The following is a 115,343-nucleotide window of genomic DNA, read 5'->3' on the forward strand; positions in this document are numbered from 1 at the left end:
CTGCTAGCCGCCGTGATCGCTGTCGCCGCTGCCGGAGCCGCACCCGCAGACGCAGGCGGTCCGACCAGCGTCCTGCTCAGCGCCCCACCGCGAGTGACAGCGGTCGGCTACGACGACCGTGCCTACGAAGAGCTCCAGCGGCTGACGCAGGTCGCCGGATCGAAGCCGGCGGTAGGGGATGAGCGGCATGACGCCGGTGCGTTCATCCGCGCCGCCTGGATGATCCACGACATGTCCGTCTGGCGGCTCGACATCATCTACCCGGACGTGGAGGGCGGACCGTGGATCGCCACGACCGAGACGCTCGACGGTAAGACGATGCCGGCCCAACCCACCTGGCACACCTCGCCCGACCCGGCCGCACTGCTGAAACTGCTCGGCTCCCTCAAGCTGCTGCCCAGCCAGCAGGAGCAACCAGGGTCGTACGGCGGCCCGACCAGCATGAACTGGAACCTCGAACCGGCCCCCGCCCCGGCGGCCGAGCCCGTTCCGACCACCGCGCCGGCGGCACCCCCACAGGCCCAGACCGCGTCGACCGGCGTCCTCACCGGCTGGCGCTGGATCATCCCCGGCGTCCTGATCGGCGCACTGGTCGCAGTACTCGCTGTCCGCCTGCTGCCGAAGCGCCGCGACTGGCAACTGATCGACGCCGAGTAGAGCTAGGGCGTGCTCCCGGACAGCTCGAAGCCGCTGAACAGTCGCCCGCCGTACGGCTGCAGGATCCGGTCGACCTCCTCGACGAGACGGTCGTCCTCCGCCCGGACCCCGTCCATCAGCGCCGTCGCGTGGTCGGTGCCGTGCGACTCGTCGTACGCCATCACCTCGCGCAGCAGCCCTTTGCCGGTGCCGGACCACTGACCGGCGCCGGTGAGGAGGAGGCGGGCGGCATCCTGCCACAGCACCGAGCAGATAGCGGTGCGGATGTTGCCGGAGGCATCGGCCAGGTCGTCCAAGAGGTTGGTGATCATGTAGCGCAGCAGCTCGAGCTCGTCGGCGCTCAGCGGGGCCGGACCGGCCGCCACCTCGGCGACGTAGGCTTGCTGCAACCGCGCACCCGAGCCATCGGTGTCGAGCAGTACGACGGACTCGCCGACAAGCCGCGCCATGGTCGGCTGTCTGCGCTGCTGGTCCTTGCCGGAGTAGAACGCGATCGACTTCTCCGTGTGCACGAACAGCTCCACCGGCCAGCCGCCGTACTCCAGCGACTTCCGCAGTGGCGCGGGTGGTCCGTCGAGAAGCACGGTGATGTCCAGGTCGGACGTCGGGGAGGCGTCGCCACGTGCCACGCTCCCGCCCAGCCATGCTGCGCGGGCCTCCGGGAACTGTTCGACCACCAACCGCCGAGCGGTCTCCGCCGCCTTCTCGTCCATCAGGACAGTTTCAACCACTGCAGCAGGTCGCGATACGCATTTACCGGCTGGATGTGGCCGCCGGTGTAGGGCATGGGCTCGGCATGGGGGATCGCCGCGGTGAGGAGGTCGGCGTACTTGCGGGCGCGGTCGTCGGCGGAGCCGAACCAGATGCTGGTGGGGACGCGGACGTCGTCCAGGCTGAAACCCCAGTCGTTCGCGAACGCAATGTTGTCGTCGACCCAGCCGTCGTGGCTGGTGACGAACGTCGCCGTGAGCCGAGCCATTGCCTCCGGATCGTCCCGCGCCGGCACCAAAGGCGTGGGGTAGTGCGGATCGGGCGGGACCTCCGGTCCGCCGGCCTCCACGCCCGCCATGATGCTCCGGGCAGCCTCCTCGATCGACGGCCGGACGTACTCCTCGCCGCGTGCCGCCAGCCACGACGTGCGGTTCCGCCGCGGATCCTCGTCGTCTGCAGAAGGTTCAGGGCCGTCCACAAGCGGCGGTGTGATTCCGCCGATCACCGCGCAGCGCGTGACGCGGTCGGACAGGAGCGCAGCACACGCCAACGCATGCGGGCCACCGCCTGATCCGCCAGTGATCGCGAACCGCTCCCACCCGAGTACGTCGGCCAACGCGGTCACGTCCTCCACCACGTCGGCCACTGTCCGCCCCGGCTGACGCGTCGACCCGCCGTACCCCGGCCGATCGGGAACGACCAGATGTACGCCGCACTCCTCGGCAGCCCGTACGACGTCCGGCCGCTTCCACCGCGTGCTCGGCGACCCGCCCTGCGACATCACCGGCACCCCATCGATATCGCCGTACACGCTGTAGTTGAGCACTCGTTCGCCGACCGTCAGTTGCTTGTCCACGGTGCGGAGAGTAGCCGGTCGGGTGTCGCGCACAGACGCCGAGGAGATCCAGTGGGATTCTCGGGATTCGGGATGGAACTGCGATGGTGGAAGACTTCGGCCTACCGTCTCCCGGCTGGGATTGTTCGACGTTGTCAGGAGTGCCTGTGAGTTCCTCGGTGGCCGCGGCCGTCTCGCCGACCCGGCAAGCCCTGCGCCGGATCCGGAAGGATCGGAGTGCGCGGCTCGGAGTGGTGCTGGTCGTGCTGCTGGTGCTGATCGCGGCCGCGGCGCCCCTGCTGGTGAAGCTGTCCGGGCAGGATCCGTATACCTACCACCTCGACCTGCTCGACCCGGCCAACGGCAACGCGCCGAAGGGTGCGCTCGGCGGGGTGAGCAGCGAGCACTGGTTCGGCGTCGAACCACTGACCGGCCGGGACCTGTTCTCGATCGTGGTGCTCGGGCTGCGGACCTCGCTGACGATCGCGATCGTGGTCACCCTCGTCACCTCCGTCGTCGGTACCTTGGTCGGCATCAGCGCCGCCTACTTCGGCGGCTGGTACGACGCGGTCGCGTCCCGGCTGTTCGACTTCCTGTTCGGCTTCCCGCAGCTGGTCTTCATGATTGCCCTGGGCATCATCGTGCCCGCGGGCTTCCCGCGCTGGCTTCTGCTGATCCTGGTACTCAGCGTGTTCGGCTGGGCCAGCCTGGCCCGCCTGATCCGCAATCAGGCCAGATCGCTGGTCGCCCGCGAGTTCGTCGAGGCGGCCCGCAGCGTCGGCTCGTCCGGCTGGCACGTGATCACCCGCGAAATCCTGCCGAACCTGCTCGGCCCGGTCCTCGTGATCGCCACCCTGGCCATCCCCGGCTACATCGGTGCCGAGGCGGCGCTGTCGTTCCTTGGCGTCGGCGTACCACCGCCGACACCCAGCCTCGGCCGGTCCATCTCCGACTCGATCGCCTGGGTCTACACCGGCGCGGATCCCTGGTTCCTGTTCTTCCCGGGCGTCGCGCTGTTCGTCGCGGTGCTCGGCTTCACGCTGCTCGGCGACGGCGTCCGCGACGCGTTCGACGTCCGGTTGCGGAGGACGCACTGATGCCCGACCTCCTCTGGTTCGTGATCCGCCGCCTGTTCGCAGCCGCTGTGGTGATGCTTGCGCTGAGCCTCGCCGTCTACCTGGTCTTCTACGCGATCCCGGCCGATCCGGCCCACCTCGCCTGTGGCAAGCCGTGTACGCCGGACCGCCTCGAGCAGGCCCGGCACTTCATGCAGCTGGATCAGAGCGTCATCCAGCAGTACCTGAGCTTCCTCAAGGGCATCTTCGCCGGCCGCACTTTCGGTGACGGTGCGGCGGCTGTGCACTGCAACGCACCGTGCTTCGGCTACTCGTTCCCGCTGGCCCGGCCGGTCAGCACGCTGATCCTCGACCGGCTGCCGATCACGGCGTCGATCGCGATCGGCGCGGCCATCCTCTGGCTGCTGCTCGGGGTGTCGCTCGGCGTGGTCGCCGCGCTCAACCGGGGACGCCTGCTCGACCGGTTGTCCGTCGGGGTCGCGCTGGCCGGAGTGTCGACGCCGTCGTTCCTGCTCGGGCTGCTGGCGATCCTGGTGTTCGGGTTCTGGCTGAACATGGTCCCGGTGAACGGCTACGTCCCGTTCACCGAGAGCCCGGTCGACTGGGCCTGGCATCTGATCACGCCCTGGCTCGTGCTCGCGGTCATCCAGGCGGCGGCGTACATCCGCCTGACCCGTGCGCAGATGCTCGAGGAGCTGAACCTCGACTACATCACCACAGCACGGGCCAAAGGCGCCGGCGAGGGTCGCGTGGTCGTCACTCACGGGCTGCGCGGCGTCCTGGTGCCGATCATCACACTCTTCGGTCTGGACCTCGGGGTGCTGCTCGGTGGCGCGATCCTGACCGAGAAGGTGTTCAGCATGCAGGGGCTCGGCGACCTCCTGATCAGCGCGGTCCAGCAGTTGGACGTGGCCGTGGTCGTCGGCGTCACGCTGTTCTCGGCCTTCCTGATCATCCTGGCGAATCTGGTGGTGGACATAGTGCACGGTGTGCTCGACCCGAGGGTGAGCCATGACTGAGCCGGTACTGGAGGTACACGACCTGCACGTCACGTTCACGACCGAGGGCGGTCTCGTCCCGGCCGTCGACGGCATCGACTTCTCGGTCGCGCCCGGCGAAACGCTCGCGATCGTCGGCGAGTCCGGCTCCGGCAAGAGCGTCAGCTCCGCCGCCGTGATGGGGCTGCTGCCGTCCAACGCCGCCACCACCGGTGAGGTGCTGCTGGACGGCCGGGAACTGATCGGCCTGCCGAACGACGAGCTGCGCAAGATCCGCGGCAACGACATCGCGCTGGTGTTCCAGGACGCGCTGTCCGCACTGAATCCGTACTACAGCGTCGGCTGGCAGGTCGCCGAGGCGTACCGGCTGCACCACGACGTGTCGAAGAAGGTGGCCAACCGGCGAGCGGTCGAGATGCTGGACAAGGTTGGCATCCCGGACGCGGCCCGGCGGGCGGACAGCTATCCGCACGAGTTTTCCGGGGGAATGCGGCAGCGGGTCGTGATTGCTATGGCTCTGGTGAACGACCCGAGAGTGCTGATCGCGGACGAACCGACGACAGCACTCGACGTGACCGTGCAGGCACAGATCATGCGCCTCCTGGACGACGTCCAGGAGGAGTTCGGTACTGCGCTCGTCCTGATCTCGCACGACCTCGGAGTGGTCGCGGAGATCGCCGACGACGTTCTGGTCATGTACGCCGGTCGTGCGGCCGAGCGGGGCACGGTCCGCGACCTGTTCTACCGGGCGGCGCACCCGTACAGCCTGGGTCTGCTCGGTGCGATGCCGCGGGTCGACGTACCCCCGAAGCCGCGGTTGACCACGATCCCCGGTACCCCGCCGTCGCCCGGCTCGATCAAGACCGGGTGCCCGTTCCAGCCGCGATGCGCGTACACCCACCTGGTCGGCGAACGCTGCATCACCGAACGCCCCGAGCTCACGCCCCGGCCCGGCGAGGGCGATCACGAGGCCGCCTGCCACCTCGGGCGCCGCCCGGAGGTGATCGCATGAGCCAAGAGCTGCTCCACCTCAAGAACGTCCGGAAGTACTTCGGTCTCCGCGGCGTGCCGTGGCGTGAAGCCCAGGCGGTCAAGGCCGTCGACGGCGTGAACTTCGTCGTCCGCAAAGGTGAGACGGTCGGCCTGGTCGGCGAGTCCGGATCCGGCAAGTCAACCCTGGCCCGCGTGGCGACCCGGCTCCTGGACCCGACCGAGGGCACTGTCGAGATCGGCGGTGCGGACGTCACCAGGGTCCGCGGCCGAAAGCTCCGGCCGGTCCGCCGCAAGATCCAGATGGTGTTCCAGGACCCGCAAGCGTCACTGAACCCGCGGCAGTCGGTCGGCACCATCCTGAGTACGCCGTTCCGCGCCCAGGGGATCCGGCCGACCAGAGCCCAGCTCGTTGAGTTGCTCCACCAGGTCGGGCTGTCCGAGGAGCACCTCGAGCGCTACCCGCATGAGTTCTCCGGCGGCCAGCGGCAGCGGATCGGGATCGCGCGGGCGCTGTCGGTGAAGCCCGATCTGCTCGTCTGCGACGAGCCCGTCTCCGCCCTCGACGTGTCGGTGCAGGCCCAGGTGCTGAACCTGCTCGCCGACCTTCGCGACGAGCTCGGCCTGTCCTATGTGCTGGTCGCCCATGACCTGGCCGTCGTACGTCAGGTAGCGAGCCGGCTGGCGGTCATGTACCTCGGCACGATCGTCGAGGAGGGTCCGGCCGACCAGGTGTACTCGTCGCCGGCCCACCCCTACACGAAGGCCCTGCTGTCCGCGGTCCCGGTGCCCGAGCCGGGGGTAGAGCGGGACCGGATCGTGCTGACCGGCGACGTCCCGACGCCGATCGCGCCTCCGTCGGGCTGCCCGTTCCGGACCCGCTGCTACAAGGTCCAGGACGTGTGCGCCACCGAACGGCCCGTGCTCGAACCCGTCCAGGGGAGCACGGAACACCGGGCCGCCTGCTACTTCCCTGAGCCCCCACCTCCTGAGAGGACACGATGAAACACCTAACCCGAACGGTCGCGCTGACGGCCGCGTTGGTGCTGGCCGCGGCCGCCTGCAACGCCAACGACAAGACCGCCACCGGCGGCAGCACCGCGGTCGCGGAGCAGGGCGGCACCTGGCACGTGCTCACCACGAGCAAGGAGGTCAACCTCGACCCGGCCAAGAGCCAGAACCTGGGGATCAGCACGATCCACCTGGTACTGCGCGGCCTGACCTCGTGGAAGACCGAGGAGGGCAAGGGGGCGCAACTGGTTCCCGACCTGGCCACCGACACCGGCAAGGTCTCCGACGGCGGCAAGACCTGGACCTACAAGCTGAAGCCTGGTCTGAAGTACGCCGACGGATCGCCGATCGTTGCCGCCGACATCAAGTACGGCATCGAGCGGTCGTTCGCGCCGGAGCTGTCCGGTGGCCTCGGCTACCACAAGTCGCTGCTGGTCGGCGGGGACAAGTACACCGGTCCGTACAAGAGTGGCGACCTGGCCTCGGTCCAGACGCCGGACGACACCACGCTCATCTTCAAGCTGAACAAGCCGTTCGGCGACTGGCCCTGGATCGTCAGCATGCCGGCGTTCTCGCCGGTGCCGAAGAAGGCCGACACCGACCCGGCGCACTACGGTGAGAAGCCGGTCGCCAGCGGCCCGTACCAGGTGAAGTCGTACGCCCCGGGCTCGAAGCTCGAGCTGGAGCGCAACCCGGGCTGGGACAAGTCGACCGACCAGGCCCGCACCGGCCTTCCGGACTCCATCGTGTTCGAGATGGGTCTGCAGCCCGACGTGGTGAACCAGCGCCTGATCGCCGACGCCGGCGACGACAAGTTCGCGGCCACCACCGGCACCTCGGTCCCGGCCGCGCTGATCCCGACGGTGACCGGCAATCCGGCCGTCAAGGCCCGCGTCGCCACGTCGCCGTCCGGCGCCCTGCAGTACCTCGCGATGAACACCAAGCGCCCCGCGCTGTCGAACCCCGAGGTCCGCAAGGCGATCCAGTTCGCCGTCGACAAGCAGGCCGTCCAGGTCGCCGAGGGCGGTCCGGAGTACGGCGGTGAGCTCGCCACCACCCTGATCACGCCGGGCATCGACGGCTTCAACAAGTTCGACCTGTACCCGGCGCCGCCGCAGGGCGACCCGGAGAAGGCCAAGCAGATGCTCGCGGCCGCGGGCGTCAGCAACCTGACCCTGACGATGGTCGCCGACAATTCGACCGCGACCGGCCTCCCGGTGGCGCAGGCGATCCAGCAGGGCCTGAAGCGGGCCGGGATCACGGTCAAGCTCCTGCCCGGCCTCGACAGCGAGTCGCTGACCGACCTGATCACCGGGAACAAGCCGGACTTCGACCTGACCGTGTCCAGCTGGCTGCCGGACTTCCCGAGCGCGCTCGGCAACATCCAGCCGCTGTTCGCGTCGTCGGAGATCGGTAACGGCGGGTACAACATCTCCCGCTACTCCAACCCGGCGGTGGACTCCGCGATCGCGGCGGCGACGGCCGAGTCGGACCTGGGCAAGGCGGCCGGGATGTGGAGCGCGGTGGACAAGCAGATCATGCAGGACTCGCCGGTCGTGCCGCTGATCTACGCGCGCAACGCGTTCCTGCACGGGTCGAAGGTGCAGAACTTCTATCTGTCCGCCTACCCGCCGTACCCGAACCAGCTGATCGTTGGTCTGAGCAAGTAGGACCTCAGGTCCGTCCTTCGGACTCCTGAGCGTCGAAGAGGGTCGGCTGGGTCTCGGCATCGAGTCCCCAGTCGGCCCTCATCACCGTGTAGCCGGCCTTCTCCGCGGCCGCGCACACCTTGACGTCGTCGTCGACCAGGACGGCGACCGGGCGGTCCTCGGCCAGTCGTTTGAGCCGGCCGAGCTTCATCAGCACCGACGGCCGGCGGTCGGTGTTGCCGCGCATGTAGACCTTGCCGTCGGGGAAGCCGTTGTCCTTCAGCCACTTCAGCGTGTCCCGACGCAGCCGCTCGGGCCGGCCGGTGAGGTAGACGATCTCGTGCTCGGCGGCCAGCGTCGTGGCGACCGCGAGCCCCTCGTCCAGGACCGCGTCCTCCTTCGCGTGGGCGAAGAACGAGTCCCAGTCCTTCGGCCGCTTCGCCAGGAAGTGGATCCGCTCGCTGGTGTCGGACAGCGTCGCGTCGATGTCGAGTACGGCGTACGGCCGTTGGTCGTCAGGCACGTCGTCCAGCTTCCCAGGTCGGCCGATCGACGGCGTACTGCACCTCGCCGAACTCGGTCCCGGGCAGGGGATCGTCGAACACCTCGTGGTAGACGCGGACGAACCGCAGCCCGGACCGGCGCATCACCGCCCGGGACCGGTGATTGACGGCCATCGTGTCGGCGACTACGCGGTCCATCCCGAGCTCACCGAACGCCTTGTCGATGAGCGCCCTCGTCCCCTCGGTCGCGTACCCCTGACCCCATGCCGTCCGGTTCAGGCGATAGCCGACCCCCACCATCTTCGGCTCTCTCGTCGGCTGCATCCCGAACCACCCGATGAACGCACCGTCGGACTTGTGGTACGCCGCGAACGTTCCGAGCTCCCGGTGCTCGGCGTACACCTTCAGGAGCTGAGGCAGGACGACGTTCTCGATCTCCTCCCGCGGTGTCGGCTTCCCGGTCAGGAACCGCATCACCTCAGGGTCGGAATCCAGCCCGGTGAGCAGGTCGACGTCGTCAGCCGTGAACCGCCGTAACCACAGCCGCCCAGTCTCCAGGTACACATCCACCCCCGGATCGTAGAACCCTGCGGGTGACATTGTGGGGCGCATGGCGGACATCTGGTTGATCACCGGCGCGAACGCCGGATTCGGGCGAGCGTTGACCGAGGAGGCACTCGCGGCGGGTCACACCGTCGTCGCCGCGGTACGACGACCGGAAGCGATGGACCTCACCCACGAACGCCTGTCCGTGGTGAAGCTGGACATCACGGACACGGTCGCCATCCCGGGAGTCGTGGACGAGGTACTGCAGGAGCACGGGCGGATCGACGTACTGGTGAACAACGCCGGTCGGGGGATGGTCGGGGCTGCTGAGGAGACGACTGACGACGAGTTGCGCGGCCTGATGGAGCTGCACTTCTTCGGACCCGTCGCGTTGACTCGGGCGGTGTTGCCGTCGATGCGGGAGCGGGGGAGTGGCACGGTCGTTCAGTTGAGCAGTCAGGGTGGGCGGTTCGCGTTCCCCGGAGTGAGTGCGTACTGCGGTACGAAGTTCGCGTTGGAGGGCTGGTCGGAGGCGCTGGCCGCTGAGGTGAGGCCGTTCGGTGTGCGGGTGATGCTGGTTGAGCCGGGAGCCTTCCGTACGTCGTTCAACGAGCCGACCGCACTGCATGTGTCGGAGTTCAGTGACATCTACGCAGACTCTGTCGGTGCGGTGCGTTCGGCGCTTGAGGAAGCCAACGGCAAGCAACCCGGCGATCCGGTGCGGGCGGCGCAGGCGATCCTGACCGCTGTCGCCAACGCCGAGCCGCCGCTGCGCCTGCCGCTCGGGTCGGACGCGGTCGAGGCGCTGGCTGCGGTTTACAGCAACTCCCAGACCGAGCTGGCCACGTGGGAGACCCTCTCTCGGAGCGCCGACTTCCCGGACTGACCCCTGTCCGGAGTGTGGGCGGTGTGGGGGTTGGGGTGTGTTGGGTTGCGCGGTTGTCGGCGGGGCAGGTTAGCGTTCTCACCGCAATGGACGACTCGATCACGTTTCTGCACAGCTCGGACTGGCAGCTGGGGATGATGCGCCGGTTCCTGGGGCCGGACGGTCAAGCCCGGTGGGGGCAGGCCCGGCTGGATGCTGTCGCGCGGATCGGCGAGGTCGCCGCGGCCACCGCAGCGGCGTTCGTGGTCGTCACCGGCGACGTGTTCGAGCACAACCAGGTCGAGCGGCAGACCATCCTGCGTGCTTGCGAAGCGCTCAAGCGGATCCCGGTCCCGGTCGTCCTTCTGCCCGGCAACCACGACGCCCTCGAGCCCGGCTCGCTGTGGACGTCGGCCCAGTGGCAGGCCCATCAGCCCGAGCACGTGACCGTCCTGACCGGCACCGAGCCGCTGGAGATCGTGCCCGGGGTCGAGATCGTCGGCGCGCCGTGGCGTTCGCGCCGGCCGCTGTCCGATCCGGCCGCGCCCGGGTACGCCGACCTCACCCCGGTCGAGTCCGGTACGACGAGGATCCTGCTGGCGCACGGCCAACTGACCAGTCTCTCCGGCGGCATGTCCGACGTACCGACGATCGATCAGACCGCACTCGAGGCCGCGGTCGCGGACGGACGACTGCAGTACGCCGGCCTCGGGGACCGGCACTCGACGACGCGCGTGACCGATCGCATCTGGTTCTCCGGGACGCAGGAGGTCACGTCGCCCGAGGAGGACAACCCGGGCAACGTCCTCAAGGTGACCGTTGGCGGCGGCGAGATCGAGGTCGAGCCGGTGCGCGTCGGCGGCTGGCACATGGTCGACCATCGCGTCGAGCTGTTCGACGAGGAGTCGCTCACGGCCCTCGAGGACTGGTTCGCTGAGCTGCCGGAGAAGGAGCGGACGTACGTCCGGCTCGCCGGCGACGGTTCGCTGGCGCTGCCGCTGCTGAGCCGGCTGGACGCGATGATCGACGCGCAGGGCGAGGTGTTCGCGAGCGTCGAGCGCTGGGCAAAGTTCTGGACTGTGCGCCCCGCACCGGACGCGGCGGATCTGGACGCGTTGCAGTTGAGCGGTCCGGCGCGGGCCGCGATGGAGGAGTTGCGCCAGGCGCTGGCCGGTGGCGACGAGGGCGCAGGTGCGGCGCTGTCGTTGATGCACAGATTGGCGCGGGACGCGGGATGAGGCTGCTCAGCTTGGCGCTGCGGGACTTCCGTGGCGTCCGGGACCGCATTGTCCGGTTCCCCGCGCTCGGCACCACCGTGGTGGTCGGTGACAACGAGGTCGGCAAGTCCAGCCTGGTGGAGGCGTTCGGGCTGGTGTTCGACCTGCCGGACGACTCCAAGTCGACCCGGATCCGCGACATCCAGCCGGTCGGCCAGGACGTCGCGCCGGAGGTCACGGTCGAGCTGACCCTCGGCAACCGCGAGCTGAGCTACACCAAACGCTGGCTGAAGAACCGCTCCACCGAGCTGACCGTGGTCGAGTCCGACGGCCGCCGCCGGTCGTGGACCGGCCGGGAGGCCCACAACGAGGCCGAGCGACTCTTCCACCAGCACGTCGACCCGGTGCTGTGGCAGACGCTCATGGTGAGCCAGGGCCAGTCGTTGGTGCTGCCAACGCCGGCCGACGCGGAGCCCTTGATCACTGCGGTGACTGCGGAGTCGGGTACGCCGGTCGATGGCGCGTCGATGCCGCTGGTGACCGCGGTCGAGCACGAGTACCTCCGCTACTGGACCCGCGGTGGACGACCGACTGGTGACTTCGCCCGGTCCGAGAAGGCGGTCGCCGCGGCGGAGCTGACTGCGGCCCAGGCGCTGAAGGCGATGGAGGAGGTCCAGCAGGACATCCGCCGCGCAGAGCGGCTGACCCTCGATCTGCAGGACGTGACGGGCCGGCTCACTGACCACCTCACCTCGGTCGAGGAGCTGCGCGAACGGAAGAAGGCGACCGACGAGATCCTGCTCCGGCGCGACTCGGTCCGGCACCGCGCCGAGACCGCGCGCGCCCGGCTGGAGAACCACACCCGGACCCGGGTCGAACGCGAGCGGCTGCTCGACGAGGCCGAGCGCTTCACCAAGACCGATGCCGAGCTGGCCGAACGTCGTACCGATGCCGAGACGGTCGCCAGGACGGCAGTCGAGAGCGTCCACGCGGTTGAGGCGGCACTGGCCGAGGTGGTCGAGCTCAAGGACGCCCGGCGTACCGACGTCCAGGAGGCGGAGCGCCGGGTCTCCGAGTTGATGGACCGCGCCGAGCTGGACCGGCTGCTGGGTCAGCAAGCGGAGTTGGTCGACGTACGCGCCCGGATTGCCGCGGCCGGGACGGTCCTGGACCGGATCAAGGTCGACGACGCGCTCGTCGCCGCGTTGGAGTCCGCGCGCGCTGAGGTGGTCGAGGCTCGCGCCGCGCTGGCGGCCGGCGTCCCCGAGGTGTCGGTACGGCGTCTTGGCGCGGAGCCGGTCGAGCTGTCGGGGACCGGGTTGGACGGTGGTGCTCATGAGGTGCCGTCGGAGTTGGGCTTCGACGAGTCGGCCGAGGTCCTGGTGTCCGGTGAGCTGGTCGTCGGCGTACCGGGGCAGGTCGAGGTGACCGTTCGCGCCGGGGGCGAGGCGGCGACGCTGCGGTCGCGCGTCGACGAGGCCGTCCGGCGGGAGAAGGACCTGCTGAAGAAGGCCGGCGTCAAGGACGTTGCGGCTGCTCGGGAGTTGCTGCGGAAGGCCGATACCGCGACCGCCGAGCTCCACGAAGCCCGCCGGACCGAGCGGTCGCTGACGACCGGTGGGGATCCGGGGGAGCGGATCGCGGTGCTGACCGCGCGGCTCGGCGTGGGCGCGGACGACGACGCCGAGGCCGAGGAGAGCGGCGGCAAGCAGCCCGCGGTCGAGGGCGTGCCCGGGCAGATGTCGCTGTTCGAGGAGTTCGCGTCACCGCACGACACGCTCGACTTCGAGGACTTCGAGGTGCCGGTCAGCGCGCCGGATGATCTGGCCGGTGCACAGCGTGCGCTGGAAGAGGCCCGGGACGCGTTGGCCGAGGTCGAGCGGTTGCTCGGCGACGCGGAGTTCGCAGCGGCCCAGGCGCGGAAGGCGGCGGACGAGGACCGGTCGGAGGCGCAGCAGGCTCGGGCTCGGTCGGAGCTCGCGGGGGAACGGCTGGCGGCGGCGGTCGAGGCGTTGGAGGCTGCCCGGGCGCTGCTCGACGATGACGCTGTTTCTGCGGCTGAGGCCGAGGCGACTGGTGAGGTTGAGGCGGTGCTCGAGGAGCTGACCGCCGTACAGGAGCAGGCGGATGCGGCCGGGGCCGATCAGATCGCGGGTGAGTTGACCGACGCGTTGGCGGTAGCGGCGCGGATGCAGGGCGAGCGGGACACGTTGCGCGACGCATTGCGGACGACCGAGGGGCGGCTGGAGCAGTCGGGCCGGGATGGGTTGGCGACCCGGCGCGATCTGGCCGAGCTCGAGCTGGCCGGCGTACGGGCCGAGCACGACAGTCTGCAGTGGCGGGCCGAGGCGGCTCGCCGGGTCCACGAGACGCTGAGCCGGCACCGGGCCGAGGCACAGACGAAGTACTCCGAACCACTGCAGAGCCGGATCGAGTCACTCGGACGGAGTGTCTACGGGCCGTCGTTCCGGGTCTGGCTGGACGACGACCTGGCCGTCGCGGAGCGCGAGCTGGACGGCGCACGGCTGCCGGTCGAGGCGCTGTCGACGGGTGCTCAGGAGCAGTTGGCGATCATCACCCGGCTTGCGATCAGCCACCTGGTCAGCACCGGCGAGAGCAGCGTCCCGGTCATCTTCGACGACGCCCTCGGCTGGTCCGACAAGGCCCGCCTCCGCGACATGGGCGCCCTGCTCGGGCGTGCCGGCGACCACGGCCAGATCATCATCCTCACCTGCATGCCGGACCGCTACGAGTACGTGCCGAAGGCGACGTTCATCAAGCTCGACGCCTGATTGCGCGTGGCGGGAGTCCATGCCCGGGTGGACACTGAGCGTGTGGGGGATGTCCGGGCACGGCCTGATCATCGGCTCGCCGGGCGGGGCGCCGAGCGCGACGTGCTGGTCGGAGCGGTGGCCGGTGCGGCCCAGCGGCGGCCGTCCGCGATCGTCGTGCACGGGGAGGCCGGGGTCGGCAAGACCCGCCTGGTGCAGGAGGTGTGCCGCGATCCGGAGCTCCTGGTGCTCTGGGGTTCGTGCGTTCACTTCGGCGGCGCGTCGGTTCCGTACGCGCCGATCATCGGCGTACTCCAGGATTGGCTCGCCCAGGCCGACGCGGCGGAGCGTGCCGCGGTTCTGGCCGGCGCCGACGAGCTGAGTTCGCTGCTGCCCGCGCTGGGAGGCTCGCCGAGCGCTCCGACGGCTCGGCTGATCCCGCTGATCGATTTGGTCCTCAACCGGATCGCGGACCGGCATCGCACCGTGGTGGTGGTCGACGATCTGCACTGGGCCGACCTGGCCTCGCTGGATGTTCTCGCCTACGTGATCACGGGCTTCCGCTCGCAGCAACTGACGGTGCTCGGCACGTCCCGCGACGAGGACCGGGGTCTTGGTCACCCGTTGCACGGCTGGCTGGCGGACATGCGCCGGATGCCTGCGTTCGACGAAGTCCACCTCGAACGGCTCGACCTGGACACCACTGGGCTGCAGGTGGAGTACCTGGTCGGACACATCCCGGACATCGCTCTGGTGAACCAGGTGCAGGCGAGGTCGGGCGGCAACCCGTACCTCACCGAACTTCTGGTGCAGGACCTGTCCGGTACGGAGTCAGTCCTGCCGGACACCGTGCCGGGCCTGCTCCGCGACGCGCTCCTTGCCGCGTGGCATCGCCTGTCGGTGCAGGCACGCCAGCTGGTCCGGGTGCTCGCGGTCGGCGGACGGCCAACTCCGCTTCCGATCCTGGCGGCGGTCGCCGGAGCCCACGGAGTCGATGTCGGCGGCCTGCCCGGCTACCTCGCGGAAGCGCAGGAGCGCGGGGTCATCGGTGCGGGCAAGGGCTCGCCCTGGTTCCGCCACCCGCTCCTCGCCGAGGTCCTGTACGACGGTCTGCCGCCGGGCGAGGCCGCGCTCATCCACACCACGTATCTCGAGGTTCTCGAGCCCCAGTCGGAACTGGTGGCCGCCGACCTCGCCGTCCACAGCCAGCAGGCCGGACGTATCGACGACACGTACAGGTGGTCCCAGATCGCAGCCGAGCACGCGGTGATGCTGCGCGCTCCGGCCGAGCAAGCCATTCAGCTCGAGCGGATGTGCGACCTGTGGGAGCAGGTCTCCCCGGAGCTTCGCGGTACGACGGCCGACCGTACGGCGCTCATCCTCAAGACGGCTGCCATCTGCTCGAGGGTCGCCCGGAACGACCGGGCCGTCGAGTTGCTGACGCAGGCGATCAGCCTGGTCGACCGGGCCCGCGATCCACTGCCGGCCGCGGATCTCCTGATCGACCGCAGTACCGTGCGCTGGCATCAGGCGGAGTCGATCGAAGCCGTCGCGACCGACATCCAGGACGCCGTCGAAGCGACGAGCGCGCTTCCGAACTCTGCTCAGCATGCGCGGGCGCTCGCCGCGCTGGCCTGGGCGGAGAGATGGCAGGGACTGCCCGGGGCGGTGGCCCACGCGGACGAAGCCGTACAGATCGCCCGTCGGGCCGGTTCGGACCGAGCGCTCGCTGCGGCGCTGGCTCAGCGCTCAATGGTGCTGTCCAGTCAGTCGCCGCTGGAGGCGCTCGCCGACGGGCAGGAGGCCGTACGGCTGGCCCGCGCCTGTGGAGCGACGCTCGAGTGGTTGAGGGGCGTGGTGTGGCAGCGGCATGCGCTCTGGAACCTCGGCCGGCGCGAGGAAGCCACCGAGGCCGCGCTGCGCAACTATGCCGACATGGCAGCGCCCGGCCGGGACCTGTTCGCGTACTTCCTCGCGTACCTGGCCGCCGAAGGCCTGCTCGAGTCCGGACGCTGGCAGGAGTGCGACGAGCTGTTGCGGGCCGGGCTGGCTGCTCGTTGCGTCAACACCGGCGGCGCAGGTCTGCGGCTCACGGCCGCGTCACTCGCCGTTCGGCGTGGCCGGGTGGCCGAAGCCCGGCAGCATCTCGACCGCGCCGTCGAACTCATCCCCGCGACCTTCCGCGGGATCCGCCACAGCCTCGCCACCGGTGGCGGCGAGGTGCTGCTCGCCGAGAACAAGCCGCAGGCCGCGATCGACTGGCTGCGTCCCAGGCTGACGCTGCTCGGTGCGGACCCGATCGACGAGGACGACGACCTGCTGGTGCTCTACGCCCACGCGGTCGCCGAGTCGGCGCGGGTCGCGCGCGATGCCGGCGACGAGGAGGGTGCCACCAAGGCCGTCGGCATCCTCGAGGACACGCTGAGCAGCCGGGCCGGCGACCCGTTCACCAGCACGGATCCGCAGGACAGCGTGTTCAAGGCGATGTACCGAGCACAGGTCAGCGCCGAGCTCGCCCGCTGCCGGGACGACGCGGATCAACCGGAGCGCTGGCTGCGGGCCGCCGACGCCTGCGGTGCCGCCGGGGCACTCTGGCATCAGGCGGTGGCGCGCTGGCGGTGTGCCGAAGCAGCGATCGCGGCCGGGCAACCGCCGATCGACGTCAGTGACCTGCTGCGGCAGGCGCACGGCTGCGCTGTCGCGTTGGGTGCCGCGCCACTTCAGGCCGACGTCGAGTCACTTGCCCGGCGGTCGCGGATCAGTCTGCGGGTGCCGGTACCGGTCGTCGTACCGGAGAAACCGGATACGCGGCTGTCGGGGCTGACCGCGCGCGAGCGTGAGGTCCTGGCGTTCCTGGTGGCCGGCCGGTCGAACACCGAGATCGCGCGGGAGCTCTTCATCACTGACAAGACGGTGAGCGCTCATGTGTCGAACATCCTCCGCAAGACCGGGACCGCCAGCCGGCTCGAGGCCGCGGCGCTGGCCGTGCGGCTGGACGGTCCTGGAGCCTGAGCTGCACCAGGACCGTCTGCCTCAGTTGACTGCGAGTGGATGACGACGGCGGTACGCCCAGACGCCGGCCATGGCCAGGCCGGCTCCGCCCAGTACTCCGGCCCCCGTCTGCAGAGCCTCGGTGATGCTGTCGTCCACCTGCACCTGTGTGGTCGGCCCGACCCGGTCGACGTAGACGACCGGCGGCCGCTGGTGGCGCTGGTCGGGATCGATCGGTCGCGCGGACGCCTGCGCCGAACCGGCCACGATCACTCCGCAGACGAGCACCGGCAGCGCGAGGATGGTGTAGCGGTGTTTCATGGTTTCCTCCCCAGGCGACGACGATCGCCGCCTACCTCCAACCGTCCAGCGGCAGGGAGAACCACACATCGGGCATACCCCCTTAGATCCGGCCGCCTAGGCCCCTCAGATCAGCGGAGGACGCGCTCCGGGGCGCTGTAGAGGACGCAGCGGTTGCCTCGGGTGAAGCCGGCGAGGGTGATGTTGAAGCGGCGGGCCAGGTCGACGGCGAGGCTGGAGGGGGCACCGACGGCGACGATCATGCCGAGGCCGGCAGCTACTGCTTTCTGGATGATCTCGTAGCCGGCGCGGCCGCTGACGACGAGGACGAGGCCCTTGCGGCTGTGCTGGTTGAGTACGGTCCAGCCGACCACCTTGTCGACGGCGTTGTGGCGGCCGACGTCCTCCTTCACGACGACCTTCCGGCCGTCGGTGGTGTAGAGGCCGGCCGCGTGCAGGCCACCGGTACGGCTGAACGTGGGTTGGGCTTCCCGGAGCAGGTCAGGCAGGCGTCGTACGACGTCCAGCGGGGCCTCCACGGGGTCGACCGGGTCGTAGTCGCGCTCAGCGAGTTCGTCGAGGCTCTGCTGGCCACAGACGCCGCAGGCCGCCGAGGTCACGCCGTACCGTTGGGGTGGCTCGCGGTCGGGTGGGCCGTCGAACGTGACGGTGACGGTGTTGAACTGCTGCTCCGGGGTCAGCTTCACATCGGTGCAGTAGGCAACGGTCCGGATCGCGTCAGGGCGGACCGCGAAGCCCTCGCCGAGGCAGAAGCCGGCCGCCAGCTCGAAGTCGGAGCCAGGGGTCCGCATCGTCACGACCAGCGGCTCGGGCGGCCGGCCGGGCCATTCCAGCCGGAGCTCGAGCGGCTCCTCGGTGGTGACCACGTCCTCACGCCGCGACGTCCGCTCGCCGTCGAGAACCTCGACCTTGAACCTGGTGGTCGGACCTTTGTTCATAGGTCCACCGTAGGCCGCTCTCACCACCCGCGCCGTGCGGCCAGCCAGTCGAGGAAGGTCCAGGCGTACAGGCGCTGGTGCTCCCGGAGCGCCGGAGTACAGCCAGGCGGAGGTGCGAGGTCGGCGTTCCGCATCATGTACGCCGCGATGGCGCCGACGAAGCAGTCGAGATGATCGGCGGGTGCGTCCGCGGTCAGTGGATTGGTGCGGACCGCGGTGAACGTGTCGATGCCTTGGTACTGCGCGATCGGCAGCAGACACAGCCAGTCCATCCAGCGCGGGCCGAGAGCGAGCCAGTTCCAGTCCACCGTCCAGCAGGTGCCGGCGTCGTCGAGCAGCAGGTTGTCCGGCCGCAGGTCACCATGGGTCGCCGTGTCACCGGCGAACGCCTCCGGCGCGAGCTGCATCAGGTCGGCGAGCTCGGGCAGGATCCGGGGCACCCAGGGCTGCAGGCGCTCGGGCAGCGGGCGGTCGCCGGCGATGATCTGCGCCGGGACCTCGAGCGGCGACTCGTCACCTGCCAGGTCGTCGAGGAAGGGGTCGAGTCCGGCGAGCGGACTCGGATCCATCACTTCCGCGATCCGCTCCCAGGTTTCCGTCACGAGCGCGAAGTCCTGGACCGACCAAGGCGCCCCCGGCATCCGGCCGGCCACCCACTCGGCCACCACCGCGAACCACTTCCGCTCGTCCGCCACCGCGTGGGCGGTGCCGAGGATGGCGGGGACCTGGATGGCGGACGGGAGTTGGGGAACGATCTCGGCCTCGCGTTGGTACGCGTCGTAAGCGTGCCTGGTCTCGTCGGACGCCTTGACGAAGACCCGGCGGCCGTCGGCCAGCCGGACCGGCGCCGCGAAACCACTGGTGAATCCTGAGCCGACCGACGGCCCGGCCGCCGCGATCTCGGTGCCGAGGGCAACGGCAAGTGCCTCGTGCAGGGCAGCGGGGAGGGTGTCCCAACTCGGTCGCAGTGAGGTTGCGGTGTAGTCGACGTCCGGCGCTCCGCTCATGCCCCCAGACCCTAGAGCAGAGTCCACGCGCAAGGCGATGTTCGACTCCGGGCTTTGGTGGCTTGGGTGAATCCGCCTGCGGGTGGGTGGGGTTCTGCGGTCGTGGTCGGTTAGCGTCGGGACGTGTTGCTGCCTCAACTGTCGGTGCCGGGGGCGGATCTGCCTGTGCGGGCGGTCCTGCCGGACGTGGTCGATGCGGTGCGTTCGCGCGGTACGGCGGTGCTGGTTGCGCCGCCTGGATCGGGGAAGACCTCGCTGCTGCCGCTTGCGTTGGGCGACGCGCTCGAGGGGACGATCATCGTCGCCGAGCCGCGAAGGATGGCGACCCGCGCGGCTGCGGCCCGGCTGGCAACGCTGGTCGGCGAACCGCTCGGGCAGCGGATCGGCTACGCGATGCGCGGTGAACGCAGCGGCGGCAAGGGACTTCGTGTCGAGGTGGTGACGACAGGGCTCCTGGTGCGGCGTCTGCAGCAGAACCCCGACTTGCCGGGTGTCGCCGCGATAGTGATCGACGAGTGCCACGAGCGGCACCTCGATGCCGATCTGCTGCTCGCGTTCTGCGTCGACATCCGGGCGAATCTTCGCGAAGATCTGGCGATTGTCGCGACCTCGGCCACGCCGGAAACGATCAGGCTGAGCCGCACCTTGGGTACCGATTGTCCGGCCCCTGTGATCACGGCGTCCGCGGCGCTGTTCGACGTGGCGATCGAGTGGGCCCCGCCACCCGTCGCCGTGCCGCTGCTTCCCGGTGGGCGGGTCGACCCGCGACTGCTGGATCACGTCGCGGCGGTCGTCCAGCGTGCGCTGACCGAGAACGACGGTGACGTCCTCGTTTTCGTCCCGGGGGAGGCCGAGATCAGCGGTGTGACTCGCCGGTTGGCCGGTCAGAACGTCCTGCCGTTGTTCGGTCGCCAGTCGAGGGCTGAACAAGAGCGCGCGCTGGCGCCGGCCGCCACTCGCCGGGTCGTGGTCACGACGTCGGTCGCGGAGAGTTCGCTGACTGTGCCTGGGGTCAGGGTTGTCGTCGACTCGGGTCTTGCCCGGGAGCCACGGACCGATCAGTCCCGCGGCCTCGGTGCGTTGGTCACCTGCCGGGTTTCGAGATCGTCGGCCGACCAGCGGGCGGGTCGCGCCGGGCGCGAGGCGCCTGGCCGGGTCTATCGGTGCTGGTCCGCCACCGACCACTCGCATCTCGACGATCATCCGGCGCCGGAGATCGCGATCGCCGATCTGGCATCCTTCGCCCTCGACCTCGCGGCGTGGGGCGCGCCCGCCGGTGACGGACTGACTTTGCTCGAGGCGCCGCCGGCCGTGGCGATGACGACGGCGACCGAACTGCTGCGCCGCCTCGATGCCCTTGACGACAACGGCCGGATCACCGCGCGAGGACGGCAGATGGCGGCGATCGGGGCGCATCCCCGGTTGGCACGGGCGTTGCTGGACGGGACGCCGCGGGTCGGCGCCGACCGGGCACGCGAGGTTGTCGCGATGCTGTCGGACGACTCCGGCCGCGACTTCGGCGACGATCTGCCGGCCCGCTGGCGTGCCCTTCGCCGCGGCGAGGACCGGGGAGCCACGGCCCGCTGGCGAGAAGAGACGAAGCGCCTCAGCCGCAGCGCGACGACGGGCGACCCGTTGGGTGGAGACGGAGTGCGGCCGGCGCTTGATGGGCCGACTCATCGCGGCACACGCGGAGTACCGGATGATCTTGCGGTAGGGACTGTGGTGGGGCTGGCGTATCCGGATCGGATCGCGCGAGTCCGGGCGGCCGACTCGGCGACGTACCAGATGTCTGGTGGCACGGGTGCTGCGCTGGATCCACAGTCGCCGTTGCGAACCACGACCTGGCTGGCGATCGCCGCGGCTGACCGGGCACCCGGTCGCGCCGACGCCAGGATCCGTTCCGCGGCGCCGATCGATGAGCAGACCGCGCGGAACATCGCCGGCGACCTTCTCTCGACCACCGACCAGATCCGCTGGGACGACGGCCGGATCGTGACGCGGCGCGTCGAGGCGCTCGGCGCGATCGTGCTCAACGACGTCCCGCTGGCAAACCCCGACCGGCTGGTCGTCCAGGCGGCCGTCCGCGACGGTATCCGCCGCAGCGGTCTGTCCGTACTGCGCTGGTCGGAGGCCGCACTCGCCTTGAGGGAGCGGCTCGCGTTCTGCCACGCCCACCTCGGCGCTCCGTGGCCCGCGGTCGACGACGAGGCACTGCTGGCCGATCTCGACGAATGGCTGGGTACCGACCTCACCTCGGTGCGCGGCTCGCGCGATCTCGCTCGCATCGACGTGGCTTCAGCGCTCCGGCGACTACTGCCGTGGCCCGCAGCAACCCGGTTCGGCGAGCTCGCACCGCAACGGCTCCAAGTGCCATCAGGCTCCGAGGTACGACTCGCGTACGACGGTGTCGAGCCGCCAGTCCTCGCAGTGAAGCTGCAGGAGGTCTTCGGCTGGACTGCCACGCCGGCCGTCGCGGACGGTCGTGTCCCGGTCGTCCTGCACCTACTGTCGCCCGCACGGCGTCCGGTCGCGATCACGAGCGATCTCGCCTCTTTCTGGAAGCAGGGCTATCCCCAGGTCCGAGCCGACCTGCGAGCCCGCTACCCCCGCCATCCGTGGCCGGAAGATCCCCTCACCGCCATCCCGACCAAGCGACCGAAACCTCGCCGGTAAGCCGAGTCACCGTGGTTCCGCCTGTGGTTTAGCGTGCGGCCTGTGAGTGGATCCTTGGCCTTGCATGTGCCAGACCTGGTCGGCATCTTCGTGTTCGGGATCACCGGCGCGCTGGTCGGCGTACGCAAGAGGCTGGACGTGTTCGGCATCCTGGTGCTTGCCCTGGTCACTGGGCTGGGCGGCGGCTTCATCCGGGACGTGCTCATCGGCGACACCCCACCGGCCGCGCTGCAGGACTGGCGCTATCTGGTCGTCCCGGTCATCGCCGGGTTGATCACGTTCTTCCTCCATCCCGGTATCGGCCGGGTCGAGCGGCTGGTGAACATCTTCGACGCCGCCGGCCTCGCGCTGTTCTGTGTGACCGGTGCGCAGAAGGCGATCGAGCACGGACTGTCGCCACTGTCGGCCGCGCTGCTCGGCACGATCTCCGGGATCGGCGGCGGCGTGATCCGCGACGTGCTCAGCGGCCGCGTGCCCGTCGTACTGCGGTCGGAGATCTACGCCACCCCGGCGTTCCTCGGCGCCGGCATCGTCGTCGTCGCGGCAGCCCTGGAGTACGACGCGACGTGGGTACCGATCGTCGCCGCAGTGACCTGCTTCGGGATCCGATTGCTCGCCATCCGCCGCGGCTGGAACGCGCCGCTACCCCGCAATCCGTGACGGCGGCGCCCACCCGTTGACGACGGCGAGCAGCTCCAGATAGCGGTCCCACTGCGGGCCGACCTCGGTACGACGAAGCTCGATCAGCCGGTCACGGAACTCCGGATCGTGCCACAGCGGGGCGTCCGTCGCGATCGCCCGATACCCCGAGGCCATCCGTCGAACCGCTGCCCGGAAGTCCTCGTCCTGGACGAGCGCGGCAAGCTCCAACCAAGCCTCGACCTGCCCCACATCGGCGTCGTCAGCGAGCTCGGGGGTGAGGTTCTGCCGGATCGCGGCGAAGCCTGGACCGTCGCCGAGGACCGCGGTCAGGAAGTCCGCGATCAAGGTACGGCGTTCGTCCTCGGACTGAGTGGTCAGGTTGTGCATGTGTTCAAGCTCCTCCGGGGTGGAATGGCGCTGAGCGGCGATCGACAACACGGCATGGCGCACCCGCAGGCTCTGGATCTCGACGGCCACCGCAGCGGCGTGCGCGGCCAGGACCTCGCCCAGCGTCCGCTCCCGCTCCAGCACCGCCCGCACTGTCGGCAGATCGATCCCCAACCCGCGCAACGTCCGAATCAACTCCAGCCGCGCGACAGCATCCGCGTCGTACCGCCGATGCCCGGCAGCGGATCGATGCGACGCCAGCAAGCCCAACTCGGAGTAGTGGCGCACGGCCTTCACCGAGACTCCACCCAGCCGGGCCAGCTCACCGATCGTGTGCTCCATACCCACACCTTCACACCTCCCGTTACGGGAGGTGCAAGCCCTAGTGCCCTGCGTCGGAGATCCCTTGGCGCTTGCGGCGCCCAGGCACGCACCTCGCGGCGTTGGAGAAGCATCCACGATGCTCCGCATCGAGGACGCTTCTCCGCCTTGCGATGCACGCACCTGGACACCGCAATCACTCAAGGGATCTCCGACGCAGGGCACTAGTTGTGGGCGAAGCGGGTCTTGGGCCGAGCGAAAGTCGTCGAGACAGCCGCCACCAACGCACAGGCGATCCCGAAGGAGAACGGGACCCAGTACGCCGTCGAGGGACCCCAGACGTCCACCGCGTGACCCGAGAGGGCGTTTCCGGGAGCCACTCCGAGCAGCATGCCGGTGACGGTCCAGGTGATCGCCTCGGTCAGCCGCTGCGGCGGAACCCACTCCTCGACGCAGGCGGTGACGGCGACCATCGTCGGCGCAATGGTGAGACCGCAGCAGAACAGGACCACTCCGAGGACCAGCACGCTGTTGACCCAGGGGAGTGGCGCCAGGGTGATCGCGAGGAACACCGTGCCGAACAGCAGCCGCCGCTCTACCGGAGCCCGCCAATGCACCGAGCCGTACCAGAGGCCGGCCAGCAAGCTGCCGAACGCCCACACGGCCAGTACGACGCCGGAGAGCTCGGCCTGGCCCTTCTCGGTGGTGAACGCGATCGTGACCACCTCGGCACCACCGAGGGTCGCGCCGAGTCCGAGACCGATCAGGCTGAGCAGCAGGATCGAGAGCCAGGGGAGTGGTGCCTGCTCTTTGCCATGGGCCTTGCCCCGGCCGGGCGGGTCGGAGGCGCGCAGCAGCGCCAGCCAGATCCCGCCGGCCAGTCCCAGCAGTCCGGCCGCCGACAGAGCGGCGTACGGGCTGACCTGGGTGGCGAGCGCGGTCACGACGACCGGACCGACAACGAAGACGACCTCGTCGCCGACCGCCTCGAGCGCGAACGCCGTCTGCAGCGCCCGGCCACGGCCGAGCAGATGCGTCCAGCGGGCCCGGACGAACGAGCCGACCTGCGGGCGGGTGCCACCGGCAACGAACGAGAGCACGTACAGGACCCAGATGGGTGCGTCGGCACGCACCGCGACGAGGAGAAACGCGAGCGCGACCGTGCAGACGATCGAACCGGCCAGCAGCAGCGTCCGCTGGCCGAAACGATCGACCAGCCGTCCCTGGATCGGACCGGTGACTGCGCCGGCGACGACACCGACACCGGACACCGCGCCGGCCAGGCCGTACGAGCCGGTCTCGCGGGCGATCAGGATGACGGTGCCCAGGCCGAGCATCGAGATCGGCATACGCCCGAGGATCCCGGCGGTGAAGAACGCACTGGCACCGGGACGGCGCATGAGATGGACATAAGGCTTGAGCATGAGAGACCGGCAACACCTTAGGGCATGTCCCCTTACTCCCCGCCTACTGCGCGGCACTCGGCACGGCACCTCGCCGCACTGGCGCAAAGGCCACGATGCTCCGCATCGAGACCTTCGCTCCAGCACGCCGATGCACCGCACCGAGCACCTGCTCGCGACGGCGCGGAGTAAGGGGACATGCCCTAACTGTTGGCGGTCTGAGAAACTCGGAATATGCCGTTGCCCCAGTCGCCTGCTGCTGTTCCGTACGACGCCGTCCTGCTGCTGTCCTTCGGAGGTCCCGAGAAGCCCGAGGACGTGCTGCCGTTCCTGCAGAACGTGACCCGCGGCCGGGGCATCCCGGACGAGCGGCTGAAGGAGGTCGGCGAGCACTACTACGCGTTCGGCGGGAAGAGCCCGATCAACGACCAGAACCGGGCCCTGCTCGAGGCGTTGCGGGCGTCGTTCGACGAGATCGGCCTGGATCTGCCGATCTACTGGGGCAACCGCAACTGGACGCCGTACCTGACCGACACGATGCGCCAGATGGCCGCCGACGGCATCCGCCGGGCGGTGGTGATCGTCACGTCGGCCTATCCGTCGTACTCCGGCTGCCGGCAGTACCGCGAGAACCTCGAGGACGCGGCCAAGCAGGTCCCGGACGCGCCGCGGATCGACAAGCTCCGGCACTACGCGAACCATCCCGGCTTCGTCGGATCGTTCGTCGAGTCGACCGCCGAGGCACTGAGCAAGCTCCCCGAGGGGTCCGCGATCGCCTACGTGACCCACTCGATCCCGACCGCGATGAACGCGACCAGCGGACCGGACGGCAACGGGTACGTCGACTGGCACCTGGACGTGGCCGCGGAGATCACTGCCGAGCTCGAGCGTCGTACTGGGACGACCCGGCGGACCGACCTGGTCTACTGCTCGCGCTCGGGTCCACCGCAGGTGCCGTGGCTCGAGCCGGACATCAACGACCACCTGGAGACCCTTGCGAACGAGGGTGTGCCGGGCGTGGCCGTCGTACCGATCGGGTTCGTCAGTGACCACATGGAGGTCATCTACGACCTCGACACCGAGGCCGCCAGGACGGCCGAGAAGCTTGGGCTGCCGATGGCCCGGGCCGCGACACCCGGGACCGACCCGCAGTTCGTCACGATGCTGCGCGACCTGGTCGTGGAGCGGGCCGCGGCCGAACGCGGCGAGGAGCCGGCCCGACCCTGCGTCGGCAAGCTCGGCCCGGGCTGGGACGACTGCCGCCACGACTGCTGCCCACCCCTGCGCCGACCAACTGCCAAGGAAGCCGTATGACGACCGAGAACCCCCAAGACCTCCTCAAGCTCGCGGTGGAGGTGGCGGAGGAGGCGGCCCGGCTCATCGTCGAACGCCGCCGCGGCACCATCACCGTCGCCGACACCAAGAGCACGGTCACCGATGTCGTCACCGCCGTGGACCGCGAATCCGAGGAACTGATCCGGGCGCGGATCCTGCAGGCCCGGCCGGACGACTCGTTCCTCGGCGAGGAGGGTGACGACGTCGCCGGCTCGAGCGGCGTGCGGTGGGTCGTCGACCCGATCGACGGCACGGTCAACTACCTGTACGACCTCCCGACGTACGCCGTCTCGATCGCGGTCGAGTACGACGGGACGACGGTCGCCGGTGTCGTCGTCGATGCCCCGAAGGGCGAGGTGTTCACCGCCACGAAGGGTGGCGGCGCGTTCGTGGACGGCAAGCCGATCCGGGTCTCGGGCTGCACCGACCTGAGTACCGCGCTGGTCGGGACCGGATTCGGGTACGACGCCGACCGCCGCCAGGTGCAGGCCGAGGTCGTCCAGCACCTGATCACCAAGGTCCGCGACATCCGCCGGATCGGGGTCGGCGCACTCGACCTCTGCTATGTCGCCTGCGGCCGGCTGGATGCGGTCTACGAACGCGGACTGAATCCGTGGGACTACGGAGCGGGTGCGCTGATCGCGGCCGAGGCCGGTGGGACCATCGGCGGTCTGCATGGCGCCCCGGTCTCGCCGGAGATGTCGATCGCGACCAGTCCGGCGCTGTTCGGCCCGTTCCACGATCTGCTCGCCGAGGCGAACCCGTTGCGCGCGTAGATGTCGCTGAGTGCACGTTGCTGCGCAGGAGTGCGCACTAACGAGCAATTCGGTGTTCGGTCCTGACATTTGTGGAGACACGCGGGTCAATACATGGACCCCAACGCGCGCGTAGGGCCCTTCATAGGGCACAATCCCGTCCTCGGGAACGGTAGTTGCCGGTCCCGGCCTGACTGTCAAGGGTTTCGGGGGACGAAGATTCAGCGCGGTGCTCTGGCGCGGAATTTCTCGGCCGCTTTACCCGTTCAAGGGCTCAGCAGGCAACACCACGGGTACGAAGAGGGCAGGAAACACCATGGCGACTGATTACGACGCCCCGCGCAAGACGGACGAGGACGCATCCGAAGAGTCGATCGAGGAACTGAAGACTCGCCGTCACGACAAGAACTCCGGCAAGGTCGACGAGGACGAGGCCGAGGCCGCCGAGAGCTTCGAGCTGCCCGGTGCCGACCTGAGCCACGAAGAGCTGGCGGTGCGGGTGCTCCCGCGCCAGGCCGACGAGTTCACCTGTTCGAGCTGCTTCCTGGTTCACCACCGCAGTCAGCTCGCCGACACGAAGAACGGGCAGCTGATCTGCCGCGACTGCGCAGCCTGACGCCAGCGCCCTTCTTCTGCGTGACCCACAGCGGGACCGTTCCCAGACCCCTGGGAACGGTCCCGCTGTTGTATCCACACCCCCACCGAGCGCGGCGAGGTGTGTTCGTCCAGTCTTTTTAGTCTTTTTCCAGCTGTTTCTCGACGCTCTTCACCAGGCCACCCGGGGCCTTCGCGTCCTGCTCGTACCCCGGCGGCGCAGACCCGGTCGACTTCAGCCAGTACGACGCCGCCCGCCGCTCCGCGAACAGTTTCGCGGCCGCCGCCGCGGCCCCACTCGCCACCGCCCAGCTGACGACCTCGACGTACCCGCCCTGGCCGTCCTTCGGCGGCTTCCCACCTGAGGCGATCTTCCAGGCCGTGGTCACCGCCTTGCTCGCGAGCAGGCCCACCACGATGGTGAACGCGGCCTGCACCAGCTTCCAGCCGATCTTCTCTCCGACCACAGCAGCCTCCCTAACGCAAGTCCCCGACAATCAGGATCTTGCCACGCTGTGCCCCGTCAGCGCCGCTGCCAACCGGTCCGGATGCCGCGTGGCGATCACCCAGTACGGCGCCGGGTCGCGCGGATCGGTGATCTCGACCCGGACGGCGCCCCGCACGTAGCTGCGCAGCACCAGGTAGGCCTTCGGATCGCAGTCCCGCCCGAACGCGTGCCGTGCGTCGTCGCCGGTCAGCGCCTCGACCTTGCCCAGGTACGCCCGTCCGATCACGGCCCGCCCGGCCTGCAGTCGCTCACCGTCCACCTGGACCCGCGCAGAGCCGTACTGGACGAACCAGAGGACCAGGATGAGCGCGGCGACGCCGCCGACGAGGGTGCCGGCGAACATCCCGACCGGCACAGTCACGATGGCGAACAGCGTGACGACCAGGGCCACGGCGATGATCCACCAGGACACCGGCACGCTCAGGCGTTCGCGATAAGTAGGCACACCACCAGCCTGGCATGTGGGCGGTCCGGGCGCGTCGATAGGGTCTGCTCTCGTGACCGAGGTACTGATCCAGCGACTCGACCCTGACCTGCCCGTTCCGTCGTACGCGCATCCGGGCGACGCCGGCGCGGATCTGGTGGCGGCCGGCGACATCACTCTGAAGCCTGGCGAGCGCGGTCTGGTCGGCACTGGCATCGCGATCGCGCTGCAGGACGGGTACGCCGCGTTCGTACACCCCCGGTCCGGCCTGGCGGCCAAGCACGGCGTTTCGATCGTCAACGCTCCGGGCACCGTGGACGCGGGCTACCGGGGCGAGATCAAGGTGTGCCTGATCAACCTCGACCCGCACGCGGAGGTGACGCTGCGGCGCGGCGACCGGATCGCGCAGTTGGTCATCCAGCAGGTGGAGAAGGCACGGTTCGTCGAGGTGACGTCGCTGCCGGGTTCCGCCCGCGGTGACGGGGGGTACGGGTCGACCGGCGGTTTCGGTGATGTGACACGCTGAACAGGTGCGCGCGTCGACCTGACGGATGCGCAAAACTACGGCGGCTGTACCAAGACGAACCAGGGAAGTAGAGAACAGTGATCTTCCGCCGCAAGGCCAAGAACGAAGACCCCGAGACGACCGAGCAGGACGCCGCGCCGGAGGAGCCGGCCGTCGGGCCGTTCGACTCCACCGAGGTCGACCCCGAGGTGCTCGAGGCGGAGGACCGCATCGACCTGGGCGCGCTGGTGGTCACCGGCATGCCCGGGATGGAACTGCGGCTGCAGGTCGACGAGCAGAGCGGCCAGGTGCAGGCAGTACTGCTGGTGCTGGACGACTCCGCTCTGGAACTGCGCGCCTTCGCGGCGCCGAAGACGAGCGGCATCTGGTCCGAGGTACGGCGCGAGATCGCCGCCGAGGCCAGCCGGATGGGTGGTACGGCGACCGAGTCCGAGGGATCGTTCGGGACCGAACTGGTGCTGGTCGTGCCGGTCGAGGACCCGGAGGGCCAGATCTTCAGCCAGACCTCACGGGTGCTCGGTGTGGACGGCCCGCGCTGGCTGCTGCGGGCTACTGTCCTCGGCCGCGCCGCGGTCGAACCGGACGCCGCGTCGACGATGGAGCAGGCGCTGCGCAACGTGATCGTGGTCCGCGGGAGCGAGCCGATGGCCGTCCGCGAATCGCTGCCGTTGCGGCTCCCGCCGGGCGCTCAGCCCGCGGACGAAGAACAGGCCTGAACGGACTACACTCGAATCATGGGTAGCGACAAACCCGAGGGATTGTTTCGGCGTGCCTTCCGGGGGCTGGCCGGTGACCGGGACCAGCAGGACGCCGAGGTTCTCCAGGACTTCGCGCACGACTGCGGTGCCCGGTCCATCACCGGCTGCCACGACCGCGAGATGGTCACGCTGTACGGCACGCTGCGCACCATCACGTTCAGCCCACGCGGCGGCGTACCGGCACTGGAGGGTGAGTTGTACGACGGCACCGGCACGGTCAAGCTGATCTGGCTCGGCCGGCGCAAGATCGCCGGGATCCACCCCGGCTCGGAACTGATCGCCTCCGGGCGGATCGGGGTCGTGGACGGTGACCGGGTGATGTTCAACCCGCGCTACGAACTCCGTCCTACGGCCGCGCATGGCTGACCCACATTCCGGGCCGCACTCGCGCCGGGACCAGGTCGAGGAGAACCTCGAGGAGAAACTGGTCGAGATCCTGCGCCCCGAACTCGACGCCGCCGAGCACGAACTCACCGCGGACCAGCAGCCCGCTCCGGAGCCGGAGCAGCCGGCCGACGAGCCCGCGAAGCCGGCGCAGACCACCGACAAGGACTTCTTCCACGCGCTCGGTGGCTGGGGCGCGCTGCTCGACATCGGTCTGCCCTGGATCGCGTTCCTGATCGTCTACGGCGCGTCCGACCACGACCTGCGGCTCGCGCTGATCGTCGCGGTCGGTTCGGCTGGACTCGTCGCCGTACTGCGCCTGATCCGCAAGCAGCCGCTGCGCAACGTCTTCGGCGGCTTCGTCGGCGTGCTCATCTCAGCCTGGGTCGCGAACCGTACGGGCGATGCGAAGGACGTCTACGTCCCTGGCCTGCTGACCAACCTTGGGTACGGCGCTCTGTACCTGATCACCGTGCTGATCCGCTGGCCCCTGTTCGGCGTCCTGTACGGCGTGATCACCCAGACCGGCACGGCCTGGCGCAAGGACCCCGCGATGCTCAAGGGGTTCTCGCGGGCGACGATGGTGTTCGTCGGCCTCTTCGCGATCCGCCTGATCGTCCAGGTCCCGCTGTACCTGGCCGGCTACCTGAACGCACTGGGCATCGCGAAGGTCGGCCTCGGCCTTCCGTTCTACGCCCTGGCCCTGTGGATGGCGTACGCCGTACTGCGCGGATCGCTGCCGCCGGACAAGTGGGACGAGGCACGCGACCACGTCACCCACCTGCTCCGGGGCAACAAGAAGTAGAAGGTCCTACTCGCTCTTGCGGTGGTGTGGCGAGAGGATGTCCTCGAGCTGTTCCTCGGTCTCGTCGGCCGCGACGAACAGGAGCTCGTCGTTCAGCTCCAGGGTGCCTTCCGGGTCCGGGCGAAGCACCCGGCCCTCGCGCAGGATCACGACCAGTGCGGTGTCGAGCGGCCAGTCGATGTCGCCGACCCGCTGACCGATCATGGGGGAGTCCTCGGGCAGGGTCAGCTCGACCAGGTTCGCGTCGCCCTGGCGGAAGGTGAACAGCCGGACCAGGTCGCCGACCGAGACGGCCTCCTCGACCAGTGCGGACATGATCCGCGGCGTCGACACCGAGACGTCGACACCCCAGGCCTCGTTGAACATCCACTCGTTCCGCGGATGGTTGACCCGGGCAACGGTCCGGGGCACGCCGAACTCGGTCTTGGCGAGCAGCGAGACGACCAGGTTGACCTTGTCGTCGCCGGTGCTGGCGATCGCCACCTGGCACCGCTGCAGCGCGGCCTCCTCCAGTGAGGACAGCTCGCAGGCGTCGGCCAGCAGCCATTCGGCCTGCGGCACCGACTCGGCCTTGATCGCCCGCGGGTCCTTGTCGATCAGCAGCACCTCGTGGCCGTTCTCCAGCAACTCGGCGGCGATCGAACGACCGACGTTGCCGGCGCCGGCGATGGCTACCCGCATCACAGCTCCTCAGGCTTGGTGCCGAGCTGGGACTCGACCGCAGCGGCGTCCCGCTCCAGCATCACGACGTGGACCAGATCACCCTCCTGGATGACCGTGTCGGCCCGGGGCAGGAGTCCTTCGCCGAGCCGGGTCAGGAACGCGACCCGGGCACCGGTGGCCTTCTCGATGTCGAACGCGAGCCGGCCGACCCACTCCGAGTGCACATGGACCTCGGCCAGCCGGACCGTCCCGGACGGGTCGCGCCACTCCGGCTCTGACCCCTCGGGCAGCAGCCGGCGCATCATCTGGTCGACGGTCCAGCGCACGGTGCCGACGGTCGGAATCCCGAGCCGTTGGTACACCTCGGCGCGTCCCGGGTCGTAGATCCGGGCGACCACGTTGTTGATGCCGAACGTCTCCCGGGCGACCCGGGCGGCGAGGATGTTCGAGTTGTCGCCGTTCGAGACCGCGGCGAAAGCCTCCGCGTCCTCGATCCCGGCCTCGATCAGGATCTCCCGGTCGAAGCCCATCCCGACGATGGTCCGGCCGGTGAAGTTCGGGCTCAGCCGGCGGAAGGCGTCGGCCGACTGGTCGATGATCGCGACCGTGTGGCCCCGCTTCTCCAGGCCTCGCGCGAGCGTCGACCCGACGCGGCCGCAGCCCATGATGACGACGTGCACTCGGTGATCACTCCCTGCCCCGTCTGGGGCGGCTGGGTCGGACTCGGCAGGGATAGACGCTACACCGGACCGGGGCTCCCTCTAACATCACGGACCGCGCTTCCCTCTAACATCACCGGTGTGACCCCCGCTCTCGGCGATATCGGTAAACGGCTGCTGCTCGGACGCAAACTGCGCAGCACGCAGCTGGGCGAGACTCTGCTGCCCAAGCGCATCGCCCTCCCCGTTTTCGCCAGCGACGCGCTGTCGTCGGTCGCGTATGCCCCGGACGAGATCTTCCTGACCCTGTCGATCGCCGGCCTGGCGGCGTACAGCTATTCCTGGAAGATCGGCCTGCTGGTCGCGTTCGTGATGCTGGTCGTGGTCGCGTCGTACCGGCAGAACGTGCACGCGTACCCCTCCGGCGGCGGCGACTACGAGGTCGCCACGGTGAACATCGGGCCGTCGGCCGGCCTGACCGTGGCCAGCGCCCTGATGGTCGACTATGTGCTGACCGTGGCGGTGTCGATCTCCTCCGGGGTGCAGAACGCGAAGTCGGCGTTGCCGTTCCTGGCCGGCCACGAGGTGCCACTGGCGGTGGGGCTGATCGTGTTGCTGGCGGCGATGAACCTGCGCGGGGTCCGCGAGTCGGGTGCGGTGTTCGCGATCCCGACGTACATCTTCATGGCCTCGATCATCGGGATGACGATCTGGGGCCTGATCCGGCTGACGACCGGGAACCTGCCGATGGCCGAGAGCGCCCAGTTCGAGGTCCGGGCCGAACCGGGCCACGAGGTGTTCAGCGGCCTGGCCGCGGTCTTCCTGCTGGCCCGGGCGTTCTCGTCGGGCTGTGCGGCACTGACCGGTGTCGAGGCGATCAGCAACGGCGTGCCTGCCTTCCGCAAGCCGAAGAGCCGGAACGCCGCCACCACGCTGCTGCTGCTCGGCACGATCGCGGTGACGATGCTGATGAGCATCCTGTTCCTGGCCGACAAGATCAGGCTGCGGTACGCCGAGGATCCCGCCACCCAGTTGCTCCACAACGGCGAGCCGGTCGGCGACGGCTACACACAGAAGACAGTGATCGGCCAGATCGGCGACTCGGTCTTCTCGAACTTCGCGCCCGGCTTCTACCTCGTCATCGGCGCGACCATGCTGATCCTGGTGCTGGCAGCGAACACCGCGTTCAACGGCTTCCCGGTGCTCGGCTCGATCCTGGCCCGGGACGGCTACCTGCCGCGTCAGCTGCACACGCGTGGGGACCGGCTCGCCTACAGCAACGGAATCATCCTGCTGGCGCTGTGCGCGATCGGACTGATCATCGCGTTCGACGCGCAGGTCACCAAGCTGATCCAGCTCTACATCGTCGGCGTGTTCGTCAGCTTCACCCTGAGCCAGTTCGGCATGATCCGGCACTGGACCCGGCACCTGCGGACCGAGACCGACCCCGCCAAGCGGCGGCAGATGATCCGGTCCCGGGTGATCAACGCGATCGGCCTGACCATGACCGGGGTGGTGCTGGTGATCGTGCTGATCACCAAGTTCACCCACGGCGCGTACATCGCGATCATCGCGATGGCCGTGCTGTTCGTGCTGATGAAGGGCATCCGCAAGCACTACGACACGGTCGGCAAGCAGATGGAGGTCGAGGGCGACGAGCCGCTGATGCTGCCGTCGCGGGTGCACGCGATCGTGCTGGTGTCGAAGCTGCACAAGCCGACGCTGCGGGCGCTGGCGTTCGCCAAGGCGGCCCGGCCGTACATGCTCGAGGCGGTCACGGTCGACGTCGACCGGGACGAGTCCGAGGCCCTGCAGACCGAGTGGGACAACCGGGGGATCCCGGTTCCGCTGAAGCGCCTCGCCTCGCCGTACCGCGAGATCACCCGGCCGATCCTGCAGTACGTGCGCGACATCCGGCGGCAGTCGCCGCGGGACGTGGTGATGGTCTACATCCCCGAATATGTCGTCGGGCACTGGTGGGAGCACATCCTGCACAACCAGAGCGCGCTGCGGCTCAAGGGGCGCCTCTTGTTCACACCTGGTGTGATGGTTACGTCCGTTCCTTACCAGCTGATCTCTTCGCAGGTGGCCGAGGAACGGCAGGACCGGGTGGAACGGGTGGCCGGCCAGGTACGGCGTGGGGCCCGCAAGGCGTCAGGAGATCGGTGACGGACGAGGACATCGTCGGGACGGTAGTCGAGCTGGAAGTAGGACCAGTAGCGCACGGGGGACACTGTGTGGCCCGGCACGAGGGGCAGGTGGTGTTCGTCCGGCACGCGTTGCCGGGTGAGCTGGTCCATGCCCGCATCACGGAGCAGACCGCGAAGTACCTGCGGGCGGACGCCGTACAGGTACTGACACCGTCACCGCAGCGAATCGAGGCGCCCTGTCCGTACGCCGGACCGGGGCTGTGCGGAGGATGTGACTTCCAGCACGCCAACATCGTCGAGCAGCGACGACTCAAGGCCACGGTCGTGTCGGACACGCTCCGGCGGATCGGTGGCATCGAGCGCACGGTGGTGATGGAGTCGCCGGGCGACGACGGCCTCGGCTGGCGCACCCGGATGCGGTACGCCGTGGTCGACGGACGACCGGGGATGTACGCGCACCGCTCGCACGACCTGATCCCGATCGAGCAGTGCCTGATCGCTCACCCGGATACGCCCGACGTACTCCGGCAGCGGTGGCCGGGCGAGTCGTCGGTGCAGGCTGTCGTGTCGTCGGAGGGCAAGACGGCCGTGCTGACGGGCGAGGAGCCCGGTGGGCGGGTCGTCGAGGTGGTGCGCAACCGGCGGTTCCGGGTGGAGGCCGGTGGGTTCTGGCAGGTGCACCCGGCTGCTCCGGAGACGCTGGTGGACGCCGTACTGAGCGGACTGGAGCCGGCGGCGGGGGAGACTGCGCTGGACCTGTACTCCGGGGTCGGACTGTTCGCGGCGTTCCTGGCCGAGGCGGGGTGCGCCGTACTGGCGATCGAGGGTGACAAGGACGCGGTGCGCAACGCGCGGCGGAACCTGCACGACCTGCCGGGGGTCACGCTGGAGACCGGTGACGTCGACCGCGTCCTGAACGCGGCCGCCGGGCAGGGGCTCGAGCACGTGGACCTCGTCGTACTGGACCCACCGCGGACGGGTGCCGGCAAGGACGTCGTACGGCGGATTGCGGCGCTGGCACCGCGGCGGGTGGCCTACGTGGCGTGTGATCCGGCGGCGCTGGCGCGGGATCTGAAGACGTTCGGGAAGCTCGGGTACGGCATCGCGTCGCTGCGGGCCTTCGACCTGTTCGGCATGACCCATCACATCGAGTGCGTCGCCATTCTGGAGCCTGTGGACAGTGAAGTCGCGGCCGGTGGAGGGCTCGGGTAGCGTTCTGGCCCTGGATTCCAATGCGCTGGAGACCTGATGCCGCTCGTTGACCTGGACGACCCGGAGGAGTTGCGCGCCCGCTGGACCGCACTCGCCGCGGTCGCCCATGCCACCGGGTTCGATCGGCGGTGGTACGCCGACGAAGACGGGTACCACCACCAGGACGAGACCGGGTCGGTGCTGCGGATGCAGCGGCTCGAGGACGGGCGCGCGGTGCTGTTCGGGTTCCAGACCCAGCACAGCCAGACGAGGCGTGCCGATCTGCTGGCGGGGTCGCCGGACTGGATCGGCCAGCCGGAGGTGCGGCGGCGACAGACCGCCGGCGAGCTCGGCTTCGTGTACGGCGCGTTCAACGGGACGTGGGCGCGAGCGGCGTACCCGGGAGACCCGTGGCAGCCGGCCGAGGACGGGTTCACGCACATCGGGCAGTGGATCACGTCGGACGCGGACGCCGCCGCGGAGATGATCGAGTGGGTCGCGGAGTGGGCGGACTACCTCGGCGGACTGGACGAGTTGCAGCCGTTCGGGGTGCAGCTGATCCAGACCGCCGGCTCGTCCGGGATCTCGTTGGAGGCGCTGACGGCGTTCTTCGATCACTTCGAGATCGACGCGCGGTCGCCGGTCCAGCCGGACCTGCCGTCCGGCGTGGCCGCGGCCGAGGACTTCACCCGGAACTTTGCAGTCGCGGAAAGTTTCGCCGACGACCCTGACACAGCCGAGGTGTCGGTCGTTGAGGATGTTGTGATTGGAGCATCCGACGGGCCCGTCCCGGTGGACGAGGAGGACGAGCAGTCCTTCATCGTGCCGCCCGGCATCAGCCCGTTCACCGGCCAGCCGATCGACGAGGCCCCACAGCTGGCGTCGTACGGGCGGCCTGTTCATGAGGAGCCGGTGTACGAGGAGCCTGCGGTGTATCAGCAGGTCGCGTACCGGCCGGAGGCGCCGGCGGAGTACGGGGTCACCAGCAAGAAGCAGGGGTGGCTGCGGCGGCGTAAGCACGACAACGCGCCTGAGCCTGAGGTTCCGGCTGGTTTTGAGGGTGGTGGTGCGGCCGGTGGGCCGGCTCCTGGGACCTATCTACCGGACGACGTGTCGGGTGGGGGGCTGCCGGCGTACGGCGGTGGTCTGCCGTCGTCGGAGCCGCCGCGTGTCGGTGGTGGGGTGCACGAGGGGGAGGACTTCTACGCGAGCCTGTTCGCGGACGCTCCCTCGGCGGCGTACCAGCAGGATGCGGCCGAGCAGGACTGGGAGACCGCCGAACAGGCCGGCTGGAACGAGCAGGAAGCCACCAGCGAATACAACCCCTTCGCCGACGAGCCCGCCGCTGCCGAACCCGAGCCCGATCGCGAATGGGTAGGCGGCGCCTGGATCAACGGCCAATGGGTCGAAGACCCCGCCAACTACCACCCCCAGCCCGCCGCCTCCTCCCCAGACGACGACGAAGCCCCCACAGCAGAAATAGCAGCCGTCCCCGACCCCGAGCCACAGGCCGCCGAGTCCCCCTTCAACCCAACCGGCGAGCGGTCGCCCTTTGCACCGGTCAACCCAGCAGACGAGCAGTCGCCCTTCCCAGCCGACCCTGCGCAGGCCCAAACCGACGGTGCCCAGCACGAGGCCGGCGCTGCGCGGGCCGAGGGTGACGCTGCGCGAACCCAGTCCGGCGGTGCGCATGACCAGGCTGACGGTGCGCATGACCCGGCTGGCGTTGCGCCGTTCGTGGCTGGCCTGGCGCGGGACGAGGCTGATGTTGCGCGTGGCTCGGCTGACGTTGTGCGGGGCGAGGTGGACTCGTTCGAGGGCGACGACGAGGAGGAGTTGGCGTCGTTTACTGGGCCTTCGCCGTTCGCGCCGGTGGTGGCGGGGGAGTCCGAGGACGATCAGACCGCTGAGGTTCCTGCGGTTCGGGTCGACGAGATGGATGACCAGACGGCCGAGGTCCCGGCCGTGTCTGCGGAGCTGCCTGAGGCTAAAGCTCAAGTCGAGCCTCACCCTCAACCACAACCGTGGCCACACCCCCAGCCGGAGCCCTGGCCACAACCAGAACCCCACCCGGCCCCCTGGCCGCAACCAGACCCACAGCCGTCCCCAACCCCGGACCCGTTCCCGCGCCCCGAGCCCCACCCGGAGCCCGCGCCGAGCCCGACCCCGGACCCCCAGCCCCACCCAGAGCCAGACCCGGACCGCGAGCCATGGCCCGACCCCGAGCCAGAACCACTGACCCCAGAACCCGACCCAACCCCAGAACCACAACCAGAACCCGACCCAGACCAAGAGCCCTGGCCAGCCCCAGACCCCAACCCCAACCAGTGGACCCAACCCCACCCCGAGCCCCAGCCAGGCCCCGGACCCCAACACGACCCGAACCACTGGCCCCAGTCGCAGCCGGCCGCTCAGCAGGATCCGAACCACCGGACTCAGCCAGGTCCTCGACCTCGGCAGGACCCAAACGGCTGGCCTCAGTCGGAGCCGGCGGCGCAGCAGGACCCAGACCACTGGACCGAGTCGGAGCCGGCGGCGCAACAGGACCCGGACCACAGGACTCAGCCGGTACCTGGACCTCAGCAGCAGCCTGACCATTGGCCACAGTCGGAAATGGCGGCGCAGCAGGAGCCGGACCACCGGCCCCAGCCGGAGCCGGGGCGTCAGCAGGAGCCGGACCACCGGACTCAGCCCGGCCCTGGGCCTCAGCAAGAGCTGGACCACTGGAACCAGCCGGAGCCGGCTTCGCGGCCGGAGCGTGAGCACGAGCGGTGGGCTCACCCGGTGGGCGAGGCTGCTGACTACCAACAGTCCGAGCAGGAGAACGCGCCTTGGCAGCACCCCGATCCGGAAGACGACCGGTGGGGGCAGGCTGAACCTGCGCAAGCGCAGGAGGGCTGGGCTCAGTCCGACGGTGAGTCGGCTCCGCACGCGGCAGCCCCGTCCGCGCCGCGCCCGGTCGGGCCGGCTCCGCAGGCGGCGGGTCCGCATGCGTCGGCTCAACAAGCGTCGGCTCCGCAGGCGGCGGGTCCGCATGCGTCGGCTCAACAAGCGTCGGCACCGCAGGCGTCGGGTCCGCATGGGTCGGCTCAACAAGCGTCGGCTCCGCAGGCGGCGGGTCCGAACGCAGCGGGTCCGGACGCCTCGGGTCCGTACGGGTCGGCTGCGGATGTGTCCGGGGCGGATGTGTGGGGCGGGTCTCCGGGCGGGGACTGGCAGGAGGAGGACGCTGGGGCGTACTCCGTGCCGGTGGCGGATGCGGATGCGCCGACCGGGGAGATCCCGGTGGTCGAGGACGAGATCGCTGCGGGGCCTGCGCCGATCGTGAATGCGCACGAGGCGAGTACGGCGTCAGGTCCGGTGGATGACGAGACGCCGACTGGGCCTGTGCCTGTGGTGGACGCGGACGCCAGGTCTCAAGAGCACGGCCTGCCTGCCGGGTCGGTCCCGGGGGAAGCGGCCAGCTTCCCGACTGCGGATAACGACGACGCGCCTCCCGGGCCAGTTCCGGGGATGCGGGCGAACGGCTTCTCGGGTGCGGATGACGTGCCGACCGGGTCTGTGCCGGTGGTGGAGGCCAACGGCTTCCCGGGAGTGCAGGCGAATGGCTTCGCCGGTCCGGATGGCGACGGCGTGCCGACTGGGTCTGTGCCGGTCGCGCACGCGAACGGCTTCACGCGGGTGGACCCGGAACGGCGCTCCTCTCGTGGAGATGCCGAGGATGACGTGTCTGCCGGGGCTTTGCCGGTGGCACACGCGAACGACTTCAACGACGACGACATGCCTACTGGGTCGGTGCCGGTCGTGCAGGGGGATGGCTTCCCGGGTGCGGACGATGTGCCGACCGGGGCTGTGCCGGTTGTGGCGGACGACGGGTTCTCGGATGACGAGACGCCTACGGGTGTTGTGCCGGTGGTCAGCCCGGACGGGATTCAGCCGGAGTCGGATGGGGTCGGGCCGGATGTGGGGGTTCCGGCGGGTCGGGTTATCGAGCGGATGTCTATTCCTGGGCTTGCGTTGGCGGGGTCTGAGGGGCCGGGGATCGAGCTTGTGCCGGGGTCGATCGAGGAAGCGTTGCGCGCTGAGGTGGAGCGGCCCCGGCCTCGGCCGCAGGAGTCGGCGGCGTTTGAGGCGCTGCACGACTGGTGCCGCGCGCGGACCGCGATCGTGCCGTCGGGGTTCACCATTCAGGTCCAGGTGCTCGACCCGGGCGCGCCGTCGTACCGGTTCGATCTGGAGCCGCCGGATGTGGACGACCCGGAGTTCGCCGCGGACAAGCTGAGCGGGCTGCTCGGCGACCTGTGGGTGACCGAGGCGGAGAGCGAGCTCGGCGGCTGGTTGTTCGCCCGGATCGACGCGGCCGGCCGGACCATGCGGGTGGACCGGTGGTACGACCGCGTCCCGGACTGGTGGGACAACCCGGTGGAGCCGCGGCTCGACGTCAACGGTCTGGTTCGGCGACTGTACGGCCGCGGTCCGCAGTGGCAGCCGTCGTACCTCGAGAGGCTGTACACGACCGCAAGATAGCGTTGGCGCCATGCTTCTCAGGATCTTCACCGAACCTCAGCAAGGTGCCTCGTACGACGATCTGCTCGCGGTGGCACGCAAGACCGAGGAGAACGGGTTCGACGCGTTCTTCCGGTCCGACCACTACCTGGTGATGGGCGACCACGACGGCCTGCCCGGACCGACCGACGCGTGGATCACACTGGCCGGCCTGGCCCGTGAGACGCAGCGGATCAAGCTCGGCACCCTCGTCAGTTCGGCGACGTACCGCAACCCGGGCGTGCTCGCGATCACGGTCGCTCAGGTCGACCAGATGAGCGGCGGCCGCGCCGAGCTGGGCCTCGGGGCCGGCTGGTACGAGGCGGAGCACAAGGCATACGGCTTGGACTTCCCGGACACCCCGGGCCGCTTCGACCTGCTGACCGAGCAGCTCGAGCTGATCACCGGCCTGTGGGACACGCCAGTGGGGGAGAAGTACAACTTCACGGGCAAGCACTACCAGCTGACCGACTCGCCGGCGCTTCCCAAGCCGGTCCAGCGGCCGCACCCGCCGATCATCGTCGGCGGCGCGGGCAAGAAGCGTACGCCGGCCCTCGCGGCGCAGTTCGCGAGTGAGTTCAACGCCGGCTTCCGCAGCGTCGACCTCACGGACACTCTGTTCCGGCGCGTCCAGGCCGCCTGCGACGCGATCGGCCGCGACCCGAAGAGCCTTGCTCTGTCCACCGCACACACCGTTGTCCTCGGCAAGGACGACGCGGAGGTCAAGCAGCGTGCCGACGCGATCGGCCGCGACGTCGACGACCTGAAGCAGAACTCGATCGCCGGCACTCCCGCCGAGGTCGTGGACCGGCTCAGCCAGTACGCCGCCGTTGGATCCCAGCGTCAGTACGTCCAGATCATGGACCTCCAGGATCTGGACCACCTCGACCTGATCGCCGCGGAAGTTCTTCCACAGGTTTCCTGACGGCGGGGAAAGTTGGCTCGATGTCGTGTATCTTGATGTCGAGAGAGTTTGTGGCGCGAGGTTAGGGCAACCTGACCTCGCGGCCGGGCCGGGTGCTCGGCAGGATGGGTTCAGCGAACAGGACCGGATAGAGGAGCAGGCTGATGGCCAGCGTCGACAGCTTCGGTGCCAAGGGTGCACTCGAGGTCAACGGACAGTCGTACGAGATCTTCAGGTTGGCGGGCATCGAGGGCGCGGACACGCTGCCGTACTCGCTCAAGGTGCTGCTGGAGAGCCTGCTGCGCACCGAGGACGGCGCGAACATCACCGCCGAGCACATCACCAAGCTCGGCAGCTGGGACCAGGACGCGGCGCCCGACACCGAGATCCAGTTCACCCCGGCTCGGGTGATCATGCAGGACTTCACCGGTGTGCCGTGTGTGGTCGACCTGGCCACCATGCGCGAGGCCGTCGCCGAGCTCGGTGGCGACCCGACCAAGATCAACCCGCTCGCTCCGGCTGAGCTGGTCATCGACCACTCCGTCATCACCGACGTCTTCGGCCGGCCGGACGCGTTCGAGCGCAACGTCGAGTTCGAGTACCAGCGCAACGGCGAACGCTACCAGTTCCTCCGCTGGGGCCAGACCGCCTTCGACGACTTCAAGGTCGTCCCGCCGGGCACCGGCATCGTGCACCAGGTCAACATCGAGCACCTCGCCCGCACGGTAATGACACGCCGCGACGGCCATATTGTCACTGCCTACCCCGACACCTGCGTCGGCACCGACAGCCACACCACGATGGTGAACGGCCTCGGCGTGCTCGGCTGGGGCGTCGGCGGCATCGAGGCCGAGGCGGCCATGCTCGGCCAGCCCGTGTCGATGCTGATCCCGAAGGTCGTCGGCTTCAAGCTGACCGGCTCGGTGCCGGCCGGCGCGACCGCGACCGACGTGGTGCTCACCATCACCCAGCAGCTGCGCAAGCACGGCGTGGTCGGCAAGTTCGTCGAGTTCTACGGCGAGGGTGTCGCGGCCGTGCCGCTGGCCAACCGCGCCACGATCGGCAACATGAGCCCGGAGTTCGGCTCCACCTGCGCGATCTTCCCGATCGACGACGTGACGCTGGACTACCTGCGGCTGACCGGCCGCAGCGACCAGGACGTCGCGCTGGTCGAGGCGTACGCCAAGGAGCAGGGCCTGTGGCACGACCAGTCGGTCGAGCCACGGTTCTCGGAGTACCTCGAGCTGGACCTGTCGACCGTCGTACCGTCGATCGCCGGGCCGAAGCGGCCGCAGGACCGGGTCGCGCTGAGCGAGGCCAAGGAGGCGTTCCGCGGTGCGCTGACCGACTACGCGACCGAGGAGCTGGAGGTCGACCCGTCGGAGACCGGGAGCTTCCCGGCCAGCGACGCGCCGAACGGCCATGGCAACGTCAACGACGAGCCGCATGTGCCGCACGGCGCCCCGGGGCGTCCGTCGAAGAAGACCACGATCAGCATGGACGGCGCGGAGATCGAGCTGGACCACGGCCACGTCGTGATCGCGAGCATCACCTCCTGCACCAACACGTCGAACCCGTCGGTCATGCTGGCGGCCGCGCTGCTGGCGAAGAACGCGGTCGACAAGGGCCTGGCGTCCAAGCCGTGGGTGAAGACGTCGCTCGCGCCCGGGTCGAAGGTCGTCACCGACTACTACGAGAAGGCCGGCGTCACGCCGTACCTGGAGAAGCTCGGCTTCCACCTGGTCGGCTACGGCTGCACCACCTGCATCGGGAACTCCGGTCCGCTGCCCGAGCCCGTCTCGGCCGGCGTGCAGGAGGCCGACCTGGCGGTCGTCTCGGTGCTGTCCGGCAACCGGAACTTCGAGGGCCGGATCAACCCCGACGTCAAGATGAACTACCTGGCGAGCCCGCCGCTGGTGATCGCCTACGCGCTGGCCGGGACGATGGACTTCGACTTCGAGACCGATGCCCTGGGCAAGGACACCGACGGGAACGACGTGTTCCTGAAGGACATCTGGCCGGCCGCGGACGAGGTCGAGCAGGTGATCGCCTCCTCGATCAACAAGGAGATGTTCACCAAGGACTACGCCGACGTGTTCGCCGGTGACGAGCGCTGGCAGTCGCTGCCGACGCCCGAGGGCAAGACCTTCGCGTGGGACGCCGAGTCGACGTACGTGCGCAAGCCTCCGTACTTCGACGGGATGGCGAAGGACCCGGAGCCGGTCACCGACATCGCCGGCGCGCGCGTGCTGGCCAAGCTGGGCGACTCGGTCACCACCGACCACATCTCCCCGGCCGGTTCGATCAAGGCCGACAGCCCGGCCGGTACGTACCTGGCCGACCACGGCGTCGCGCGCAAGGACTTCAACTCGTACGGGTCGCGGCGCGGCAACCACGAGGTGATGATCCGCGGCACCTTCGCGAACATCCGGCTGCGCAACCAGATCGCCCCCGGCACCGAGGGCGGCTTCACCCGCGACTTCACCAAGGACGACGCGCCCGTCACCTCGATCTACGACGCGGCGCAGTCGTACGCCGAGGCCGGCACTCCGCTGGTGATCCTGGCCGGCAAGGAGTACGGCTCGGGCTCGTCGCGGGATTGGGCCGCCAAGGGTACGGCGCTGCTCGGGGTGAAGGCCGTGATCACGGAGTCCTTCGAGCGGATCCACCGGTCGAACCTGATCGGCATGGGTGTCCTCCCGCTGCAGTACCCGGAGGGCCAGACCGCGGAATCGCTCGGCCTGACCGGCGAGGAGACGTTCGACATCACCGGCGTCACCGCGCTGAATGACGGTGACATCCCGAGCACCGTGCACGTCAAGGTCACCTCGCCCGACGGATCGGTGAAGGAGTTCGACGCGGACGTCCGCATCGACACCCCCGGCGAGGCCGACTACTACCGCAACGGCGGCATCCTGCAGTACGTGCTCCGCTCGCTGATCGCGGGCTGACAGCAACAAAAAGTACGGCGTACCCCGGCCCCTCAACCGGAGTACGCCGTACTCGTCTGTGGACTACTTGCAGCCGAGGCCGTCCGCGTAGCCGACCGGCGCCTGATCCTTGGCGATGTCGTCGGCGAACTCCCAGAGGATCCTCGGGTAGTCGCCGTCCTTGGCCATTTCCTTCAGGATCGGCCAGTTGTGACTGGTCTTCATCGCGGCGACCGCTTCGGCAACCTTCGTCTTGTCACCGGACTTCTTCGCCGCGGTCCACTGGTCGAGCCACGCGCAGCTGACCGCGCCGCTGACTCGCGCGCCGACCTGGTACCGGTCGCCGACTGTCTGCTGGTACAGGCCCGCGGCGTCGAACCCGTCCGGCTTCGGCAGGTCCGCGAGCATCGCGTCGACGGTCTTCTTGTTGTCGGCCGGCTTGACCGCGGACGCGGGCAGCGCGTCGAGCCATTCCTCGACACCGACCGGCTTCAGCTTCCCGATCAGCGTGCGGTACGCCGCCTCCGAGCCGACGTCGGTGCGGATCTCGAGGAAGTTCTTGCCCTTCGGCTTCAGAATCGTGGTGAAGTCGGTCGTGTCGCCGTACCGGAAGATCGTCCCGGCCTGGCCGAGGAGCTCGATCGGCTGGTGGGTGTTGTCGTGGGCCCGGTCGTCGAAGTACGTCTGGTACTGGTCCGCCGGCCGCCAGAACACGTCGAGGCGCTGGTTGCCTTTGGCAAAGGTCATCTCACCGAGGTCGGCGGTGAACTCGTCGACCCGGCTGACCTTCCAGCCGGGCGCGTCGACGAGCAGGCGCTGGTTCGCCTCCGCGATGGCGCGGACCTCGGCGGCGTACGCGGAGGTCGGAGCGGCGGGGTTGCCGCGGGGAAAGAACACACCGGTGAGCGCGACGACGATCGCAGCCGCGGCGGCGACGAGGACGATGACGCGTCGCCGGCGGTTCGGTCTCAGCTCGGGGGTCGGTGCGGTGGTGGTCACGATCTCCTCCAACAGGTCGGACGCGGCGGCTCCGGCCGGCAGGTGCCGGACCGAGTCGTCGCCGAACGGGTTGGCCCGCGCGAGCAGCCGGTCGAGCTCGTGGTCGTTCATCGCTCCTCCTGAACTGCTTGTGCGTGCTGGTCATCCCGTACGTGTCCGTCAGCAGAGGCAACGTCTCCGATCGCTGCGCGCAGTCTGCTTCGGGCCCGGTGCAGCCTGGTCCGGACGGTGCGCGCGGGGACCCCGAGCACGACCGCTGCCTCACGGGGATCGAGGCCGTCCCAGCCGGTGAGCATGATCAGTTCGCGGTCGCTGTCGCTCAGTTTCTCCAGTCCGGCCCGGATCGCCTCGGTCGACTCGGACAGGCTGGTCAGATCCGGAGTCACCTCCGCCAGTTCCAGCCGCAGCCGCTCGGCCAGCCGGTCCCGCCGGAGCTCGCCGCGCCGGTGGTTGGCCAGCACGCGGCGGGCCACGCCGAACAGATACAGCCGTGCGGCGTCGTCGGGGGGCACCTCGTCCATCCGGCGCCAGGCGACGAGCATCGTCTCCGCGACGATGTCGGCTGCGTCCTCGGGCGAGTTCACGCGTCGCAGTGCGTACCCGAGCAACCGGCGAAAGTTGTCGTCGAACAACTCGCGAAAACGGAGCTCGTGGTCCGGAACGGCGCGAAGTGCCACCGGTGCGGGTGGACTCGGCGTACTCGTCATATCGGATCCATGTCCGGGACCGCGGGGGTCGTTACAGGTCGGCGGCCAGAATTTGTCGGCGGGTGCGGCTTTACTGACGGTATGGCTGCCGAGGGTCGTGACCATCCCCGCGACGTCGTGCTGCGCGCGTGTGCCGAGCACGGCCAGGACACGGTGATCGACTGGTGCATCGCGTTCCTCACCGGGGAGATCTCGGGGGAGGACGCGTACGGCGCCGACCTGCCGAAGCTGGCGGCGATCACGGGCAGTGCCAACCCAGGCGGCTGGTCGGCGCCGGTCGACCCGGTGAACTACTACTGGATCCGGGTCTGGGCTGCCCGGGTCTTCCTCTACGTCTGGCGCGACGATGTCGTCGACGCACTCCTGGTCGCCGCGAAGGACCCGGCCTGGCGCGTGCGTGAGCACGTCGCTCGCATCGCCGCGAAGCACGAGCTGGGTCAACTGGCGGACGCGCTCGTCCCGGACCTGTCGCACGAGCTTCCCCGGGTCCGCGCCGCGGCCGCCCGGGCGATCGGCGCCACCGGCGAGGCCGAGCACGCGGAGCCGTTGCAGGAATTGATCGACGATCCGGACCCGTCCGTGCGAGCGGCCGCCGAGGCGGCGCTGGCCCGGTTGGAGAAACGGCTGGATCGCCGTTTCGAACGGCGTACCTAGTCATCCGATCGTCACCTGGAGGTCAGCCGCCGCACACCTCGCCGGGAGCGGTCGGCGCATGGAGACCTCCCGTAGATCCGTCCTGAAAGCCGGTCTGGCGGCTGTGGCCGGCCTGACCTCGACCCTGACGGCTACGTGAACACCACGATCACCCGCGAGTCCCTGGTCGCCAACTTCCGCACAGTCCCTCGGCCCAAACCGAGGACGCCGAAGTCTTCACCCGAGCCCCCTTCACCATCGAAGACCACGATCCCGGCCTCAACCTCACCGCCAACAACCCAGCCGCCGAAGCCGCTCGCACCCTGAGCGCGGCTACCCAGGACACGGTCGCCTGAGAGACGGCCAGGCCGCAACGGCGTTGCGGCCGAGCTCTGAGCCATGCTCAGCGTTCGGGCCGCTCGGTCGGTGTGCCAGGCTGACCCGCCGGCGCGAGCCGGCCCGGGAGGAACAGCGCGGCGGCGAGCCCGGCCAGGCCGATCACGCCCAGTGTCACCATTGCCGCGCCGTAGGCGTGCGCGCTGAGTCCGGCGACGAGGATGGTGCCGGCCACCGCCGTACCGATCGAGGAGCCGAGGTTCGACACGCTGCGGGAGAGGCCGGAGATCTCGCCTTGCTGGTCCTCCGGGAAGCTGGACTGCACGATGTTGACCGACGGGGTCAGCATGCCCCCAAGGCCGAACCCGATCAGGAAGAGCCCGGGTGCGAACGCCCAGGCGGACGGCGTGCCGGCGACCAGGGCCAGCAGGACGCCGATGCCGGCGATCGTGACGACGAACCCGGCCAGGACGAGGGTCCGCTGCGCGCGCCGCTTCGCGAACCGTTCGGCGCCCAGTGAGGACAGCAGAATCCCGGCCGTGGCGGCTGTGAAGATCACGCCGGTCTGGATCGCATCGTAGCCGCGAACGACCTGCAGGTACGCCGAGACCGTGAACGAGACCCCGAGCAGGACCAGCCACTGGACGTTCTGCGTGACCAGGCCGAGGTTGGACGTGCGGTTGTGGAACAGCGACGTGGACAGTAGCGGCTCCCGGCTTGTCCGCTCCTCGTGCCGCACCCACAGGAAGAATCCCGCGAGCACCGCGGCACCCGCGACGAGCAGCCCGAGCATCAGCCAGACGTTGTCGTCCGCGGCCAGGATGCCCAGCACGAGCATGATCAGACCGACGGCGTTCAGGATGGCGCCGAGGGTGTCGAACGGCCGCGTGGGGTCCGCCGGGAGCGGGTCGACGATCCGACGACTCAGCAACAGGATCAGCCCGATCACGAGGGCCTGGAAGACGAAGGCCGCCCGCCAGCTGATCGCGGACGTGATGAGCCCGCCGATCAGTGGACCGGCCGCAGCGCCGACACCACCCAGGGCACTGATTGCGCCGAACGCCTTGGCCCGGCTGGTGACGTCGGCGAACAGCAACGTCGTGAGGATGTAGACGGGCGGGATCAGCAGCGCGGTGCCGACACCCTCCAGAATCGAGTTGCCGATGATGAGTACGCCGAGGCCCGGCGCGACCGCACTGAGCAAGGCGCCGACGCCGTACACGGCTAGGCCGAGGGTGAAGCAGCGCTTGCGGCCGTACCGGTCGGTCAGCTTGCCGCCAGGAATCATCAGCGCGGCCATCACGAGCAGGAACAGCGTGATCGCGACCTGCACGCCTTGAACCGTGGTGTCCAGGTCCCGGCTGATGTCGTTGATCATCACGTTCATGTTCGAGCCGGCGAAGCTGCAGATGAACTGAGCCAGCGCGAGCGGCAGGATCAGCCGCCGCGACTCGCTCCACGGCCGGGCCGCGTCGACGCCCTCAGCCACGACGACCCCTCCCCGGCACGCTGACCTGAGTCTTCACCAGCACCCAGGATCACCACTGCCGGACCGGGTCACGCCATCCCGTGCGGATGAACAGCCGGCTACTGTCCGGCCAGGGCCGCCTTCAACTTGCCGGCGTATTCGGCGGCTTCGGAGTCGTCGGCGTATTTGGTGCGGGGCCAGAAGAAGCCGCGGAGGCCGTCTCCCTTGGTGCGTGGTACGACGTGCACGTGGAGGTGGGGGACGGACTGCGAGACCACGTTGTTGACCGCGACGAACGAGCCCTGCGCATCGAACGCCGTACGCACGGCAGAGGCCACCGACCGGGCCATGCCGAAGAGCGGCACCAGGAGTTCGTCGGTCATCTCGACCATCGTCGGCACGTGCTCGCGCGGCACGATCAGCGTGTGGCCCTTGAAGACCGGCCGGATGTCCAGGAAGCCGACGATCTCCGGCGTCTCCAGCACGATCTGGGCCGGCGTCGTACCGGCGATGATCGAGCAGAACAGACAGTCCGCCATCAGCCGAGCTTCTCGTCCACGAAACACCACCGCCAGTTCTCACCCGGTTCGAAGCTGCGCATCACCGGGTGCTTGGTCTCCTCATAGTGCTTGCTCGCGTGCTTCATCACCGACGAGTCACAGCAGCCGACATGGCCACAGCCTAGGCAGAGCCGCAGGTGCACCCACGTGATGCCCTCGGCCAGGCACTCCTCACAGCCGTCCGGCGTGTTCGGGGTCCGCACCAGGGGCGTCTGCTCAAGGTGCGTACACGCGCCACCCGGCGGCATCTTGATCCGCAGGTCATCGGACTGCCCGCCGACGTCGTCGTCCTCGTCGCGATCCAGGATGGACTCCTCGATGTCGAGGGCGATCTGCGCCCGCTGCAGCACCTCGTCGGCGACGAGCCCAGCATCCCGGACCTTCAGGATGTGCTCCCGCTCGGCCCCCAGCATCGCGATCCGCAACCGCCGATACGCCTCACTGGGAGTCTCGTACTCCGTCTCCGGCCGCCCGAGCCGCTCCCACGCAGCCTGAGCCCGCGCCTCGCCCCGCTGACGCAGGATGTTGAGCACCTCCGGCGGATCGTCCGGCCCGGCGATCTCGTCCAGCTTCTCGATCGCGGCACGATGAGCCCCCTGCAGTACGGCGGCCTCCTGCAAGGCATCCTCCGCCGGGTCCGGCCCGGGCAGCCGCACCTTTCGTACCACCCAAGGCAGCGTCGACCCCTGCACGAGCAGAGTGCCTGCGGTCACGGCCAGAGCGATGAACACCAGCACCTCGCGGTGCGGCGTGCTCTCCGGCAACGTGAACACCGCGGCCAGCGTCACCACACCGCGCATGCCCGCCCACGACACGACGATCAAGGCACCCCAGGAAACCGGTCCGGGCCGCGACGGACCGAGGACCCGCCGGGACAGCATCGTGGTCGGGATGATCCAGATCGGCCGGAGCAGTACGACGGCGAGGTACACCGCGATCGTCGTCACCGCGATCAGCCAGCCCGGCAGCGGGCTCTCGGACAGGTCGTCCAGGATCCACCGGGTCTGCAGGCCGATCAGCAGGAAGACCGTGTTCTCGAGCAGGAACTGGAACGTCCGCCAGTTGGTGCGCTCCGACATCCGCGACTTGGCCGACTGGATGATCGGCGCCTTGTGGCCGAGCAGCAACCCAGTGACGACTACGGCCAGAACTCCGGACGCGTGCACGTAGTGGTTCTCGGCCGCGATGTACGCGATGAACGGCGCGGTCAGGCTGAGCGTCGTGTCGAGCACCGGGTCGGTGAAGCGGCGCCGGACCTTGGCCAGCGCGAACGCCACCAGCAAGCCGATCGCGACACCGCCACCGGCCGCGCGGATGAAGTCGAGGCTGACGTCCAGCACGGTCGGCGCGACCACGGCGGCCGCGATCGCTGTCCGGAGACAGACCAGCGCGGTCGCGTCGTTCAGCAGGCTCTCGCCCTCGAGGATCGTGACCACGCGCCGGGGGAGACCCACCCGTTTCGCGATCGCGGTCGCTGCGACGGCGTCCGGCGGCGCCACGACCGCACCGATCGCGAAGGCGGCCCAGAACGGCAGCGGTTCCTGGCCCTGGGACTCCGCGACCACGCCGAGCAGCCAGTACGCGACCAGGCCGACGCCGAGGGCGGTGAACACGACCAGCGCGACCGACAGGAGTCCGATCGAGCGCCGGTGCTTGGAGAAGTCGACCAGGCTGGTCTTGATCGCCGCGGAGTACAGCAGCGGCGGGAGGAACCCGACCAGCACGACTTCGGGCTCGAGTTCGACCCGGGGGACGAACGGGAGGTACGACGCGGCGATCCCGATGACCACCAGCAGCAGGGGAGCCGAGATCCCGAGCCGCCGGGCCAGTGCGGCCCCGGCCGCGACCACGGCGACGAGGGCCACGACCTCGATCGCGATATGCACGCGCACAGTGTCGCAGTGCGGAGGCGGTTCGGCCCCCTCGGTTCGCCCTGAGCGGAGCCGGGAGGAGCGGGTATCAGGTCAGCGGCATCCGTCAGTCACTTCGAGTGAGCGTTCACCGCACCACGCGGTAGCGCAGATGGGTGACCTGCTGGGGGAGGTCCACCTCGTCGCCCGAGGTCAGCTGCCGCATCAGTTCCAGCTCGACGTGATCCGGCGGCAGGTTGTCGAACAGCCGCCGGCCCTGACCGAGCAGGACCGGTACGACGTGCATCTCGAGCTCGTCGACCTCACCGGCCTGGAGTAACGCCTGCGTCGCCCCGGCTCCGTGCACCATCACGTCTCCGTCGCCGGCGGCCTCACGGGCCTGCGCAGCGCACTCACGCGCGTCCGTGACGAAGCGGGCGGTGCCAGGCGGCGGTCCGTCCGGCACATTGTGCGTCAGGATGAACATCGGAACGCCGTTGTGGTGGTCGCCGTTCCAGTGATTGGCGTGTTCATACGTACGGCGTCCCGCGATCAGAGCCTTGGTGGCCATCGACTCCTCGACCACCTGGCCACTCACCCCCGGGTCGTTGCGCCGGTCGAGCCAGTTGAACAGCCGGAACCCTCCGACTCCCATCGGATCGTCCATGGAGTCCTGCGGACCGGTGACGTATCCGTCCAGCGACATGGTCATGTACACACGGATCGCTGCCATCGAGCTATCGCACCTTGTCCAGGTAGGTCTTGTAAACGGTCAGGAACGGCTCTTCGGACACGACCGCGCCGACCAGCCAGTCGCAGGTGGCCTGCGCGGTCTGGATCACGTCGGCCGGGTAGCCGTACTTCACCTGGTGCTCGGCGAACTCGTCCTCGTCGTCGACCAGCACCGTCGTCCCGTCCCGCCGCCGGATCACGTCGAGATCGAGGTCGATCATCGTGAACACGTCCTCGCCGAACTCCACCGGCGTGGTGATGTCGCAGTAGATCTCGGTCCAGCGTGGTTCGTCGTTGAACGCCGCGGTGAACCACTTGTCCCGCGGGAACAGCTGCACCACCGCCTGCGACTGCACGATCTCCGGCTCGTCGCCGCGCTGCGCCACCGAGTTCGGCGGCGCGCCGAGCCATACGCCGTACTCGTCCTCGCCCAGGTAGCGCATCCACTGGTGCCAGTGCAGCTTCTCGTCGTACTTGCGATAGACCACCCGGACGTTCCGCATGCGCTCAACCTATCGGCGCAGGGTTGCACCGCCGGCCGGAGCTGGAGCCAGGACCTGCAGGCCATACCTGCAGCTTCGTGCAACTTTGCTCTGAGGTGTGGACCAGACACGCTTGGTGTTCGAGCATGGTCCGGTCGGCTCTTACGAGACCGGCGCCGTTGATCGGCCCTTGCCGGCTCAGGGGGGCTCCTAGCCGGTGGGGGCCGGTTGGTGTGCGCTCAAGTGGTCGGATTGAGCGCGCGGATCTGCTCCAGGTACGGCAGGTACGCCGTCGTGAAGGGCTCCGTGGTGGGGATGTGGGCGGCCAGCCAGTCGCAGGTGGCCTGCGCGGTGGCGACGACCTGCGGCGGGTAGTTGTACTTGATCTGGTGCTGGCGGAACTCGTCCTCGTCCATCACGCGCACCGTCCCGTCGCGCATCAGCCGGATGTCGAGGTCGAGGTCGACGGTGGTGACGGTGTCGACTCCGAACTCGGCCGGCATGGTCACATCGCAGTAGATCCGGGTCTGGTGCGGGTCGTCGTTGAACAGGGCGCTCCACCACTGGCCGTGCGGGAACAGCCGGACCCGGTGGTGATCGATGGAGACCCAGGTGCCGTCGGCGCGGCGGCCGCGCTGGCCCGGCACCGAGCCGACCCAGAGGCCGTGCTCGTCCTCACCCAGCCGGACCGCTTCCACCAGGCGATGCGGCTGTCCGTCGTACTTCTGGAACAGCGTCCTCACTGTCCTCATACCTTCCCCACCCCACCGCCCCGGTCTGGCTCCATGCGATGACTGTAAGTGAAGAGCGAACCAACCTGGCGCAGCCCGCGTCTTGGAGTGTGAGATTGGCCCGGTGCCCGCTATCGGGTTCGGATTCCGGGCGGTCGGTGCATAGACTCAAGCATTCGAGGATGACGCGGGAGGAGCTCGATGCGCGTGCTGGAGACGGTCGGAGGGCCGGCGGACCTCAAGAAACTGACCGCGCAGGAGCTTACCGATCTGGCGACGGAGATCCGTGCCGTCCTGGTCGAGACGGTGTCCCGGACCGGCGGTCACCTCGGTCCGAACCTGGGCATGGTGGAGATCACCCTGGCGATGCACCGGGTGTTCGACTCGCCCCACGACCGGCTCGTCTTCGACGTCGGTCACCAGGCGTACGTGCACAAGCTGGTCACCGGCCGCGCGCCGAAGTTCGACACGCTCCGTCAGCAGGGTGGCCTGTCCGGCTACCCGAGCCAGGCCGAGTCCGAGCACGACATCATCGAGAACAGCCACGCCTCCACTGCCCTCTCGTACGCCGACGGCCTGGCCAAGGCATACCGGCTGCGCAAGGAGGACCGGCACGTTGTCGCGCTGATCGGCGACGGCGGCCTGACCGGCGGCATGGCCTGGGAGGCGCTGAACAACATCGCCGCCGCCAAGGACCTCAAGCTGATCATCATCGTCAACGACAACGGCCGGTCCTACAGCGACACCGTCGGCGGCCTGGCCACGCACCTGACCAGCCTGCGCACCAACCCGCGGTACGAGAAGGTCCTCGACCTGATCAAGAAGAACCTGTCCCGGACGCCGTACGTCGGCCCGCCGATGTACGAGGTGCTGCACGGCGTGAAGAAGGGCCTCAAGGACATGCTCGCCCCGCAGGGCATGTTCGAGGACCTCGGCCTCAAGTACGTCGGCCCCGTCGCCGGTCACGACCGCGAGGCGATGGAGGACGCGCTCCGCAGCGCCAAGGCGTTCGGCGGTCCGGTGATCGTGCACGCGGTGACCCAGAAGGGCTTCGGGTACGCCGCCGCCGAGCAGGACGAGGAGGACAACTTCCACCAGATCCGGCCGGTCAACAAGCCGCGCGGCTGGACGGACGTGTTCGCCGACGAGATGATCCGGATCGGTCACCGCCGCCAGGACGTGGTCGCGATCACCGCGGCGATGCTGCACCCGACCGGCCTGGCCGCGTTCGCGGCGGAGTTCCCGGACCGGATCTTCGACGTCGGCATCGCCGAGCAGCACGCGGTGACCAGTGCCGCCGGACTCGCGCTGGGCGGTCTGCACCCGGTCGTCGGGCTGTACTCGACGTTTCTGAACCGAGCCTTCGACCAGGTTCTGATGGATGTCGCGCTGCACAAGCTCGGCGTCACCTTCGTGCTGGATCGCGCGGGTGTCACCGGTGACGACGGCCCGAGCCACAACGGCATGTGGGACATGTCGATCCTGCAGGTCGTCCCCGGCCTTCGCCTCGCCGCGCCCCGCGACGGCAAGCGGCTCGAGGAGCTGCTGAACGAGGCGGTCGAGGTGTCGGACGCGCCGACCGTACTGCGCTTTGCCAAGGGTGAGGTGTTCCCGGACATCGACGCGATCGACCGGATCGGCGGCCTCGACGTGCTGAAGCGGTCCGGCACAGACGTCCTGCTGGTCGGGATCGGCGCGATGGCGGCCACCGCGATGGATGTCGCCGGCCGCCTGGAGGCGCAGGGCATCGGCGTCACAGTCGTGGACCCGCGCTGGGTGAAGCCGGTCGACCCGAAGCTGGTCGAGCTGGCCGGGACGGTCAAGCTCGTGGTGACGATCGAGGACAACGGCCGCGCCGGTGGTTGCGGATCGATGATCGCGCAGGCGCTCCGCGACGCGGCGGTGAAGACGCCGGTCCGCGACTTCGGCATCCCGCAGAAGTTCCTGGAGCACGCCAAGCGTCCCGCGGTCCTGCAGGAGATCGGGCTGACCGGGCAGGACCTGGCCCGCGACATCACCGAGCTGATCGCGAAGCACCACGGTGACGCGATGAGCGAGCCGGACCGGGCGAGCGGTCGCCCGGGTAGCGCCTGAGCCGGATCATGCCCGGATGATGGCCGAGCCGGACAGTGCCTGACACAGGGCGCCACACCGCACCGCCGCGGAGCCGTCACGCAGCCGCCCGGCGGCGTACGCGCGTCTGGCCGCTGCTGCTCTCCGTCATCCTCGTTGCGGTGGCCGTCGCCGGTGGCCTCGCCCTGCACCGGTCCACCGACCAGGCCGACGGCAGCGACCAGGCTGCCCCGAGGACACCGGACATCGATCTGGCCGCCCGTGCGGCCGCCGTTGACCAGGTCCTGAAGAAGCGCGCGCAGGCGGTCCGGCAGTCCGACCAGAAGGCGTTCCTCGCCGACGTCGATCCCGGCAACAAGGGCCTCGTCGCCCGTCAGACCACGCTGTACACGAACCTGCGGCAGTTCGGTTTCGCCCGGCTCGCCTACCAGCAACTGTCCCAGCAGTACGACGACGCCATCACCCGGAAGTACGGCCCGTCGACGTACCTGGTCGCGATCGCGATGACGTACCAGATCCGCGGCATCGACACCGTGCCCGTACGGGCGATGCTCGGCTACACGTTCACCGAGACGCAGACCGGCCGCTGGCTGCTGGTCTCGGACACCGACCTCGACAAGCGGTTGCCTCGCGGTTCGCACCAGGAGGCGTGGGACACCGGCGAGGTGCTCGTCAAGCGCGCGCCGCGCGTGCTCGTGGTGGTGGAGAAGGGTCAGGATCAGCTCGCGACCCGGCTGACCGGCATGGCGAGCAGCGCGGTGAAGGCGGTGACCAAGAGCTGGCCCGGCGGCTGGAACGGCTCCGGTGTGGTGATCGCCCTCGACGACAAGATCGTCCGCGGCGCCGACTACACCGTGCCGAAGAACGCCGAGGACGCGATCGCGATGGCCACCTGGGTCTACCGGACGCTGCCCGGCGAGGTCACCGGCGAGGGCCAGCGGGCCGACTCGTACGTCGTCGTGAATCCGCACAACCGGGACAAGGTCGACGCCCGCACCCTCGCGCACGAGTTCACCCACGTCGCCACCGCGCCGTACGGCGCCCATGCCCCGCGCTGGATGGTCGAGGGCGCCGCGACGTACGTCGAGTATCTGCCGATGGACGGCGCGGAGAATCTGGCGCTGGGGACGTTCCGGCAGGACGTGCGGACGAAGTACCTGGCGAAGGCGAAGAGCCTGCCGGCCGATGCGGTCTTCTTCCAGCACGCCGACAGTTCGTATCCGATGGCCTGGCTGGCGGTCGACTATCTGTTCACCCGGTTCGGCGGCACCGAGGTCGGCACGCTCTACCAGGAGTTGGCCGCTCTCGGTTCGACCCAGGCCGAGCGCGACCGCATCATGCTGGAGCACGTCGGCATGACCGAAGCCGGCCTCTTCCAAGCCCTGAAGGCCGCTGCAGCCGCGTGATCGGCGTGTCGGTGATGGAATGCGGGGAAGCGAGTAGGGTAGCCGGGCCGGACTGACGGGTACTCGGAGGAATGACCCGAAGTGAGTGCGACCATGCCTAGCGCCGAACCGCCGGGCGCTCAGGTTCCGCCGCCAGGCCCCCGCCGCTGGGTGGGGCTGCTGGTTGCGGTCGCGCTGGTCTCGGGCGGCGTGGCCTACACCGTTGAAGAGCGGAACCAGGACGCCCAGGCGCGGGTGGTCGCGACCCAGCCCGGCCCGAACCAGGGCACCAAGCCACCGTCGAAGACCGCAGCGGCGACCGCCGCCCGCCGGGTGGCTGTGGACACCATCCTGCTCCGCCGGGCCCAGGCCGTGCAGACCGTGAACGAGGCACTCTTCCTGCAGGACCTCGACCCCGCCAACACGAAGCTCCGCGCCGCGCAGAAGGTGCTGTTCGCGAACCTGGTCGAGATCGGGTTCAGCGAACTCGGGTACAGCCAGGCCGAGGAACGCTTCGACGAGTCCGCGGTCCATGCCCACGGCGGTACGACGTACCTGGTCCGGGTCCTGATGCGCTACCAGATCCCGAACGTCGACGTCACACCGGTGACGACCGAGCTCGGCTACACCTTCGTCGCCCGGGGCGGGCACTGGGTGCTCACCGACGACGACGATCTGGACAAGGACCTCGGCCCGGGCGCGCACAAGGAGGCGTGGGACCTCGGCCGGATCGAGGTACTGCGGTCGCCGCGGGTCCTGGTCGTGGTCGAGAAGGGCGACGCCAAGCGCGGGCAGTCGATCGTCGCCGAGGCGAGTGAGGCGATCGGCGAGGTGACGTCGTACTGGCCGCGCGCGTGGCGCGGGTCGGTGTTCGTGATCGCACTCGACGAGACCGACGTACGGGACGCGCGCTTCGCCGACGAGGACATCGAGTCGGCCGCGAGCGCCGGTACGACGTTCTCCTCGCTGCCCGGGCAGGACACTGCCGACGGCACGGTCGCCGGCTCGTACATCGTGATCAATCCGAACGAACGCGACCGGGTCGACGAGATCCTGCTGTCGCACGAGATCACCCATGTGGCCACGGCGGACCTCGGCGGGTACGAGCCGTTGTGGCTGGCCGAGGGTGCGGCGGAGTACGTGTCGTGGCGTGGGATCGAGGCGATCAGCGGACCGGGCGAGGTCGGCAAGTGGGAGCAGGAGGTCATCGACGACGCGATGCCCGCCCTGACCTCGCTGCCGAGCGACGCCGGCTTCTACCAGAACTCGGCCGATGTGTACGGCGTCAGTTGGCTCGCGGTGCGCTTCCTGGTCCAGCGGATCGGGCTCCCCAAGGTCGAGGAACTGTACGAGGACATGGCCAAGCACGGCACCGACCAGTCGTCCCGGGACCGGATCCTGCTGAGTCGCAGTGGCCTCACCGAAGCCACCCTGTGGGTGGCACTCCAAGACTACGAGCCGCCACGCTGAGTGGCGGTTTGACCTCGCGGTGTCAGAGAGGCACGCTCGGAGGGTTCCGTCCATTGCGAGGAGGCGAGCAGATTGAGTCTGTTGCGGAAGAAGACGATCGAGCAATCGATAGCGGACACCGACGAGCCGGAGTACCAGCTCAAGAAACGCCTGACCGCCATCGATCTGACCGTCTTCGGAATCGGCGTCATCATCGGTGCCGGTATCTTCACGCTGACCGGCCGCGCCGCCAAGCTGTACGCCGGACCGAGTATCGCGCTCTCGTTCGTCCTCGCCGCGATCTGCTGCGCGCTCGCCGCGTTGTGCTACGCCGAGTTCTCGTCGACCGTGCCGGTGTCGGGATCGGCGTACACGTTCTCGTACTTCTCCCTCGGTGAGATCTTCGCCTGGATCATCGGCTGGGACCTGCTGCTGGAACTGATGCTCGGGGCAAGCGTCGTGGCCCAGGGCTGGTCGACGTACGCCGCGCTGTTCCTGGATCAGATCGGGTTGGGCTGGCCCGACTCGATCGGGCCGGACAGCAACGTGAACGTGCTGGCGATGCTGCTGGTGGTGGTCCTGGCGACGCTGGCGACGATCGGCATCAAGGAGTCGCTGCGGGTCAACCTGGTGCTGGTGGCAATCAAGTTGTTCGTGGTGCTGTTCGTGATCATCGCCGGCCTCTTCTACATCAAGGGCTCGAACCTGTCGCCGTTCATCCCGCCGAGCGTCCCGGCACCGAACGGTGACATCACCGCCACCACACCCCTGTTCCAGGCAATCTTCGGGTTCACGCCGTCGACGTTCGGGGTGATGGGTCTGGTCTCGGGTGCGTCGCTGGTGTTCTTCGCGTTCATCGGGTTCGACGTGGTCGCGACCACCGCCGAGGAGGCGCAGAACCCGCAGCGCGACCTGCCCCGCGGCATCATCGGCTCGCTGGTGATCTGCACCGTGCTCTACGTGCTCGTCTGCATCGTGATCACCGGCATGGTCAACTACACCGACATCAGCGGTGAGGCGGCGCTGGCCGAAGCGTTCCGTTCGGTCGGCCGCAGTGGTTTCGCGACCCTCATCTCGGCCGGTGCAGTGGCCGGTCTGACCACCGTCGTATTGACCTTGATGATCGGCGCCGCCCGGGTGGTGTTCGCGATGAGCCGCGACCACCTGATGCCGCGTCAGCTCGGCAAGACGCACGCCAAGTGGGGTACGCCGTACCGCCTGACGATCGCGATCGGCATCATCGTCGCGATCGTGGCCGGCGTGACCCCGATCGGGAAGCTCGAGGAGATGGTGAACATCGGCACCCTGGCCGCGTTCACCCTGGTGTCGATCGCGGTACCGATCCTGCGCAGGAGCCGGCCGGACATCCAGCGCTCCTTCCGGGTGCCGGGCAACCCGGTGATCCCGATCCTGGCCGCGCTGATCTGCCTCTACCTGATGCTGAACCTGTCGATCGAGACCTGGCTGCGGTTCCTGATCTGGATGGTCCTCGGCTTCGTCGTCTACTTCCTCTACGGCTACCGCAGGAGCCGGGTCGGCATCGAGGAACGGACCGGCGAGGTCACCAAAGCCTGAGCAGGAGGGCTACCTGCTCTGATGGTCGGCGGGCGGTAGGATCAGCCGACCATCAGAGGGGACCCCCGGCATGAGACACCCGAGACGCCTGTTCGCAGGCGTTGCCGTGCTGGCGCTCGCCGCGAGCGCGAGTGTCGTGGTGGTCCGGCTCCAGCAAGGAGGGTCGACGCCGGGCAGCAGCGCGGCGGCGGTCGAGACGACGCCGCCGGGCGATCTCACCGACGCGCAGAAGGCGGTGCGCAAGCGGGAGGTCGACGCGGTACTCGCGCGGCGCTCGGCGGCGGTCCTGAAGGGTGACGTCAAGGGCTTCCTCGCGGCGGTCGATCCGAAGCAGCCGCAACTGGTGGCCCGGCAGCGGACCCTGTTCACGAACCTGCGCCAGTTCGCCTTTACCAGCCTGACGTACTTCGTCGGCGACGAGCGACCGGCTCCCGCACAGATCGCGCAGTACGGGCCGACGACGTTCTCGACCCGGGTGATGATGCGGTACCAGCTGACCGGGCTGGACGCGAAGCCGGTGCAGACCGATGTCGGGTACACGTTCGTCCGGCGCGGTACTGCGTGGGTCCTGGTCACGGACAACGCGATCGACGAGACCCTCAGCCCCGACGGTCATCGCCAGCCCTGGGACTTCGGCCCGGTGGCCGTGGTGCACCGCGGCAAGGTCGTCGTCGTGGTCGATCGTGGTGAGAAGGCGCTGGGGGACAAGATTGCGAAGGCGTCCCAAGGAGCCGTCGACGGCGTCCGGAGGCACTGGCCGCGTCCGTGGAACGGCGCCGTCATGGTGGTCGCGATGTCCGAGCCGCAGGTGCTCTCGATCCTCTGGACCTCCGGCGCCGGCCGCGGTTGGACCGTCGCAGCGAAAGCGGTCAGCCTGTACGACGGTGATCCGTGGACGCAGCGCCAGACCGCGCCCGTGAGCAGCCGGATCGTGGTCAACCCAGCGGTCCGCAAGCAATTGGATCAAGACCTGCTCGTGCACGAGATGACGCACGTTGCGACGCTGCGCCTCGGCACCCGCGCACCACTCTGGCTGGTCGAAGGCATCGCGGAGTACGTCCGCGCCGCCTCCATCGAAGACGACCCGAAGTGGACCGTCGACCCCTACCGCAAGACGGTCCGCACCAAGTACCTCCCGTCGATGAAGGTCCTGCCCGGCCAAGCCGAGTTCAACGCCGACGGCGACCGCGCCTACGGCCAGAGCTGGTGGATCACGTCGTACCTGGAGGACCGGTTGGGCGAGAAGAAACTAGCTGCCCTCTACACCGACCTGGCCCAGCACAACACCACCCAGGCCGCCTTCGCCACCATCCTCAAGAAGCACACCGGCAAGACTGCACCTCAGCTGGTTGCCGCCGCGAAAACCTTCAGGGGCTAGAAGGTTGTCGCGACGGCCCACAGGTCAGGTCAGGCTCGCGATGCCCTTGGGCAGGAAGCGGGTGCCGTTGACCTTCTCGGCGATGCCTGACCGGTCCAGGTACGGCGTGACGCCGCCGAGGTGGAAGGGCCAGCCGGCGCCGAGCAGCAGACACAGGTCGATGTCCTGCGCCTCCGCGACCACGCCCTCGTCCAGCATGATCCGGATCTCCTCGGCCAGCGCCGTCAGCACCCGGGTGCGGAGTTCGTCCGGGGTCGACGGGGTGGAGCCGACCGTCACCAGGGCCGAGACCTCCGGGTCGACGACCGGCTTGCCCTCCGGCCACAGGTAGAACGAGCTCTTGCCCGCGGCAACCACCTTGGCCAGGTTCTCGGACACCGCGAACCGCTCCGGGTACGCCCGGTTCATCGTCTCCGCCACGTGCAACGCCACCGGCAGACCGACGAGCTGCAGCAGCACGAACGGCGGCATCGGCAGCCCCAGCGCCGACAACGCCTTGTCCGCCTCAGGAATCGGCGTACCTTCGTCGACCGCCGCGCTGACCTCACCCAGGAAGCGGGTCAGCAGCCGGTTGACCACGAAGGCCGGCGCGTCCTTCACCAGCACACACGACTTCTTCAGCGTCTTGCCCACCGCGAACGCTGTAGCCAGCGAGGCGTCGTCGGTCCGGTCGGCCCGGATGATCTCGAGCAGCGGCAGAACGGCGACCGGGTTGAAGAAGTGGAAGCCGACGACCCGCTCCGGGTGCTCCAGGTCCGCGGCCATCTCGGTCACCGACAGGGACGACGTGTTCGTGGCCAGGATCGCGTCCGGCCGGATGATCTTCTCCAGGTCGGCGAAGATCGTCTTCTTCAGCTGCAGTTCCTCGAACACGGCCTCGATCACGAAGTCCGCATCCGCGAACACGGCCCGGTCCACCGATCCGGTGACGAGCGCCTTCAACTGGTTCGCCTTGTCCGGACGGATCCGGCCCTTGCCGAGCAGCTTGTCGATCTCGCCGTGCACGTACCCGACCCCGCGGTCCACCCGCTCCTGGTCCAGGTCCGTGAGTACGACAGGCACCTCGAGTCGACGTACGAACAGCAGAGCCAGCTGCCCGGCCATCAGACCGGCACCGACGACGCCGACCTTGGTGACCGGGCGAGCGAGCGACTTGTCCGGCGCACCGGCCGGGCGCTTGGCCCGCTTGTTCACCAGGTCGAACGCGTACAGCCCGCTGCGCAGCTCCTCGCTCATGATCAGGTCGGCGAGCGCCTCGTCCTCGGCCGCGAACCCACGGTCGCGGTCGTTGTCCTTGGCCGCCGCGATCAGCTCGAGCGCCCGGTACGGCGCCGGTGCCGCACCGCTCACCTTCAGATCGGCGAATCCCTTGCCTCGGGCAACAGCCGCGTCCCACGCCTCGCCCCGGTCGATTTCCGGCCGGTCGACCGTGATCGCGCCGGTGAGCACCTTGCTCGCCCAGCTCAGCGACTGCTCCAGGAAGTCGGCCGAGTCCAGCAGTACGTCGCCGATGCCGAACTTCACCGCCTCCGGTCCGCTCAGCATCTTGTTCTGGTTCAGGGCGTTCTCGACGACGACCTTCACCGCCTTGTCCGCACCGATCAGATTCGGCAGCAGGAAGTTGCCGCCCCAGCCCGGGATCAGGCCGAGGAACACCTCGGGCGTCGCGAGCACCCCGGCCGCAGCTGAGACGGTGCGGTAGGTGGCGTGCAGTGCGACCTCGAGACCGCCACCCAGCGAGACGCCGTTCACGAACGCGAACGACGGCTTGCCGCCGTCGACCAGCTTGCGCATCACGCCGTGCCCGATCCGGCCCAGGTTCAGCGCCTGCTCCCGGTCGGTCAGCTTCGGTACGCCGGTCAGGTCGGCACCGGCGGCCAGGATGAACGGCTTGCCGGTGACGCCGATCGCGGCGATGTCGTCCCGCGCCAGCGCTGCGTCGATCGCGGTGTTGAGCGACGCCAGACCCTTCGGGCCGAACGTGTTCGGCTTGGTGTGGTCGTGCCCGTTGTCGAGCGTGATCAGCGCCATCGTGCCGGCCTTGCCCGGCAGGACGACGTCACGGGAATGGGCGAGCGTGACGACCTCGTCGTCCGACAGCGCAACCGCGCTGTCGATCAGTTCCTGCAACTTCATGCGGCCGCGTTCCCTTCCCAGTTCGGGTTCTCCCAGATGACCGTTCCACCCATGCCCAGGCCGACGCACATCGTGGTCAGGCCGTAGCGGACCTCGGGGCGCTGCTCGAACTGCGTGGCCAGCTGGTTCATCAGCCGGACGCCGGACGACGCCAGCGGGTGGCCGTACGCGATCGCGCCGCCGTACGGGTTGACCCGCGGGTCGTCGTCGGCGATGCCGTAGTGCTCCAGGAACGCGATCACCTGAACGGCGAACGCCTCGTTCACCTCGAACGCCTGGATGTCGTCGATGGTCAGCCCGCCGAGCTTCAGCGCCTTCTCGGTGGCCGGGATCGGGCCGACGCCCATCACCTCGGGCTCGACGCCGGCAAAGCCGTAGGACACCAGCTTCATCTTCGGGGTCAGGCCAAGCTCGGCGGCGGTCTCGGCGGAGGTCAGCACGCAGGCGGTCGCGCCGTCGTTGATGCCGGCCGAGTTGCCCGCGGTGACCCGGCCGTGCGGGCGGAACGGCGTCTTCAGCGTGGCCAGGTCCTCGACCGTCGTGCCCGGTCGCATCGGCTCATCGGTCGCCACGTAGCCCCAGCCCTGCTCGGCCGACCGGGTCGCGATCGGGACCAGGTCTGGCTGGATCAGGTCGTTGGCGTACGCCTTGGCCGCCTTCTCCTGCGACGCGGCGGCGAACGCGTCGGCGCGCTCCTTGGTGATGCCGGGGAAGCGGTCGTGCAGGTTCTCCGCGGTGGAACCCATCACCAGCGCGGAGGTGTCGACCAGCTTCTCGGCGATGATGCGGGGATTCGGGTCGACGCCCTCGCCCATCGGGTGCCGGCCCATGTGCTCGACCCCACCGGCGACGACAACGTCGTACGCGCCGAAGGCGATGCCCGAGGCGGTCGTGGTGACCGCGGTCATCGCGCCCGCGCACATCCGGTCGATGGCGTAGCCGGGAGTGGTGTTCGGCAGGCCGGCCAGCAGGGCCGCGGTCCGGCCGATGGTCAGGCCCTGGTCGCCGATCTGGGTGGTGGCCGCGATCGCGACCTCGTCCACCCGCTCCGGCGGGAGCTCCGGGTTCCGCCGCAGCAGCTCCCGGATGCACTTGATCACCAGATCGTCGGCGCGGGTTTCGGCGTACTGGCCCTTGGCCTTGCCGAACGGGGTGCGAACGCCGTCGACGAACACGACATCGCGGATCTCACGGGGCACGAGTGCCCTCCTCTGGGGTAGGGAAAGCTACCCCGATGCTACCCGTGGGTAACAGAACTCCCCAAGCAGCCACGCCTGTGCGGCTGCTCACAGCGCACAACCGGGTGCTCACGCAGACCACAACCCGTGGCGAACCGGCGCGATTCGGCGCATGCTGGTGGCAAGGTCCGTGTGTCAGGAGCCGTTCATGAACAATGCTGATCTCTCCGTACCGGTGCTGAGCCGGGGCAAACACCGCAACCCGCGCAAGGGTGCCTGCTTCATGGAGTTCGCCTCCTACCTGGCAGGCGAGCCATGGTCGGACCACCCGGCCTGTACGCATCCGTTGCTGGCGGGCGTCGCGCGCGACGTCAACGACTGCACGACGGACGCCGGCCGGACCCGGCTGGCGCCGCTGATCCCATCCGTGATCGGGTTGACTCCCGACGATCCACACGTCGTAGCGCGGGTGACCGCCCGCTGTATCCAGCACGCGCTGCCGGTGGTGTCGCAGGAGCGGCAATACATCCTCGCAGTGGCGCTGCTGGTGGGGGAGAAGCAACTCGCCGCGCTGGACGGGCGACCACTGGACGACCTCGAGCCCGACTCGCAGGCGGTCCTGGAGGCGGTCCCGGCCGCTACCAAGTGGGCGCGATCCTTCACCGCAAGGGCCCATCGGGGTACGCCGGACTTCGCCAAGCGGACCGCGCCACGCGCCGTGTCCTGCGCGGTGGAAGGCATCTCGCAGGCCTGCGTGCCGGACCCCGACGACCGGCTGTACAACCTGCTCACCGCCGCCATCACCGAGTGCAAACTCTGGATGCCGGCCCCGGCTCCCGCCCCCGCCCCGATCCGCACGGAGGCCGTGGAAGTCCGGTAGTCGAGCAGTACGCTTCACCGTGTGACCTCCGGCGATCGACGCCGCCGAACCGGCCTCGCGGCGTACTGTCGCGTGCCGGTCCAGCCCTCCCAACCTTCGAAGGATCCGCATGAGCCTGTACGACATCCCGCTGACCACGCTCGCCGGCGCTCCGACCTCGCTCGGTGACTACAAGGGCAAGACCGTCCTGGTCGTGAACGTCGCGTCGAAGTGTGGCCTGACCCCGCAGTACGAGGGCCTGGAGAACCTGCAGAAGCAGTACGGCGCCCGCGGCTTCACCGTGCTCGGTGCCCCGTGCAACCAGTTCGGCGGTCAGGAGCCGGGGACGGCGGACGAGATCTCCACCTTCTGCTCGACCACGTACGGCGTCACCTTCCCGATGCTGGACAAGCTCGAGGTGAACGGCGAGGGCCGGCACCCGCTGTACTCCGAGCTGACCCTGACGCCGGACGCCGACGGCGAGGCCGGTGACATCCAGTGGAACTTCGAGAAGTTCCTGGTCACCCCGGAGGGCACCGTCGCCGCCCGCTTCCGCCCCCGCACCGAGCCGGAGTCCACCGAGATCGTCACCGCCATCGAGTCCCACCTCCCGGCCTGATACCGACTTTCTTCTGTATCGCCCGTCGCGCCCCGCGCGGCGGGCGATTTCTTTGCCCGGCATCCTATTGCAACAACTCTTTCGAAAGAGTACTTTCGACGCATGCCGAACCCGCATCGCCACCTGAGCGACCCGCGTGAACTCAACGCCCTGGCCCACCCGGTCCGGATGGCGATCGTCGAGCTCCTGTCGATCAGCGGACCGCTGACCGCGACCGAGCTGGCCGACCGGCTCGACGAGACGCCGGCCAACTGCTCGTGGCACCTGCGCAAACTGGCGCAGCACGGGTTCGTGGAGGAGGCCCCGGGCGGGAAAGGTCGGCAGCGGCCGTGGCAAGTGCCGGGTCTCGGCTTCCGCTGGGGTGACGAGCAGGCCTCGGAGTCGATCGACGGGCGGCGGGCTGCGCAGGCGCTGTCCGAGGTGACGATGGGCCGGGCGGTCGACCGGCTGCGCGAGGCGCAGCAGCGCGCGGCGGAGGAGTCCGAGGAGTGGCGGTCGGCGCACAGCAGCACCGAAATGGTGGCGTGGCTGACCGCGGACGAGCTCAAGGAGATGAACGACGCGATCAATGCGGTCCTCGACCGGTATGTCGAGCGACTGACCGATCCACAGCAGCGACCACCGGGCGCGCGGCCGTGTGAGTTTGTCGCGTGGGGCGTCCTCACGTACTTCCCGGGGGTTGAGCCGGCATGAGGAAGCTGTTCGCGCAACCCGGGTTCCCGCGCCTCTTCGGCGGTCTGAGTACGTCGATGCTGGGCGACTCGGTGATGCTGCTGGTGCTGAGCATGTGGGTGAAGACGCTCACCGGCTCGAACGCGCTGGCCGGTCTGACCTTCTTCTTCATGGTGCTGCCGGCACTTGGCGCCCCGCTCCTCGGCGTCTGGGTGGACCGGCTGCCCCGCAAGGCGATCCTTGTCTGGGGCAACTTCGCGAGCGCGGCCGCGGTCCTTCCGCTCGTGCTCGTCCGGGACGCGAACGACGTCTGGCTGATCTGGGTCGTCGCCTTCCTGTACGGCGTCTCGTTCGTCGTACTGCCCGCGGCACTCAACGGGCTGCTCAAGGACCTGCTGCCCGAGGAGCTCCTGGTCGACGCGAACTCGAGCCTGGCCACGATCAAGGAGGGCTACCGGCTGTTCGGTCCACTCGTCGGGGCCACGATCTTCGCGACCACGGGCGGCTGGCTGGTCGCGGTCGTCGACGCTGCCACGTTCGTCATCGCCGGACTGCTGATCGCGACGATCAAGATCACCGAGACGCCCGCGCCGGCGAAGCAAACCTTCAAGGAGGACGTCCTCGAGGGCGTCCGGTTCCTGGTCAACGACCGCATCCTCCGCCACGTCCTGCTGGGCCTCGCGATCTCGATCCTGGTGATCGGCTTCTACGAGTCGTCGATCTACGCGCTGATGGAGGCGTTCGGCAAGCCGCCGACCTTCTCCGGCGTCTTCGTGACCTGCCAAGGCGTCGGCGCTGTCATCGGCGCCCTCACCGCGAGCCGCGCCGTACGCCGTCTCGGTGAGATCGCCACCTGCGCACTCGGCCTGACCGCTCTGGCCGCTGCCACCATCGTCTGCGCGGCGGCGCCGAACATCGCCCTGGTCCTGGTCGGCGCGGGCATCTGCGGTGTCGGGCTGCCGTGGACGTTCGTCGCGTTCACGACGCTGATGCAACGGCGTTCACCGGGCCACCTGATCGGCCGGGTGTCGACCGCGGTCGAGGTGCTCGTGTCGACCCCGCAGGCGATCTCGCTCGCGCTGGGCAGCCTGCTCGTCAGTCTGCTCAGCTACCGGCAGATCTTCGCCATCATCGCGACGGTGATCCTGCTCGGCGTACTCCAGACAGTTCTCACGCTGCGCGGTGAGATCCGGGCGGACCTGACGAGCAGCGACCGCCGGCCGGTGGATCCGGTCCCGGCCCCGGAGGCGGATCCCACCTCCGGAGCCGACCTGCTCTGACCGGTCACTTGGACGCGGCGAAGGCCTCCTCGTACTCCTTGCGGACCTGGTCGCCGCCCTGCTTGCGCCAGCGGTCCATCGCGTCGTCCCAGGCCGCCAGCTCCTTGCGGCCCTGCAGGACGTCGGCGAGTGCGTCGTCGAGCAGTTTGTTCAGCGTGTTCCGCTTGCGGTTGTAGGTCTCGGAGTACAGGGCGTCGGCCGGGTTGGCCAGCGTCATCGGCACGGCCTTGACCTGGTAGGCGTGCTCCTTCTTCGTCTCCTCGGGGTGACCGGGTTCGTACAGCGGCCAGGGCGCGTCGGCGATCCGGTAGAACTCGGCGGTGTGCTCGACCTCGCCCTTGCTGGTCAGGATCGGGTCGCCGTTCACCATGGTGTAGTCGACGCCCTCCTTGCCGTACCGGTTGATCAAGTACTCCTGGGTGCCGAACGGCGCCGCGAGGTAGTTCGCGACCCGGAGCATCAGCTTGATCCGCTCCTTGTCGTCGGTCTTCTTGAACGCGGTCGTGCTGAACGACGGAACTCCGCGCCCGAGGTTCGGCGTCGAGCCCGCGTCGTACTTCGGCGGGAGCATGCCGTCGAACTGCACGGGTGAGCCCGGCTTCACGTTCTGGGTGACGTACTGCGGCCAGGCGGAGTAGTTGTCGGAGACCATCACGACCCGTCCGCCGCCGATCCAGTCCTTGAACGGCGCACCCTGGGTGAACGTGTCGGGATGGAAGTAGCCGGCCTTGACGAGTTCCCGGGTGTCGCTGATCGCCTGCTTGGTCTGGTCCAGCTCGTTGATCGAGGTGAACTTGCCGCCCTCCTCCTGCCAACCGACCGGAGCTCCCATCATCCGCAGGATCAGGTCGCGGACTCCGGGCGCGCCGTGGAACGCCCAGCGGTTCTCCTTCGGGTTGGTGACGCCCTTCGCCAGCTCCTTGAACTCGGCGAACGTCGCCGGCGCCGGATTCAGGCCGTGCGCCTTGACGATGTCGACGCGGGTGAACCAGATCACGCCGACCCGCTCCCGCGGGATCGGGATGCCGTAGATCCCACCGTTGAAGACCGTGGTGCGCCAGGCCTCAGGGCGCAGGTTGGCCAGCATCGGGTAGTCCTTGATCGCGTCGCCGGCCAGGAACTCGCTGAGGTTCTGGCACTTCGCGTCCAGCAACTGCGGCATGTTGGGCGTGTTGACGATCATGGTGAAGTCCGGCAGTTCGCCGCTCAGCACGGTGGGAAGCTTGTCGGCGTAGTTCGCGCTCGGCACCATCTGCAGGTTCAGCGTGACGCCGAGCTTGTCGTTGACGTTGCGCCAGTACTCGTTCCGCGACGCCGCCGGTGGGATCGGCCGGAACTGCTGGATGAAGGCGGTGAGTTCCTCCGAGCCCGTGCCCGGCCGGTCCGGGATTCCGACGATCGGAGTCGCGGGGTAGCGCAGGAAGCCCGACATCACGCCGTCCTTCGTCGGCGCCAGGTCCGGCTTGACCCCTTGATACGGGATGTACGACGGGAGCTGGACCCCGGAGTTCTGCTGTTGCTGGCTCGTGGCGGGGGAGCTGGAGCAGGCGCTGAGGGTCGGACCGGCGGCCGCGGCGGCCGCGGTTCCTCCCATCAGCCGGAGGAGGGTACGGCGACTCATTGATTCGGACATGGGTTCTCCTTTCGAAGCCGGCGATGGACGGCGGCTCAGCCTTTGACGGCGCCGACCAGAACGCCCTTCGTGAAGTGGCGTTGCAGGAAGGGGTAGACGAGCAGGATCGGGATCAGCGAGATGACGAGGATGGCCATCTGGAGCGACTGGGTCGGCGGCAGTACGCCGGCCTCCCCGGACAGCTGCTCCGCACCGAGCCGCGCGTTGTCGACGACGTACGTGCGCAGCACCAGCGGCAGCGGCAACTTCGACGGATCGTTGATGTAGAGCAGGGCGTTGAACCACGAGTTCCAGAACCCGACGGCGAAGAACAGCCCGATGACGGCGAGGGCGGCCTTCGACAGCGGGAGAATGATGCGGACGAAGATCTGCAGGTCGTTGGCCCCGTCGATGCGGGCCGACTCCAAGATGTCCGGCGGCAGTCCCATCATGAACGAGCGCAGCACGATGACTGAGAAGCCGGTGACCAGCACGGGCAGGATCAGCGACCACCAGCTGTTCAGCAGGCCCAGCTGTTTGATCAACAGGTAGTTCGGAATGATCCCGGGACTGAACAGCATGGTGAGCAGGACGACCATCAGGATCGGCTTGTGCGCGAAGGACGTCGGCCGCGACAGCGAGTAGGCCATCGCCGAGGTGACGATCAGGCCGAGAACGGTCCCGACGACGGCGATTCCCACGCTGACGAGCAGCGCCCGGGCGACCACGCCACCGGCCAGGATCGAGCTGTACGCCGAGAACGACGGCCGATCCGGCAGGAGCACGTAACCACCGGCGTCGGTGATCTGCTGCTGGTCGGCCAGGCTCGTCGAGATCACCGAGACGAACGGCATCACGACCAGCCCACAGGCGATCAGGAGCACGATCGCCCTGAGGATCTTGATCGGGAGGGACGCCGGCGCCGTTCCGGGCGATCGGCCGCGGGTCCTCGTACGGGCTGTGGTGTTCATCGCGATCGGTACACTCCGTCCTCTCCGAAGAGATGCGCGACCTTGTTCGCGCCGAGCACCAGCGCCAGGCCGACGACACCCTTGACCAGACCGACCGCGGCACTGATGCCCCACTCGCCCTGCTGGAAGGCGTGGTGGTAGACGTACGTGTCGAGGACCTCGGTGACCTCGGTGCCCGCCCCCTGCTGCAGCAGGATCTGTTCGAAGCCGACGCTCAGCGAATCGCCGAGGCGCAGGATGCCGAGCAGGATGATCAGTGGACGCAGCGCCGGCAGGGTGACGTGCCACATCTGCCGCGCCGGCCCGGCGCCGTCGACCGAGGCAGCCTCGTACTGCTCCTGATCGACGCGTGACAGCGCGGCCAGGAACAGGATCGTTCCCCACCCGGTGTCCTTCCAGATGACCTGCGACGTGATCAGCGCGCGGAACGCGTCCGGGTTGCCGATGATCTCGATCGGCTCGATGCCCTTGTGCCGCAGGTAGGTGTTGAGCAGACCGGCGTTCCCGAGGATCTGCTGGAAGATCGCGACCACGATCACCCAGGACAGGAAGTGCGGCATGTACAGGACGCTCTGCACGAACCGCTTGATCGGCTCGTACATCAGGCTGTTGAGCACCAGGGCGAGGACGATCGGAGCCGGGAACACGAAGGCGACCTGGAGGACCGTGAGGACGAGCGTGTTCTTCAGAGCGTTGAGCACCTCGGGATCGCCGCTGAAGATCAGGGCGAAGTTCGAGAAGCCGACCCACGGGCTCTGCCGGACGCCGAGGTACGGCTGGTAGTCCTTGAAGGCGATCACGTTGCCGAGCAACGGGACGTAGTGGAAGACCAGGAAGACCAGCAGACCGGGCACCGCGAACACCAGCAAGCCCCAGTCCCGCTTGAGGCGCGCGAGCCGGCCCAGCGAGTGCGGTGATCCCGGCGGGGCTGACTTCACCGCCGGCCTCTTGTCGATGGTCAATGCCACGGTCAGCTCCTTCCACGAACCATCGGTTGGACGTCCGTGTAGCCGGCGTTGCGGTAGTCGGGGTCCGCGTCCGGGCCGTAGCCGAGGGCGGCGCGTCTGGTCCGGAACTGCTCCAGCACTTCGCGATACTCGGGTGCGGCGATGAAGTCGCGTTCCTCCGACGGATCTGCTGCGAGGTCGAACAGCACCTCGGGCAGGGTTTCGCCGTAGTACTGGTACTTGAGGTGGCCCTGCTTGATCATCAGGTTCGTGTCGCCGAAGTGGGAGACCGATTCGTCGGACCAGTCCGTCGGCTCGCCGCGCATCAACGGAACCAGGCTGCGGCTGTCCAGACCGTCCGGCACGGGATGTGCCGCCAACCCGCACAGGGTCGCGTAGAGGTCGCAGAGGTTGACGTTCTCGTCGATGTGGCCGCCGCCGAAGTGCCGCGGCGAACGGATGATCAAGGGCGCCCGGGCGCTGGCTTCGTAGAACTTCTGCTTCTCCCAGATGCCGTGCTGACCGAGCATCTCGCCGTGGTCGGCGGTGTAGACGATCACCCAGTCGTCCAGGTCCTGGCCCTGGTGCTGCAGCGCCTTGAGCACCTGCCCGAACATGGCGTCGACGTTCTCGACCATCGCGTAGTACGCCGCCGTGGCCCGGCGGATCTCGACCTCGGTGGCGTCGATCCCCGGGCGCACCTGGCGCTGGGCCAGGAACGGATGCTCGGAGACTGGCTGGTTCAGGTACGGCGTGACGCGGTTGAGGTAGTGCGTGAAGCGTTCCTCGTCCGCGAAGTACGGGTAGTGCGGCTGGTTCAGGCTGACCTTGAGCAACACGGGCTGATCGGGACTGGGCCGGTCGTAGTACGGGTCGGTGAAGAACTCCTCGATGAAGTCCAGCGCGCCGGTCAGCGTGTACTCGTCCTGGGCCACCAGCGGTCCGCGGCCGACCCCGGCCCGCTTGACCTCCTTGGCGTCGCTCCACTTCACGTTGGCGAGGGACGGCACCCGCTGTGCGAACTCGGCAGCCGGGTTGTCGACGGCGTCCGAGCCGATGGTGATGTCGGATCCGATCCGCCGGGTCCAGCCCTGCATCTGGTCGATGCCGCGGTGGTGAAGCTTGCCGCAGGCAACCGTTGCGTAGCCGTGCCGGGCCAGCGTGCGGGCGAACGTCTCGTGCCCCGGGGGCAGATCCTGCCCGTACCGCAGACAGCCGGTCGTCTGCGGCAGCTGCCCGGACATCAGACTCTGCCGGGCCGGGATGCAGACCGGGGAGGGGGTGTAGGCGTTGCCGAAGACCGCGCCGGTCTCGGCCAGCCAGTCCAGCGTGGGGGTCCTGATCACCGGATCCCCGGCGAACCCGGCCACGTCGTACCGGTGCTCGTCGGACATCAGGAACAGGATGTTGGGACTCTTCGGGACCACTTTTGCAACCGTCCTTAAGAAGATCGCATCATGGTGACATCCTCCCAAGGAGGCGTCAACAGCGGAGGAAACTTTCTGCCGAATCAGAAAACGTTCTCTGGCGATCTGTTGACGCACGGTCCGCAGCACGCGCATCATGGTCGGCACGCACTTCTTCAGGAGGGTTTCGAAAGTGGGTGGCGTGCGACGAGTCAGGGACGAGCATCGGGCTCAGGTGCTCGGCCGGCTCCGGGCTCACGGCAACTTGTCCAAGGCGATGCTGGCCCGCGACCTGGGGCTGAGCGTGCCGACGATCTCGGAGATCCTGGCCGACTTCGAGACCGAGGGCGTTGTCCGGCCGGTGAGCGAGGGGCAGTCGTCCGGTGGCCGCCGGCCGATCCTGTACGGACTGAGAATGGACGGACTGCTGGCCGCCGGAGTGAGTGTCGACCGGCATCACATCTCGGCCGTGGTCTCGGACCTGTCCGGACAGATCCACGGCGAGGTGTCGGCGGACTGTGACCTCGAGGACGGACAGCGGCGCTTCGAGCGGACCCTGGAGCGTCTCGTCGGCCGGCTGCTGGCGACGGTGGAGTCACCGGATCGGGTGACCGGGCTCGGGGTCGCTGTGCCTACCCGGATGCAGCGCTCCAAACCCGGCATGTTCCTTCCGCAGCAGGCCCCGGACTGGACCGGCCTGGATCTGCATGCGTTCCTGGCCAAGCGGTTCCAGCTCCCTGTCGTAGCCGAGAACCGCGCGCATGCGGTGGCCGTCGGCGAGCATCTGTTCGGCGCCGGCCGGGGAGCCACCGATCTGCTGTGCCTGGTGCTGGACGAAGGTCTCGGCGGTGCCGTGATCACCGGGGGCCGGCTGTTCACCGGCGGCGACGGTGCTGCCGGAGCGGTCGGCCGGATGATCCTGGATCTGCACGACGGCCAGGGCGGCGTGATACCGGTGAAGGTGTCGGATGTGGTCGGCAGTTCGGCCATCATTCGCGCCGCTGTCACCCGGCTCCGCGAGTCCAACCGCAGACGCCTCGGTGGCGTGCCGTTGTCGCGCGTCGACGTCGACGCCGTGATCGACGAGGCGTTGTCGGGCGACGTGCAGATGGCCGACACACTGGCCGATGTCGGGCGCAGCCTGGGCGCGGTGGTTGCTGCGACCTTGTGTGTGACGGACTCACCGCTGGTGGTCCTGTGCGGCTCAACCATGCGCGCGGGGGACTTCATCGTCGGTCCGTTGCAGGAGGTCACCGATCGCCGGCTGCCGTTCGCGCCACCGACGATCCGCCTCGGTCGCCTCGGCGCACGAGGCGGTGCGCTCGGGGCGGCGGCGCTGGTGCTCACCGACATGGTCGGCATGGCCGGTGGCCCGATCGCGCCGGTTCAGGAGACCGCGGGGTCGCTGTAGCGGCAGGCACGTCTGGGAGAAGAGCGGTAAAGGGTCTGATCCGTGCTGCGCTCTGACGAAGGAGAAGATGCTATGCCTGGCAAGATCTCGCGAAGAGACGCGCTGAAGGCGAGTGCGATCGCGTCGGGAGCGGTCCTGCTGCCGACACTGCCGGCCGCCGCGGCGCCGGCTGTCGCTACCGCGAAGACGACGATCAAGGTCTCCGGCACGCCGTGGGGAGTGAGCACTCGCTACATCGGAGCCGATCGCGGCATCACGAACTTCGACATCCGCGACATCAAGGATCTCGGCATCAACACCTACCGCTTCTACGAAGGTCACATGTACGCGTGGGAGTGGGACGACGATGACGGCGTCTTCGGCTCGCCGACGGTCGACGAGATCAAGGCGGACCCGAACGTCGTCAACTGGGCCTGGTGGGACAACGCCTTCACCCACCCGCCCGAGGGCAGCCCGTTCTGGTACGCGACGAATCCCGGCGACGGATGGCAGGGCAACTGGCGCCAGATCTTCGGCAGCCTCAAAGACGCGCACGTCAAACCGATGGTCTCGCTGCGGGTCCAGAACGCGACCCTGGATCCGGACTGGGCCACGCCGCTCAATCCACCGAACACGCCCGAAGGGCGGAACGAGTGGTGGCAGCACGTCTTCGCCTGTGTCTACTGGCTGAACGTCCGCAACGACTACCGGGTCGACGACTGGGAACTCGGCAACGAACCGAATCACGACGGTCAGGGCTGGCTCGGCACCGAAGACGACTACTGGGACTTCGTCAGGCTGACCAAGGACGCCATCGACTACACGTATCAGCGGTTCCTCCCGCATCGGGCGTACCAGACCTACGCACCGGTGTCGGCCGGTACGTCGGTCAACGACGCCGGCGAACGGTTCGGCTGGATCAAGGACGCGCTCGAGAAGGTTCCGGACTCCTTCGACGCGGTCGACTACCACGACTTCTCCGACGACCCGAGCGGAAACCTCCGCGAGATACACCAACTCATGAACGCCGCCGGGCAACCGGATCGCCCGTTGTGGGTGACGGAATGGGGCCCGGTCTACAACCACGGCGCCGACTCGTATCAGCAGATCTCCTCCGGAGTCCTGATCCTCCAGAACCTGATCCGGATGTCCAGCCCCGACTCGTATGTCTACGGCAACCACATCGTCAACCTCTACGATGCGCCGAACCGGGCGTACCTGATCGGCAAGGACGGCACGCGCCGAGTTACGTACTACGCACTCCGCATGGGCATCCGCGCCCTGCAAGGCGGCCGCGTCACCTACGAGAGCGTCTCTGGCTCCCCGGACGTCTTGGCCATCACCACCCGCGACCACGACGGAGACGTCTGGCTGCTGGCGGTGAACTCCGCGACCGACACGGCGTACGACGTGAATGCCGATCTGACCGAGCACCTGCCTGCGGGCGTCGGCGAGCTGTGGGAGTTCAGTGAGAGCCGGCAGGACGCGAGGGCCGGACACAGCCGTGTCGTCGACGGGCACGTCGACTTCCGCATTCCTGCGCTCGGTGCGGTGCTGCTGCGATTCGATGGCCGGAAGAGATGATCCGGCGAGTGACCCGGCGGGAGTTCGTCAGGATGTCCGGCCTGGGCGCCACCGCGGTTGCGCTGGCGGCGCAGGGCTTGTCCGACGAGAGCGCCGCGGCGGCGGTGCGGTTGCCGAGCTATCCGTTCACCCTCGGCGTCGCGTCCGGAGATCCAGAACCCGACGGCGTCGTGTTGTGGACGCGCCTTGCCCCCGATCCGCTGAACGATCCCGACGCGGCCGGCATGCCGCCGATCCCGGTGTCGGTCGAGTGGGAGGTCGCCGCGGATCCCGGAATGCGGCGGGTGGTCAAGCGCGGTGTGGCCAAAGCGGTCCCCGAGCTCGCGCACTCGGTTCACGTCGAGGTCGACGGACTGTCGCCGGCCCGGGAGTACTTCTACCGCTTCAAGGCCGGACCTGAGATGAGCCCGGTCGGCCGGACCCGGACGGCACCGGCACCGGGATCGCGGCCTGACCGCCTTCGGTTCGCGGTCGCTTCGTGTCAGCAATGGGTGGGCGGTGGCTACGCGGCGTACCGCAACATGGTCGACGAAGACCTCGATCTGGTGCTGCATCTCGGCGACTACACCTACGAGAACTCGACCACCAGAAGCCTCGCCGACTACCGGGCCCTGCACGCGCTGTACAAGACGTCGCCCGATCTGCAGGCGGCGCACGCGGCCTTCCCGTTCGTCGTCGTGTTCGACGATCACGACGTCGAGGACAACTGGGCGGGGGACACCCCGAAGGCGCCGGACCCCGACTTCCTCACGCGTCGTGCGAACGCGTTCCAGGCGTACTACGAGCACCTGCCACTGCGGGCCCGAGCGCGGCCGGACGGCGCGGGCATGCTGCTGTATCGCCGGTTCACGTACGGCGACCTGGCCGAGCTGAGCATCCTGGACACCCGTCAGTATCGCGACGACCAGGCGTGCGGCGACGGCCGCAAGGAGCCGTGTCCCGAGATGTACGACGAGAACCGCACGGTCATGGGTCCGGAACAGGAGCGGTGGCTGCTCGACGGCCTCACGCACTCGACCGCCAGGTGGAACGTCATCGCACAGCAGATCGTGATGGCGGAGTTCGACTACGACCCCGGCCCCGGTGTCGTGGTCAACCTCGACCAGTGGGACGGCTACCCGGCGGCGCGCGATCGCTTCCTGTCCGGGATCGCCGAGTTCCGGCCGTCGAATCCCGTCGTACTCAGTGGCGACTGGCACTCGAGCTGGGTCAACGATCTGAAGGCCGACTTCGCGGCTCCGGACTCCGAGACGCTCGCGACCGAGTTCGTCGGCACCTCCGTCAGTTCGGGCGCGCCGTGGAGTGCCGACGTCGTGGAGGCGTTGCCGGCGAATCCGCACGTCAAGTTCTTCAACGGCACCCTGCGCGGCTACCTACGCTGCGAGGTCTCCCCGGACAGCTGGCGGACCGACATCCGGGCGGTGTCGAACGCCTCCGATTCGGAGTCACCGGTCAGCACGCTTGCCTCGTTCGTCGTCGAGGACGGTACGCCGGGTGCCGTCAGAGTCCCCGGTGTGGAGATCACGGGCATCACCGCCGACGTGATGATCGGCGGCCGGACGAATGTGCTGCAGGTCGCGATCACCAACTCCACCGGCACAGCCGTCGAGGTCACCGCCGCGATCACACCGCCACCGGGCTGGTCCAGCGACGACAGCTCAGCAACCGTTGCACCATCGGCCTCGACGACGTTGGAGCTGCCAATCACTCCGCCGGCTGACCGACCCGGCGTGGGGATGGTCGAGGTGCGGGTGTCGGCTGGGAATACGCCGATCTTCGGACCGCCTACCCGGCTGCAGCTGGTCTCCGTGCCGTCCGGGGACGAGGTCCTGCTTGCTCTCGACTCAGGTGGTCCGAGCACCCCGGTCCTCGCGACGTACCAAAGGCTGTCCCCGCTCGACCTTTGGGATCCGGCCAAGGGGTACGGCTGGTTGACCGAGGTCGGCTTTCGTGACCGGGGCAAGCTCGATGCCCTCCGCCGGGACTTCACGCTGTCACGCGGCGAGCCGTCGGTGCTCAGGCTCGCGGTGCCGGCTGGTCGGCACATTGTCCAACTGCTGACCGGCGACGCGTCGTTTGCCTCCGGCAACACGATGGTCCGGATCGACGGAGCCCTGGTGGCGGAGTCGGGGAACGACGTCATTCCCGAGGGGCAGTTCCGGTGGATCGACTTCGCGGTCGACGGCGGTGCCGGCGGCCGGGACATGGACCTGGAGATCACCGGCGATCTCCGCGAGGGCTACTGGCGCATCTGCGCCCTGATACTCCAGCAACTCTGAACCGTCCGCCTACGGAGGAACTATGCGATTACCCCGACTGGTCATACGCGCGGCGGCGACAGCCGCGGCGCTCGTCCTGGCAGGAAGCGGCAGCGTCGTCGCTACGATGCCCGCCTTCGCTGCCACCGCGGTGCCTTGTGCGTCGCGGGTTGGTCCTGGGGAGTATCCGAATCCGTTGCACGAGTGTCCGGCGGCGGATCCAGGGATTGTTGTCCGGGGCAACACTTGGTACGCGTTCACGACCGGGTTGAAGGAGTACCGGTCGCGGGATGCGGGGCACTCCTGGGAGGACCTCGGTCGCTTCGTCGAGCCGCCGGCTGGGTACGTCGACTTCTGGGCACCGGAGGTGTACCAGATCGGTGATCAGTGGGTCGCCTACTTCAACATGCGGACGGCGCCGGGCCAGTTCAACAAGATCTACGTCGCCACCTCGGACAACCTCGAGAAGGGCTGGCAGCTGAATCCCACGCCGCTGGCCGGCATGCCTGACTACTCGATGATCGACGCCACCATGTTCCAGGACGTGGACGGTGCGCGGTACCTGATCTGGAAGGACGACCTCCAGGGGACGCTGACCAAGCGCATCTCGATCGGCCGGCTCTCGCCGGACGGCCTGACCCGAGTCGGTCCGGCCACCGAGATCATGCACGTGACACTGCCCTGGGAAGGCAACTCGGTCGAGGGTCCGAGCATGCTGTACCGCGACGGTAGCTACTACCTGTTCTACAGCGGGAATCTCTACACCTGGAACGGCAACTATGCGGTCGGAGTCGCCCGAGCGACCTCGCCGATGGGGAACTTCGACGCCGGCAAGCATCCGACGCCGATCCTGCGCGGCGACGACCGGGTCGCCTCGCCCGGCCACCAGTTCATCACCGACGTCCGCATCGGCGGGCAGCAGCGGCAGATGATCTTCTACCACGGCTATCCGTGGTACGACGCCGACGGCAACCACCTGCCGTCCGTGCAGACCCGCAAGCTGATGATGGACGAGCTGCACTGGGATGCGGAGGGATGGCCATGGGTGAACGACGGAACGCCGAGCGACTGACAGAAGATCGAGCGCTGTCGCCGTACACCGGATGGACGCGTGAGCACTGGGAGCAGACGGCCGATCGGACCTTGCTCGCCTTGCGGGACTTCGCGAGCCCGCGCCACGCGAATCTCGATCCTCCCGGTCCGGCGTCCAGGTCCGGGAAGGCGAGCGACGGGCTGGAAGGGTTCGCTCGATCCTTTCTGACCGCAGGATTCAAGCTGGCTGGGTCGGACGGCGACCCGCACGATCACGCCGGTTGGTACGCCGAAGGCCTCGCCGCGGGTGCGGACCCGACGTCAGCGGAGGCCTGGCCGCGGCTGACGGAGTTCGGTCAGCCGCGCGTCGAGGCGGCCGCGATGGCGATCGCACTGCACGAATCCCGTGCCCAGGTGTGGGACAAGTTGGACGACCGGACGCGTGCGCAGGTCGTCGACTGGTTGGCGCCGGCCAATGAGGTCACGTACTCGGCGAGCAACTGGCTGTGGTTCCAGAACGTCACCCTCGCCTTCCTGCGCTCGGTCGGCGGGCCGTGCGACGAGGCCGTGATCGAGAAGAACATCGCGACGCTGGACACGTTCTACCAAGGCGACGGCTGGTACACCGACGGGATCCGCGAGGGCAGGACCACGCACTACGACTGGTACAACGGCTGGGTCATGCACCTGTTCTCGCTGTGGTACTGCCGCATGTCCGGCGAGACGAGGGAGCTGCTCGACGGTTATCGCGAGCGGCTGCGGGAGTACCTCGGTACCGCCCAGCATCTCGTCGGGGCCGATGGCGCGCCACTCCACCAAGGCCGCTCGCTCGTGTACCGGTTCGCCACGGCATCGCCGTACTGGGCCGGCGCGATCTTCGACGCGAGTCCGTTGCCTCCTGGCGCGACCCGGCGTCTGACCAGCGGCATCCTCAGTTGGTTCGCCGACTCCGGTGCGTGGGACGACCGCGGTCTGCTCGGTCTCGGGTGGCGTACGGCGTTCCCGCGGATGCGGCAGTCGTACTCCGGTCCGGGATCGCCGTACTGGGCGAGTCTTGGCTTCGCCGGACTGGTGCTGCCGGCTGGTCATCCGGTGTGGACAGATCGCGAGGAGCCGTTGCAGCTCGAGCAGGCCGACGTCTCGGTCGTGGCGCGACAGCCGGGTTGGCTCATCTCGGGTACGACGGCCGACGGCATCGTGCGTGTCGTCAACCACGGCACCGACCACGCCGGGACCGAACTGGCTCCGGAGGATCCGCTCTACTGCCGCCACGCGTACTCGACGATCACCGGGCCGGATCTGGTCGACGCGGACGAGGTCCCGGACAACCAGGTCGCGGTGCGAAGGCCCGACGGACGCTGGTCGCAGCGCCGGCCGATCACCCTCCTGAGCCTTGGCCCGCGGACGGCGGTCAGCCGATTCCCCGTGCAGTTCGGGACGGAGGACCCAGAAACAGCCGACCTGTCGATGGTCACCGCGTCCGTCCTCCGCGGTCCCTTCGAGGTCCGCATCGCCCGCGTGGAGGGCCAGTACGACGGTGAACCGCTGACCCTGACGATCTCCGGCTACGCGCTGACGGGGTCTGGTCGGGTGTCGGCCGTCGTACCGCTGATCGGCGAGTGGCAGGCGGGCAGCACCACCCGAGAGGGAGTCAACGCCTTCGGTGAAGTGTCTGTCACCCCGTGGGTCGAGACTGCGCTCGAACCCGGACGCGTGTACGCCGCCGTCGTGGTGCTCAGCGGTCAGGACTGCACTACCGACGGGATCTCTGCCGAGGCCGACGGGGACACGGTTGTCGTCACCTGGGCGGACCAGCAACAGGATGTGGTCGCGCTGAAGTAGAGGCCAGAATCTGGCCGGTACTGCTCCTACGGTGGTGGTAACCGAACCGCGAAGGAGCAGTGACCATGACGACTGTGAACCCGATCCCCGAGGGCTATCACTCGGTGACGCCGTGGATCATCGGGCACGACACCGCCGGGCTGATGGACTTCCTCGCGGACGCGTTCGATGCGGTGGACCTCGGCGGCCGGGTGGTCGACGAGCACGGGAACATCGGCCACGCCGAGATGCGGATCGGCGACTCGGTGGTGATGATGTTCGACAAGCCGGACTGGCCGCCGACGCCTGCCTTCCTGCGCCTCTACGTCCCGGACGTGGAGACCGCGCTGAAGCAGGCGGTGGCGGCCGGCGGCACCGTGGTGACCGAGCCGACGCATCTGTTCTGGGGCGACATCGTGGCGCGCGTGCACGACCCGTTCGGCAACCTGTACTGGCTGCAGACCAGGATCGAGGAGGTCGACGAGGCCGAGCTGGGCCGCCGGTTCGGCGACGAGAAGTTCACCAAGGCGCTGGAGTACGTGCAGAGCTCACTGTTCCGGCCGGCCGGCTGATCAGTCGAGCTGTTCCTTCGGGGCCTCGGACTCCATCGCATCGGTCAGGACGCCGGCGGTGAGCCCGATCTGCCACTCGCGGGCGTTGTGCTCGCGCAAGAAGGTCGTCACCACCTCGAGGCTGAGGTCCGGTGGTGGCGACCAGGCGAGCCGGCGGATGGTGTCGGGGGAGAGCAGGTTCTCGGTCGGGAGGCGGTGCGCCTCGGCGATCTCGGCGACGGAGGAGCGGGCGGCCGACAAACGGGCTGCCGCGTCCGGATCCCGATCGGCCCAGGCGCGAGCCGGCGGCGGGCCGTCGTACCGCGGGCCCTGCTTCGGTAGCTCGGAGTCGGGGAGGCGGCGTGCGTGGTCGATCGCCTCCCACCACGTCCGCATGTGCCGGTGCGCGCCCCGGCCCTTGAACGCCGTCAGCCGCTGGAGCGTGTCCCGGTCGGCCGGCATCGCCGACGCAGCCTCGACGATCGCGGCGTCCGGCAGGATCCGGCCGGGGGAGATGTCCGCGGACTCGGCGATCTGGTCCCGCGCCTCCCACAACGCCCGTACGACGGCCAGACTGCGGCGATTGCGGACGCGGTGCATCCCCGACGTGCGGCGCCACGGGTCCGGCTTCGGCTCACGGGGTGGCGCGGACAGAATCGAGGCGAACTCCTGCTCGGCCCACTCCCACTTGCCCTCGCGGCGCAGTTCGGCCTCGATCGCGTCGCGCAACTCGATCAGCATCTCGACGTCGAGAGCGGCGTACACGAGCCAGGGCGCCGGCAGCGGGCGGGTCGACCAGTCGGCGGCGGAGTGCTCCTTGCGCATCCGGTAGCCGAGGACTTCGCTGACCAGCGAGGCGAGGCCGACCTTCGGGTACCCGAGCAGGCGGCCGGCCAGTTCGGTGTCGAACACCCTCCGCGGCACCATCCCGACCTCGGCCAGGCAGGCCAGGTCCTGGTTCGCGGCGTGGATGATCCACTCGGCGTCCACGATCGCGTCGCCGAGCGCGGACAGGTCGCCGAACGGGATCGGGTCGACCAGCGCGGAGCCGGCGCCCTCGCGGCGCAGTTGCACCAGGTAGGCCCGGTGGGAGTAGCGGTAGCCGGACGCGCGCTCGGCGTCGACGGCGACCGGCCCGGTGCCGGCCTGGAAGGCCTCGACCACGTCGGTCAGGGCTGGGTCGGTGTCGATGACGTCGGAGAGGCCGTCACGGAGTTCTAGCAGGGGCAGGTTCGCGGTCGGGTCGTCCGGGACGGGCGGCTGCTGGGTTTCGGCCGGGCTCATCGGCCCCGCTGTCCGCGCCGGGTCGGCATCGCCACGACCCCCGGCGGAACCGGCGGCAGTCCGGCCGCCGTGCAGAGAACTTCGCCCCACGCCTCAGCGTGCCGGGTCACATCCACCAGACCACCAGGCCCCGGCACAGGGCTCCAGGACGCACGGATCTCGATCTCCGCCGTCGCGTCGTCGTCGGCCATACCGCCGAAGCTTTCCGATACCACCCTGGTGACGGTACCGCTCGGCGCCTGGAAGTCCGCGCCCCGGTCCGCCAGCGCCTCCATCAGCCAGGTCCAGCCCACGCCACCGAGCAGCGCGTCGGTCACCATCTCCGGTTCGACGGCGGCACGCACGTACGCGACACAGCGGAAGGTCGACTGCCAGGCGTCGTTCCCGTCCGGGTCGTAGAGGATGACGAGGCGACCGGTGGCGAGATCGTCGCCGTCGACCGTCACATCGGCGCTGACCGCGGCCGCGTGCGGTGCGATCCGCTGCGGTGCGGGCATCTCCTCGACGAATACCTCGGGCCTGAACCGGGCACCGCGTAACTGCGTCACGGCCTCGGCGAACTCCGCGGGTGGCGCGTCGACCTGCTTGCGGGCACCCATGCTTGGCAGCCTACGACTGATTACTCACCGACGCCTGTGACGACGCGCCGGTAACCGCGTGCGACGGCCGCTCACGGGTGAAATTCCGCGCGTGGGATTATCGCTGTGTGCCTCTGCCACAGTCCCGCGCGCTCGACCGTTCCGCCTTTCTGCTCGCCGCTCGAGGTGAGCCGGGCCCGCACACGCCGGTGTGGTTCATGCGGCAGGCCGGGCGGGCGTTGCCCGAGTACCGTGCGATCCGCCAGGGGATCACGATGCTCGAGTCCTGCATGCGTCCCGACCTCGTTGTGGAGATAACGCTGCAGCCGGTACGCCGTTACGGCGTCGACGCGGCGGTCTTCTACGCCGACATCGTGCTGCCGCTGAAGTCGGCCGGCTTCGACATCGAGATCAAGCCCGGGGTCGGCCCGGTGGTTGCGGACCCGATCCGCGACGCAGCCGGCCTGGCAGCGGTGCGGCCGGTCACTCCCGCGGACGTGCCGTACACCACGGACTCCGTGAAGCAGTTGGTCTCGGAGCTGGACGGTACGCCGCTCATCGGCTTCGCGGGGGCCCCGTTCACAGTGGCGTCGTACCTGGTCGAAGGTGGGCCGAGCAAGGACTTCGCGAAGACCAAGGCGCTGATGTACAGCGACCCGGACCTTTGGCACGCGCTCGCGGATCGGCTGGCCGACGTGGCGATCGCGTACCTGTCGGTGCAGGTCGAGGCGGGCGCGTCCGCGATCCAGCTGTTCGACTCGTGGGCGGGCGGGCTGTCGCCACGCGACTACGAGCGGTTCGTGCTGCCGCACTCCGCGAAGGTGTTCGAATCGATGGCGTCGTACGGCGTACCTCGGGTGCACTTCGGCGTGAACACGGGTGAGCTGCTCGGGCTGATGAGCGGCGCCGGCGCTGACGTCGTCGGTGTCGACTGGCGGGTGCCGCTGGACGAGGCGGTACGCCGGATCACCGCGGCCGGAGCCGGTCCGAAACCGGTGCAGGGCAACCTGGATCCGGCCTTGCTGTTCGCTCCCTGGGAGGCGGTGGAGCCCGAGATCGACCGGATCCTCGCGGAGGGGAAGGCCGCTCCCGGCCACATCTTCAACCTCGGGCACGGTGTCCCGCCGAACGCTGACCCTGAGGTGCTGACCCGGATCGTCGAGTACGTCCACGCGAAGTCGGCCCGTGTACCTGCCTGACCACGACGTCACCCTCGAGCCGCTGACCGCCGAGCACGCCGACGCCGTCCTCGCCTTCGAGCGGGAGAACCGGGAGTACTTCGCCGCCTGGATCGAGGATCGCGGTGACGATTTCTTCACCTCGTTCGCGGAGCGGCATCAGGCGCTGCTGGCCGAGCAGGAGGCCGGGATCTGCCGGTTTCACGTCTTGGTGGATGCCTCCGGCGCGGTGGTCGGACGGGTGAACCTCATGGACCTCGAGAACGGTTCGGCCGAGCTCGGCTACCGGATCGCGGAGAAGGCGACCGGCCAGGGGCTCGCGTCGGCGGCGGTCCGTGCGGTCGCCAGGCTCGCCGCGTCGTCGTACGGGCTGAAGATGCTGCGAGCGGGGACGTCGGACCGGAATGTGGCGTCGCAGGCGGTGCTGATGCGAGCCGGGTTCCGCCGCGTGGCCGACCCGGCGGCCCGTCTTGGGTTCGAGTTGACGCTGGAGGACGTGTGAGCCGGGTCGTTGTGGTCGGTGGCGGGATCAGTGGGCTGGCGGCGGCGTACGCGCTGGCGACCGGGCCGAACCCGCCGCGGATCACGGTGCTGGAGGGGTCGCCACGGCTCGGCGGCAAGCTCGCGGGTGATGTGCTCGAGGGTGTGCCGGTCGACCTCGGGGCCGAGTCGGTGCTGGCCCGGCGGCCGGAGGCGGTCGACCTGATCAAGGCGGTCGGGCTCGGTGACGACCTGGTGCATCCGGCGACTACGTCGGCCGGACTATGGATCGGCGACCGGATCCGGGGTATCCCGCCGACGGTGATGGGTGTCCCGATGGACCCCGCCGCGACGGCCGACGTACTCGGGTCCGAGGGAGCCGAAGCGGTCGCGCACGAGGTCGACCTGCCGGCGCCTGCGCTGACGGAGGACGTCGCGATCGGGCGGTTCGTCGCCTCGCGGATGGGTCCGGCGGTGACGGACAAGCTGATCGACCCGCTGCTTGGCGGGGTATATGCCGGGCGGGCGGAGGAGATCTCGCTGGCGGCCGCGGTGCCGGAGCTGTACGCCAAGCTGCGGACGGCACCGAGCCTGCTCGCCGCGACCGCGGAGATGCGTGAGGCCGGACAGCGACGGGCGGGAGCGCCGGTGTTCGCCGGCATCGTTGGTGGGATCAACCGGCTGATCGGCGCGTTGGAGAAGGACCTGACCGCGCGCGGCGTCGACATCCGGCGCAAGCTCGCCGTACGACGGATCACGCGGACCGCCAACGGCTACTCGCTGGAGGCTGGGCCGGTGCCTGCGCCGACTTTCTTGGAGGCCGACGCGGTGATAGTCGCCGTACCGGCCACTCCGGCGGCCCGGATGCTGGCGGAGCTGGTGCCGGCGGCATCGACGGAGCTGGCGACGATCGAGTACGCGAGTATGGCGATCGTGACGCTCGCGATCCGCAAGCAGGACTGGCCGGAGGCGGCCACCGGGTCCGGGTTCCTGGTGCCGTCGGTGGAGGGGCGGACGATCAAGGCGTCGACGTACTCGCATGCGAAGTGGGAGTGGTCGGGTGCGGCCGGTGGAGAACTCGCCGTACTGCGGTGCTCGGTCGGGAGGCTGGGGGAGGAGTACGTCCTGCAGCGGTCCGACGAGGAGTTGGTGGCGCTGGCGACGGCCGATCTGGGTCGTGCTGTCGGGCTTCAGGCACCCGTGGTGGGGTCGCTGGTGACCCGGTGGGGTGGTGGGCTTCCGCAATACGCCGTGGGGCATCTGGACCGTGTTGACCGGGTCGAGGCGGCGGTTGAGGCGGAGCCCGGTCTGGCTGTGTGCGGAGCGGCGTACCGAGGGGTCGGGATCGCTGCGTGCGTGGCGTCGGGTGGGCAGGCAGCGACCCGGGTGCAGGCGCATTTAGCCGCATTGGAGACAATGGCTCCGTGACACAGAAGCCGAAGGCGCGTGAGCTGAACAATGTGATCCGCTACACCCTGTGGTCGGTCTTCAAGGTGGAGACCCCGCTGGGCGACGCGGACCGGGACGAGCTGACCGCCGAACTGTCCGAGCTGGTCGCCAAGCTGGCCACGGACGACGTGGTGATCCGCGGCATCTACGACGTCGAGGGCTTCCGGGCCGACGCCGACTTCATGATCTGGTGGCACGCGCCGACGTCGGACGCGCTGCAGAAGGCGTACCACGCGCTGCGCCGGTCCCGGCTCGGGCGGCACCTGGTGCCGGTCTGGTCGCAGTTCGCGCTGCACCGGCCGGCCGAGTTCAACAAGAGCCACATCCCGGCGTTCCTGGCCGACGAGGAGGCGCGGGCGTACATCTGCGTGTACCCGTTCGTGCGGTCGTACGAGTGGTACCTGCTGCCGGACGAGGAGCGGCGGTTCATGCTCGCCGAGCACGGGAAGATGGCGCGGACCTACCCCGACGTACGGGCGAACACGGTCGCGTCGTTCGCGCTCGGCGACTACGAGTGGATCCTGGCGTTCGAGGCCGACGAACTGCACCGGATGGTCGACCTGATGCGCGACCTGCGGGCGTCCACCGCCCGGCGGCACGTGCGCGAGGAAGTGCCCTTCTACACGGGCAAGCGGACCGAGCTCGGCGAGCTGGTCGCCAACCTGGCCTGACGGCCGTGGCTGGGCACCGTAAGGCCTTCCCGGTGCTGTACGTGAGCGACGTACGCCGGTCCGTCGGTTTCTACACGCTGCTCGGGTACGAACCGACGTACCAGTTCCCACTCGAGGGCGACCCGCACTACGTCGGCCTCGAGCGCGGCGACTCGTCCCTGGGCATCGCCGACGCCAACTGGCCCCAGGCCCAGCTCGGCATCACCGTCGGCACCGCCCCCCGGTTCGAGCTCTTCGTGTACGTCGACAACGTAGAAGCCTCGGTCGAACTCTTCCGCGAGGCCGGCCACCCCATCCTCCAAGAGCCGGCCACCATGCCCTGGGGCGAACGCCAGGCCTACACCGCCGACCCCGAAGGCAACCCCATAGCCCTAGCCACCCCGATCTGAGTCCCGGGGTGGCTGCCTGCTGATCAGGCCGGGGTGAGGGTCAGGCTGATGCTGTTGATGCAGTAGCGGAGGTCGGTGGGGGTGTCGTAGCCCTCGCCTTCGAAGACGTGGCCGAGGTGGGAGCCGCAGTTGGCGCAGCGGACCTCGACGCGCTTCATGCCGAGTGTGCTGTCCTCGATGTACTGGACCCGGTCCTCGGCCAGTGGGGCGAAGAACGACGGCCAGCCACAGTGCGAGTCGAACTTGGATTCGCTGCGGAACAACTCTGCGTCACAGGCGCGGCACTTGTAGACACCGACGGTCTTCGTGTCGGTGTACTCACCGACGAAGGGCCGCTCGGTACCGGCCTTGCGCAGCACGTGGAATTCGGCGGGGGAGAGCTGCGCCTTCCACTCCGCATCGGACTTGGTCACGGCGTACTGCTTGGTGTCGTCTGTCACGACTCCATTGTGGCCGCCCGGGCAAGGAAAACCCCGCCCGGGCGGCCGCCGTAAGACTCCCGCAATCAGTGCACCCAGGAGGGCAGCGGGATCACCCGCACGACCTGGGGATCGTGGTCGCTGATCTGGTCCGGGAACTCCGCGTTCATGTGCACCACGTCGTACGTCGAGGCCGGCTGCAGGTTCCGGGAGACCAGGATCTGGTCCAGGATCTGGCTGTTGCCCTCGAACACGTAGCTGTAGCGCTCCGGCAGCGGCAGCGTCCGCGGCATGTCGATCAACGACGTCTTGCCGGACCCGACCAGGATGTCGGCGGTCTCCGACCAGTCGAAGTCGTTCAGGTCACCGAGCACGATCACGTTCGCGCCCTTGTCCTTGGCCAGGATCTGGTCCACGAACCCGCGCACCGACTCAGCCTGCTGGTGCCGCTTCGCCGCGGTCACCTGCATCGGCGGCTGGGTCCGGCCCCAGAGCGGGTCGTCGCCACCCTTGGAGCTGAAGTGGTTGACCACCACGAACATGCTCTGGCCGTGCCAGGTGAACTCGCCGGCCAGCGGGACCCGGGTGGCCTCCCAGGCCGGGTTGGCCGGGTCGACGCGACCAGGCGACGAGCTCAGGTGCGGCCGGCCGAACCGGTCGGTGGTGATGGTGGTCGGGACGGTCGAGCCGCCGCCGGGACGGTCGACGAACTTCACCGGCTTGTCGGTGCGGTACATGAACGCGACCCGGATGTTGCCGCCCGGCTCGCCGCCCTCCTGGTTGTTCACCGGGTCGATCTGGCGATAGGCGTACTTCGGTCCGCCCGCCTTCTGGATCGCCGCGACGAGCATGTCGAGAGTGAGGTTCGCCGCGGGGTTGCCGGAGTTCGTCGCGCCGTCGTTGTCCTGCACTTCCTCCAGTCCGAGGATGTCCGGTGCGGCCAGGTTCTTCACGACCGCCTGCGCCAGCCCGTCGAACTTCGCCTCGCCGTCGGACGGGTCCAGGTTCTCCACGTTGAACGTCGCCACCGACACCTGCAGCGGAGACGAGCGCTGGGCCGTCTCACGCTGCACGCCACCGTCGATGACTGTCGGCGTCTGCGTCGGCAGGAACTTGAAGTTGCCGAACGAGTAGTCGAGAACACCGGGGACCACTCCGGCCAGCTTGTCGCCGGTCTTCGCGTCCGGGATCGGCGTCAGCACGTCGTCGAGCAGCACCCGCTCGGGGTTGCTGTCGGTCTTCTGCAGCAGGATGCCGCCGCGCACGGTCCGGACCGACGATCCGGCCGGTACGACGGACAGCTCGCGGAACGAACTGGTCGGACCGGTGACCTCGGGCTGGTTGATGCCGAGCCACATGCCCTCCAGCGACTCCCAGAAGTCGAGGCCGTCGTTGGCCGGGTCGAACGCCGTACTGGTCGTCTCGACGTCGCCGTTGGAGTCGTCGTCGATCACGGTCGACGGCGGGACCCGGCCGCCAGGCCCGACGATCGTCGGGGCCGGTACGGACGCGGTGCCGGTGACGGTGATCGTCGGGTTGGTGATCTCCGTGGTGGTCAGGTTGTCGGTGCCGCCGGAGCCGCCGGGGCGGAACTCGGCGACGGTGCCCTGGACGGTCAGCGCGTCACCGACGGCCACGGTCGGCGCGGAGCTGGTGAAGACGAAGACGCCTTCGCTGGTGGCCGGGTCGGTGTCGGGCTGCGGGTCCTGGAACCAGAAGCCGTTGCTGCTCTTCGCGGTGACCACGCCGGTCACGTTCTTGACCGCCTTGCCGGCCAGCGGAGACAGGTGCGCGGCGCCCTGGATGTCGTGGATCTTCGCGTCCACCGGCGGCTCGGTCGGGGTCGAGGTGACGGTGCCCGGCGACGGGTTGCCGGCGGCGAAGTCGGCGCCGTTGTTGTCGGTGTCCGTGGACGCGTCGACGCGCGCGGCCGAGGTGCTGTTCGACAGGCCCGGCGCGGCCGCGGTCTCGAAGTCGGTCGCGGTGCCGTAGCCGATGTAGTCCTTCACCCCCGCGTCGGCGTGGCAGGTCGCCCCGCAGGCCAGCGCGGTCTGGTTGGTGACCAGCGCGACCTTCCCGGCGGTGGCCGACATCGCGATGCCGCCGGACACGTTCGGCGTCGGCATCGGCTGGCCGTTCCCGGCGCCCGCGCCTTCCTGGACCAGGTACGCCGCTCCCGGCGCGATCGTCCCGGTCAGGTTCGTCACCTGCCAGGTCGAGCCGGCCGCGGACGCGTACTGGATCGACCAGCCGCTCACGTCCACCGGCGCGCTGGAGTTGTTGGTCAGCTCGACGAAGTCGTTCGTGTACGCGGCACCTGTGTTGCCACCGCCGCCGTACACCTCGGTGATGAGCACATCGGTCGAGGCCGCGTCGGCCGGTGCGGCCAGCAAGGCCACCCCCAGACCGGAAACCACAAGACTGGAGGTGATCACAAGGGCGCCCAGGCGGCGCCGTGATCGGATCAGGGCAGACATGAGCCGGATTCTCACACCCGGACCAGTCGCCGCCAAGGTCCAACACGTGAACACCAGGTGCGGCCGCTGAAGGCAGGGGTGATCATTCGCCGGACAGCGCCAGCAGCTGGTGAACCTCGACCGGTTCGGCCTTGCCTTTGAGGTCGACCAGGCCCAAAGACTGCGTCACAGCATCCGGCAGCAGCGCCTTCGTAGCGGGGCCGATCGCGACGCCGCCGCCCGGTGCCTTGCCCTCGATCCGGGAGGCGACGTTCACGGTGTCGCCGATGACCGTGTGGGTCCGGCCGCCCTCGGTGCCGAGCAGGCTGACCGAGGCGATCCCGCTGTTGATCCCGACCCGGAACCGCGGCCAGTTCGGGTGCGCCGCCTGCACAGCCGCCGCGGCCTCCTGCAGCGCGAGCCCGGCCGCGGCCGCGCGGGCCGCGTGGTCAGGCTGGTTTCCCCGCTTGTTGAAGGTCACCATCAGCGCGTCGCCGATGATCCGGTCGACGTCGCCGCCATGACGTCGTACGACGGGAGGTACGACGACCTGGAAGTAGGTGTTCAGCATCGTGGTGACCTCGGCCGGGTCATGGTTCTCCGAGAAGGTGGTGAACCCCTGCAGATCCGCGAACAGCACGCTCAACTCGCGCCGGCCCGAGACGGTGTCGTCGAGATACAGATCGGCGAACCGTTCCTCGTACCACTGGATCCGGACGCCGACGACGACCAGCACGAACGCGGCCAGCATCAGCACGTGCCACTCCCACCACGACAGCGCCCAGTTCGTCGCGAACACCATCGCGACCATCGCCTCGGCGAGCAGGATGAACGCGGCGATCATCGACAGCAGCATCAACGACGGCTTCCGCCACCACGTGTGCAGGTAGCGGGCGGCCGCGACGACGTACAACAGCACAGCCGGTACGGCGAGCGCGGTGAGGATGCCATCGGCGACCTCCGGTACGGCGGTGTCGTGCAACGGCGGCAGGCGCAGGATCGACGCCACCGCCCACAACGCCATCAGGGTCAGCAGCGCCGCACGCAGGATCCGCCCCCGCCGGACCCAGGCCGACACCCGATCGCCGGACATGTTCAGGCTCGACAGGACTGCGAAGATCGACGCGACCGCGACCCCGATGGGCGTTGCGAGGGTGAATCCCGCGTTCGGTGTGTCCAGCAGGATCTTCGGCGTCGCCAACGCGTGCAGGCCGAGGAACCCGGCCGCCGACAGGAACGCCAGCGACACCAGCAGAACCCGCGGATCACCCCGCCGCAGGGCAGCCGCACCCGTGAGGTACGCCAGTACGGCGCTCAGCACCGCGGTGATCAGCACCAGCCAGAAATGCGACGGGTGGTGCTCCCAGTGCACATCCAACTTCGGTCTCTGGACCAGGAGTACCAACCCGGCCAGCGGAACCACCAGCACCAGCGCGGTCAGGACAACCATCGCCGGGGTGTAGACGAACCGCCGTTCAGGCATCCTCGGACACCTTGAGATGGGTGTGGACCTGCGAGACCACCACGGACCCTTCACCGACGGCCGACGCCACCCGCTTCACCGAACCACTGCGGACGTCGCCGATCGCGAACACCCCGGGCATCGTCGTCTCGTACGGCTGTGGCGGACGGTCCTCGGCCCAGCCCGGATCCGCCGCGGCGTCCGATCCGGTCAGCACGAAGCCGCGCTCGTCCCGGCGGACCTCGTCCGGCAGCCACTGCGTGCCGGGAACTGCGCCGATCATCACGAACAACCCGTCGACGTCGAGTCGCTCCTCGCCGCCCGACGTACGGTCGCGCAGCGTCACCCACTGCAGCCGCCCGTCGCCGCCACCGCCGACGACCTCGCTCCAGGACCGCACGACCACGTTGGGCGCGGCATCGATCGCGTCGATCAGGTACTTCGACATACTCGCGACGAGATCCTTGCCCCGGATCACCAACGTGACCAGCTTGCAGTAACGGGCCAGGTGCAGGACCGCCTGCCCGGCCGAGTTGCCGCCACCGACCACGCACGCGTCGCGATCCTTCAGACCATGGGCTTCCGACACACTGGCGCCGTAGTACACCCCTGTCCCCATCAACTGCTCCAGCGCCGGTACGTCGAGCCGCCGGTACGCCACTCCGGTCGCCAGGATGACCGCCCGAGCCGTCACCTGGCCCACGTCACCGATCTCCGCGACGAAATGACCGTCCCGCTGCTCGAGCCGTTCGATCGACCGCATCAGGACGAAGTGCGCACCGAAGACCCACGCCTGCTGATAGCCGCGCTGAGCCAGTTCGGAGCCGCGGATCCCGCGCGAGAAACCCAGGTAGTTGCGGATCAGCGAACTCGTTCCAGCCTGCCCGCCGATCGCCTCCCGCTCCACGACCAGCGTCCGCAGCCCTTCGGACGACGCATAGACGGCGGCCGCCAATCCGCCCGGACCGGCCCCGATCACGAGAAGGTCGAACGAGTCCTCGCCGGCGGCCAACGTCGTCGAGACACCCCACGCCTCGGCGATCTCCACGTCGGTCGGATCGCGCAGCACCATGCCACCCACGGCCGGCATCCACACCAGCACGCTGTCCCCGGGATCCGGCTCACCGATCCACTCCAGTACGGCGTTCGCCGGCACCGAACCACTGACCCGGAACGCGCTCGGGATCCCGTTACGCGCGAGCAGACTGCGGACCGCCTGACCGCGGACCGAGTGATCGGACGCGATCACGACCACCTCACGCAGATTGGCGACCTCGTAGCGCGACCACTCCTGCACGAACTCCGCGACGGTCCGGTGGAACAACTCGTCCTGCGCGATCCACGGCTTCAGCACGTAGTAGTTGATGTCGCCGACAGACATCGCGGACAGGATCGCCGACGCCGTACTCCGAGTCGCCCAAGCACCCCACTCGATCAGCAGGGCACGGCGTGCGTCCGGATGAAGAGTCCTCGACGCGGCCAGGATCTCGGCCCGCTCGTTGTCCGGCAGCGCATTGTCGACCATCACGACGGCAACCCGGTGCTGCAGGTCGTGTGCGAGCTGTAGGCAGGTCAGTGCAGCGGTTGTGGTCAGCTCGCCGCGGACTCTGTAGTCCACGCCGAAGCCTCGCTCCAGCTCGGTTTCACACCGTTCCAGACGCTCCGGGTCAGCGTCGACGACCAGCAGTAGTGGCCTGGCTTCACGCAGCTTGGCCTCACGCCGTCCGAAATGTCCCCCGGGCTCCCCACCCATGCTTGTGACGGTAGGTGGGTCGCCCCCGCAGGGCAATGGACAAAGCGTTTGTTCACCGGTCCTGTCCGCCCCAGTGGGACAGGACCGGTGAAGTCATCGCACACCGCCGTGCCTCCGGCACGGCGGGTCGTCAGTTGACGCTGACCGCGGTCCAGGTCGCCGCGACAGCGGCCCGCTCGGGGCTGCTGGCGCCGTACAGGTCGGTGGCCGCGTTCAGCGTCGCCGTCCGCGCCTGGGCGTACGTCGTACCCGTGGTCATGTACGTCGTCAGCGCGCGGTACCAGATCTTCTCGAGCTTCTGGTGGCCGATGCCGGTCAGCGTCGAACCGTTGCAGGTCGGCGAGTTGTGCGGCAGCCCGCCGATCGTCTTGGCGCCGCTGCCCTCGGCGAGCAGGTAGGCGAAGTGGTTCGCGATCCCGGACGAGTAGTGCACGTCGAGGTTGCCCACGCCGGAGGACCAGCAGTCGGGGGAGTTGCCGTCCTTGCTCGGCTTGTCCATGTACCGCAGCGCCGGCCGGTCCTTCATGATCTCCTCGCCGATGTAGTAGTCACCCGGGTCGGAGGCCTTGTTCGAGTAGAACTCGACCATGGTGCCGAAGATGTCGCTGGTCGCCTCGTTCAGGCCGCCGGACTCACCGGAGTAGGTCAGGTTCGCGGTCGCCGAGGTGACGCCATGGGACATCTCGTGGCCGGCCACGTCGATCGACACCAGCGGGCCGGCGGTCACGCCGTCGCCGTCGCCGTACGTCATCTGCTTGCCGTCCCAGAAGGCGTTCACGTAGTTGGTGCCGTAGTGCACCCGGCTCGGCACGCCCTTGCCGTTGTTGAAGATGCCGTTCCGGCCGTGCACGTTCTTGTAGTAGTCGAACGTGGTCGCGGCGCCGTAGTGCGCGTCGACGGCGGCGGTGGCGCGGCTCGCGGTGGTGCCGGTGCCCCAGTGGTTGTCGGCGTCGGTGAACCGGGTCGGGGTCGGGCAGCCGATGCCGAACAACTGGCACAGGATCGAGTCGGTCTTGTTGTTCGCGTCGGCGGTGAAGCCGTTGCCGCGGACCGGGTCGGTGAGCGTGAAGCCGCCGGTGGCCGCGGTGGTGTCGAGCGGGACGGTGCCGGAGTACAGGCTCTGGCCGTCGCCGGTCGCGGTTTCGATGTGCTGCTCGCTGACCAGCTTCGCGCCGGTGAGTGCGTCCACGGTGGTGGTGATGTGGCTCGGCGTACCGTCCGGCTGGGTTCCGGCGGTGGTGACCAGGTAGGCCAGGCGCGGCGCGCCCTTGCGGGCCTCGATCACCAGCGCGGGTTTGCCCTCGGCCTTCTGACCGCGGGTGAGTGCCTTCGAAGTCGCTGTGGCGAGGCTGAGCTTCGGGGTGCGGCCGACGTTCGCGCTGCGGGTCAGGCTCAGGCTGGCACCCTTCCAGCTGCCGTCCTTGGCCTGGTGTACGACGACGTCGCCGCCGAGGACCTTGAGTCCGCCGATGGTCCGATCCATCCGGACGTGGCTCGACCCGTCGGGGTCGACGAGGACGTCGCGGACGACGAAGGCGTCCGAACCGGTGGCTCGCAGTACGGCGAGATTGTTGCCGATGGCGGCCGTGGCCCGGGCGACGGCGGCGGCCGGGGTGGGGAGGGGGTCTGCCGTCGGCGCACCGATGGCGGTGGTGGCGCTGGTCAGACCGAGGGCGGTAGTGGTCGCCACTGCGGTAGCAGCGGCGAACAGGGCGGATCTGTTCATCCTCGCGCTCCTTCATCAGCGTCCCGGGGGCCTCACGCCCCGGGAACGAGGTGCTGGAACGTTACCGCTCGGTCACGTGGCGTGGCCAGAGGTAGAGAAAAGTTGGCTTTCCGCCGTTCTGCCGCCGGTTTGGTCGGTTCCGGGCGATACCGTCACGCCATGGCGAAGACCACAGCGGTGATGCTCCCCGCGGGGGACCGGGAAGTCCGCGTCTCCAGCCCGGAGCGGGTCGTCTACGAGGCGACAGACTGGGCTCCGGAGGTCACCAAGCTCCAGGTCTGTGAGTACTTCGTCAGCGTCGGTGCCGCGTTCATGCACGCGTCGGGCGACCGTCCGGTCGCGCTGGAGCGCTGGCCCGGCGGCTGGCGTGAGGGGATGACGCTGTCCGTGGACGCGACCGGCCGGCAGACCGGCGACGGCTTCTACTCCAAGCGCCTGCCGAAGGGCGCCCCGGACTGGCTCGAGACCTGCAGAGTCCTGACGCCGAACGACCGCCCGATCGACGAGCTGTGCCTGACCGAGATCGGGGCCGCGGTCTGGGCGGCTCAGATGGGCACCCTGACCTTCCACCCATGGGCCGTGCGCAAGGGCGATCTCGACCATCCGGACGAGCTGCGGATCGACCTCGACCCGCAGCCGGGGGCGACGTTCACCGACGCCCGGCGGGTCGCCGGCGTCGCCCGGGAGTTGCTCGAGGAGCTGGGTCTTCGCGGGTATCCGAAGAGCAGCGGCAACCGGGGGATCCACATCTACGTGCGGATCCGGCCGGAGTGGTCGTTCCACGAGGTCCGGCACGCGGCGATCGGCCTCGGGCGGGAGTTGGAACGCCGCGACGACACCGTCACCACCGCGTGGTGGAAGGAGGAGCGCGGCGACGCGGCGGTCTTCCTCGACTTCAACCAGAACCTGCGCGACCGCACGGTCGCCGGTGCGTGGTCACTCCGGCCGCGGCCCGGTGCGCCGGTCAGTACGCCGATGACGTGGGAGCGGCTGGCCGAGGTCGACGATCCGCGGGCGTTCAACCTGCATACCGTCCCGGAGTACCTCACTGATGGTGACCCGTGGGCGGACATGGATGAGACGGCGTACTCGCTCGACCCGCTGCTGCAGCTGTGGGAGGAGCTCCCGGGCGGCGAGCTGAACTTCCCGCCGGACTACCCGAAGATGCCCGGCGAGCCGCCGCGCGTCCAGCCGAGCAAGAAGGTAGCCGACCACTGGGACGAGCAAGGCAACCGAATCGAGCCTCAGCCCTGACACCTCTCGGCGGATCCTCGCTGGCGGGTTGTTTCGCGGCTGGTGGGATGTAAGCCGCCAGCGGGTAGCTAACCCGCCATCGAGCACGTCTGGAGCGGCGCCGCGGGGATTCGGCTTGCGTCGCTGGCGGGTTATTTCATGGCTGGCGGGATGTAAGGCGTCATCGAGTGACTAAACCGCCAGCCGGCCGATCGAGTGCTGCATCAACCGGTGGATCCGGGGACGGCGTCGGCGAGCAGAACCGGTACGGCATCAGATGGTGCGGAGGGCTCCGCCGTCGATGGGGATGATGGCGCCGGTGATGTAGGAGGCGGCGGGGGAGAGGATGAAGGCGGCGGCCCGGCCGAACTCGTCGGGGTCGCCGTAGCGGCGCAGCGGGATGGTCTTCTCGGAGGCGCGACGGGCGGCCTCGGGGTCACCGCCCTTGGCGTCGAGCTCCTTCAGGCGGTCGGTGGCGATCCGGCCCGGCATCAGGCCGTTGACCCGGATCCCGTTCGGGCCGAGCTCGTCCGCGAGCGTCTTCGCGACCATCGCCAACCCCGGGCGCAGCCCGTTGGAGATCGCCAGCCCGCTGATCGGCGACTTCACCGACGACGACAGGACGAACGCGATCGACGTACCCTCGGAGCCGGCCCGGGCGACCGACCGCGCGATCCGCAGCCCGCCGAGGAAGACGCTGTCGAACGCGTTCCGCCAGTCCTCCTCGTCGGTGTCGAGCGCCGTCCCCGGCCGCGGACCACCGACGCTGATCAGAGCGCCGTGCAGCGCGCCCCACTTGGCGATCGCCGTCGCGGCCAGCCGCTCGGCACTCTCGGGGTCGGCGTTGTCGACCGGGATGCCGACCACGTTCCCCCCGAGCTCGGCCGCGGCCCGCGAGATCGACTCCTCGTTGCGGCTGGAGATCACCAGCCGGGCACCTTCAGCCGCGAGGGCTTTGGCGGTGGCGAAGCCGAGTCCGCCGCTGGCTCCGGTGACGATGTACGTGCGGTCGCGAAGTCCGAGGTCCACGACCACCATCCTGCCTCACCACACCCCATCGCGCACCTTGACGGTTCGTGGCCGATGGCAAGAACCAGTAGCCGTCCTAGTACGCCGACCTGCGCAGCGGCGACTCGGCCGTGGTCAGGTGCCAGGAGGTGTTCACCAGACCGAGATGCGAGAACGCCTGCGGGAAGTTCCCGAGCATCCGCCCCGCCACCGGGTCGTACTCCTCCGCCAGCAGCCCCACGTCGTTGCGCAGGGCAACAAGCTTCTCGTGCAGGGAGCGTGCCTCGCCGACCCGGCCGATCATCGCCAGCGAATCGGCCAGCCAGAACGAGCAGATCAGGAACGCGCCCTCGTCGCCGCCCAACCCGTCGTCGGTGTGCTCGGTCAGATACCGGCGGACGAAACCGTCCGACGCCAACTCCCGGCGCACGGTCTCGACCGTGCCCACCACCCGCGGGTCCTCCGGCGGCAGGAACCCGACCTGCGGGATCAGCAGTACGGCGGCATCCAGCGCCTTGCTGCCGTACGCCTGGGTGAAGGTGTTCCGGTCGGAGTCGTACGCCTTCTCGCACACCTCCCGGTGGATCTCGTGCGCGATCGCCCGCCACTGCTTGGCCGGCCCGCCCATCCCGTACCGTTCGACCGCCCGCGCCGCGCGGTCGAACGCGACCCACGCCATCACCTTGGAGTAGGTGAAGTGCTGCCGGCCGCCGCGGACCTCCCAGATCCCTTCGTCCGGCTCGCTCCACACCTCGGTCAGGTGGCGCATCAGGCCGCGCTGCATCGACCAGGCGTCGTCGCTCGCCCCGACCTGCGACTCCCGGGCCAGCGCGAGCACGTCCATCACCTCGCCGAACACGTCGATCTGCAGTTGTTCGGCGGCGGCGTTCCCGATCCGCACCGGCGCCGAGGACGCAAACCCGGGCAGCCAGTCCGCCTCGAACTCCGTCAACCGCCGTTCTCCGGTCACGCCGTACATGATCTGCAGGTCGGCGGGCGAGCCGGCGATGGCGCGCAGCAGCCAGTCCCGCCAGGCGTGCGCCTCCTCGGTGTACCCGGTCCGCAGCATCGCCGACAGCGTCATCGTTGCGTCCCGCAACCAGCAGAACCGGTAGTCCCAGTTGCGCGACCCACCGAGCGCCTCGGGGAGTGAGGTCGTCGGGGCCGCGACGATGCCGCCGGACGGCGCGTAGGTGAGCGCCTTCAGCGTGAGCAGGGATCGGGTGACCTCCTCGCTCGTCCCGTTGGCGCCGGTGCTGCGCCCGATCCACTCCGTCCAGAACGACTCCGTCGGCTCCAGCGAGTCGAGCGCATCGATCGGATTCGGTACGTCCTCATGCGACGGATGCCAGGTGAGCACGAACCAAGCCTGATCGCCGGCCGACACCTCGAATTCGGCGTACGTCGCGAAGTCGCGGCCGTACTGATGAACGTCGGACCGCAGCGACACCGCGTCCGGACCGGCGATCGCCACCACCTGACCGTCGACACTCCGCACCCACGGGACCACATGCCCGTAGTCGAAGCGCAGCCGCACCTCGGACCGCATCGCGACCCGGCCGCTGATGCCTTGCACGATCCGTACGACGTCCGGCGCGGCGTCCCGCGGCGGCATGAAGTCGATCACCCGAACCGAACCGCTGTCGGTGGACCACTCGGTCTCCAGCACGAGCGTGTCGCCGCGGTAGTGGCGGCTGCTGGTCGCGTCGGCGTCCTGCGGGCAGAGGCGCCAGTGACCGTTGTCGTCGGTTCCGATCAGGGCGGCGAAGCAGGCGGGGGAGTCGAACCGGGGGACACACAGCCAGTCGATCGAGCCTTGCCGGGACACCAGCGCGGCGGTCTGGAGGTCTCCGATCAGTGCGTAGTCCTCAATCCGGCGCTCCGGCGCGAGCTTCTTCGGGTTGGTCTTCTTCGGCTGTGGCCGCTGCGGGCCCGTCGTCGGCTGAGGAGTCGCTGGAGGAGGTGTCACCGCGTGAGTCCTGTCGGGAGAAGTAGACCAGTCCGCCGATCGCGAGCAGGGCGAAGAAGAACCACTGCAGCGCGTAGAAGAAGTGTGGCCCGTCGTCGATCTCCGGACCGGGGAACGCGCCGAAGTCCGGGTCGTTGGCCGGATCCTGCTTGTCCACGGTGAGGTAGCCGTCGTACAGGTTCAGGCCGAGGGCCTTGGCGAAGTCCGGCCCGTTGATCAGGCGCGCCGTACCGTTGTCCGGCGTACCGCCGTTGGTGCTGCCGCCGCGCTCGCTGCGGCGCAGGCGACCGGTGATGCTCACCTCGCCGCTGGGTACGGCGGGGATGTGGCCGGGCGCGAGTTCGGCGCCCTGACGGGCCAGGAAACCGCGGTCCACCAGCACCGCCTTGCCGTTCGAGAGGACCAGCGGCGTGACGATCTCGAAGCCTGGACGATCGTCCACATTGCGGTAGCGCATGACGATCTGCTTCGACGCGTCGTACCGGCCGGTGACGACCGCCGTACGCCAGGCGTGCTGGTCGCCGACCAGGCCCTGCGCGCCGACGATCTGGTCGATCGGCGCCGGCGGAGCGGCCAGATTGGCCCGCGTCACGTCGTTGCGGGCCTTCCGGTCGTCCAGGCGATGCAACTGCCAGCGACCGAGCTCGACGCACACGCCGGCGAGCACCAGGACCGCCAGCGCGGCGGCGATCCAGCGGACATTCAGGAGACGACCCACATCTCGAACTTAAGCCATCACCTGAAACTGTCTGTCCCCGGCACGTAGGCTGGAGGGATGACGGCAACGGAGGAAGTGATGCAACTCGGTCTGGCGGACCGGTTCGGCCGCGTCGCCACTGACCTGCGTGTCTCACTCACGGACCGCTGCAATCTGCGTTGCTCGTACTGCATGCCCGAGGAAGGCCTCGACTGGCTGGCCAAGCCCGAGCTGCTGACCGACGACGAGGTGGTCCGGCTGGTGTCGGTCGCCGTGAAACACCTTGGTGTGCAGGAGATTCGCTTCACCGGCGGCGAGCCGCTGCTGCGGCGCGGCCTGGTCGGCATCGTCGCCCGTACGACGGAGCTGGCGCCCCGGCCCGAGGTGTCGCTGACCACCAACGGGATCGGCCTCGCGCGGCAAGCGCAGGCACTCAAGGATGCCGGCCTGGACCGGGTGAATGTGAGCCTCGACACGATCGACCAGGACACCTTCATCGAGCTGGCTCGGCGGGATCGGCTGAAGGACGTACTGGCCGGACTCGATGCTGCGCAGGCGGCCGGACTGACGCCGGTGAAGGTCAACGCCGTCCTCATGCGCGGCGTGAACGACCAGCAAGCGCCGCAGTTGCTGGAGTACTGCCTCGAACGTGGTTACGAACTGCGGTTCATCGAGCAGATGCCGCTCGACGCCCAGCACGGTTGGAACCGGGCCACGATGGTGACCGCGGACGAGATCCTCGAGCAGTTGTCGGATCGGTTCGACCTGGAGCCGACGGACGCGGCGACCCGCGGGAGTGCGCCGGCGGAATCGTTTACAGTTCGGGGCGGACCACAGACGGTCGGGATCATTGCGTCGGTCACCAGGCCGTTCTGCGGAGACTGTGACCGGGTCCGGCTGACGGCCGACGGTCAGGTCCGCGACTGCCTGTTCGCGCGGACCGAGTCGGACCTGCGATCGGCGCTGCGCGGCGGTGCGGACGACGAGGAACTCGCGGACCGCTGGCGGCGCGCGATGCGGAACAAACTGCCCGGCCACGGCATCAACGACCCGAGCTTCCTGCAGCCCACCCGCCCGATGTCGGCGATCGGCGGCTGACCGTCATACCGGCCCAATCCGGAAATGCAGTTTTTCGGTGCGGGCCTAACACTTAGGAGAAAGGCTCGACCTCTCGCAGGAATGACCTGCGGGCCAGGAAGTCCGACAGGCTCTCCTTGTGTTCGTCGCACGCGAGCCAGGTCTTGCGCCGCTCCGGCGTGTGGATCTTCGGGTTGTTCCACAGCAGCGCCCACGTGGCCGGCTGCCCACATCCCTTGGCGGAGCAGACGGACGGGAGTGCTTCTTCGGTCATCGTGAGAGCCATTCCGGTGGTCGCAGGCAATTGTTCCTGACCACTCAATAATCAAAAGTGTGGGGAAAATGAAGCGACGTCGGACAGCCACGGGGGGAGCCGTCCGACGCCGCATCAAGTCCCTGAATTCCACTCATGAACTTCAGAGCACGCGGGAGATTCTGACACGGATCCTGTCCGAGTTTCCAGTCCCGGCACAGATCACTTTTCGGTGTCGATCGGACGGTCGGTATCCGGGTCCGGATCCGGCTGCGTGACGACGCCGGGATGCGAGCCGATCGCGGGCCGCTCCGGGGCGATGAAGTGCTCGGCACCGGACACCGTCGAGGAGCGCTGCGCGTTCGCCAGCACCACCGCGATGTAGGGCAGGAACACCGCCGCCACGATGAACATCCAGCGCCACGGCGACGGGGTGAGCACGGCCAGCACGAAGCAGACGATGCGAATCGACATCATCCAGGCGTACCGAGCGATCCGGCTGTCCAGATCCTCGGATCGGCCCGGCTGTGCATTCGTCACCGAGATGACGGTTTCGCCGGTCCGTTCACGACGTCTCGACATCTATCCTCCTCACCAACACCAACGGTACGCCGCGCCGGCCGCCCGGGCGCAGGCAGGATGGAAGGAACGTTCGATGACCGATCGCACCTACCGCGTGACCGAGATCGTGGGCACGTCCAAAGAGGGCCTGAATCAGGCCATCACCAACGCCGTCAGCCGGGCCGGCGAGACCCTTCGGCACCTGGACTGGTTCGAGGTGACGGAGATCCGCGGCCACATCATCGACAACGAGATCGACCACTACCAGGTCGGCCTCAAGGTCGGCTTCCGCCTCGAAGACTCCTGACCCCCACCCACCCCGCCTCCCAACCACACGAGGGGATATCCGCTCGGGTGACGGGTTCTCCCTTGGTCTACGGACGGAGAACCCCTCGTTCGAGGGGATAACCCCTCGGGCGAGGGTGGTGGTGGGCCGCGATAGCGTTCGTGCGACTGGTGACGGGTTTCGTGCGACTGGTGACGAGTGAGGAGGGCTTGTGAGCAGGTCTGTGTTGGTGACCGGTGGCAGCCGGGGGATCGGGCTGGCGATCGCTACCGCGTTCCGGGAGGCCGGCGACCAGGTCGCCGTCACGTACAACACCAGCGCGCCGCCGGAGGGCTTCCTCGGCGTCAAGTGCGACATCACTGACCAGGAGCAGGTGGACGCGGCGTTCGACGCGATCCAGGAGGCGCACGGTCCGGTCGAGGTGCTGGTGGCCAACGCCGGCGTCACCCGCGACACGTTGCTGCTGCGGATGTCCGACGACGACTGGGACACCGTCATCCAGACCAACCTCACCGGCGCGTTCCGGGTCGCCCGCCGCGCGGCCAAGGGCATGCTGCGGCTGCGCAAGGGCCGGATCGTGTTCATCTCCTCGGTCGTCGGCATGCTCGGCTCGCCCGGCCAGGTGAACTACGCCGCCAGCAAGTCCGGCCTGATCGGCATGTCCCGCTCGATCGCCCGCGAGCTCGGCAGCCGCGGCATCACCGCGAACGTCGTCGCTCCCGGCTTCGTCGAGACCGACATGACCGCGGTCCTGCCGGAGGAGACCCAGAAGCAGTACCTGAGCCAGATCCCGCTCGGCCGCTTCGGCCTGACCGAGGAGATCGCGAACGCGGTCCGCTGGCTCGCCTCGCCCGAGGCCGGCTACATCACCGGTGCGGTGATCCCGGTCGACGGCGGCATCGGCATGGGCAACTAACGTTCATTTTCGAGAAAGGGCATGCCGGTGGGCATCCTCGACGGCAAACGCATCCTGGTCGCGGGCGTCACGCTCGACTCGTCGATCGGTTTCGCGACCGCGAAGGTGGCGCAGGAGCAAGGCGCCACCGTGCTGATCTCCAACTTCGGCCGGGCGCTCAGCATCACCAAACGGATCGCGAAACGCCTGCCGCAGGAGCCGCCGGTCCTCGAGCTGGACGTGACGAACGCCGAGCATTTAGCCGCACTGCCGGACGCCGTACGCGAGCATGTCGACGGTCTGGACGGCGTGGTGCACTCCATCGCCTACGGCAACCCGGAGACGATTCTCGGCGGGAAGTTCCTGGACGGTCCGTGGGATGACGTGTCTCAGGCGGTGCACGTCTCGGCGTACTCGCTGAAGGCGCTCGCCGTCACGTGCGCGCCGCTGATGAGCCGTGGCGGCAGCGTGGTTGGGATGACTTTTGACGCGACCGTCGCCTGGCCCGGGTACGACTGGATGGGTGTGGCCAAGGCCGCCCTGGAGTCGACGAGCCGGTACCTGGCCCGCGACCTCGGTGCTCAGGGAATTCGCTGCAATCTGGTCTCGGCCGGTCCGCTGAAGACGCTGGCCGCGAAGGCGATCCCGGGCTTCGAGAAGTTCGAGGGGCCGTGGCTGGACCGCGCGCCGCTGGGCTGGGACCCGACCGATCTGGAGCCGACCGGGCGGACCATCGTCGCCCTGCTGAGTGACTTCTTCCCCTCGACCACCGGCGAGATCATCCACGTCGACGGCGGCTACCACGCGATGGGAGCGTAGTGGCCACCTCGCTCGTTGAGCTCCGCGTTCTCGACGGCGCCAACCTCTATTTCAGTCGTGCCGCGATCAAGCTGACGCTTGACGTCTCCGCGTTGGTCGACGCACCCGCGCCGGCGGCGAAGGCGTATGGGCAGGCCATCGGGCTGGGTACCACCCGGCCCGGGCGGATCGGGTCCGGGTTCCGGCAGCGGTTCGCGATTCGCATCGCGGGGCACGTCGTACGACGGATCGCGCGGGAGGCCGGGATCGGCCGGATCGGCGTCCGGGTCCGCGCGGAGTCCGACGTACGCCGGCTGGTCGTGGCGTTCCCGTGGGCACATGAGGAGCGGGCGCGGGCGCTCGGGGCCGCGATCGTCGAGGTGCTGGACGCGTTCGGCGCCGACGATCTGACCGAGCTGATCGCGACGGTCGGCGACCGGGTCCGCAACGAGCCGCCCGGCAACCCGCCGCCGACGATCCGGCCCAAGGTGCCGGTGGTCGCAGTCACCGGGACGAACGGGAAGACCACGACCTCGCGGATGATCGCGCACATCGGCCGCGCGGCCGGTCTGCACGTCGGCTGGTCCAGCACCGACGGCGTCTACTTCGACGGCAAGCTGGTGAAGTACGGCGACTTCTCCGGGCCGAGCGGCGCCGGACAGGTGTTGTCCCAGCCGGGTATCCAGCTCGCGGTCACCGAGACGGCCCGTGGCGGAATCCTGCGCCGCGGGGTCGGCGTGGCCTCGAACGACGTCTCGGTCGTCACCAACGTGACTGCGGATCATCTCGGCCTGGGCGGGATCGACACGGTCGACCAGTTGGCCGAGGTGAAGGCGGTCATCACCCAGATCACCAAGCCCCGCGGCTGGTGTGTGGTGAACGGCGACGACCCGCGGACCTTCGCGATGCGGCTCGGCTCGCCCGCCAAGTGCTGGGTGTTCTCCCGCGACCCCGACTCGCCGTCGATCCGGACCGTGCTCGACGAGGGCGGCCGGGCGACGACCGTACTGGACGGGTTCATCACCGTGCTCGACCAGGCGGCCGATCCGGAGCCGTTGCTGAAGGTCGTCGACGTACCGATGACGTTGTCCGGCCTGTCGCATTACAACGTCGAGAACGCGCTGGCCGCGGCCTCGGCGGCGTTCGGCCTCGGGCTGCCGCGGGCCGCCGTGATCGAAGGGCTGAGCACGTTCGCGCCCAACGAGAACAATCCCGGCCGGATGAACATGTACTCGCTGCGCGACTTCACCGTCGTGATCGACCTCGCCCACAACGAGGCCGGCCTGGAGGCGCTGCTCGAGATCATGAACGGCGTCCGTCGGCCGGGCGGACGGCTGCTGCTGGCGCTTGGTTCGCCGGGGGACCGGGCCGACGACATGGTCGCCGCTCTCGGCGCCATCGGGGCCCGAGGGGCGGACCGGGTGATGATCGGGCACAAGACCGACTACCTCCGCGGACGGCCGCCGGAGGAGCTGGAGGCGGTGTTCCGCGAGGGCACCGCGTCGGTCGGCGTGGACGACGTACCGGCGTACCCGACCGAGCTGGCAGCGGCGCAGGCGCTGGTCGCCGAGGCGGAGACCGGGGATGTGGTCGCGGTGATGTCTCTGCAGGATCGGGCGAGTCTTGACGCCTGGTTGCGGTCCGAGGGGGCTACCGTCGACACACCGGAGACCTTGAGAGCCAAGGTCGAGAGAGCCCAGCGCTAGCCCCTCCGCCGCGGTTGGGGCGGGAACGGGGTGTCATGCGCTACCTGTGGTCGATCCCGGCAGCCGTGGTCGCCTGGTTCGTGGCCGGCTTCTCCGCGACGTACCTGAAGGGTCTGCCGGAGGGTACGACGATGTTCGTGCCGCCGCGGGTGGACCTGCTGGTGCTGGGCGGGTTCGCCGGTGGAGTGCTGGCCGGGTTGCTGGTCACGCGGGTGCGCATCACCGTGCCGCTGGTGGTGGCTGTCGGCGCCGGCATGTGGTGGCTGACGGGCAACGACTGGTCGGATCGGTCGCAGTTGACCACGTTGCTGGTGGCAACCGCTGTCGGCGGGCTGTTCGGTGCCCTGGGCACCAGGAGTTCGGTGATTGCCGCCTTCGCTCTCGCCCTGCCGATCGCGTGGTACGCGTTGCGGCCGGCGAACCAGTTGGACGAGTGGCGCTGGCTCTGGCAACTGAACGGCCTGCTCGTGGCGGTCGGGCTGGCCCTTGTTCTGTACGTCGCCTGCTGGCGGCGCGGCTGGCGATCGGCGTACTTCTGGGTGCCGTTGGCCGGCTTCTACCTGGCCTCGTTCGGCATCGTGAACGCGATCCGGGTCGTCGATCGGGCACCGGCCGCACAGTCCGCCAACGACACCGCGGACGCCGCCACCGACGCGTTCTTCCAGTCCTGCGAACCGATCCTGCGCGAGTACGGCGTTTGGCTGGTGCTCGCCGTACTCCTGGCGATCCCGATGGTGGTCCTCAAGCTCCGCGCCCTGCCGCCGCCTCCGCCACCACCGGACCCGTACGCCGACAGGTCCAACGACGCCGTCCTGTCCGACGACCTCGACTGGATCGACCGGGACGAACCCCGTCGCCGCCTCCTCGCCCGCCGCCAAGAACCAGCCTCCTGAGCTTCTGCGCGGGTTGGCTGACTGGGTGGGGAGGAGAGTGTGTTGGCTCCTCCCCACGTGCCGTCAGCTGATCGGGTGACCGGTGGCGTTCAGGGGTTGGACTGAGGTGATTTTGAGGTCGCGGTGGGGGATGACGATCGCGAAGAACCGGAGGGTGTCGGTGGCCGGGGTGGCGACGGCGTTGGTCGTGTAGGTCTGGCCGCCGGCAACGATCCGCACCTTCCGGGCGCCGATAGGTGCTGAGCCCATCACCAGCGTGGCGTCGATCTTCTGACTGTTCTTCTCCTTGCTGTGGCCCTGAACCACCCAGTGCGTGCCGTTCTGCGGCGGGTCGAAGCAGATCAGCGGGCGGCCGAAGCTGACCGCCGGCCCCTCGTCGGTGACCAGGCACCCTTCGCGGGAGTAGACCAGGACCGCCCACGACTCGGTCGGGATGGTGCCCTTGGCGACGTAGTACGCGTGCGGCCGGTAGGCGTTCGCGTCCGGCATCTTGGTGAACCGCTCCGCCGACCACGGCGCCGGCAGGATCTTCTTGTGGTCGCCGACTGGGGCTGTCGGGCTGGTGATCGTGCTTGGCAACAGCGGCGTACTCGGCTGGACCGTGCTGGGCTGGACCGAGGCCGGCGACGGAGCACCGAAACCGGCGACGGCAGGTTCGGTCGGCCGCATCGAGTTCAGCAGAGGGCCGGCGGCGAGGGCGGCGGCTGTCACGCCGGCCACAGTCAGGACGGCGGCTGCCCCGCGACGGCGACGACGGCGGCGCTTGATGCGGAGCCGGATCGGGGCCGCCGGGTCTGCCGGCTCGGGTCGGTCGTCGGTCAGTACGGCGAGCTTCGTGGTCAGGTCGTCGGTCATGCGATCCCCCTTCCGGCCAGGTCGGCCAGTGCGTCAGATGTCGCGAAATGGATGTCGGTGCGGAGCGCGTCCAGGCCGCGCCGGGTGTGCTGTTTCACTGCGCCGACCGAGCAGCCGAGGAGGTCGGCGACGGAGCGCTCGGACAGGTCCTCGGCGTACCGCAGGTAGACGGCGGCACGTTGCCGCGGGCTCAGCCGGGCCATCGCGGCGCGCAGCGCGAGCCGCTCGTCCACCTGGGCCGTGTCCGCGCCGACCGCGGTGTCAGGTGGCGTCTCCGTAGGCCGCTCGCCGATCCAGCGCCGGCGCCGGCCGGACAGGAACGTGGTGGTGACGATCTTCCGCAGGTAAGCCTCGGGGTTCCCACCGCTCACCTTGCGCCAGTGGAACCACAGCTTGGTGAACGCCTCCTGGGCGAGATCCTCGGCCTGCTGGTGGTCCAGCGTCAGCGCGTACGCCAGTCGCGCGGTGGCTGTCCACCGCGCCCGCACAAAAGCATCGAAGTCGTCATTCGGCTCAACTCTCATCGGCATCCTTTCCTCACCTCCTCTGAACGCCGTCGCCAGCGTTGCAGGGTGACAGGTCAGGTGAGGAGGTTCTGGGCGAGCCAGGTGCCGGGCTGGAAGCCGGGTGGGAGGGCGAAGACGGCCGAGCCGATGGTGGTGGTCCACTCGTTGAGGGCGTCGGCCGCGTCGAGGCGGGCGAGGAGTGGGAGGAATTGGGCGGCGATGTCGGCCTGGTGGCTGAGGAAGATCAGCCCGGATTCACGGGTTGGGCCGGTGTCCTGGACGTAGTTGAGGCCCTTGCGGAAGATCCGGCGGCCGTCGTTCTCGGAGTGGTGGGAGAGACGGGCGTGCGCGTTCTCCGCGATCACCAGGCGGCCGTCGGCGTCCCGGGCTTCGAGATCGAGTTCGTCGTGCTCGGCCGCGCCGGTCAGCGGTGCGCCGGTGGAGAGCTTGCGACCGATGGCGCGTTCCTGCTCCGAGCGGGTCAGCTCGTCCCAGGTGTCGAGGTTCAGCCGGATCCGGCGTACGACGAGCGTCGTACCACCGCGGAACCAGTCTGGGCCGTCCGACGACCACACGGTGGTGTCGAACTCCGGCGTACCGACGGTTGGATTGCCGGTGCCGTCGACCTGACCGAAGAGGTTCCGGCCGGTGACGAGTTGGCCGTCGGATCCGGTGCCGTTCCAGAAGCCGGTCTGGCGCCAGGCGGGGGTGGCGAACGGTTGTGCGTCCGCGACTAAGCGACGCACGGCGTGTACGACGCTGACCGGGTCGTCGGCGCCGACCATGATCAGCAGATCGCCGCCCGACCACGCCGGGTCGAGCCGGTCGTGCCTCATCACCGGCAGATCGTCCAGCCCGGGCGGCCTCTCACCCGTCAACTCGAACACCCGCGGCCCGAACCCGACCGTCGTCGTCAACGCGACGTTCCCGATCGCCAACTCCGGCGCGGTGTCACCAGGTGCAGCCCGTCCATTGGCCAAAGCAACGATGTCCCCGGTCCACAACCGCATCAACCGCCCGAGCCCCGCCTTGTCCACACCCGGTCGCAGGTTGAACGCCACCAACTCAGCATGCCGAGGAGAAGCAGCCGCGATCCCCGGCTGATGCTCCCCATACGGCCCGACCCCACGACCAACAACCTCAGTTCCACTGTCCTTGCCCAAAGCAACCACACCACCAGCCACAGCCGCACCCGCCGCGGTCGCGCCGGCGTACCCGAACAGCTGTCGTCGTGAAGGTCTGCCGCTCACTTGGTTGCCGGGTGGTAGTGCTCTTGTTCTTCGGTAAAGGGTTTTACGGGGACTGTGAGGTCGTGGGTGGTGTTGTCGGAGAAGGTGAGGGTGAGGGGGACCTCGTCGCCGGGTTTGAGGGGTTGTTTGAGGCCCATCAACATGATGTGGTCGCCGCCGGGGGAGAGGTGGGTGTGGGAGGTGGCGGGAACGGTGATGCCGCCGGGCTTCTCCTGCATGATCATCTTGCCGTCCTTCGACGCAATCTCATGCAGTTGGACCACGCCGGCAACTGGAGAAGTTGCCGAGGTCAACTTGATGTCGGTGTTGCCTGGGTTGGTCAGCGACATGAAGGCGGCCGTCATCGTGGTGTCCTTGGCGCCCGTGGTCGCACGCACCCAGGCGTCCTCGACCAGCACACTCGGCGTACTCACCGCCGCCGCCTCCTGGACGGGAGCGGGCGATCCGCAGGAGGACAGCAGCACGGGGAGGGCGACAGCCATAGTGGCCGCCAGCAACTTCATCTTCACGGACAGCCAACGACCGCCACACTCAGTGAGTTCCGAGGACGTCGCGCATCGCCTCGACGTTCCCGAGCCGATGGGTTGTGTCCGGCAACAAGTACGACCCCTCGGTCCACTCGTTCCAAGCGTTCACGGTGATCACCGGAAACCGCGGCTTCCACCGCTCGACGAACTCGCGTACCGCTCGTACTCCGCGAACGCCGACTCCCGCAGCTCAGCCACTGACGCCTCAGGAAAGGAAGATCCGCCGACGTCGTGGTGATGCACCCAGACGTACGACGTACCCGAGTCGAACCCGAGCGCGCGCACCCAATCGACCACCAGCGGCGACTCGGCCGACGTCGGAATCACCGCGGAGCTCCACAACACCGCATCCAGATGCAGCCCCGGAAACCCAGCAGCCAGCACCCGCGCCCGAAACCAGTCGATCGCGTCCCGCGCCGCCCCGACCCCACCGAGCCCGTCGATGAAGTTCGCCAGGTCGTACACCGTGAACCACGGCCGGCCGTCGACCGTCAGATAGTTCGGCCGCGAGAAATACCGCTCTCATCCCGATACCCCAGCATCGGCACCTGCGGCTGCCGATGGCTCTCGAACCGAGGCCGAGCCGCCTTCAGCAACTCCCACTCGGTCCACCCGTCACCGAACCACGCGACGTTGCGGGGATCCCGATGCCAAACCGGGAAGTAGTACGCCAGAACGGTCGGCCTCACTCCATCCCAGCCTCGGTCTCCTCATCCGGCTGCACGAAGTCGGGGTCGCCGCCCTCGTCGCCCGACCGCGCACCGGCCTGGGCCAGGTGCGAGACGGACTCGAGCTCGGCCAGCACGGTCTGATGCTGATCCACGCACAGGACGACGAGATCGCCGGGGTTGGATCGGCTCAGCGCGTGCCGGATCGCGGCGAGTTCGTCCAGCACGATGTCGATCTGCCGGCAGCGCGCGCCGTTCTCCATCGCCCGCCGTACGCCGGCCTCGACCAGCGCGGCGGACTCGCCGCGCTTGCGACCCCGCAGCCGTGCATCCTCGCGGACGATCACCACGTCGAAGTGCTGCGCCGCGACCTCACCCAGCTCGCGGATGTCGTCGTCGCGCCGGTCGCCCGCGGTCGCGACCACACCGATCCGCGACGGACGGCCGAGCTCGGACGACGCGTTCAGGCTTTCGCCGAGCCGGTCGACGAAGTCGCCGAGCATCCGCATCGCGGGTGCGTTGTGGCAGTAGTCGACGATCACTGTGCGCCCGTCGACGTCGATCTCGTTCAGCCGCCCGGGGGACAGATAGTACGACGTGTTGAACGTGCGCAGACCCTGCCGGATGTCGTGCAGCGGCGCCCCGGCCGCGAACGCCGCAGCCGCAGCGGCCATCGCGTTCTGCACGTTCATCATCGCCCGCCCGCCGAACGTTGCCGGGAGCAAGTGTGTCCACGCCAGCTGCATCGACCGCCGGCCGTGTTTGACCACGATCATGTCGCCCAACTCGGACCGCTCCAGCACGACCGCCCGGCCACCCCGGCGGCAATGCCCCTCGATGTAGTCGCGCACCTCGCTGCCCGGCTCGGCCATGCTGAACCACACCACCTGCCCGGAACACTTCCGCCGCATCTTCCGCACCAACGGGTCGTCGGCGTTCAGTACGGCGTACCCGGTCCGCGGCACGGCCTCCACGAGGACAGCCTTCACGTCCGCAAGCTGCTCAAGCGTGTCGACACCACGCATCCCCAGGTGGTCCGGCTGGATGTTGAGTACGACGGCGACGTCATTGCGCTCGTACCCGAGCCCCTCGCGCAGGATCCCGCCGCGCGCCACCTCGAACACTGCGAAGTCGACCCGAGGATTCTGCAGCACCATCCGGGCGGACTTCGGCCCGGACGCGTCGGAACGGATCACCAGCCGCTCGTCGATCACGATGCCATCGGTCGACGTCATCCCGACCTTGCGGCCCATTCCCTTGAAGACGTGGCTGATCATCCGTGCGGTGGTGGTCTTGCCGTTCGTCCCGGTCACCGCGACGATCGGGATCCGGCTGGTCGCGCCGGGCGGGAACAGCATGTCGACGACCGGCTTGGCGATGTACTGCGGTTCGCCGATCGTCGGGTTGGTGTGCATCCGGAACCCGGGCGCCGCGTTCACCTCGCAGATCGCCCCGCCGGTCTCGCGCACCGGCTGGGTGATGTCGGGGCAGATGAAGTCGATGCCGGCGATGTCGAGCCCGATCATCCGGGCCGCCTCCTCGGCGATCTCGACGTTCTCCGGGTGCGCCTCGAAGGTCCGGTCGATCGAGATCCCGCCGGTGGACATGTTGCCGGTCAGCGTGAGCTTCACCATCTCGTCTTCGGGCGGTACGTCGTCCAGCTCGAAACCCTGGCTCCGGACGAGTTCACGCGCCGCCGCGTTCACGGTGATCCGGGTCAGGATCTTCTCGTGCCCGACCCCGCGCCGCGGGTCGGCGTTGGTGATGTCGACCAGCTCCGCGACGGTGTGGATGCCGTCGCCGACCACGTGCGCGGGCACGCGTTCGGCGATCGCCTCCATCCGGCCGTTGATGATCAGGCAGCGGTAGTCCTTGCCGGTGACGAAGTTCTCCACGATCACCCAGCCGCGGCGGGACTGCTCGGCCGCGATCGGGAACGCCTCCCGCAGTTCGTCCGCGTCCTGCAGGTTCAGGCAGACGCCGCGACCGTGGTTGCCGTCCAGCGGCTTGCAGACGACCGGGTACCCGATCTTGTGCGCGACCGTCACCGCCTCGTCGACCGTGCGGACCGACTCCGACCGCGGCACCGGCAGACCGGCCGAGGCGAGCAGTCGAGTGGTCAGGTCCTTGTCGCTGGCGATGTCGACCGCGATGGACCCGGTCTCCGAGGTCATCGTCGCCCGGATCCGCTTGGCATGTACGCCCTGGCCGAGCTGGACCAGGCTGGCCTTGTTCAGCCGGATCCACGGGATGTCTCGGGACACCGCCTCGTCCACGATCGCCTGCGTCGACGGGCCGAACGCGGTCCGCTCGGCCTGCTTGATGAACTTCTCCAGCTCGGTGGTGAAGTCGAAGTCCGACGCCGGCTGCACGAGGTTGTTCACGAACCGGACGGCGAGTTCACCGGCGGCCAGTCCGACCGCCTCGTCGGCGTACGCGTAGGTGATGTTGTAGCGGCCCGGGAAGCCCTTGACCTGTCGGGTCTTGCCGCGCCGCATGTCGTGGCCGGCCTCCTGCTGGAGCTGCAGCGACACGTGCTCGGCGATGTGGCCCAGCCAGGTGCCCTCGTGCAGCCGCTCGATGAAACCGCCGCGGCGGCCGCGCGAGCAGTGGTGCTGGTCGAGCCGGGGCAGGTACTCCAGCAGCTTCTCGGTCAAGCCGGGGATGGTGTTCGAGGGGAAGTTCTCCAGCGAGCCCAGGTCCACGACCAGGTGGATGGCCGGGTCGTAGCTCCAGACGTTCGGCCCGCGGTACACGCGGGTCTCGATGATCTTCAGGTCCGGGCTGGGCGCGCCCTGCGTTGCGGCAGTGTCAGTCATTCGGTCCTACTCTGATGGCGGCGTGCGGTCGGGGTCGTCGAGGTGGGCGCCGGCCGTGAACGGCTCGGTCGCCTCCGGTCTGGACTCCCCGGCCGCCGAAGATCTCCCGGCCGCCCGTTTGGACGACTCCGCCTGCGCGGTCCGGCGTCCCGCTCGCCGCTTGCGATCCGCGTAGTACTTGGGTGATACGCCCTCGGCGGCGATCTCCCTCGCCAGCTTCTGCAGGTCCGCCTCGGCGGCCTCGAGCTCAGCGATCTCCTCGGCCGGCGGCTGCGGGCCGTACGACAGCAGCACCCGCGCCTCCAGGTCGAACGTCGCGGTCGCAGGCAACACATGCAGTACGACGCCGGACGCCAGAATCGGCTCGGATCGCTTGGCGTAGTGGGCGTTCGAGGCGATCCGGCTGCCGTCGAAGATCGTCACCGCGCCACGGCCGACGACCTCCAAGTGAGTACCGCGGACAACGGCGGCCGTGTCCTCGTCGACGCCGATGCCGAGCAGACCGGGGGACTGGGCGACCAGCGACAGCAGCCGGCCGTACCGGTTCCGCTGGGCGAAGTGCTGGTCGACGATCGCGCCCTGGACCAGGCCGAGACCGCCGGACAGCTGGCTCATCCGCTGCCGCGGGGTCGCGCCCGAGCGGCCGAACGCGATCATGTGCTCGGCCAGGATGCTCGCGCCGGCCGACGTACCGCCGACCGTGGCACCGCGGGCGTGAGCAGCGGTGACCGCGCGGCCGAACGCCGTACCGGTGACGACACCGGCGAGCTTCAGCTGGTTGCCGCCGGTCATGAAGATGCCGGTCGCGTCCTCCAGCGGCTCGAGGAAGGCCGGATCGTCGGCGTCCTCGCGGTTCTCCGGGCGAACACCGACGACGCTCGCCGCGCCGAGGGCGGCGAACAGTGCGTGGTACACGTCGACGACGTCCGGCCCGAGCGCGGACGCGGTCGGTACGACCACGATCCGGGCCTTGGATCCACCGGCCGACTCGACGAACTCCTGCAGCACCGTGCGCTTCTTCAGCTTGTCCTCGGCGCCACCGATGGCGAACAGAGCCCCCGGTCCACCCTGCAGATCAGACATAGCCGAAGGATAGGTGCTCACCCCCTCCCGAGCCGCAATCCGGGCAGCGATGTCGGCCGGGGACCAGGGCCGTCCAGCTCGACGAGCCGGAGTCAGGCGTACTACAAGCGCCGGCGGTGACCGGCAAGAGTCGTCATGTCCAGCGCATCCCGGAAGGCCGGATGGACGACGAAGTAGGTGGTACGAGCGAGTTTCGACGGTCGATCGAGATAGTCCGGGTCGTCGTAGCTGAAGACCGGACGACCACCTGTCACGAGGCATCCGAGGAAGCCGATGTCGAACAGGAGCTCGATGACGTCCTTGTACTTGTCGGTCCAGACGCTCTGCTCGGGATTCCAGATCTCGGCGGTCAGCCGGCAGAGCCAACTGGTCCCTACGAATGCGTGGTCCGCGGCCAGCGTCGCGATGTCGTCCAAGGCCGCGGACATTTGAACTCGGGACAACTTGTACGGCCTTCCTTCGAAAGTGGAAAGCACATCGTCGATTCCCGGATAGGTCGGCTTCCATTCATCGCGGAGCGCGAGTCTTCGGTCGTGTGAGTACGGGGATTCGGCCGCTCTGATCCGTTCCCAGGTGATTCTGGGGTTGTCCTCCGTCCCCTCGAGACATTCATTGAGATACGCGATGGCGTCCCGAGGTCTCATCAGCGTGCGGCGGAGAATGAAAGCCAGTGGGTCGCCGCGCGTCCTGGTCGTCGACGGCAGCAGGTGACGAACCGTCGCCACTTCCAGGCCGCGCGGGGCCGCGGCTGCCCGGACACGTTCGTCCAACATGGCCTCGAGGTCGGCCGACGACCACCGCAATCGCATCGACAAGGCGCGGAACTTCTCCTCCTGTCCGCCGGTCCGCCGGCCGAAGTCGAGGGCCTCGAAGATGTTCGTCCGCAGTGCCACGAGGACTTTCAGGTTCTGCACGCGCTGCAGGTCGGAAACCGCGCGGAACAGACAACGGATGAGAGCGTTGACGACCGAGTCGTCGACCCAGTCCTGGTCCAGATCGTCAATGATGATGAAGGTGAAGTTCTGACGGGACTCGAGAATGTCCTCGTCGAGTACCTTGATCATCTGGTTGAGTCGCGGCAACTGGGTCGCGTTGACGATTCTCTGATAGCGGTTGACGATTTCGATCTTGCTCGCCTGGGAGGCGGTGATCCCGCCGCCTGCCGATGCCTTCACGAGTTTGGCGTCGAACGAGCCGGCACCGTTGATCTGCGACTCGAAGCGATCGGCTATCTGCCGGACGCGTTCGTCCGCCTCGCACCAGAACTTGCCCTGGAAGTCCTCGAGATACTTCAGGGCTTCCGCCTGGCTTTTGTCGCGCTTGAGTTTATCGGCCAGTACGGCAAGGAAGTTCTGCTTACCGGCCGATGAGTCGACCTGGTAGCGATGCTTGATGATCTCGACCAGCAGGACATGTTTCCAGAGGGCAACGAAGAACGGGTCCAGGTGTACTTCGTGCTCGCTCAGCCAGCGCACCGACTGGAGATCGGCGACATAGGTCAGGGACAGGTCTTCCGGGTTGATGCGGATGACGTGATCCGGGTATTCGTACTCCAATCGCCGCAGGAGCGCCGACTTGCCACTACCCGTTCGGCCGATGATGAAGCACCGATGATCGTCTCTGGACGAGACAGCCTTGTATTGATTGGTTTCGCCGAAGGCTTTCTCGAGAAGCGGGTCGGCCTCCGCCTGCTGTCCGCCGAGAGAGAATCCTGAGCTGAGACGCGGAGCGTGCCTACTGCGTGTCATTTTTCCCCCACCGTCTGATACACGCCAGTGGCTGCATGCTAAGCACAGACAGTTACCGGGGGAAGAGGGCAGCGTGTAACGTTCCCGCTACCTATCGTTCGCAATTAATAGACGGACCGGTCTCCAATCGGTCAATTCGGTACCTGGTTCCGGGTCAGACCGATGCGCGATAGACCGTCGTACTGCGGCGGACGTGCATGCCGAGGTGTTCGTACATGGCCAGGGCGCCGGTGCCGGAATGGGTCCAGAGGATGCAGCTGTCGCGTCCGAGCCGGGCGAACTCGGCGCAGGTCTGGTCGAGCATCGCGCGGGCGATGCCCTTGTTCCGCTGGTCGGCCCTTACTGC

102 protein-coding genes (2 of these 102 cut by a window edge) are annotated in these 115,343 nt (G+C 68.8%); 52 read left to right on the forward strand and 50 right to left on the reverse strand.

What is annotated here, in order from left to right:
• On the forward strand, positions 1 to 657 hold the 3' portion of the coding sequence (locus E0H73_RS05760; RefSeq protein WP_131352212.1) for a hypothetical protein. Its footprint begins 21 nt before the window's first position; the window shows 657 of its 678 coding nt (coding positions 22-678); its start codon lies beyond the left edge, outside the window; the stop codon is at positions 655 to 657.
• A 2-nt stretch (positions 658 to 659) separates the two neighbouring features.
• Here the strand turns inward: E0H73_RS05760 and E0H73_RS05765 are convergent, their stop codons facing one another.
• Entirely contained in the window at positions 660 to 1,370 is a 711-nt protein-coding gene (locus E0H73_RS05765; RefSeq protein ID WP_131352215.1) for a nucleotidyltransferase domain-containing protein, read from the reverse strand.
• Positions 1,370 to 2,224, reverse strand: a complete 855-nt coding sequence (locus E0H73_RS05770; protein WP_238163825.1) for an alpha/beta fold hydrolase — start codon at positions 2,222 to 2,224, stop codon at positions 1,370 to 1,372. The genes E0H73_RS05765 and E0H73_RS05770 overlap by 1 nt, the downstream gene beginning before the upstream one ends.
• 146 nt (positions 2,225 to 2,370) lie before the next feature.
• Here E0H73_RS05770 and E0H73_RS05775 point away from each other — a divergent pair, with 146 nt between their 5' ends.
• Genes E0H73_RS05775 through E0H73_RS05795 form a run of 5 tightly spaced genes read left to right on the forward strand, consistent with a single transcriptional unit; the run spans position 2,371 to position 7,948 of the window.
• Positions 2,371 to 3,300 carry an ABC transporter permease gene (locus E0H73_RS05775; protein WP_131352218.1) on the forward strand — a complete coding sequence of 310 codons (930 nt, stop codon included), beginning with the start codon at positions 2,371 to 2,373 and terminating at the stop codon, positions 3,298 to 3,300.
• On the forward strand, positions 3,300 to 4,298 hold the full coding sequence (locus tag E0H73_RS05780) for an ABC transporter permease (protein WP_131352221.1): 999 nt from the start codon (positions 3,300 to 3,302) through the stop codon (positions 4,296 to 4,298). The genes E0H73_RS05775 and E0H73_RS05780 overlap by 1 nt, the downstream gene beginning before the upstream one ends.
• Positions 4,291 to 5,289 carry an ABC transporter ATP-binding protein gene (locus E0H73_RS05785; RefSeq protein WP_131352224.1) on the forward strand — a complete coding sequence of 333 codons (999 nt, stop codon included), beginning with the start codon at positions 4,291 to 4,293 and terminating at the stop codon, positions 5,287 to 5,289. The genes E0H73_RS05780 and E0H73_RS05785 overlap by 8 nt, the downstream gene beginning before the upstream one ends.
• Positions 5,286 to 6,272 carry an ABC transporter ATP-binding protein gene (locus E0H73_RS05790; protein ID WP_131352227.1) on the forward strand — a complete coding sequence of 329 codons (987 nt, stop codon included), beginning with the start codon at positions 5,286 to 5,288 and terminating at the stop codon, positions 6,270 to 6,272. The genes E0H73_RS05785 and E0H73_RS05790 overlap by 4 nt, the downstream gene beginning before the upstream one ends.
• Positions 6,269 to 7,948, forward strand: coding sequence for an ABC transporter substrate-binding protein (locus E0H73_RS05795; protein ID WP_131352230.1), 1,680 nt, complete (start codon positions 6,269 to 6,271; stop codon positions 7,946 to 7,948). The genes E0H73_RS05790 and E0H73_RS05795 overlap by 4 nt, the downstream gene beginning before the upstream one ends.
• A 4-nt stretch (positions 7,949 to 7,952) precedes the next feature.
• Here the strand turns inward: E0H73_RS05795 and E0H73_RS05800 are convergent, their stop codons facing one another.
• Both E0H73_RS05800 and E0H73_RS05805 read right to left on the reverse strand, forming a co-directional pair.
• Positions 7,953 to 8,450 (reverse strand): phosphatase domain-containing protein, encoded by a 498-nt coding sequence (locus E0H73_RS05800; protein ID WP_131352233.1) that lies wholly within the window; start codon positions 8,448 to 8,450, stop codon positions 7,953 to 7,955.
• The gene (locus tag E0H73_RS05805; protein ID WP_238163826.1) at positions 8,443 to 9,000 is read right to left on the reverse strand and encodes a GNAT family N-acetyltransferase; all 558 of its coding nucleotides are present in this window, start codon (positions 8,998 to 9,000) and stop codon (positions 8,443 to 8,445) included. The genes E0H73_RS05800 and E0H73_RS05805 overlap by 8 nt, the downstream gene beginning before the upstream one ends.
• Before the next feature lie 40 nt (positions 9,001 to 9,040).
• On the opposite strand from E0H73_RS05805, the gene E0H73_RS05810 reads away from it, so the two are divergent.
• The 4 genes from E0H73_RS05810 to E0H73_RS47900 all read left to right on the forward strand — a co-directional run bounded on the left by E0H73_RS05810 (position 9,041) and on the right by E0H73_RS47900 (position 16,841).
• Positions 9,041 to 9,862: an oxidoreductase gene (locus tag E0H73_RS05810; RefSeq protein ID WP_131352237.1), complete on the forward strand. Its 822-nt coding sequence runs from the start codon at positions 9,041 to 9,043 to the stop codon at positions 9,860 to 9,862.
• A gap of 86 nt (positions 9,863 to 9,948) precedes the next feature.
• Positions 9,949 to 11,079 (forward strand): metallophosphoesterase family protein, encoded by a 1,131-nt coding sequence (locus E0H73_RS05815; RefSeq protein WP_131352240.1) that lies wholly within the window; start codon positions 9,949 to 9,951, stop codon positions 11,077 to 11,079.
• Complete coding sequence (locus tag E0H73_RS05820; protein WP_131352243.1) at positions 11,076 to 13,850, forward strand: AAA family ATPase; 2,775 nt, start codon at positions 11,076 to 11,078, stop codon at positions 13,848 to 13,850. Before E0H73_RS05815 ends, E0H73_RS05820 begins: the two co-directional genes overlap by 4 nt.
• A gap of 27 nt (positions 13,851 to 13,877) precedes the next feature.
• On the forward strand, positions 13,878 to 16,841 hold the full coding sequence (locus E0H73_RS47900; protein WP_165555499.1) for a helix-turn-helix transcriptional regulator: 2,964 nt from the start codon (positions 13,878 to 13,880) through the stop codon (positions 16,839 to 16,841).
• A gap of 21 nt (positions 16,842 to 16,862) precedes the next feature.
• Here E0H73_RS47900 and E0H73_RS05830 read toward each other — a convergent pair whose 3' ends face one another.
• The 3 genes from E0H73_RS05830 to E0H73_RS05840 all read right to left on the reverse strand — a co-directional run bounded on the left by E0H73_RS05830 (position 16,863) and on the right by E0H73_RS05840 (position 19,086).
• Positions 16,863 to 17,141 (reverse strand): hypothetical protein, encoded by a 279-nt coding sequence (locus E0H73_RS05830; RefSeq protein WP_131352249.1) that lies wholly within the window; start codon positions 17,139 to 17,141, stop codon positions 16,863 to 16,865.
• Positions 17,142 to 17,251: 110 nt separating this feature from the next.
• Complete coding sequence (gene fdhD, locus E0H73_RS05835; protein WP_131352252.1) at positions 17,252 to 18,079, reverse strand: formate dehydrogenase accessory sulfurtransferase FdhD; 828 nt, start codon at positions 18,077 to 18,079, stop codon at positions 17,252 to 17,254.
• Positions 18,080 to 18,099: 20 nt separating this feature from the next.
• Positions 18,100 to 19,086: a phosphotransferase family protein gene (locus E0H73_RS05840; protein WP_131352255.1), complete on the reverse strand. Its 987-nt coding sequence runs from the start codon at positions 19,084 to 19,086 to the stop codon at positions 18,100 to 18,102.
• A 123-nt stretch (positions 19,087 to 19,209) separates the two neighbouring features.
• Between E0H73_RS05840 and hrpB the strand changes: the two genes are divergently transcribed.
• The gene (hrpB, locus tag E0H73_RS05845) at positions 19,210 to 21,762 is read left to right on the forward strand and encodes an ATP-dependent helicase HrpB (RefSeq protein ID WP_131352258.1); all 2,553 of its coding nucleotides are present in this window, start codon (positions 19,210 to 19,212) and stop codon (positions 21,760 to 21,762) included.
• 42 nt (positions 21,763 to 21,804) lie between these two features.
• Entirely contained in the window at positions 21,805 to 22,422 is a 618-nt protein-coding gene (locus E0H73_RS05850; protein ID WP_238163827.1) for a trimeric intracellular cation channel family protein, read from the forward strand.
• Here E0H73_RS05850 and E0H73_RS05855 read toward each other — a convergent pair.
• Both E0H73_RS05855 and E0H73_RS05860 read right to left on the reverse strand, forming a co-directional pair.
• Positions 22,405 to 23,133 (reverse strand): MerR family transcriptional regulator, encoded by a 729-nt coding sequence (locus tag E0H73_RS05855; RefSeq protein ID WP_131352260.1) that lies wholly within the window; start codon positions 23,131 to 23,133, stop codon positions 22,405 to 22,407. The genes E0H73_RS05850 and E0H73_RS05855 overlap by 18 nt on opposite strands.
• 203 nt (positions 23,134 to 23,336) lie before the next feature.
• Positions 23,337 to 24,536 carry an MFS transporter gene (locus tag E0H73_RS05860; protein WP_131352262.1) on the reverse strand — a complete coding sequence of 400 codons (1,200 nt, stop codon included), beginning with the start codon at positions 24,534 to 24,536 and terminating at the stop codon, positions 23,337 to 23,339.
• 213 nt (positions 24,537 to 24,749) lie between these two features.
• Between E0H73_RS05860 and E0H73_RS05870 the strand changes: the two genes are divergently transcribed.
• From E0H73_RS05870 to E0H73_RS05880, 3 genes are all read left to right on the forward strand, one after another.
• Positions 24,750 to 25,829, forward strand: coding sequence for a ferrochelatase (locus tag E0H73_RS05870; RefSeq protein WP_131352264.1), 1,080 nt, complete (start codon positions 24,750 to 24,752; stop codon positions 25,827 to 25,829).
• A complete protein-coding gene (locus E0H73_RS05875; protein ID WP_131352265.1) occupies positions 25,826 to 26,626 on the forward strand; it encodes an inositol monophosphatase family protein in 801 nt (266 codons plus the stop codon). Before E0H73_RS05870 ends, E0H73_RS05875 begins: the two co-directional genes overlap by 4 nt.
• Positions 26,627 to 26,921: 295 nt before the next feature.
• Positions 26,922 to 27,221 carry a DUF4193 domain-containing protein gene (locus tag E0H73_RS05880; protein ID WP_131352267.1) on the forward strand — a complete coding sequence of 100 codons (300 nt, stop codon included), beginning with the start codon at positions 26,922 to 26,924 and terminating at the stop codon, positions 27,219 to 27,221.
• Positions 27,222 to 27,339: 118 nt separating this feature from the next.
• Here E0H73_RS05880 and E0H73_RS05885 read toward each other — a convergent pair whose 3' ends face one another.
• Together E0H73_RS05885 and E0H73_RS05890 are read right to left on the reverse strand one after the other, a co-directional pair.
• Positions 27,340 to 27,666 (reverse strand): DUF4235 domain-containing protein, encoded by a 327-nt coding sequence (locus E0H73_RS05885; RefSeq protein ID WP_131352269.1) that lies wholly within the window; start codon positions 27,664 to 27,666, stop codon positions 27,340 to 27,342.
• Positions 27,667 to 27,696: 30 nt separating this feature from the next.
• Entirely contained in the window at positions 27,697 to 28,152 is a 456-nt protein-coding gene (locus tag E0H73_RS05890; protein ID WP_238163828.1) for a DUF3093 domain-containing protein, read from the reverse strand.
• 52 nt (positions 28,153 to 28,204) lie between these two features.
• On the opposite strand from E0H73_RS05890, the gene dut reads away from it, so the two are divergent.
• The 4 genes from dut to E0H73_RS05910 all read left to right on the forward strand — a co-directional run bounded on the left by dut (position 28,205) and on the right by E0H73_RS05910 (position 30,604).
• The gene (dut, locus tag E0H73_RS05895) at positions 28,205 to 28,657 is read left to right on the forward strand and encodes a dUTP diphosphatase (RefSeq protein ID WP_131352273.1); all 453 of its coding nucleotides are present in this window, start codon (positions 28,205 to 28,207) and stop codon (positions 28,655 to 28,657) included.
• 77 nt (positions 28,658 to 28,734) lie between these two features.
• Positions 28,735 to 29,373 (forward strand): DUF3710 domain-containing protein, encoded by a 639-nt coding sequence (locus E0H73_RS05900; protein ID WP_131352275.1) that lies wholly within the window; start codon positions 28,735 to 28,737, stop codon positions 29,371 to 29,373.
• A gap of 18 nt (positions 29,374 to 29,391) precedes the next feature.
• Entirely contained in the window at positions 29,392 to 29,781 is a 390-nt protein-coding gene (locus E0H73_RS05905) for an OB-fold nucleic acid binding domain-containing protein (protein WP_131352277.1), read from the forward strand.
• Positions 29,774 to 30,604, forward strand: coding sequence for a DUF3159 domain-containing protein (locus E0H73_RS05910; RefSeq protein WP_131352279.1), 831 nt, complete (start codon positions 29,774 to 29,776; stop codon positions 30,602 to 30,604). Before E0H73_RS05905 ends, E0H73_RS05910 begins: the two co-directional genes overlap by 8 nt.
• 6 nt (positions 30,605 to 30,610) lie before the next feature.
• Here the strand turns inward: E0H73_RS05910 and E0H73_RS05915 are convergent, their stop codons facing one another.
• Both E0H73_RS05915 and E0H73_RS05920 read right to left on the reverse strand, forming a co-directional pair.
• The gene (locus E0H73_RS05915) at positions 30,611 to 31,285 is read right to left on the reverse strand and encodes a potassium channel family protein (RefSeq protein ID WP_131352281.1); all 675 of its coding nucleotides are present in this window, start codon (positions 31,283 to 31,285) and stop codon (positions 30,611 to 30,613) included.
• Positions 31,285 to 31,947 carry a potassium channel family protein gene (locus tag E0H73_RS05920; RefSeq protein ID WP_131352283.1) on the reverse strand — a complete coding sequence of 221 codons (663 nt, stop codon included), beginning with the start codon at positions 31,945 to 31,947 and terminating at the stop codon, positions 31,285 to 31,287. Before E0H73_RS05920 ends, E0H73_RS05915 begins: the two co-directional genes overlap by 1 nt.
• 120 nt (positions 31,948 to 32,067) lie before the next feature.
• Between E0H73_RS05920 and E0H73_RS05925 the strand changes: the two genes are divergently transcribed.
• The 5 genes from E0H73_RS05925 (at position 32,068) to acnA (ending at position 43,667) form a co-directional block, all read left to right on the forward strand.
• Positions 32,068 to 34,095, forward strand: a complete 2,028-nt coding sequence (locus E0H73_RS05925) for an APC family permease (protein ID WP_131352285.1) — start codon at positions 32,068 to 32,070, stop codon at positions 34,093 to 34,095.
• On the forward strand, positions 34,092 to 35,288 hold the full coding sequence (locus E0H73_RS05930; protein WP_131352287.1) for a class I SAM-dependent RNA methyltransferase: 1,197 nt from the start codon (positions 34,092 to 34,094) through the stop codon (positions 35,286 to 35,288). Before E0H73_RS05925 ends, E0H73_RS05930 begins: the two co-directional genes overlap by 4 nt.
• Before the next feature lie 36 nt (positions 35,289 to 35,324).
• Complete coding sequence (locus E0H73_RS05935) at positions 35,325 to 39,794, forward strand: hypothetical protein (RefSeq protein ID WP_131352289.1); 4,470 nt, start codon at positions 35,325 to 35,327, stop codon at positions 39,792 to 39,794.
• Positions 39,795 to 39,804: 10 nt separating this feature from the next.
• Positions 39,805 to 40,737, forward strand: coding sequence for an LLM class F420-dependent oxidoreductase (locus E0H73_RS05940; RefSeq protein ID WP_131352291.1), 933 nt, complete (start codon positions 39,805 to 39,807; stop codon positions 40,735 to 40,737).
• Between the two features lie 143 nt (positions 40,738 to 40,880).
• Positions 40,881 to 43,667 carry an aconitate hydratase AcnA gene (acnA, locus tag E0H73_RS05945; RefSeq protein WP_131352293.1) on the forward strand — a complete coding sequence of 929 codons (2,787 nt, stop codon included), beginning with the start codon at positions 40,881 to 40,883 and terminating at the stop codon, positions 43,665 to 43,667.
• 63 nt (positions 43,668 to 43,730) lie between these two features.
• Here acnA and E0H73_RS05950 read toward each other — a convergent pair whose 3' ends face one another.
• Both E0H73_RS05950 and E0H73_RS05955 read right to left on the reverse strand, forming a co-directional pair.
• Complete coding sequence (locus tag E0H73_RS05950) at positions 43,731 to 44,756, reverse strand: hypothetical protein (RefSeq protein WP_131352295.1); 1,026 nt, start codon at positions 44,754 to 44,756, stop codon at positions 43,731 to 43,733.
• Positions 44,753 to 45,352, reverse strand: a complete 600-nt coding sequence (locus E0H73_RS05955) for an RNA polymerase sigma factor (RefSeq protein WP_131352297.1) — start codon at positions 45,350 to 45,352, stop codon at positions 44,753 to 44,755. The genes E0H73_RS05950 and E0H73_RS05955 overlap by 4 nt, the downstream gene beginning before the upstream one ends.
• Before the next feature lie 81 nt (positions 45,353 to 45,433).
• Between E0H73_RS05955 and E0H73_RS05960 the strand changes: the two genes are divergently transcribed.
• A complete protein-coding gene (locus tag E0H73_RS05960; RefSeq protein WP_131352299.1) occupies positions 45,434 to 46,006 on the forward strand; it encodes a HEAT repeat domain-containing protein in 573 nt (190 codons plus the stop codon).
• Between the two features lie 382 nt (positions 46,007 to 46,388).
• On the opposite strand, the gene E0H73_RS05965 is transcribed toward E0H73_RS05960, so the two are convergent.
• The 6 genes from E0H73_RS05965 to E0H73_RS05990 form a co-directional block, all read right to left on the reverse strand.
• Positions 46,389 to 47,810: an MFS transporter gene (locus E0H73_RS05965; RefSeq protein WP_131352301.1), complete on the reverse strand. Its 1,422-nt coding sequence runs from the start codon at positions 47,808 to 47,810 to the stop codon at positions 46,389 to 46,391.
• Positions 47,811 to 47,908: 98 nt separating this feature from the next.
• Entirely contained in the window at positions 47,909 to 48,328 is a 420-nt protein-coding gene (locus E0H73_RS05970; RefSeq protein WP_131352303.1) for an HIT family protein, read from the reverse strand.
• Entirely contained in the window at positions 48,328 to 50,235 is a 1,908-nt protein-coding gene (locus E0H73_RS05975; RefSeq protein WP_131352305.1) for a Na+/H+ antiporter, read from the reverse strand. The genes E0H73_RS05970 and E0H73_RS05975 overlap by 1 nt, the downstream gene beginning before the upstream one ends.
• 112 nt (positions 50,236 to 50,347) lie before the next feature.
• Positions 50,348 to 50,932 (reverse strand): dihydrofolate reductase family protein, encoded by a 585-nt coding sequence (locus tag E0H73_RS05980; RefSeq protein WP_131352307.1) that lies wholly within the window; start codon positions 50,930 to 50,932, stop codon positions 50,348 to 50,350.
• A gap of 4 nt (positions 50,933 to 50,936) precedes the next feature.
• Positions 50,937 to 51,434 carry a DUF402 domain-containing protein gene (locus tag E0H73_RS05985; RefSeq protein WP_131352309.1) on the reverse strand — a complete coding sequence of 166 codons (498 nt, stop codon included), beginning with the start codon at positions 51,432 to 51,434 and terminating at the stop codon, positions 50,937 to 50,939.
• Between the two features lie 218 nt (positions 51,435 to 51,652).
• Positions 51,653 to 52,165: a DUF402 domain-containing protein gene (locus E0H73_RS05990; protein WP_131352311.1), complete on the reverse strand. Its 513-nt coding sequence runs from the start codon at positions 52,163 to 52,165 to the stop codon at positions 51,653 to 51,655.
• 180 nt (positions 52,166 to 52,345) lie between these two features.
• Here E0H73_RS05990 and dxs point away from each other — a divergent pair, with 180 nt between their 5' ends.
• The 5 genes from dxs to E0H73_RS06015 all read left to right on the forward strand — a co-directional run bounded on the left by dxs (position 52,346) and on the right by E0H73_RS06015 (position 60,004).
• Positions 52,346 to 54,238: a 1-deoxy-D-xylulose-5-phosphate synthase gene (dxs, locus tag E0H73_RS05995; protein WP_131352313.1), complete on the forward strand. Its 1,893-nt coding sequence runs from the start codon at positions 52,346 to 52,348 to the stop codon at positions 54,236 to 54,238.
• A gap of 35 nt (positions 54,239 to 54,273) precedes the next feature.
• Complete coding sequence (locus tag E0H73_RS06000; protein ID WP_131352315.1) at positions 54,274 to 55,623, forward strand: gluzincin family metallopeptidase; 1,350 nt, start codon at positions 54,274 to 54,276, stop codon at positions 55,621 to 55,623.
• Positions 55,624 to 55,716: 93 nt separating this feature from the next.
• Positions 55,717 to 57,072 carry a hypothetical protein gene (locus tag E0H73_RS06005; protein ID WP_238163829.1) on the forward strand — a complete coding sequence of 452 codons (1,356 nt, stop codon included), beginning with the start codon at positions 55,717 to 55,719 and terminating at the stop codon, positions 57,070 to 57,072.
• Between the two features lie 72 nt (positions 57,073 to 57,144).
• Entirely contained in the window at positions 57,145 to 58,626 is a 1,482-nt protein-coding gene (locus E0H73_RS06010) for an amino acid permease (RefSeq protein WP_131352319.1), read from the forward strand.
• 70 nt (positions 58,627 to 58,696) lie between these two features.
• Entirely contained in the window at positions 58,697 to 60,004 is a 1,308-nt protein-coding gene (locus tag E0H73_RS06015) for a peptidase MA family metallohydrolase (RefSeq protein WP_131352321.1), read from the forward strand.
• A 24-nt stretch (positions 60,005 to 60,028) separates the two neighbouring features.
• Here E0H73_RS06015 and E0H73_RS06020 read toward each other — a convergent pair whose 3' ends face one another.
• Together E0H73_RS06020 and E0H73_RS06025 are read right to left on the reverse strand one after the other, a co-directional pair.
• The gene (locus tag E0H73_RS06020; RefSeq protein ID WP_131352323.1) at positions 60,029 to 62,140 is read right to left on the reverse strand and encodes a 3-hydroxyacyl-CoA dehydrogenase NAD-binding domain-containing protein; all 2,112 of its coding nucleotides are present in this window, start codon (positions 62,138 to 62,140) and stop codon (positions 60,029 to 60,031) included.
• A complete protein-coding gene (locus E0H73_RS06025) occupies positions 62,137 to 63,339 on the reverse strand; it encodes a thiolase family protein (RefSeq protein WP_131352325.1) in 1,203 nt (400 codons plus the stop codon). The genes E0H73_RS06020 and E0H73_RS06025 overlap by 4 nt, the downstream gene beginning before the upstream one ends.
• A gap of 187 nt (positions 63,340 to 63,526) precedes the next feature.
• Here E0H73_RS06025 and E0H73_RS06030 point away from each other — a divergent pair, with 187 nt between their 5' ends.
• From E0H73_RS06030 to E0H73_RS06045, 4 genes are all read left to right on the forward strand, one after another.
• On the forward strand, positions 63,527 to 64,198 hold the full coding sequence (locus E0H73_RS06030; RefSeq protein WP_131352327.1) for a hypothetical protein: 672 nt from the start codon (positions 63,527 to 63,529) through the stop codon (positions 64,196 to 64,198).
• Between the two features lie 109 nt (positions 64,199 to 64,307).
• Entirely contained in the window at positions 64,308 to 64,796 is a 489-nt protein-coding gene (locus E0H73_RS06035) for a glutathione peroxidase (protein WP_131352329.1), read from the forward strand.
• 102 nt (positions 64,797 to 64,898) lie between these two features.
• Complete coding sequence (locus tag E0H73_RS06040; RefSeq protein WP_131352331.1) at positions 64,899 to 65,489, forward strand: helix-turn-helix domain-containing protein; 591 nt, start codon at positions 64,899 to 64,901, stop codon at positions 65,487 to 65,489.
• Positions 65,486 to 66,748 (forward strand): MFS transporter, encoded by a 1,263-nt coding sequence (locus E0H73_RS06045; protein ID WP_131352333.1) that lies wholly within the window; start codon positions 65,486 to 65,488, stop codon positions 66,746 to 66,748. Before E0H73_RS06040 ends, E0H73_RS06045 begins: the two co-directional genes overlap by 4 nt.
• A gap of 4 nt (positions 66,749 to 66,752) precedes the next feature.
• Here the strand turns inward: E0H73_RS06045 and E0H73_RS06050 are convergent, their stop codons facing one another.
• Genes E0H73_RS06050 through E0H73_RS06065 form a run of 4 tightly spaced genes read right to left on the reverse strand, consistent with a single transcriptional unit; the run spans position 66,753 to position 71,843 of the window.
• A complete protein-coding gene (locus tag E0H73_RS06050) occupies positions 66,753 to 68,381 on the reverse strand; it encodes a type 2 periplasmic-binding domain-containing protein (RefSeq protein ID WP_131352335.1) in 1,629 nt (542 codons plus the stop codon).
• Between the two features lie 35 nt (positions 68,382 to 68,416).
• Positions 68,417 to 69,331 carry a carbohydrate ABC transporter permease gene (locus tag E0H73_RS06055; protein ID WP_131352337.1) on the reverse strand — a complete coding sequence of 305 codons (915 nt, stop codon included), beginning with the start codon at positions 69,329 to 69,331 and terminating at the stop codon, positions 68,417 to 68,419.
• A complete protein-coding gene (locus tag E0H73_RS06060) occupies positions 69,328 to 70,299 on the reverse strand; it encodes an ABC transporter permease (RefSeq protein ID WP_238163041.1) in 972 nt (323 codons plus the stop codon). Before E0H73_RS06060 ends, E0H73_RS06055 begins: the two co-directional genes overlap by 4 nt.
• A gap of 2 nt (positions 70,300 to 70,301) precedes the next feature.
• The gene (locus E0H73_RS06065; protein ID WP_131352339.1) at positions 70,302 to 71,843 is read right to left on the reverse strand and encodes a sulfatase-like hydrolase/transferase; all 1,542 of its coding nucleotides are present in this window, start codon (positions 71,841 to 71,843) and stop codon (positions 70,302 to 70,304) included.
• 43 nt (positions 71,844 to 71,886) lie between these two features.
• On the opposite strand from E0H73_RS06065, the gene E0H73_RS06070 reads away from it, so the two are divergent.
• From E0H73_RS06070 to E0H73_RS06095, 6 genes are all read left to right on the forward strand, one after another.
• Positions 71,887 to 73,095: an ROK family transcriptional regulator gene (locus E0H73_RS06070; RefSeq protein ID WP_165555501.1), complete on the forward strand. Its 1,209-nt coding sequence runs from the start codon at positions 71,887 to 71,889 to the stop codon at positions 73,093 to 73,095.
• 72 nt (positions 73,096 to 73,167) lie between these two features.
• The gene (locus E0H73_RS06075; RefSeq protein WP_131352343.1) at positions 73,168 to 74,658 is read left to right on the forward strand and encodes a hypothetical protein; all 1,491 of its coding nucleotides are present in this window, start codon (positions 73,168 to 73,170) and stop codon (positions 74,656 to 74,658) included.
• Between the two features lie 8 nt (positions 74,659 to 74,666).
• Positions 74,667 to 76,937: an alkaline phosphatase D family protein gene (locus tag E0H73_RS06080; protein WP_238163830.1), complete on the forward strand. Its 2,271-nt coding sequence runs from the start codon at positions 74,667 to 74,669 to the stop codon at positions 76,935 to 76,937.
• A 175-nt stretch (positions 76,938 to 77,112) separates the two neighbouring features.
• Entirely contained in the window at positions 77,113 to 77,988 is an 876-nt protein-coding gene (locus E0H73_RS06085; protein WP_165555502.1) for a family 43 glycosylhydrolase, read from the forward strand.
• The gene (locus E0H73_RS06090) at positions 77,958 to 79,790 is read left to right on the forward strand and encodes a DUF2264 domain-containing protein (protein WP_131352349.1); all 1,833 of its coding nucleotides are present in this window, start codon (positions 77,958 to 77,960) and stop codon (positions 79,788 to 79,790) included. The genes E0H73_RS06085 and E0H73_RS06090 overlap by 31 nt, the downstream gene beginning before the upstream one ends.
• 65 nt (positions 79,791 to 79,855) lie before the next feature.
• Positions 79,856 to 80,341, forward strand: a complete 486-nt coding sequence (locus E0H73_RS06095) for a VOC family protein (protein ID WP_131352351.1) — start codon at positions 79,856 to 79,858, stop codon at positions 80,339 to 80,341.
• Here E0H73_RS06095 and E0H73_RS06100 read toward each other — a convergent pair whose 3' ends face one another.
• Together E0H73_RS06100 and E0H73_RS06105 are read right to left on the reverse strand one after the other, a co-directional pair.
• Entirely contained in the window at positions 80,342 to 81,604 is a 1,263-nt protein-coding gene (locus tag E0H73_RS06100; protein WP_131352354.1) for a ribonuclease D, read from the reverse strand.
• Entirely contained in the window at positions 81,601 to 82,203 is a 603-nt protein-coding gene (locus E0H73_RS06105) for a DUF3000 domain-containing protein (RefSeq protein ID WP_131352356.1), read from the reverse strand. Before E0H73_RS06105 ends, E0H73_RS06100 begins: the two co-directional genes overlap by 4 nt.
• A 107-nt stretch (positions 82,204 to 82,310) precedes the next feature.
• Between E0H73_RS06105 and hemE the strand changes: the two genes are divergently transcribed.
• The 5 genes from hemE to E0H73_RS06130 are packed head-to-tail and all read left to right on the forward strand — an operon-like array spanning position 82,311 to position 86,349.
• Positions 82,311 to 83,381, forward strand: a complete 1,071-nt coding sequence (gene hemE / locus E0H73_RS06110) for a uroporphyrinogen decarboxylase (RefSeq protein ID WP_131352358.1) — start codon at positions 82,311 to 82,313, stop codon at positions 83,379 to 83,381.
• On the forward strand, positions 83,368 to 83,862 hold the full coding sequence (locus E0H73_RS06115; RefSeq protein ID WP_238163831.1) for a GNAT family N-acetyltransferase: 495 nt from the start codon (positions 83,368 to 83,370) through the stop codon (positions 83,860 to 83,862). Before hemE ends, E0H73_RS06115 begins: the two co-directional genes overlap by 14 nt.
• Positions 83,859 to 85,268, forward strand: a complete 1,410-nt coding sequence (gene hemG / locus E0H73_RS06120; protein ID WP_131352360.1) for a protoporphyrinogen oxidase — start codon at positions 83,859 to 83,861, stop codon at positions 85,266 to 85,268. The genes E0H73_RS06115 and hemG overlap by 4 nt, the downstream gene beginning before the upstream one ends.
• Positions 85,265 to 85,960, forward strand: coding sequence for a hydrogen peroxide-dependent heme synthase (gene hemQ, locus E0H73_RS06125; RefSeq protein ID WP_131352362.1), 696 nt, complete (start codon positions 85,265 to 85,267; stop codon positions 85,958 to 85,960). Before hemG ends, hemQ begins: the two co-directional genes overlap by 4 nt.
• 5 nt (positions 85,961 to 85,965) lie before the next feature.
• The gene (locus E0H73_RS06130; RefSeq protein WP_131352364.1) at positions 85,966 to 86,349 is read left to right on the forward strand and encodes a VOC family protein; all 384 of its coding nucleotides are present in this window, start codon (positions 85,966 to 85,968) and stop codon (positions 86,347 to 86,349) included.
• A gap of 23 nt (positions 86,350 to 86,372) precedes the next feature.
• On the opposite strand, the gene msrB is transcribed toward E0H73_RS06130, so the two are convergent.
• From msrB to E0H73_RS06155, 5 genes are all read right to left on the reverse strand, one after another.
• Complete coding sequence (msrB, locus tag E0H73_RS06135) at positions 86,373 to 86,789, reverse strand: peptide-methionine (R)-S-oxide reductase MsrB (RefSeq protein ID WP_131352366.1); 417 nt, start codon at positions 86,787 to 86,789, stop codon at positions 86,373 to 86,375.
• Positions 86,790 to 86,854: 65 nt separating this feature from the next.
• Positions 86,855 to 89,245: a lamin tail domain-containing protein gene (locus tag E0H73_RS06140; RefSeq protein WP_131352368.1), complete on the reverse strand. Its 2,391-nt coding sequence runs from the start codon at positions 89,243 to 89,245 to the stop codon at positions 86,855 to 86,857.
• An 82-nt stretch (positions 89,246 to 89,327) separates the two neighbouring features.
• Positions 89,328 to 90,707: an adenylate/guanylate cyclase domain-containing protein gene (locus tag E0H73_RS06145; RefSeq protein WP_131352370.1), complete on the reverse strand. Its 1,380-nt coding sequence runs from the start codon at positions 90,705 to 90,707 to the stop codon at positions 89,328 to 89,330.
• Entirely contained in the window at positions 90,700 to 92,439 is a 1,740-nt protein-coding gene (locus tag E0H73_RS47905; RefSeq protein WP_131352372.1) for an NAD(P)/FAD-dependent oxidoreductase, read from the reverse strand. Before E0H73_RS47905 ends, E0H73_RS06145 begins: the two co-directional genes overlap by 8 nt.
• A 130-nt stretch (positions 92,440 to 92,569) precedes the next feature.
• Positions 92,570 to 94,165: a M4 family metallopeptidase gene (locus E0H73_RS06155; RefSeq protein WP_131352374.1), complete on the reverse strand. Its 1,596-nt coding sequence runs from the start codon at positions 94,163 to 94,165 to the stop codon at positions 92,570 to 92,572.
• A gap of 159 nt (positions 94,166 to 94,324) precedes the next feature.
• Here E0H73_RS06155 and E0H73_RS06160 point away from each other — a divergent pair, with 159 nt between their 5' ends.
• Entirely contained in the window at positions 94,325 to 95,419 is a 1,095-nt protein-coding gene (locus E0H73_RS06160; RefSeq protein WP_131352376.1) for a DNA polymerase domain-containing protein, read from the forward strand.
• A 252-nt stretch (positions 95,420 to 95,671) separates the two neighbouring features.
• Here the strand turns inward: E0H73_RS06160 and E0H73_RS06165 are convergent, their stop codons facing one another.
• The 3 genes from E0H73_RS06165 to E0H73_RS06175 all read right to left on the reverse strand — a co-directional run bounded on the left by E0H73_RS06165 (position 95,672) and on the right by E0H73_RS06175 (position 99,093).
• Positions 95,672 to 96,436: an SDR family oxidoreductase gene (locus E0H73_RS06165; RefSeq protein ID WP_238163832.1), complete on the reverse strand. Its 765-nt coding sequence runs from the start codon at positions 96,434 to 96,436 to the stop codon at positions 95,672 to 95,674.
• A 67-nt stretch (positions 96,437 to 96,503) separates the two neighbouring features.
• Entirely contained in the window at positions 96,504 to 98,375 is a 1,872-nt protein-coding gene (locus E0H73_RS06170; RefSeq protein WP_238163833.1) for a glycoside hydrolase family 15 protein, read from the reverse strand.
• A complete protein-coding gene (locus E0H73_RS06175) occupies positions 98,275 to 99,093 on the reverse strand; it encodes an SURF1 family cytochrome oxidase biogenesis protein (protein ID WP_238163834.1) in 819 nt (272 codons plus the stop codon). Before E0H73_RS06175 ends, E0H73_RS06170 begins: the two co-directional genes overlap by 101 nt.
• A 57-nt stretch (positions 99,094 to 99,150) precedes the next feature.
• On the opposite strand from E0H73_RS06175, the gene moaA reads away from it, so the two are divergent.
• Entirely contained in the window at positions 99,151 to 100,170 is a 1,020-nt protein-coding gene (moaA, locus tag E0H73_RS06180) for a GTP 3',8-cyclase MoaA (protein ID WP_238163835.1), read from the forward strand.
• Positions 100,171 to 100,222: 52 nt separating this feature from the next.
• Here the strand turns inward: moaA and E0H73_RS06185 are convergent, their stop codons facing one another.
• Both E0H73_RS06185 and E0H73_RS06190 read right to left on the reverse strand, forming a co-directional pair.
• Complete coding sequence (locus E0H73_RS06185; protein WP_131352378.1) at positions 100,223 to 100,423, reverse strand: hypothetical protein; 201 nt, start codon at positions 100,421 to 100,423, stop codon at positions 100,223 to 100,225.
• A gap of 201 nt (positions 100,424 to 100,624) precedes the next feature.
• The gene (locus tag E0H73_RS06190) at positions 100,625 to 100,984 is read right to left on the reverse strand and encodes a DUF3099 domain-containing protein (RefSeq protein WP_131352380.1); all 360 of its coding nucleotides are present in this window, start codon (positions 100,982 to 100,984) and stop codon (positions 100,625 to 100,627) included.
• A gap of 73 nt (positions 100,985 to 101,057) precedes the next feature.
• Between E0H73_RS06190 and E0H73_RS06195 the strand changes: the two genes are divergently transcribed.
• The 5 genes from E0H73_RS06195 (at position 101,058) to E0H73_RS06215 (ending at position 105,541) form a co-directional block, all read left to right on the forward strand.
• The gene (locus tag E0H73_RS06195; protein WP_131352382.1) at positions 101,058 to 101,270 is read left to right on the forward strand and encodes a dodecin; all 213 of its coding nucleotides are present in this window, start codon (positions 101,058 to 101,060) and stop codon (positions 101,268 to 101,270) included.
• Between the two features lie 190 nt (positions 101,271 to 101,460).
• A complete protein-coding gene (gene fabG, locus E0H73_RS06200) occupies positions 101,461 to 102,165 on the forward strand; it encodes a 3-oxoacyl-[acyl-carrier-protein] reductase (RefSeq protein ID WP_131352384.1) in 705 nt (234 codons plus the stop codon).
• 27 nt (positions 102,166 to 102,192) lie between these two features.
• A complete protein-coding gene (fabI, locus tag E0H73_RS06205) occupies positions 102,193 to 102,963 on the forward strand; it encodes an enoyl-ACP reductase FabI (protein WP_238163856.1) in 771 nt (256 codons plus the stop codon).
• The gene (locus E0H73_RS06210; protein WP_131352391.1) at positions 102,963 to 104,648 is read left to right on the forward strand and encodes a Mur ligase family protein; all 1,686 of its coding nucleotides are present in this window, start codon (positions 102,963 to 102,965) and stop codon (positions 104,646 to 104,648) included. Before fabI ends, E0H73_RS06210 begins: the two co-directional genes overlap by 1 nt.
• A 35-nt stretch (positions 104,649 to 104,683) precedes the next feature.
• Entirely contained in the window at positions 104,684 to 105,541 is an 858-nt protein-coding gene (locus E0H73_RS06215; protein ID WP_131352393.1) for a hypothetical protein, read from the forward strand.
• Positions 105,542 to 105,604: 63 nt separating this feature from the next.
• Here the strand turns inward: E0H73_RS06215 and E0H73_RS06220 are convergent, their stop codons facing one another.
• The 11 genes from E0H73_RS06220 to E0H73_RS06270 form a co-directional block, all read right to left on the reverse strand.
• On the reverse strand, positions 105,605 to 106,396 hold the full coding sequence (locus tag E0H73_RS06220) for a hypothetical protein (RefSeq protein WP_131352395.1): 792 nt from the start codon (positions 106,394 to 106,396) through the stop codon (positions 105,605 to 105,607).
• Positions 106,393 to 106,920: a SigE family RNA polymerase sigma factor gene (locus E0H73_RS06225; RefSeq protein WP_131352397.1), complete on the reverse strand. Its 528-nt coding sequence runs from the start codon at positions 106,918 to 106,920 to the stop codon at positions 106,393 to 106,395. Before E0H73_RS06225 ends, E0H73_RS06220 begins: the two co-directional genes overlap by 4 nt.
• A gap of 56 nt (positions 106,921 to 106,976) precedes the next feature.
• On the reverse strand, positions 106,977 to 108,152 hold the full coding sequence (locus E0H73_RS06230) for a Dyp-type peroxidase (RefSeq protein WP_131352399.1): 1,176 nt from the start codon (positions 108,150 to 108,152) through the stop codon (positions 106,977 to 106,979).
• On the reverse strand, positions 108,149 to 108,655 hold the full coding sequence (locus E0H73_RS06235; RefSeq protein WP_238163837.1) for a copper chaperone PCu(A)C: 507 nt from the start codon (positions 108,653 to 108,655) through the stop codon (positions 108,149 to 108,151). The genes E0H73_RS06230 and E0H73_RS06235 overlap by 4 nt, the downstream gene beginning before the upstream one ends.
• Before the next feature lie 28 nt (positions 108,656 to 108,683).
• Positions 108,684 to 108,788 carry a glycoside hydrolase family 99-like domain-containing protein gene (locus E0H73_RS06240; protein WP_165555503.1) on the reverse strand — a complete coding sequence of 35 codons (105 nt, stop codon included), beginning with the start codon at positions 108,786 to 108,788 and terminating at the stop codon, positions 108,684 to 108,686.
• Positions 108,789 to 108,793: 5 nt separating this feature from the next.
• Positions 108,794 to 109,144, reverse strand: coding sequence for a hypothetical protein (locus tag E0H73_RS06245; protein ID WP_131352403.1), 351 nt, complete (start codon positions 109,142 to 109,144; stop codon positions 108,794 to 108,796).
• A gap of 26 nt (positions 109,145 to 109,170) precedes the next feature.
• Positions 109,171 to 109,368, reverse strand: coding sequence for a glycoside hydrolase family 99-like domain-containing protein (locus E0H73_RS06250; protein ID WP_131352405.1), 198 nt, complete (start codon positions 109,366 to 109,368; stop codon positions 109,171 to 109,173).
• On the reverse strand, positions 109,365 to 112,166 hold the full coding sequence (cphA, locus tag E0H73_RS06255; RefSeq protein WP_131352407.1) for a cyanophycin synthetase: 2,802 nt from the start codon (positions 112,164 to 112,166) through the stop codon (positions 109,365 to 109,367). The genes E0H73_RS06250 and cphA overlap by 4 nt, the downstream gene beginning before the upstream one ends.
• Positions 112,167 to 112,172: 6 nt before the next feature.
• Entirely contained in the window at positions 112,173 to 113,249 is a 1,077-nt protein-coding gene (locus E0H73_RS06260; protein WP_131352409.1) for a cyanophycinase, read from the reverse strand.
• 101 nt (positions 113,250 to 113,350) lie between these two features.
• On the reverse strand, positions 113,351 to 114,997 hold the full coding sequence (locus tag E0H73_RS06265; RefSeq protein WP_131352410.1) for a P-loop ATPase, Sll1717 family: 1,647 nt from the start codon (positions 114,995 to 114,997) through the stop codon (positions 113,351 to 113,353).
• 154 nt (positions 114,998 to 115,151) lie between these two features.
• Positions 115,152 to 115,343 carry the end of a GNAT family N-acetyltransferase gene (locus E0H73_RS06270; RefSeq protein ID WP_131352413.1) on the reverse strand. The gene runs 693 nt beyond the window's last position, so 192 of the gene's 885 nt are visible here — the last part of the coding sequence; its start codon lies beyond the right edge, outside the window — the gene reads right to left on this strand; the stop codon is at positions 115,152 to 115,154.

This window comes from Kribbella pittospori (assembly GCF_004331465.1).
GTDB lineage: Bacteria > Actinomycetota > Actinomycetes > Propionibacteriales > Kribbellaceae > Kribbella > Kribbella pittospori.

Bases quoted from the DNA above. Each gene is read 5' to 3' on its own strand.
- E0H73_RS06160 (WP_131352376.1), top strand. From the start codon at position 94,325: ATGGCGAAGACCACAGCGGTGATGCTCCCCGCGGGGGACCGGGAAGTC.
- E0H73_RS05855 (WP_131352260.1), bottom strand. From the start codon at position 23,133: ATGGAGCACACGATCGGTGAGCTGGCCCGGCTGGGTGGAGTCTCGGTG.
- E0H73_RS05780 (WP_131352221.1), top strand. From the start codon at position 3,300: ATGCCCGACCTCCTCTGGTTCGTGATCCGCCGCCTGTTCGCAGCCGCT.
- E0H73_RS05795 (WP_131352230.1), top strand. From the start codon at position 6,269: ATGAAACACCTAACCCGAACGGTCGCGCTGACGGCCGCGTTGGTGCTG.
- E0H73_RS05785 (WP_131352224.1), top strand. From the start codon at position 4,291: ATGACTGAGCCGGTACTGGAGGTACACGACCTGCACGTCACGTTCACG.
- moaA (WP_238163835.1), top strand. From the start codon at position 99,151: ATGACGGCAACGGAGGAAGTGATGCAACTCGGTCTGGCGGACCGGTTC.
- dxs (WP_131352313.1), top strand. From the start codon at position 52,346: ATGCGCGTGCTGGAGACGGTCGGAGGGCCGGCGGACCTCAAGAAACTG.
- E0H73_RS05765 (WP_131352215.1), bottom strand. From the start codon at position 1,370: ATGGACGAGAAGGCGGCGGAGACCGCTCGGCGGTTGGTGGTCGAACAG.
- E0H73_RS06105 (WP_131352356.1), bottom strand. From the start codon at position 82,203: ATGGGTGCCCGCAAGCAGGTCGACGCGCCACCCGCGGAGTTCGCCGAG.
- E0H73_RS06220 (WP_131352395.1), bottom strand. From the start codon at position 106,396: ATGACCGACGACCTGACCACGAAGCTCGCCGTACTGACCGACGACCGA.
- E0H73_RS06020 (WP_131352323.1), bottom strand. From the start codon at position 62,140: ATGAAGTTGCAGGAACTGATCGACAGCGCGGTTGCGCTGTCGGACGAC.
- E0H73_RS05960 (WP_131352299.1), top strand. From the start codon at position 45,434: ATGGCTGCCGAGGGTCGTGACCATCCCCGCGACGTCGTGCTGCGCGCG.
- E0H73_RS05970 (WP_131352303.1), bottom strand. From the start codon at position 48,328: ATGGCGGACTGTCTGTTCTGCTCGATCATCGCCGGTACGACGCCGGCC.
- cphA (WP_131352407.1), bottom strand. From the start codon at position 112,166: ATGACTGACACTGCCGCAACGCAGGGCGCGCCCAGCCCGGACCTGAAG.
- E0H73_RS05955 (WP_131352297.1), bottom strand. From the start codon at position 45,352: ATGACGAGTACGCCGAGTCCACCCGCACCGGTGGCACTTCGCGCCGTT.
- E0H73_RS05840 (WP_131352255.1), bottom strand. From the start codon at position 19,086: ATGAGCGGAGCGCCGGACGTCGACTACACCGCAACCTCACTGCGACCG.
- E0H73_RS05790 (WP_131352227.1), top strand. From the start codon at position 5,286: ATGAGCCAAGAGCTGCTCCACCTCAAGAACGTCCGGAAGTACTTCGGT.
- E0H73_RS05910 (WP_131352279.1), top strand. From the start codon at position 29,774: ATGGCTGACCCACATTCCGGGCCGCACTCGCGCCGGGACCAGGTCGAG.
- acnA (WP_131352293.1), top strand. From the start codon at position 40,881: ATGGCCAGCGTCGACAGCTTCGGTGCCAAGGGTGCACTCGAGGTCAAC.
- E0H73_RS05940 (WP_131352291.1), top strand. From the start codon at position 39,805: ATGCTTCTCAGGATCTTCACCGAACCTCAGCAAGGTGCCTCGTACGAC.
- E0H73_RS06030 (WP_131352327.1), top strand. From the start codon at position 63,527: ATGAACAATGCTGATCTCTCCGTACCGGTGCTGAGCCGGGGCAAACAC.
- E0H73_RS05980 (WP_131352307.1), bottom strand. From the start codon at position 50,932: ATGGCAGCGATCCGTGTGTACATGACCATGTCGCTGGACGGATACGTC.
- E0H73_RS06050 (WP_131352335.1), bottom strand. From the start codon at position 68,381: ATGTCCGAATCAATGAGTCGCCGTACCCTCCTCCGGCTGATGGGAGGA.
- E0H73_RS06185 (WP_131352378.1), bottom strand. From the start codon at position 100,423: ATGACCGAAGAAGCACTCCCGTCCGTCTGCTCCGCCAAGGGATGTGGG.
- E0H73_RS05935 (WP_131352289.1), top strand. From the start codon at position 35,325: ATGCCGCTCGTTGACCTGGACGACCCGGAGGAGTTGCGCGCCCGCTGG.
- E0H73_RS06090 (WP_131352349.1), top strand. From the start codon at position 77,958: ATGGGTGAACGACGGAACGCCGAGCGACTGACAGAAGATCGAGCGCTG.
- E0H73_RS06260 (WP_131352409.1), bottom strand. From the start codon at position 113,249: ATGTCTGATCTGCAGGGTGGACCGGGGGCTCTGTTCGCCATCGGTGGC.
- E0H73_RS05870 (WP_131352264.1), top strand. From the start codon at position 24,750: ATGCCGTTGCCCCAGTCGCCTGCTGCTGTTCCGTACGACGCCGTCCTG.
- E0H73_RS06045 (WP_131352333.1), top strand. From the start codon at position 65,486: ATGAGGAAGCTGTTCGCGCAACCCGGGTTCCCGCGCCTCTTCGGCGGT.
- E0H73_RS06040 (WP_131352331.1), top strand. From the start codon at position 64,899: ATGCCGAACCCGCATCGCCACCTGAGCGACCCGCGTGAACTCAACGCC.
- E0H73_RS06155 (WP_131352374.1), bottom strand. From the start codon at position 94,165: ATGAACAGATCCGCCCTGTTCGCCGCTGCTACCGCAGTGGCGACCACT.
- E0H73_RS06265 (WP_131352410.1), bottom strand. From the start codon at position 114,997: ATGACACGCAGTAGGCACGCTCCGCGTCTCAGCTCAGGATTCTCTCTC.
- E0H73_RS06035 (WP_131352329.1), top strand. From the start codon at position 64,308: ATGAGCCTGTACGACATCCCGCTGACCACGCTCGCCGGCGCTCCGACC.
- E0H73_RS05860 (WP_131352262.1), bottom strand. From the start codon at position 24,536: ATGCTCAAGCCTTATGTCCATCTCATGCGCCGTCCCGGTGCCAGTGCG.
- E0H73_RS05880 (WP_131352267.1), top strand. From the start codon at position 26,922: ATGGCGACTGATTACGACGCCCCGCGCAAGACGGACGAGGACGCATCC.
- E0H73_RS06095 (WP_131352351.1), top strand. From the start codon at position 79,856: ATGACGACTGTGAACCCGATCCCCGAGGGCTATCACTCGGTGACGCCG.
- E0H73_RS06235 (WP_238163837.1), bottom strand. From the start codon at position 108,655: ATGAAGTTGCTGGCGGCCACTATGGCTGTCGCCCTCCCCGTGCTGCTG.
- E0H73_RS05905 (WP_131352277.1), top strand. From the start codon at position 29,392: ATGGGTAGCGACAAACCCGAGGGATTGTTTCGGCGTGCCTTCCGGGGG.
- E0H73_RS06165 (WP_238163832.1), bottom strand. From the start codon at position 96,436: ATGGTGGTCGTGGACCTCGGACTTCGCGACCGCACGTACATCGTCACC.
- E0H73_RS05950 (WP_131352295.1), bottom strand. From the start codon at position 44,756: ATGAACGACCACGAGCTCGACCGGCTGCTCGCGCGGGCCAACCCGTTC.
- E0H73_RS05815 (WP_131352240.1), top strand. From the start codon at position 9,949: ATGGACGACTCGATCACGTTTCTGCACAGCTCGGACTGGCAGCTGGGG.
- E0H73_RS05875 (WP_131352265.1), top strand. From the start codon at position 25,826: ATGACGACCGAGAACCCCCAAGACCTCCTCAAGCTCGCGGTGGAGGTG.
- E0H73_RS06195 (WP_131352382.1), top strand. From the start codon at position 101,058: ATGACCGATCGCACCTACCGCGTGACCGAGATCGTGGGCACGTCCAAA.
- E0H73_RS05915 (WP_131352281.1), bottom strand. From the start codon at position 31,285: ATGCGGGTAGCCATCGCCGGCGCCGGCAACGTCGGTCGTTCGATCGCC.
- E0H73_RS06065 (WP_131352339.1), bottom strand. From the start codon at position 71,843: ATGATGCGCGTGCTGCGGACCGTGCGTCAACAGATCGCCAGAGAACGT.
- E0H73_RS06190 (WP_131352380.1), bottom strand. From the start codon at position 100,984: ATGTCGAGACGTCGTGAACGGACCGGCGAAACCGTCATCTCGGTGACG.
- E0H73_RS06225 (WP_131352397.1), bottom strand. From the start codon at position 106,920: ATGAGAGTTGAGCCGAATGACGACTTCGATGCTTTTGTGCGGGCGCGG.
- E0H73_RS06075 (WP_131352343.1), top strand. From the start codon at position 73,168: ATGCCTGGCAAGATCTCGCGAAGAGACGCGCTGAAGGCGAGTGCGATC.
- E0H73_RS06145 (WP_131352370.1), bottom strand. From the start codon at position 90,707: ATGCCTGAACGGCGGTTCGTCTACACCCCGGCGATGGTTGTCCTGACC.
- E0H73_RS06055 (WP_131352337.1), bottom strand. From the start codon at position 69,331: ATGAACACCACAGCCCGTACGAGGACCCGCGGCCGATCGCCCGGAACG.
- E0H73_RS06215 (WP_131352393.1), top strand. From the start codon at position 104,684: ATGCGCTACCTGTGGTCGATCCCGGCAGCCGTGGTCGCCTGGTTCGTG.
- E0H73_RS06005 (WP_238163829.1), top strand. From the start codon at position 55,717: ATGCCTAGCGCCGAACCGCCGGGCGCTCAGGTTCCGCCGCCAGGCCCC.
- E0H73_RS05990 (WP_131352311.1), bottom strand. From the start codon at position 52,165: ATGAGGACAGTGAGGACGCTGTTCCAGAAGTACGACGGACAGCCGCAT.
- E0H73_RS06100 (WP_131352354.1), bottom strand. From the start codon at position 81,604: ATGAGCCCGGCCGAAACCCAGCAGCCGCCCGTCCCGGACGACCCGACC.
- fdhD (WP_131352252.1), bottom strand. From the start codon at position 18,079: ATGAACAAAGGTCCGACCACCAGGTTCAAGGTCGAGGTTCTCGACGGC.
- E0H73_RS05820 (WP_131352243.1), top strand. From the start codon at position 11,076: ATGAGGCTGCTCAGCTTGGCGCTGCGGGACTTCCGTGGCGTCCGGGAC.
- E0H73_RS06140 (WP_131352368.1), bottom strand. From the start codon at position 89,245: ATGTCTGCCCTGATCCGATCACGGCGCCGCCTGGGCGCCCTTGTGATC.
- E0H73_RS05985 (WP_131352309.1), bottom strand. From the start codon at position 51,434: ATGCGGAACGTCCGGGTGGTCTATCGCAAGTACGACGAGAAGCTGCAC.
- E0H73_RS05810 (WP_131352237.1), top strand. From the start codon at position 9,041: ATGGCGGACATCTGGTTGATCACCGGCGCGAACGCCGGATTCGGGCGA.
- E0H73_RS47905 (WP_131352372.1), bottom strand. From the start codon at position 92,439: ATGGGTGGGGAGCCCGGGGGACATTTCGGACGGCGTGAGGCCAAGCTG.
- E0H73_RS05830 (WP_131352249.1), bottom strand. From the start codon at position 17,141: ATGAAACACCGCTACACCATCCTCGCGCTGCCGGTGCTCGTCTGCGGA.
- E0H73_RS06015 (WP_131352321.1), top strand. From the start codon at position 58,697: ATGAGACACCCGAGACGCCTGTTCGCAGGCGTTGCCGTGCTGGCGCTC.